The organism is Undibacterium sp. RuTC16W (assembly GCF_049339445.1).
Classification (GTDB): domain Bacteria; phylum Pseudomonadota; class Gammaproteobacteria; order Burkholderiales; family Burkholderiaceae_D; genus Undibacterium.
On record NZ_JBMPPE010000007.1, the window covers coordinates 1 to 115343 of the forward strand.

Annotated in this window: 114 protein-coding genes and 2 tRNA genes (1 of these 116 running past the window's edge); 47 read left to right on the plus strand and 69 right to left on the minus strand. The window is 47.8% G+C overall.

Annotated features, from left to right (window positions below; genetic code table 11):
• Positions 1-172: 172 nt before the first annotated feature.
• Both ACO0K4_RS13930 and ACO0K4_RS13935 read right to left on the minus strand, forming a co-directional pair.
• Complete coding sequence (locus ACO0K4_RS13930) at positions 173-949, minus strand: enoyl-CoA hydratase (protein ID WP_422957241.1); 777 nt, start codon at positions 947-949, stop codon at positions 173-175.
• Positions 950-1062: 113 nt separating this feature from the next.
• On the minus strand, positions 1063-2265 hold the full coding sequence (locus ACO0K4_RS13935) for a murein transglycosylase A (protein ID WP_422957242.1): 1203 nt from the start codon (positions 2263-2265) through the stop codon (positions 1063-1065).
• 12 nt (positions 2266-2277) lie between these two features.
• Here ACO0K4_RS13935 and ACO0K4_RS13940 point away from each other — a divergent pair, with 12 nt between their 5' ends.
• Positions 2278-2409: a hypothetical protein gene (locus ACO0K4_RS13940; protein WP_422957243.1), complete on the plus strand. Its 132-nt coding sequence runs from the start codon at positions 2278-2280 to the stop codon at positions 2407-2409.
• 73 nt (positions 2410-2482) lie between these two features.
• On the opposite strand, the gene apaG is transcribed toward ACO0K4_RS13940, so the two are convergent.
• Complete coding sequence (apaG, locus tag ACO0K4_RS13945) at positions 2483-2857, minus strand: Co2+/Mg2+ efflux protein ApaG (RefSeq protein WP_422957484.1); 375 nt, start codon at positions 2855-2857, stop codon at positions 2483-2485.
• Between the two features lie 151 nt (positions 2858-3008).
• On the opposite strand from apaG, the gene rpe reads away from it, so the two are divergent.
• The 7 genes from rpe to trpC all read left to right on the plus strand — a co-directional run bounded on the left by rpe (position 3009) and on the right by trpC (position 9206).
• A complete protein-coding gene (rpe, locus tag ACO0K4_RS13950; RefSeq protein ID WP_422957244.1) occupies positions 3009-3677 on the plus strand; it encodes a ribulose-phosphate 3-epimerase in 669 nt (222 codons plus the stop codon).
• 249 nt (positions 3678-3926) lie between these two features.
• A complete protein-coding gene (locus tag ACO0K4_RS13955) occupies positions 3927-4598 on the plus strand; it encodes a phosphoglycolate phosphatase (RefSeq protein WP_422957245.1) in 672 nt (223 codons plus the stop codon).
• 236 nt (positions 4599-4834) lie between these two features.
• Positions 4835-6331, plus strand: coding sequence for an anthranilate synthase component I (gene trpE / locus ACO0K4_RS13960; protein WP_422957246.1), 1497 nt, complete (start codon positions 4835-4837; stop codon positions 6329-6331).
• A gap of 5 nt (positions 6332-6336) precedes the next feature.
• Positions 6337-6756, plus strand: a complete 420-nt coding sequence (locus ACO0K4_RS13965) for a GxxExxY protein (protein ID WP_422957247.1) — start codon at positions 6337-6339, stop codon at positions 6754-6756.
• A gap of 41 nt (positions 6757-6797) precedes the next feature.
• A complete protein-coding gene (locus ACO0K4_RS13970) occupies positions 6798-7364 on the plus strand; it encodes an aminodeoxychorismate/anthranilate synthase component II (protein ID WP_422957248.1) in 567 nt (188 codons plus the stop codon).
• Between the two features lies 1 nt (position 7365).
• Positions 7366-8403 (plus strand): anthranilate phosphoribosyltransferase, encoded by a 1038-nt coding sequence (trpD, locus tag ACO0K4_RS13975; protein ID WP_422957249.1) that lies wholly within the window; start codon positions 7366-7368, stop codon positions 8401-8403.
• A 2-nt stretch (positions 8404-8405) separates the two neighbouring features.
• Complete coding sequence (gene trpC, locus ACO0K4_RS13980; RefSeq protein ID WP_422957250.1) at positions 8406-9206, plus strand: indole-3-glycerol phosphate synthase TrpC; 801 nt, start codon at positions 8406-8408, stop codon at positions 9204-9206.
• Positions 9207-9350: 144 nt separating this feature from the next.
• On the opposite strand, the gene ACO0K4_RS13985 is transcribed toward trpC, so the two are convergent.
• The 3 genes from ACO0K4_RS13985 to ACO0K4_RS13995 all read right to left on the minus strand — a co-directional run bounded on the left by ACO0K4_RS13985 (position 9351) and on the right by ACO0K4_RS13995 (position 12568).
• Complete coding sequence (locus ACO0K4_RS13985) at positions 9351-9983, minus strand: hypothetical protein (protein WP_422957251.1); 633 nt, start codon at positions 9981-9983, stop codon at positions 9351-9353.
• Positions 9984-10177: 194 nt separating this feature from the next.
• Entirely contained in the window at positions 10178-12085 is a 1908-nt protein-coding gene (locus ACO0K4_RS13990) for a M61 family metallopeptidase (RefSeq protein WP_422957252.1), read from the minus strand.
• A 33-nt stretch (positions 12086-12118) separates the two neighbouring features.
• The gene (locus ACO0K4_RS13995) at positions 12119-12568 is read right to left on the minus strand and encodes a DUF3429 domain-containing protein (protein ID WP_422957253.1); all 450 of its coding nucleotides are present in this window, start codon (positions 12566-12568) and stop codon (positions 12119-12121) included.
• 341 nt (positions 12569-12909) lie between these two features.
• On the opposite strand from ACO0K4_RS13995, the gene ACO0K4_RS14000 reads away from it, so the two are divergent.
• Entirely contained in the window at positions 12910-15612 is a 2703-nt protein-coding gene (locus tag ACO0K4_RS14000; protein WP_422957254.1) for a PAS domain-containing sensor histidine kinase, read from the plus strand.
• A 23-nt stretch (positions 15613-15635) separates the two neighbouring features.
• Here the strand turns inward: ACO0K4_RS14000 and ACO0K4_RS14005 are convergent, their stop codons facing one another.
• The 3 genes from ACO0K4_RS14005 to ACO0K4_RS14015 all read right to left on the minus strand — a co-directional run bounded on the left by ACO0K4_RS14005 (position 15636) and on the right by ACO0K4_RS14015 (position 18331).
• A complete protein-coding gene (locus ACO0K4_RS14005) occupies positions 15636-16280 on the minus strand; it encodes a nucleotidyltransferase family protein (protein WP_422957255.1) in 645 nt (214 codons plus the stop codon).
• A 64-nt stretch (positions 16281-16344) separates the two neighbouring features.
• On the minus strand, positions 16345-17061 hold the full coding sequence (locus tag ACO0K4_RS14010; RefSeq protein WP_422957256.1) for a DsbC family protein: 717 nt from the start codon (positions 17059-17061) through the stop codon (positions 16345-16347).
• A 46-nt stretch (positions 17062-17107) separates the two neighbouring features.
• Complete coding sequence (locus ACO0K4_RS14015) at positions 17108-18331, minus strand: FAD-dependent monooxygenase (RefSeq protein ID WP_422957257.1); 1224 nt, start codon at positions 18329-18331, stop codon at positions 17108-17110.
• Between the two features lie 149 nt (positions 18332-18480).
• Here ACO0K4_RS14015 and ACO0K4_RS14020 point away from each other — a divergent pair.
• The 3 genes from ACO0K4_RS14020 to ACO0K4_RS14030 all read left to right on the plus strand — a co-directional run bounded on the left by ACO0K4_RS14020 (position 18481) and on the right by ACO0K4_RS14030 (position 21532).
• Positions 18481-18556 (plus strand) — tRNA-Phe (locus tag ACO0K4_RS14020).
• A 92-nt stretch (positions 18557-18648) separates the two neighbouring features.
• Positions 18649-20262, plus strand: a complete 1614-nt coding sequence (locus ACO0K4_RS14025; RefSeq protein ID WP_422957258.1) for a DUF6538 domain-containing protein — start codon at positions 18649-18651, stop codon at positions 20260-20262.
• Between the two features lie 91 nt (positions 20263-20353).
• Positions 20354-21532 carry a hypothetical protein gene (locus ACO0K4_RS14030; RefSeq protein WP_422957259.1) on the plus strand — a complete coding sequence of 393 codons (1179 nt, stop codon included), beginning with the start codon at positions 20354-20356 and terminating at the stop codon, positions 21530-21532.
• Between the two features lie 105 nt (positions 21533-21637).
• Here the strand turns inward: ACO0K4_RS14030 and ACO0K4_RS14035 are convergent, their stop codons facing one another.
• The 7 genes from ACO0K4_RS14035 to ACO0K4_RS14065 form a co-directional block, all read right to left on the minus strand.
• On the minus strand, positions 21638-21985 hold the full coding sequence (locus ACO0K4_RS14035; protein WP_422957260.1) for an antirestriction protein ArdA: 348 nt from the start codon (positions 21983-21985) through the stop codon (positions 21638-21640).
• Positions 21936-22145: a hypothetical protein gene (locus ACO0K4_RS14040; protein ID WP_422957496.1), complete on the minus strand. Its 210-nt coding sequence runs from the start codon at positions 22143-22145 to the stop codon at positions 21936-21938. The genes ACO0K4_RS14035 and ACO0K4_RS14040 overlap by 50 nt, the downstream gene beginning before the upstream one ends.
• Before the next feature lie 429 nt (positions 22146-22574).
• Entirely contained in the window at positions 22575-23489 is a 915-nt protein-coding gene (locus ACO0K4_RS14045) for a hypothetical protein (RefSeq protein WP_422957261.1), read from the minus strand.
• A gap of 153 nt (positions 23490-23642) precedes the next feature.
• Positions 23643-25340 carry a hypothetical protein gene (locus tag ACO0K4_RS14050; protein WP_422957262.1) on the minus strand — a complete coding sequence of 566 codons (1698 nt, stop codon included), beginning with the start codon at positions 25338-25340 and terminating at the stop codon, positions 23643-23645.
• Between the two features lie 2 nt (positions 25341-25342).
• The gene (locus ACO0K4_RS14055) at positions 25343-25744 is read right to left on the minus strand and encodes a tail fiber protein (protein WP_422957263.1); all 402 of its coding nucleotides are present in this window, start codon (positions 25742-25744) and stop codon (positions 25343-25345) included.
• Positions 25745-25827: 83 nt separating this feature from the next.
• The gene (locus tag ACO0K4_RS14060) at positions 25828-26214 is read right to left on the minus strand and encodes a phage tail protein (protein WP_422957264.1); all 387 of its coding nucleotides are present in this window, start codon (positions 26212-26214) and stop codon (positions 25828-25830) included.
• 914 nt (positions 26215-27128) lie between these two features.
• Positions 27129-27533 (minus strand): helix-turn-helix domain-containing protein, encoded by a 405-nt coding sequence (locus ACO0K4_RS14065; protein WP_422957265.1) that lies wholly within the window; start codon positions 27531-27533, stop codon positions 27129-27131.
• 244 nt (positions 27534-27777) lie between these two features.
• On the opposite strand from ACO0K4_RS14065, the gene ACO0K4_RS14070 reads away from it, so the two are divergent.
• Positions 27778-28836, plus strand: coding sequence for a hypothetical protein (locus ACO0K4_RS14070; protein ID WP_422957266.1), 1059 nt, complete (start codon positions 27778-27780; stop codon positions 28834-28836).
• Positions 28837-28919: 83 nt separating this feature from the next.
• Positions 28920-29318, plus strand: coding sequence for a hypothetical protein (locus ACO0K4_RS14075; RefSeq protein ID WP_422957267.1), 399 nt, complete (start codon positions 28920-28922; stop codon positions 29316-29318).
• 527 nt (positions 29319-29845) lie between these two features.
• On the opposite strand, the gene ACO0K4_RS14080 is transcribed toward ACO0K4_RS14075, so the two are convergent.
• The 4 genes from ACO0K4_RS14080 to mobQ form a co-directional block, all read right to left on the minus strand.
• Positions 29846-31393 carry a hypothetical protein gene (locus ACO0K4_RS14080; protein ID WP_422957268.1) on the minus strand — a complete coding sequence of 516 codons (1548 nt, stop codon included), beginning with the start codon at positions 31391-31393 and terminating at the stop codon, positions 29846-29848.
• A 13-nt stretch (positions 31394-31406) separates the two neighbouring features.
• A complete protein-coding gene (locus ACO0K4_RS14085; protein WP_422957269.1) occupies positions 31407-32570 on the minus strand; it encodes a DNA cytosine methyltransferase in 1164 nt (387 codons plus the stop codon).
• 2 nt (positions 32571-32572) lie between these two features.
• Positions 32573-32782: a ribbon-helix-helix protein, CopG family gene (locus tag ACO0K4_RS14090; protein WP_422957270.1), complete on the minus strand. Its 210-nt coding sequence runs from the start codon at positions 32780-32782 to the stop codon at positions 32573-32575.
• 148 nt (positions 32783-32930) lie between these two features.
• Complete coding sequence (gene mobQ / locus ACO0K4_RS14095) at positions 32931-34250, minus strand: MobQ family relaxase (protein WP_422957271.1); 1320 nt, start codon at positions 34248-34250, stop codon at positions 32931-32933.
• A gap of 184 nt (positions 34251-34434) precedes the next feature.
• Between mobQ and ACO0K4_RS14100 the strand changes: the two genes are divergently transcribed.
• From ACO0K4_RS14100 to kwaB, 3 genes are all read left to right on the plus strand, one after another.
• Positions 34435-34713, plus strand: a complete 279-nt coding sequence (locus ACO0K4_RS14100; protein ID WP_422957272.1) for a hypothetical protein — start codon at positions 34435-34437, stop codon at positions 34711-34713.
• Positions 34714-35001: 288 nt separating this feature from the next.
• On the plus strand, positions 35002-35622 hold the full coding sequence (gene kwaA / locus ACO0K4_RS14105; protein WP_422957273.1) for an anti-phage protein KwaA: 621 nt from the start codon (positions 35002-35004) through the stop codon (positions 35620-35622).
• Positions 35619-36563 (plus strand): anti-phage protein KwaB, encoded by a 945-nt coding sequence (gene kwaB / locus ACO0K4_RS14110; protein ID WP_422957274.1) that lies wholly within the window; start codon positions 35619-35621, stop codon positions 36561-36563. The genes kwaA and kwaB overlap by 4 nt, the downstream gene beginning before the upstream one ends.
• A 334-nt stretch (positions 36564-36897) precedes the next feature.
• On the opposite strand, the gene ACO0K4_RS14115 is transcribed toward kwaB, so the two are convergent.
• The 4 genes from ACO0K4_RS14115 to ACO0K4_RS14130 form a co-directional block, all read right to left on the minus strand.
• Positions 36898-38355, minus strand: coding sequence for a DNA primase family protein (locus ACO0K4_RS14115; protein WP_422957275.1), 1458 nt, complete (start codon positions 38353-38355; stop codon positions 36898-36900).
• A 146-nt stretch (positions 38356-38501) separates the two neighbouring features.
• Positions 38502-38828, minus strand: a complete 327-nt coding sequence (locus ACO0K4_RS14120) for a hypothetical protein (RefSeq protein WP_422957276.1) — start codon at positions 38826-38828, stop codon at positions 38502-38504.
• A 146-nt stretch (positions 38829-38974) separates the two neighbouring features.
• Positions 38975-39262, minus strand: coding sequence for a hypothetical protein (locus ACO0K4_RS14125; protein WP_422957277.1), 288 nt, complete (start codon positions 39260-39262; stop codon positions 38975-38977).
• A 98-nt stretch (positions 39263-39360) separates the two neighbouring features.
• On the minus strand, positions 39361-39756 hold the full coding sequence (locus ACO0K4_RS14130; RefSeq protein WP_422957278.1) for a hypothetical protein: 396 nt from the start codon (positions 39754-39756) through the stop codon (positions 39361-39363).
• A gap of 266 nt (positions 39757-40022) precedes the next feature.
• Between ACO0K4_RS14130 and ACO0K4_RS14135 the strand changes: the two genes are divergently transcribed.
• The 4 genes from ACO0K4_RS14135 (at position 40023) to ACO0K4_RS14150 (ending at position 42863) form a co-directional block, all read left to right on the plus strand.
• Entirely contained in the window at positions 40023-40718 is a 696-nt protein-coding gene (locus tag ACO0K4_RS14135) for a hypothetical protein (protein WP_422957279.1), read from the plus strand.
• A 439-nt stretch (positions 40719-41157) separates the two neighbouring features.
• Positions 41158-41634, plus strand: coding sequence for a zeta toxin family protein (locus ACO0K4_RS14140; protein WP_422957280.1), 477 nt, complete (start codon positions 41158-41160; stop codon positions 41632-41634).
• A complete protein-coding gene (locus ACO0K4_RS14145; RefSeq protein WP_422957281.1) occupies positions 41631-41816 on the plus strand; it encodes a hypothetical protein in 186 nt (61 codons plus the stop codon). Before ACO0K4_RS14140 ends, ACO0K4_RS14145 begins: the two co-directional genes overlap by 4 nt.
• Before the next feature lie 648 nt (positions 41817-42464).
• Positions 42465-42863 (plus strand): DUF2971 domain-containing protein, encoded by a 399-nt coding sequence (locus ACO0K4_RS14150; RefSeq protein ID WP_422957282.1) that lies wholly within the window; start codon positions 42465-42467, stop codon positions 42861-42863.
• 152 nt (positions 42864-43015) lie between these two features.
• Here ACO0K4_RS14150 and ACO0K4_RS14155 read toward each other — a convergent pair whose 3' ends face one another.
• Positions 43016-43558, minus strand: a complete 543-nt coding sequence (locus ACO0K4_RS14155) for a tyrosine-type recombinase/integrase (protein ID WP_422957283.1) — start codon at positions 43556-43558, stop codon at positions 43016-43018.
• Between the two features lie 332 nt (positions 43559-43890).
• Here ACO0K4_RS14155 and ACO0K4_RS14160 point away from each other — a divergent pair, with 332 nt between their 5' ends.
• Together ACO0K4_RS14160 and ACO0K4_RS14165 are read left to right on the plus strand one after the other, a co-directional pair.
• Positions 43891-44637: a hypothetical protein gene (locus ACO0K4_RS14160; RefSeq protein ID WP_422957284.1), complete on the plus strand. Its 747-nt coding sequence runs from the start codon at positions 43891-43893 to the stop codon at positions 44635-44637.
• A 61-nt stretch (positions 44638-44698) separates the two neighbouring features.
• Positions 44699-46012 (plus strand): amidohydrolase family protein, encoded by a 1314-nt coding sequence (locus ACO0K4_RS14165; RefSeq protein WP_422957285.1) that lies wholly within the window; start codon positions 44699-44701, stop codon positions 46010-46012.
• 104 nt (positions 46013-46116) lie between these two features.
• Here the strand turns inward: ACO0K4_RS14165 and ACO0K4_RS14170 are convergent, their stop codons facing one another.
• Positions 46117-47208 carry a YeiH family protein gene (locus ACO0K4_RS14170; RefSeq protein ID WP_422957485.1) on the minus strand — a complete coding sequence of 364 codons (1092 nt, stop codon included), beginning with the start codon at positions 47206-47208 and terminating at the stop codon, positions 46117-46119.
• Positions 47209-47405: 197 nt separating this feature from the next.
• On the opposite strand from ACO0K4_RS14170, the gene ACO0K4_RS14175 reads away from it, so the two are divergent.
• From ACO0K4_RS14175 to prmC, 12 genes are all read left to right on the plus strand, one after another.
• Complete coding sequence (locus ACO0K4_RS14175) at positions 47406-48323, plus strand: LysR family transcriptional regulator (protein ID WP_422957286.1); 918 nt, start codon at positions 47406-47408, stop codon at positions 48321-48323.
• A gap of 377 nt (positions 48324-48700) precedes the next feature.
• The gene (locus tag ACO0K4_RS14180; protein WP_422957287.1) at positions 48701-49549 is read left to right on the plus strand and encodes a hypothetical protein; all 849 of its coding nucleotides are present in this window, start codon (positions 48701-48703) and stop codon (positions 49547-49549) included.
• Positions 49550-49792: 243 nt separating this feature from the next.
• The gene (minC, locus tag ACO0K4_RS14185; RefSeq protein ID WP_422957288.1) at positions 49793-50560 is read left to right on the plus strand and encodes a septum site-determining protein MinC; all 768 of its coding nucleotides are present in this window, start codon (positions 49793-49795) and stop codon (positions 50558-50560) included.
• A 65-nt stretch (positions 50561-50625) separates the two neighbouring features.
• Entirely contained in the window at positions 50626-51441 is an 816-nt protein-coding gene (gene minD, locus ACO0K4_RS14190) for a septum site-determining protein MinD (RefSeq protein WP_422957289.1), read from the plus strand.
• A gap of 1 nt (position 51442) precedes the next feature.
• Entirely contained in the window at positions 51443-51706 is a 264-nt protein-coding gene (minE, locus tag ACO0K4_RS14195) for a cell division topological specificity factor MinE (protein WP_422957290.1), read from the plus strand.
• A gap of 379 nt (positions 51707-52085) precedes the next feature.
• On the plus strand, positions 52086-52778 hold the full coding sequence (locus ACO0K4_RS14200) for a response regulator transcription factor (RefSeq protein ID WP_422957291.1): 693 nt from the start codon (positions 52086-52088) through the stop codon (positions 52776-52778).
• Between the two features lie 66 nt (positions 52779-52844).
• Entirely contained in the window at positions 52845-54542 is a 1698-nt protein-coding gene (locus ACO0K4_RS14205; RefSeq protein ID WP_422957292.1) for a FecR domain-containing protein, read from the plus strand.
• 22 nt (positions 54543-54564) lie between these two features.
• Positions 54565-56973, plus strand: a complete 2409-nt coding sequence (locus tag ACO0K4_RS14210; RefSeq protein ID WP_422957293.1) for a CHASE2 domain-containing protein — start codon at positions 54565-54567, stop codon at positions 56971-56973.
• A gap of 91 nt (positions 56974-57064) precedes the next feature.
• The gene (gene hemA / locus ACO0K4_RS14215; RefSeq protein WP_422957294.1) at positions 57065-58354 is read left to right on the plus strand and encodes a glutamyl-tRNA reductase; all 1290 of its coding nucleotides are present in this window, start codon (positions 57065-57067) and stop codon (positions 58352-58354) included.
• 108 nt (positions 58355-58462) lie between these two features.
• On the plus strand, positions 58463-59542 hold the full coding sequence (gene prfA, locus ACO0K4_RS14220) for a peptide chain release factor 1 (protein WP_422957295.1): 1080 nt from the start codon (positions 58463-58465) through the stop codon (positions 59540-59542).
• A gap of 300 nt (positions 59543-59842) precedes the next feature.
• A complete protein-coding gene (locus ACO0K4_RS14225; protein WP_422957296.1) occupies positions 59843-60349 on the plus strand; it encodes a disulfide bond formation protein B in 507 nt (168 codons plus the stop codon).
• On the plus strand, positions 60349-61194 hold the full coding sequence (gene prmC, locus ACO0K4_RS14230) for a peptide chain release factor N(5)-glutamine methyltransferase (RefSeq protein ID WP_422957297.1): 846 nt from the start codon (positions 60349-60351) through the stop codon (positions 61192-61194). Before ACO0K4_RS14225 ends, prmC begins: the two co-directional genes overlap by 1 nt.
• A gap of 43 nt (positions 61195-61237) precedes the next feature.
• On the opposite strand, the gene ACO0K4_RS14235 is transcribed toward prmC, so the two are convergent.
• Positions 61238-62635, minus strand: coding sequence for an ATP-binding protein (locus tag ACO0K4_RS14235; RefSeq protein WP_422957298.1), 1398 nt, complete (start codon positions 62633-62635; stop codon positions 61238-61240).
• 3 nt (positions 62636-62638) lie between these two features.
• On the minus strand, positions 62639-63328 hold the full coding sequence (locus ACO0K4_RS14240; protein ID WP_422957299.1) for a response regulator: 690 nt from the start codon (positions 63326-63328) through the stop codon (positions 62639-62641).
• 234 nt (positions 63329-63562) lie between these two features.
• Here ACO0K4_RS14240 and ACO0K4_RS14245 point away from each other — a divergent pair, with 234 nt between their 5' ends.
• The gene (locus ACO0K4_RS14245) at positions 63563-64450 is read left to right on the plus strand and encodes an intradiol ring-cleavage dioxygenase (RefSeq protein WP_422957300.1); all 888 of its coding nucleotides are present in this window, start codon (positions 63563-63565) and stop codon (positions 64448-64450) included.
• Positions 64451-64639: 189 nt separating this feature from the next.
• On the plus strand, positions 64640-65062 hold the full coding sequence (locus ACO0K4_RS14250) for a GNAT family N-acetyltransferase (protein ID WP_422957301.1): 423 nt from the start codon (positions 64640-64642) through the stop codon (positions 65060-65062).
• Here ACO0K4_RS14250 and ACO0K4_RS14255 read toward each other — a convergent pair.
• The 6 genes from ACO0K4_RS14255 to ACO0K4_RS14280 form a co-directional block, all read right to left on the minus strand.
• On the minus strand, positions 65055-65540 hold the full coding sequence (locus ACO0K4_RS14255) for an acyl-CoA thioesterase (protein ID WP_422957302.1): 486 nt from the start codon (positions 65538-65540) through the stop codon (positions 65055-65057). The genes ACO0K4_RS14250 and ACO0K4_RS14255 overlap by 8 nt on opposite strands.
• A gap of 146 nt (positions 65541-65686) precedes the next feature.
• On the minus strand, positions 65687-66511 hold the full coding sequence (locus tag ACO0K4_RS14260) for a hypothetical protein (RefSeq protein ID WP_422957303.1): 825 nt from the start codon (positions 66509-66511) through the stop codon (positions 65687-65689).
• A gap of 77 nt (positions 66512-66588) precedes the next feature.
• Positions 66589-67215 (minus strand): penicillin-binding protein activator LpoB, encoded by a 627-nt coding sequence (lpoB, locus tag ACO0K4_RS14265; RefSeq protein WP_422957304.1) that lies wholly within the window; start codon positions 67213-67215, stop codon positions 66589-66591.
• A 62-nt stretch (positions 67216-67277) separates the two neighbouring features.
• The gene (locus ACO0K4_RS14270; protein WP_422957305.1) at positions 67278-67676 is read right to left on the minus strand and encodes a YcfL family protein; all 399 of its coding nucleotides are present in this window, start codon (positions 67674-67676) and stop codon (positions 67278-67280) included.
• A gap of 48 nt (positions 67677-67724) precedes the next feature.
• Positions 67725-69218 carry a COG3014 family protein gene (locus ACO0K4_RS14275; RefSeq protein WP_422957306.1) on the minus strand — a complete coding sequence of 498 codons (1494 nt, stop codon included), beginning with the start codon at positions 69216-69218 and terminating at the stop codon, positions 67725-67727.
• A 257-nt stretch (positions 69219-69475) separates the two neighbouring features.
• Positions 69476-70498 (minus strand): alpha/beta fold hydrolase, encoded by a 1023-nt coding sequence (locus ACO0K4_RS14280; RefSeq protein ID WP_422957307.1) that lies wholly within the window; start codon positions 70496-70498, stop codon positions 69476-69478.
• 316 nt (positions 70499-70814) lie between these two features.
• On the opposite strand from ACO0K4_RS14280, the gene ACO0K4_RS14285 reads away from it, so the two are divergent.
• From ACO0K4_RS14285 to ACO0K4_RS14295, 3 genes are all read left to right on the plus strand, one after another.
• A complete protein-coding gene (locus ACO0K4_RS14285) occupies positions 70815-73163 on the plus strand; it encodes a Tex family protein (protein ID WP_422957308.1) in 2349 nt (782 codons plus the stop codon).
• 367 nt (positions 73164-73530) lie between these two features.
• Positions 73531-73842 (plus strand): Grx4 family monothiol glutaredoxin, encoded by a 312-nt coding sequence (gene grxD, locus ACO0K4_RS14290; protein ID WP_422957310.1) that lies wholly within the window; start codon positions 73531-73533, stop codon positions 73840-73842.
• A gap of 33 nt (positions 73843-73875) precedes the next feature.
• The gene (locus ACO0K4_RS14295; protein ID WP_422957311.1) at positions 73876-74463 is read left to right on the plus strand and encodes a UbiX family flavin prenyltransferase; all 588 of its coding nucleotides are present in this window, start codon (positions 73876-73878) and stop codon (positions 74461-74463) included.
• Positions 74464-74631: 168 nt separating this feature from the next.
• On the opposite strand, the gene ACO0K4_RS14300 is transcribed toward ACO0K4_RS14295, so the two are convergent.
• From ACO0K4_RS14300 to petA, 6 genes are all read right to left on the minus strand, one after another.
• Positions 74632-74707 (minus strand) — tRNA-Thr (locus tag ACO0K4_RS14300).
• 55 nt (positions 74708-74762) lie between these two features.
• Positions 74763-75263, minus strand: coding sequence for a ClpXP protease specificity-enhancing factor (locus ACO0K4_RS14305; RefSeq protein WP_422957312.1), 501 nt, complete (start codon positions 75261-75263; stop codon positions 74763-74765).
• 111 nt (positions 75264-75374) lie between these two features.
• Positions 75375-75986 (minus strand): glutathione S-transferase N-terminal domain-containing protein, encoded by a 612-nt coding sequence (locus ACO0K4_RS14310; protein WP_262838127.1) that lies wholly within the window; start codon positions 75984-75986, stop codon positions 75375-75377.
• 106 nt (positions 75987-76092) lie between these two features.
• Positions 76093-76857 carry a cytochrome c1 gene (locus ACO0K4_RS14315; RefSeq protein WP_422957313.1) on the minus strand — a complete coding sequence of 255 codons (765 nt, stop codon included), beginning with the start codon at positions 76855-76857 and terminating at the stop codon, positions 76093-76095.
• Positions 76858-76877: 20 nt separating this feature from the next.
• Positions 76878-78290: a cytochrome b gene (locus tag ACO0K4_RS14320; RefSeq protein ID WP_422957486.1), complete on the minus strand. Its 1413-nt coding sequence runs from the start codon at positions 78288-78290 to the stop codon at positions 76878-76880.
• Positions 78290-78904 (minus strand): ubiquinol-cytochrome c reductase iron-sulfur subunit, encoded by a 615-nt coding sequence (petA, locus tag ACO0K4_RS14325; protein WP_422957314.1) that lies wholly within the window; start codon positions 78902-78904, stop codon positions 78290-78292. The genes ACO0K4_RS14320 and petA overlap by 1 nt, the downstream gene beginning before the upstream one ends.
• 295 nt (positions 78905-79199) lie before the next feature.
• Here petA and mscL point away from each other — a divergent pair, with 295 nt between their 5' ends.
• Entirely contained in the window at positions 79200-79619 is a 420-nt protein-coding gene (gene mscL / locus ACO0K4_RS14330) for a large conductance mechanosensitive channel protein MscL (RefSeq protein ID WP_422957315.1), read from the plus strand.
• A 72-nt stretch (positions 79620-79691) separates the two neighbouring features.
• On the opposite strand, the gene ACO0K4_RS14335 is transcribed toward mscL, so the two are convergent.
• Complete coding sequence (locus ACO0K4_RS14335; protein WP_422957316.1) at positions 79692-80474, minus strand: Nif3-like dinuclear metal center hexameric protein; 783 nt, start codon at positions 80472-80474, stop codon at positions 79692-79694.
• 18 nt (positions 80475-80492) lie between these two features.
• On the opposite strand from ACO0K4_RS14335, the gene ACO0K4_RS14340 reads away from it, so the two are divergent.
• Positions 80493-81659 carry a Do family serine endopeptidase gene (locus ACO0K4_RS14340; RefSeq protein WP_422957317.1) on the plus strand — a complete coding sequence of 389 codons (1167 nt, stop codon included), beginning with the start codon at positions 80493-80495 and terminating at the stop codon, positions 81657-81659.
• A gap of 18 nt (positions 81660-81677) precedes the next feature.
• A complete protein-coding gene (locus ACO0K4_RS14345) occupies positions 81678-82349 on the plus strand; it encodes a DUF2461 domain-containing protein (RefSeq protein WP_422957318.1) in 672 nt (223 codons plus the stop codon).
• On the opposite strand, the gene tatC is transcribed toward ACO0K4_RS14345, so the two are convergent.
• The 27 genes from tatC to ACO0K4_RS14480 form a co-directional block, all read right to left on the minus strand.
• Positions 82346-83110, minus strand: a complete 765-nt coding sequence (tatC, locus tag ACO0K4_RS14350; RefSeq protein WP_422957319.1) for a twin-arginine translocase subunit TatC — start codon at positions 83108-83110, stop codon at positions 82346-82348. The genes ACO0K4_RS14345 and tatC overlap by 4 nt on opposite strands.
• Before the next feature lie 39 nt (positions 83111-83149).
• A complete protein-coding gene (gene tatB, locus ACO0K4_RS14355) occupies positions 83150-83635 on the minus strand; it encodes a Sec-independent protein translocase protein TatB (protein WP_422957320.1) in 486 nt (161 codons plus the stop codon).
• Between the two features lie 47 nt (positions 83636-83682).
• Entirely contained in the window at positions 83683-83910 is a 228-nt protein-coding gene (gene tatA, locus ACO0K4_RS14360) for a Sec-independent protein translocase subunit TatA (protein ID WP_422957321.1), read from the minus strand.
• A 97-nt stretch (positions 83911-84007) separates the two neighbouring features.
• Positions 84008-84379 carry a histidine triad nucleotide-binding protein gene (locus ACO0K4_RS14365; protein WP_422957322.1) on the minus strand — a complete coding sequence of 124 codons (372 nt, stop codon included), beginning with the start codon at positions 84377-84379 and terminating at the stop codon, positions 84008-84010.
• 46 nt (positions 84380-84425) lie between these two features.
• On the minus strand, positions 84426-84764 hold the full coding sequence (locus tag ACO0K4_RS14370) for a phosphoribosyl-ATP diphosphatase (protein WP_422957323.1): 339 nt from the start codon (positions 84762-84764) through the stop codon (positions 84426-84428).
• Between the two features lie 27 nt (positions 84765-84791).
• Positions 84792-85193, minus strand: coding sequence for a phosphoribosyl-AMP cyclohydrolase (hisI, locus tag ACO0K4_RS14375; RefSeq protein WP_422957324.1), 402 nt, complete (start codon positions 85191-85193; stop codon positions 84792-84794).
• Complete coding sequence (hisF, locus tag ACO0K4_RS14380; protein WP_422957325.1) at positions 85190-85954, minus strand: imidazole glycerol phosphate synthase subunit HisF; 765 nt, start codon at positions 85952-85954, stop codon at positions 85190-85192. The genes hisI and hisF overlap by 4 nt, the downstream gene beginning before the upstream one ends.
• 2 nt (positions 85955-85956) lie before the next feature.
• Entirely contained in the window at positions 85957-86754 is a 798-nt protein-coding gene (gene hisA, locus ACO0K4_RS14385) for a 1-(5-phosphoribosyl)-5-[(5-phosphoribosylamino)methylideneamino]imidazole-4-carboxamide isomerase (protein ID WP_422957326.1), read from the minus strand.
• 89 nt (positions 86755-86843) lie between these two features.
• The gene (gene hisH, locus ACO0K4_RS14390; RefSeq protein WP_422957327.1) at positions 86844-87494 is read right to left on the minus strand and encodes an imidazole glycerol phosphate synthase subunit HisH; all 651 of its coding nucleotides are present in this window, start codon (positions 87492-87494) and stop codon (positions 86844-86846) included.
• A gap of 130 nt (positions 87495-87624) precedes the next feature.
• Entirely contained in the window at positions 87625-88221 is a 597-nt protein-coding gene (gene hisB / locus ACO0K4_RS14395) for an imidazoleglycerol-phosphate dehydratase HisB (protein WP_422957328.1), read from the minus strand.
• A 23-nt stretch (positions 88222-88244) separates the two neighbouring features.
• Entirely contained in the window at positions 88245-89327 is a 1083-nt protein-coding gene (gene hisC, locus ACO0K4_RS14400; RefSeq protein WP_422957329.1) for a histidinol-phosphate transaminase, read from the minus strand.
• A gap of 170 nt (positions 89328-89497) precedes the next feature.
• On the minus strand, positions 89498-90262 hold the full coding sequence (locus ACO0K4_RS14405) for a DNA-methyltransferase (protein WP_422957330.1): 765 nt from the start codon (positions 90260-90262) through the stop codon (positions 89498-89500).
• Between the two features lie 4 nt (positions 90263-90266).
• Positions 90267-91610 (minus strand): histidinol dehydrogenase, encoded by a 1344-nt coding sequence (gene hisD, locus ACO0K4_RS14410; protein ID WP_422957331.1) that lies wholly within the window; start codon positions 91608-91610, stop codon positions 90267-90269.
• 11 nt (positions 91611-91621) lie between these two features.
• Positions 91622-92269 carry an ATP phosphoribosyltransferase gene (gene hisG / locus ACO0K4_RS14415; protein ID WP_422957332.1) on the minus strand — a complete coding sequence of 216 codons (648 nt, stop codon included), beginning with the start codon at positions 92267-92269 and terminating at the stop codon, positions 91622-91624.
• Positions 92269-93519, minus strand: coding sequence for a UDP-N-acetylglucosamine 1-carboxyvinyltransferase (murA, locus tag ACO0K4_RS14420; protein WP_422957333.1), 1251 nt, complete (start codon positions 93517-93519; stop codon positions 92269-92271). The genes hisG and murA overlap by 1 nt, the downstream gene beginning before the upstream one ends.
• A complete protein-coding gene (locus ACO0K4_RS14425) occupies positions 93519-93755 on the minus strand; it encodes a BolA family protein (RefSeq protein WP_422957334.1) in 237 nt (78 codons plus the stop codon). The genes murA and ACO0K4_RS14425 overlap by 1 nt, the downstream gene beginning before the upstream one ends.
• Before the next feature lie 130 nt (positions 93756-93885).
• Positions 93886-94641: an ABC transporter permease gene (locus ACO0K4_RS14430; protein WP_422957335.1), complete on the minus strand. Its 756-nt coding sequence runs from the start codon at positions 94639-94641 to the stop codon at positions 93886-93888.
• Complete coding sequence (locus ACO0K4_RS14435; RefSeq protein ID WP_422957336.1) at positions 94638-95546, minus strand: ABC transporter ATP-binding protein; 909 nt, start codon at positions 95544-95546, stop codon at positions 94638-94640. The genes ACO0K4_RS14430 and ACO0K4_RS14435 overlap by 4 nt, the downstream gene beginning before the upstream one ends.
• A gap of 159 nt (positions 95547-95705) precedes the next feature.
• Positions 95706-95987, minus strand: a complete 282-nt coding sequence (locus tag ACO0K4_RS14440) for an STAS domain-containing protein (protein ID WP_422957337.1) — start codon at positions 95985-95987, stop codon at positions 95706-95708.
• Between the two features lie 34 nt (positions 95988-96021).
• Positions 96022-96654, minus strand: coding sequence for an MlaC/ttg2D family ABC transporter substrate-binding protein (locus tag ACO0K4_RS14445; protein ID WP_422957338.1), 633 nt, complete (start codon positions 96652-96654; stop codon positions 96022-96024).
• Positions 96655-96838: 184 nt separating this feature from the next.
• Entirely contained in the window at positions 96839-97591 is a 753-nt protein-coding gene (locus ACO0K4_RS14450) for an MlaA family lipoprotein (RefSeq protein ID WP_422957339.1), read from the minus strand.
• Entirely contained in the window at positions 97588-98061 is a 474-nt protein-coding gene (gene mlaD, locus ACO0K4_RS14455; protein WP_422957340.1) for an outer membrane lipid asymmetry maintenance protein MlaD, read from the minus strand. Before mlaD ends, ACO0K4_RS14450 begins: the two co-directional genes overlap by 4 nt.
• 73 nt (positions 98062-98134) lie before the next feature.
• The gene (gene mlaE, locus ACO0K4_RS14460; RefSeq protein ID WP_422957341.1) at positions 98135-98902 is read right to left on the minus strand and encodes a lipid asymmetry maintenance ABC transporter permease subunit MlaE; all 768 of its coding nucleotides are present in this window, start codon (positions 98900-98902) and stop codon (positions 98135-98137) included.
• Positions 98899-99735, minus strand: coding sequence for an ABC transporter ATP-binding protein (locus ACO0K4_RS14465; protein WP_422957342.1), 837 nt, complete (start codon positions 99733-99735; stop codon positions 98899-98901). Before ACO0K4_RS14465 ends, mlaE begins: the two co-directional genes overlap by 4 nt.
• A gap of 383 nt (positions 99736-100118) precedes the next feature.
• Entirely contained in the window at positions 100119-101582 is a 1464-nt protein-coding gene (locus ACO0K4_RS14470) for a glutamate synthase subunit beta (protein ID WP_422957343.1), read from the minus strand.
• A gap of 105 nt (positions 101583-101687) precedes the next feature.
• Positions 101688-106376 (minus strand): glutamate synthase-related protein, encoded by a 4689-nt coding sequence (locus ACO0K4_RS14475; protein WP_422957487.1) that lies wholly within the window; start codon positions 106374-106376, stop codon positions 101688-101690.
• A 167-nt stretch (positions 106377-106543) separates the two neighbouring features.
• The gene (locus tag ACO0K4_RS14480; protein WP_422957344.1) at positions 106544-107245 is read right to left on the minus strand and encodes a transposase; all 702 of its coding nucleotides are present in this window, start codon (positions 107243-107245) and stop codon (positions 106544-106546) included.
• 265 nt (positions 107246-107510) lie between these two features.
• Between ACO0K4_RS14480 and ACO0K4_RS14485 the strand changes: the two genes are divergently transcribed.
• From ACO0K4_RS14485 to ACO0K4_RS14495, 3 genes are all read left to right on the plus strand, one after another.
• On the plus strand, positions 107511-109490 hold the full coding sequence (locus ACO0K4_RS14485) for a methyl-accepting chemotaxis protein (protein ID WP_422957345.1): 1980 nt from the start codon (positions 107511-107513) through the stop codon (positions 109488-109490).
• A gap of 159 nt (positions 109491-109649) precedes the next feature.
• Positions 109650-111806: a carboxy terminal-processing peptidase gene (locus ACO0K4_RS14490; RefSeq protein ID WP_422957346.1), complete on the plus strand. Its 2157-nt coding sequence runs from the start codon at positions 109650-109652 to the stop codon at positions 111804-111806.
• Positions 111807-112338: 532 nt separating this feature from the next.
• Positions 112339-113142, plus strand: a complete 804-nt coding sequence (locus ACO0K4_RS14495; RefSeq protein ID WP_422957347.1) for a hypothetical protein — start codon at positions 112339-112341, stop codon at positions 113140-113142.
• A 132-nt stretch (positions 113143-113274) separates the two neighbouring features.
• Here ACO0K4_RS14495 and ACO0K4_RS14500 read toward each other — a convergent pair whose 3' ends face one another.
• Positions 113275-114720: an ATP-binding protein gene (locus ACO0K4_RS14500; RefSeq protein WP_422957348.1), complete on the minus strand. Its 1446-nt coding sequence runs from the start codon at positions 114718-114720 to the stop codon at positions 113275-113277.
• A gap of 545 nt (positions 114721-115265) precedes the next feature.
• Here ACO0K4_RS14500 and ACO0K4_RS14505 point away from each other — a divergent pair.
• A protein-coding gene (locus ACO0K4_RS14505) for a methyl-accepting chemotaxis protein (protein WP_422957349.1) crosses the window boundary here: on the plus strand, positions 115266-115343 show its start. It continues 1500 nt past the right edge of the window; 78 of the gene's 1578 nt are visible here — the first part of the coding sequence; it begins with the start codon at positions 115266-115268; its stop codon lies off the right edge, out of view.

Consider the following 115343-nt stretch of genomic DNA (forward strand, 5'->3'; position numbering starts at 1 on the left):
AAACACGCTTACGCGCCCCTAACTCCCACTTCTAACATCCGTATCAACCGCTTCTCTTTCTCTTCCTTACCTTCCCGCCTCTCGACGGGAGCCGAACTATAGCAAATTCCTTCCGCCATTGGCAAGCTTATTCGACCAATATTTTATAAAAAATATGCAATCGACTAATTCTCTACTGGTTTTTGAAATTCGCCGGACGTTTTTCCATGAAGGCTTTCATACCCTCTTTCTGATCTTCCGTACCAAAGCTGCTATGGAACAGACGGCGTTCATACTGTACGCCTTCGGATAATGTCGTCTCATAAGCACGGTTCACTGAATCTTTAACCATCATGACGATGGGCAGGGACATGGACGCAATCACCGTTGCAGCGCCAATGGCTTCTTCCAGTAATTTATCCAACGGAACAATACGGGACACCAATCCCGCACGCTCAGCTTCGGCAGCATCCATCATGCGTGCCGTCAGACACATGTCCATCGCCTTAGATTTTGAAATCGCTCTTGGCAATCTTTGTGTACCACCTGCGCCAGGCAAGGTTCCCAATTTAATTTCTGGCTGACCGAATTTTGCATTTTCTGCCGCAATAATAAAGTCACACATCATCGCAAGCTCACATCCGCCACCCAGAGCATAGCCGGCAACTGCCGCAATCACTGGTTTGCGGATCTGACGAATTTGCTCCCAGTTACGGGTAATATAATCATTCTTATAGGCATCCATATAAGAGTAATTTGCCATCGCACCGATATCCGCACCTGCAGCAAATGCCTTCTCACTGCCAGTAATCACGATACAACCAATCGCCTCATTCAAATCGAACGACTTCAGTGCGGCACCTAATTCATCCATGAGCTGATCGTTTAAAGCATTTAAGGCCTTAGGCCGGTTCAATGTAATAACACCGACCTTATCCTTCGTCTCAACAATAATGTTTTGGTATTCCATGCAAGTCTCCTTATTTATACGAGCTAAATATTAGCTACATATAGGTTATTTAAATTTAACGATTACATCTGAGTCCATACTGGATGCGTCAGTCCGCAACCAGACAGCCAGGTTCAATTCATAGATTTCGGCAGCAGCACCCACAACATGCCGCGCTGCTTCATACGACCAGCCTGCTCACCGGCCTCGTTACCAAACCCCCAAAAATAATCCGCACGCACAGCGCCTCGGATCGCACCACCGGTATCCTGTGCCAATACGAGCTTTTGCAAAACACGCGTACTGTTCGGCTGTGTGGTCGACAAAAAGACCGGAACACCCAGAGGCAAAAATTGTGGATCAATTGCGATTGAACGCTGCCCCGTCAAGGGAACACCCAAAGCCCCTTTTGGCCCTATCGCCGGATCAAGAATTTTTTCCTCTTTAAAAAACACCACGCTAGGATTGACGTTCAATAATTCATCCTGGCGGCTTGGATTCTTAAGCAACCATTCCTTAATGCCTTGAGCAGATGCCTGCTCCAGTTTGAGCTCGCCTTTATCAACCAGATAACGTCCGATCGACTTATAGGGATGCCCATTCTGGTCCGCATACGCGAGCCGGATAACTTCATTTGTGTCGCTCAATGCAACGCGCCCGGAACCCTGTATCTGCAAAAAGAAAGCATCAATCGCATCATCGACCCAAACCAATTCCTTCCCCGCAACCGCAGGCAAAATCTCAGCGCGCGATGCATACGGCACGACTTTATTCCCGACAACCCGCCCACGCAGCCGTAAATTTTTCAACTCCGGATACAAACCAGACAAATCAATCGTCAACAAATCAGGAGGTGTACGATATAAGGGCGTCTGAAATGCGCCGCCACGTTTTCGCGAGCCATTTAACAAAGGCTCATAATATCCAGTGATCATACCCTCGCCAGTCCCATCGGGATTACTCACTTGATATGGCACAAAGAAAGATTCAAAAAATAGCCGCACAGCCGCATTGTCTTTTGGCTCGACCTCTTTGGCGATAGCGCATAGTTCTTTCCAGTCAGGCTTAGCACGCAATGCGGAACAAGATGCCAAAAATGCAGGCCAAGCCTCGGTCAAATTATCCTGCTGCCATCCAGGCAAAGCGCTAAAACTTACTGGCTTCAATATATCTGCATTTTTTGTCGCGCCAGGTGTTGGCACGATCGAGACCGGAGTCGGTATGACTGGCGTTACAGGCGGAACCGTCACAGACGTTTTATCAATCGGGGCTGACGTACATGCAGCCAACAATACGGCAACAGCAGTCAGGGGTAGAATTGCGGAAAATTTCAACATAAGGAAATCAACATGTGGTTATTAGCAATAGAAGCTGGTGTAGCAATGTTCTTGCTCGTGTTTATTGTCTGGTGGACGATGTTCCAAGGACGCGGCTCTGAGAAACCGCCAGCAAAAAAAGAGCAAAAATCCGATCCAGAATAAATCTGACTGCCGTCTGACAGTCAGCGTACTGAAATTGACCTGGTTAATCGCATCAAGCCAGCGATGATGGCGACTAGTGCAAAGTACGCGGCAAGGACAGAACGAACTCTGGAATTGGTGCGTCAAAACGATGGCCATCCTCTGCAACACAAAAGTAGCTCCCTTTCATACTGCCTTGCGGTGTCTTCAGCTCACTGCCGCTACTATATTCAAAACTCTGCCCAGGTTGCAAAAACGGTTGGTGTCCGACGACACCAAGCCCTTTCACCTCCTCCACATGATCTTTCGCATCAGTAATGATCCAGTGACGCGCAATCACCTGCGCCGGTACTGTGCCGGTATTTTTGATCGTCACCGTATAGGCAAATACAAAACTCGAATGATCAGGATTCGACTGCGCTTCTAAATATTTCGTTATTACGGAAATCTGCATCTCATAAGCTGCCATAGGTTCTTTCAACGGTTCTGTTCCTTATCATCATTACGCATATTGTAGTCTGGCGACGCATCAGCCACATCGCCCCCCGATCATCATTCATCGTCATCTTACCGCGGGCAGAAGAGTAAAATAGCGCATCTCGACTCCACTTGCATTGACTATGACTACTTATCGTATCGCCCCTAGCATCCTCTCAGCCGATTTTGCCCGACTGGGGGAAGAAGTTCGCAACGTTGTCGCCGCTGGCGCTGACATGATTCACTTCGATGTCATGGACAATCATTATGTTCCCAACCTGACCATCGGCCCGCTCGTCTGCGAAGCCATACGTCCGCATGTTCAGGTACCGATTGATGTGCATCTGATGGTCAAACCAGTGGATCGCATTATTCCCGATTTTGCCAAAGCCGGTGCAAACCTGATTAGCTTCCACCCGGAAGGCTCCGAGCATATTGATCGCAGTTTACAACTGATCCGCGATCATGGCTGCAAAGCGGGTCTGGTGTTTAACCCGGCAACACCACTACATGTGCTGGAACACGTCATGGATAAACTCGATCTGATTTTGCTGATGTCAGTCAACCCCGGCTTCGGCGGTCAATCGTTTATTCCTCACACCTTGAAAAAAATCGCCGCCGTCAGAAAATTGATCGATGAATCAGGCCGTGACATCCTGCTGCAAGTCGATGGCGGCGTCAAAGTTGACAACATCGCCGATATTGCCCGCGCCGGCGCAGACACGTTTGTTGCAGGTTCGGCCATCTTCGGCAAACCCGACTACACGGCAGTGATCAACGCAATGCGCGCTGAATTAGCAAATATAGGATAAATACAGGACAAGTACGCAGTGTTTATGCGCCTTACCGAGCACTATTGCCCGTAAAGGCTCATGGATACTGCGAATTCAATCTTAAAAATTTTTAAAACTGGCTAACTCTCCTTCTGACACAAGATCTCATTAGACGCCCTCATATTGAATACCGCCAGTTGATTTATCCCTTTTATTTACCCCTTTTATTACTTCTGCAGCCATATCGTTTGACTAGATAACCCATTCCCCTTAAGCACATACAACGCTATGTTCAATAATATCCATGCCGTCATCATTGATCTCGATGGCACTATGCTCGATACTGCACCCGATTTTCTGATCGCGATTAATCGTATGCGCGCCGAGCTGAGATTGCCGCCGCTGGACATCACAACAATCACGAACTTTGTTGGTAAGGGTTCTGAAAATCTGATTCATCGCGTGCTGGCAGTGGATTTTGATGAGGTGGCTATTGACCTGCATTTTGAGGCAGCACTGGCGGCTTATCAGCGCCATTATCTTGCGATTAACGGTGATTACAGTACGCTTTATCCCAAAGTGCTCGATGGCTTGGATGCGATGCGTGATCGCGGTTTGCGACTTGCCTGCGTGACGAACAAGCCGATGAATTTCACACTACCTTTGCTGGCGAAAAAAGGCTTGGATGACTATTTTGAGATTGTTTATGGCGGCGACTCCTTCCCGCGCAAAAAACCGGATCCGATGGCGCTATTACAAGTCTGTAGCGATTTTGCATTGAATCCCGCGCAGGTGTTAGCCATCGGCGACTCATCGAACGACGCACAAGCGGCTCGTGCAGCAGGCTGCCCCGTGTTGCACGTACCCTACGGCTACAATCACGGCGAGGCTATACAAAATGTTGATACTGATGGTATAGTCGGCAACCTGTGGGAAGCAGCACAACTACTTTCTGCATGAAATTCACACTGAATTCAACTAACGTTCTCACTCTAACGAATGTTTCCCGATATAAAACGTCTCGCAATCACACCAGGCACCTTTGAGGCCTGGCTATGGCGACGCTGGCAATCTACCTGATGCCGCGCAGGCGTTTGCTCGCCCTTATCCCTTGAGCAAATGTCTGAACACGTTTTTTTCATCTAGTCTTATCCGCCTTCATCCTCAAATTGCATAGAGGCGGCTGAAAGCACATCATGACCGAACTCGAATTTAAATCGCTGGCCGCGCAAGGCTACAACCGTATCCCTATGATCGCGGAAGCTTTCGCCGATCTGGAAACGCCTTTAACTCTTTATCTGAAACTGGCGCAAACCCAGAACACAGGCAAAAATACCTTCCTGCTGGAATCGGTCATGGGCGGCGAGCGCTTTGGTCGTTACTCCTTTATCGGCCTGCCAGCCAACACCCTGATGCGCAGCTACGGCAACCGCAGCGAAGTCGTCAAAGACGGCAAAGTGATTGAAACCGTCGAAGGAAATCCACTCGAATTCATCGCCGAATTCCAGTCACGCTTCAAGGTTGCACTGCGCCCCGGATTACCGCGTTTCTGTGGCGGACTGGCTGGCTATTTTGGCTACGATGCGGTGCGCTATGTCGAAAAACGACTGGAACACAGTGCCCCCAAAGATGATCTCGGCTTACCCGATATTCAATTGCTGGTCACTGAAGAACTCGCCGTCATCGACAATCTGTCTGGCAAGTTGTACTTAATTGTCTATGCCGATCCGACCCAGCCTGAAGCCTGGTCGAAAGCCCGACAGCGGCTGAAAGATTTGCGCGCCATGCTACGTCGCAGCGTGGATGCACCGGTCACATCCGCATCCGTCCGTACCGAATCCATTCGTGATTTTGCCAAATCTGATTACCTGAAAGCGGTCGAAAAAGCCAAAGAATATGTAATGGCAGGCGACCTGATGCAAGTACAAATCGGTCAACGCATACGCAAGCCTTATGTCGATTCGCCGCTGTCACTGTACCGCGCATTACGCTCGCTGAATCCATCGCCATATATGTACTTCTATAATTTTGGCGATATGCAGATCATCGGCGCATCACCAGAAATCTTAGTCCGTAACGAACAACTCAGCGACGGCGATAAAAAAGTCACGATACGCCCGTTAGCAGGTACACGACCACGCGGCAGCACACCAGAACTTGATGCACAACTCGCCAAAGAATTGCTGGCAGATCCGAAAGAAATCGCCGAACACGTCATGCTGATTGATCTGGCGCGCAACGACGTGGGCCGGATCGCCAAAACCGGCAGCGTCAAAGTGACCGACCAGATGGTGATCGAAAAATATTCCCACGTACAGCACATCGTCTCCAACGTTGAAGGCATTCTGCAAGATGGCTTATCGAATCTTGATGTCCTGAAAGCGACCTTCCCTGCCGGCACTTTATCCGGTGCGCCCAAGGTCAGAGCCATGGAACTAATCGACCAGCTGGAGCCGACCAAGCGCGGCATCTACGGTGGTGCTTGTGGTTATTTATCCTTCGGTGGCGAAATGGATTTAGCTATTGCTATACGTACTGGTGTTTTAAAGGATGGCATGCTGCATGTGCAGGCGGCGGCCGGGATCGTCGCCGACTCCGTGCCAGAAATGGAATGGCAAGAAACCGAAAACAAAGCACGTGCTGTTTTACGCGCGGCAGAACAAGTGCAAGATGGTTTAGACGGAGAGATTTAAAAAAAATGCCAGACCAAACATCTCACCACAGAGACACCGAGACACAGAGAAAAGCGAAGTATGACCTGTTGAGTGAGCAAGTCATAGGTGCAGCAATAGAAGTGCACAAGCATCTGGGTCCTGGTCTGTTGGAGAGTGCGTATGAAAACTGCCTGTGCCACGAATTGTATTTGCGCAAGCTCAGTTTCAAACGTCAGGTTTGTCTGGACATAGAATACAAAGGTGTCACAGTTGAGTCGGCTTATCGGCTCGACCTGATAGTAGAAGATAGTCTGATTCTGGAACTGAAAGCGATAGAGTCACTACTCCCTGTTCATACAGCACAGCTACTTACCTACTTGCGCCTGACTGGCTATAAAACTGGATTACTTATTAATTTCATGGTGCCCGTATTGAAAAGCGGGATCAAAAGGGTTTCTCTGTGAAACTCTGTGTCTCCGTGACTCTGTGTTGAGAGGTCTTACTTATGTTACTAATGATAGACAACTACGATTCTTTCACTTACAACCTGGTGCAATATTTTGCTGAGTTGGGTGAAGAGGTCCGTACCTATCGGAATGATGAAATTACGCTGGATGAGATCGCTGCGATGAAGCCTGATCGCATCTGTATTTCTCCCGGTCCTTGCACACCGCATGAGGCAGGTATCTCGGTGCCTTTGATCGAACGCTTTTCCGGGCAACTACCGATTCTCGGTGTGTGCCTTGGGCATCAAAGTATCGGCGCTGCCTTCGGTGGCAAGATCATCCGCGCCAAAGAGGTGATGCATGGTAAAACCTCGCCGATTGCGCACACAGGTGTCGGCGTCTTCAGCGACTTACCTAGTCCCTACATCATCACCCGCTACCACTCACTGGCGATTGAACGCTCAAGCTTGCCCGCTTGTCTGGAAGTCACCGCATGGACCGAAGACGGCGAAATCATGGGTGTGCGCCATAAAGAATTTGATTTGCAGGGAGTGCAATTCCATCCAGAATCAATTCTGTCTGAACATGGTCACGCGTTGTTGAAAAACTTTTTGATCGGAAAATAAGATGACCATCTCCCAACAAGAAGCATTGACGCGATTGATCGAACATCGTGAAATTTTTCACGACGAAATGCTGTATCTGTTCCGCAAAATCATGGGCGGCGAAATGTCTCCCGTGATGATCACCGCATTGACTATGGGTCTGCGTGTGAAGAAAGAAAGCATAGGAGAAATCACCGCAGCGGCGCAAGTCATGCGCGAATTTTCTACCAAAGTCCCGCTGGCAAATACGACGAATATGATCGACATCGTCGGTACCGGTGGTGACGGTGCGCATACGTTTAACATTTCTACTGCATCGATGTTTGTGACTGCGGCGGCAGGTGCGCGAGTCGCCAAACACGGTGGTCGCAGTGTGTCATCATCCTCCGGCAGCGCGGACGTGTTGGAATCGCTGGGCGTAAACATTAATTTGCAGCCAGAACAAATTGCGCAATCCATCGCACAAACAGGTATTGGCTTTATGTTCGCACCGAATCATCACGCTGCGATGAAACATGCTGCACCAGTACGTAAAGAACTTGGCGTGCGGACGATTTTTAATATCCTCGGACCGCTGACCAATCCAGCTGGCGCACCCAATATTTTGATGGGGGTATTCCATCCGGATCTGGTCGGCATTCAAGTCCGCGTATTACAACGCTTGGGTGCACAACATGCGCTGGTGGTATGGGGGCGTGACAATATGGATGAAGTCTCACTCGGCGCACCTACTATGGTTGGTGAACTGGTGAATGGCGAAATCCGCGAATACGATATTCATCCAGAAGATTTTGGCCTGAACATGGTCTCCAACCGTCAGCTCAGAGTATCAGGTGCAGAAGAATCCAAAGCCAAGATTATGGAAGTCATGCACAACGTGCCAGGTGCTGCGACTGATATCGTGAGCCTAAATGCCGGTGCCGCACTATATGGCGCGGGTATCGCAGACTCCATCGCCGATGGCGTCAAAAAAGCCCAGGCAGCCATCGCCTCCGGCGCCGCCCTCGCCAAGTTACAGCAATTAGTGCAGGTCACACAGCAACTAGGTAAAGGGGCGTAACCGTGTCAGATATTCTGAATAAAATTCTGGCAGTCAAAGTCGATGAAGTCGCTGCTGCTAAAAAAGTTCAGTCGTATGCCAGCCTGCGTAGCGAAGTCGAAAGCGACACTGAAGCACGTGCAGCGATACGCGGATTTGAAGCCAGTTTGCGGAATAAGATCGGCGCAGGACAAGCCGGCGTGATTGCTGAAATCAAAAAAGCCTCGCCGTCCAAAGGCATACTACGCGCCGACTTTAAGCCTGCTGATATTGCGATAAGTTATGCAGCCCACGGTGCAGCTTGCTTGTCTGTGTTGACCGACGAACAGTTTTTCCAGGGTGCACCCGATTATTTAAAACAAGCTCGCGCGGCTTGCAGTATTCCCGCTCTGCGTAAAGACTTTCTGATCGATCCTTATCAGGTGTACCAAGCACGTAGCTGGGGTGCTGATTGCATCTTGCTGATTGTCTCGGCCCTCGATCACGGTCTGATGGCAGAACTCGAAGCCTGCGCGCATGAGCTGGGTATGGATGTGCTGGTCGAAGTCCATGATGGCGACGAGCTCGACGCTGCCTTAAAACTAAAAACCAATTTGCTAGGCATCAACAACCGCAATTTGCGTACCTTTGATGTGACGCTGGATACGACGATTGGTTTATTGCCACGCATCTCGCCAGACAAATTAGTCATCACTGAATCAGGCATCATGGGCAGCGCCGACGTCAAACGCATGCGTGATGCAAACGTGCATGGCTTTCTGGTAGGCGAAGCATTTATGCGGGCAGAAAATCCGGGACTGGAATTGCAGAAATTGTTTTTTTAATGCTGGATTAATGTTGATTACGCAGTATTCATGCGGCTGATGGCGTGTTTTTGGCCTGCGAGGCGCATGAATACTGCGTGAGTATATTTAAATTTGACCTCATAGATACAGAGGCACTACCCGAACTTGGGCAGCGCTATAGCGCTACCACTTGCATCCTTTGCCCTTGATCGTATCGACCAGAACCGGTGCAATGATCAGCAAACCCTTCACCGTGACACTGCCGAATTTCATTCCCTCCGAACGCGCCATCATGCAGTCCTCACGGTGAGCTTTGTCCAGTTCGGTTTGTAGTTTCATTTCTGGCGTCACGGTTATTTGCGTCAGTTGCTGCTCCATTAAATGACGCTGACGCGTCTTTTCGCTTTGCTGAAAGTGTTGACGGATGCGTTCCAGATCTAAGGCTGAACTAGGGGCCAAACCAAGCGCTTGAGCAGGAACTTCTTGATCATGATATTCCTGATGCCGGGGTTGCTGCTGCGGTTGATGCCCTTGCTGCGGCGGTTGATCAACTCTGGGGCGATCAGAGACAAAATTCGGCGCGATTGCCCCACGTGTTTTGCGCTGACCATTAGGAGAAGTCACCGTCGCCGTTACTGACGCGGACAATGGCGATGCAGCATCTGGCACGAGCTGCAATAACTGAATGTAACGTACACTTTTCGCCTCTGAATACACTGCTGACTCACGCATCAGAAGCAGCAAACCCATGTGCAAGAGCAAAATCGGGAGCAGGGTCAACAAACGCGGGCGATTGAAAGCAATTGGTTTATGCATCAGGACTTTCGGGACGATAAATCTCTGATACAGATTGCTTTAAAAAGTTTCCAATTAATCACATGAACATGCTGTTCACATAGTGAAGATCCCTCTATAGAAACAATAAAAGAGGGAGTATCCATAAAAAAATGGCTAATCCGCTTGTCTGATATGCGGATTAGCCATTTATATTGCCATACTACTGCCCAGTATTATTTCTTCACAGGCTTTTGATAGCTAGGCCGGTGAGTCAACAAACGAGCCTTGCTGTTCTCTTGTAAAGCCAGCGATAACGCAGGGATATCGTCTGCTTGCAGCTTCGCCTGAACCACCATCAACTCATCACGGCGGAAGGCATGCAATTGCACAGTTTCACCTACCGCATAACGGCTCAGAGCGTTTGACAATCCATCGGCGGCATCAGCAGCGGTCACGCGCAAATCATTGACAGCAATCAGGACATCGCCAGCGGATAAACCGGCGCGATGCGCGGCACGCGTTTCGTGGACATTCGCGAGTTTGCAATCATTGCCGTCTTTCACTACGCGCACGCCAAGTGAGGCTTTGGCAAGCTTGGTTCCTTTGCTCGCATCATTGAGTAGGACGCCAAAGTCTTCATACAAGCCCGCCAATGGCAGGTCATCAGTACCACGCACATAGCGGTCAAGAAAACGTTTCGCCTTGACGCCTGTCGCTTGTTCAATGATCGTTTCGATTTCTGTTTCACTAAGACCTTGCTGTTTGCCGGACAAGGTCTTTTCATAAAAATCACGGCCGTATTTTTGCCATAAAGCGCGCATTACATCGTCTAAGGACTTCTTGCCTGCGGTCTCTGCGCGTATTGTCAGATCCAGGCCCAGGCCGACTAAAGAACCTTTGGTGTAATAGCTGACAATCGCATTCGGCGAGTTCTCGTCCTGACGATAGTATTTGGTCCAGGCATCAAAACTGGATTCGGCAACGCTTTGCTTTTTTCGTCCTGATCCGCGTGTCACCATGTTAACGGTTTTTGATAGCAGTTTGAAATAACTGGCTTCATCAATCATGCCGGAACGTACCAGCATCAGATCGTCGTAATAACTGGTGAAGCCCTCAAACAACCAGAGCAGGCTAGTGTAATTCTCTTGCCGCAAATCGTAATGTGCAAATGCCGCCGGCTTGATACGTTTGACGTTCCAGGTATGGAAATACTCATGACTGCATAAACCAAGGAAGCTGCGATAACCATCACTCATCTCAACTTGATTCTTCGACGGCAGATCAGCGCGATTGCAAATCAAGGCGGTTGAGGCACGATGTTCCAGTCCGCCATAGCCATCACCGACAGCCATTGTCATGAAGACGTAGCGATCCATCGGTGCGCGTCTGGTCTTTGGTTCAAAGAAGCTGATTTGCGCTTCACAGATTTTTTTCAGATCAGCGACGATGCGCGGCAAATCCAGATTCGGCACGATGCCCGTCACGACAAAGTCATGCGGCACGCCGTGAGCGTCAAAACTCGCTATGGCGAAATTGCCCATCTCGACCGGATGATCAATCAGCTCATCATAGTTGGCGGCGATATATGTTCCAAAGCCATAGCGCTTGGCTTTTAACTCTGGTAATGCTGTCGCGACACGCCAGTTCTTACATGCGACGTCATCTGCACGCTGAATGTCCACGATATGTGGCGCCATCTCCTGCCCGGCAACTTGCAAAAATACGCTGGTGCCATTAAAAAAGCCGTGTTGCTGATCGAGATGCGCAGCACGTACCGACAAGTCCCAGGCATAAACCTCGTACTCAATCGTCAATGCGCCTTCACAGGGCGCGGCTTGCCACGTGTGCTTATCACGCTTTTTCAGCGGAACTTTTTTACCTGCACTGTGCGCATGAATCTGTACGATATTGCGAGCAAACTCGCGGATCATATAGCTGCCGGGAATCCAGGCAGGTAGCGTAAGGATTTGTCCCGCAGGATCGGGGCGGGCGATGTTCAGACGCACCTGATACAAGTGTCCGGCCAGATCTTTAGGGGCAATATGATAGTGAATCGCGGAGTCAGTGGCGGCTTTGTTGGCCTTGGCTTGGCTCTTCGTAGTTAATTTGACAGAGGTCTTCTTGTCAGCGGCATTGGTCATGCTCTTTATTCTTTCTTGAAACGGTAATGATAATTAACGCACATTCGCGGCAACAAAAGTCAAGGCCAGCGCCGTCACCACCACGACGGTCAGGCGCAGCCGCAAGATAATAAACCAGTCTGGCAACTCGTAGCTGAGATACAGACGTTTATCGACTTGATAAGCGACGACAAAACCAATAATCTGCACCAAAAAACCGACACCCATGTTCACCATTGAACACCAGGCAATCATGGTCGGGATTACCCCCCATATCAGTGCCTTACGGGTGTCGGCTGTATTGCGATTCCGGGACATCAAGGCGACGCCCCAATGCAGTCCACCCAAAAACGACAAGATGATAATGCCGTAAGAAAGTTGCGCCTTGATAAAGTAACCCAACCAATCAGGATGTACGATCCAGCACGCCAAACTGAGCAGGATGAAAGGAATCAAACCGGAAAAGCCCAGTTTATTCACTAGTTGTTTATTTGGAATATCCATTAATGATGTCGTTGCCTGCTTCAATTGTTGGTTTTATGAGCGCATTCTATGTGCACCGGGCGAATCATCAAATTAATAAAACGCCATCTTGATATTTTTTATGCTGTGGCATAAAAGCCGATATTTTATGTGGATTTACTGACATTAGATATATTTAGACTAGGAAGAAAGCTTGCAAATGTCGTCGAGAGACGCCCGAAACAACGCTTTGTTCGTTAAAAATCGTGTACCGGTCACTTTTTATGCGAGTTGGCAGTTAAGATAAGAAAAAATCAGGCATCACTGATGCCGGTTTTGTTTTTATTATTTACTCTCCGGCGACGCCCTCCCACACTGCGCAAATGACAGCTTTCAGCACGCCACTCCGTACGCATCGCCCAGTCAGATTGTCTGTTGTGGTGCGACGCTTTCTGAGAATTGTCGCCTTGTTTGTCACCTTGTTTGCCAGCTTATTTATCGCTGCACCGGTCCTATCGGCGCAAGACTCATCCCGCCCTGTCAACATTGCTATTACAACGGATAGTGTTGCCTTGTTCGGCCTTGATGATCCGCTAATCGCGGTAACACTGATCAGTCTGATCACCTTATTTGGCATGTTGTTATTTCTGATACATAGCCGTAAAAATGACCAGAAAGCATTGGAGCGCAGCGAAAATAATTATCGGGAGTTATTCAATTTCAGCAGTGAAGCAATTGTGATCCGCGATCTGGAAAACGGCGATCTGATTGATATCAATATGCGCTTTACTGAGCTGTATGGGTTCACTAAGACAGAAGCAAGCACGCTGAATATAGAGAATTTCAGCGCGAATTATCCGCCCTACACTGAAACCGAAGGACAGGTCTGGCTCAACAAGGCCATCAACGAAGGTCCGCAGCTTTTTGAATGGCATGCACGGCATGCCGACGGTTGCCTGTTTTGGGTAGAAGTTTCGTTACACATCGAAGAGCTCAACGGCAAACGCCGCTCTATCGCGTCGGCCAGAGATATTACCGACCGCAAACTGGCAGTGGCCCGTGTCAGCGCGATAGAACATCAGATGCAACAGACTTATCAAAGCCTGCCAGTGGCATTGTTCACGATCAATGCGGGCCATGTCGTCACGCAGTGGAATGCCCTGCTGGAACAAATGACCCATACCAAAGCCAGCGACATCATAGGAACGACCCAGGCATGGCGCGGCTTTTATCACGATGCACGCCCATGCCTCGCCAATCTGATCCTGAGTGGCAGGAATATTGAGGCAATACAGACTCATTATCAAAGCAATGTTTTCTTAAGCAAAAACGTGGTCGGTGCGATCGAGACTGAGGGCTATTTCAGCCGTATCGGTGAACATGGCAAGTGGCTGCATTTCACGGCCGTGCCGCTAGTCGATGAGGTCGGCAATACAGTCGGCGCGTTAGAAACACTGATCGACATTACTGAACGAAAATTTGCAGAAATCGCCTTGCAAAATAGTGAGGCAACTTATCGTACGCTGATCGATCACGCGCCTGAGGCGATCCTGGTACTCGATGTCGTTCAGAATAAATTTGTTGAAGCGAACCGGCATGCCGCAAAGTTGTTTGGTTACTCGCAACTGGAATTACTCAATCTCAATGCGCGGCAACTTAGTTCGGTGTTGCAAGAAGATGGGCAAGACGCCGCAGACGTCATCAAAGGACACGTAGCATCCGCCTTATCGGGGCAGGACGTCCGTTTTGAATGGATGTGCAAAAATGCAGACGGCGCATCGATTCCGTGCGAAATCCAGCTCATCAAACTTCCAGGCAAACAAGAGGCTCAGCTAGTACGTTGCAGCATCCACGACATCACTGAACGTAACGCGGCGAAGCTTGCCATTTTGCGGGAAAGAAATTTTCTTGAGACTTTGCTAGAGGCGATGCCTATTCCGATTTTTTACAAAGATCGTGAGGGACGTTATCTCGGGTTTAATGACGCCTTTCTCAGCATGATGCATCTGCGCAGAGACGATATTATTCATAAAAAACTGGAAGACTGGGTAGACCAGGAGAGGCTTGCGTTTTATAAAGAAAAAGATCTGCAGCTATACGAAACGCAGGAAAAACAAATTTTTCAGCGTCGCATCAATGAGGACTCCAACGATCCACGCTACGTGATTTTTCATCGCGCTATCTTCAAAAATCAGCTGGGTCAAGTCGATGGCATGATCTGCGCAATTCTAGACATTACCGAATTAGAAAATACGAAAATCGCGCTGGAAAATTTGAACCAAGTGCTGGAGCATCGTGTATTAGAACGTACAGAAGAATTGCAACAGGCGATGGAACATCTGGTGCAGTCCGAGAAACTCGCTGCACTGGGCAATCTCGTCGCCGGTATCGCGCATGAACTGAATACGCCAATCGGCAATATCGTGACTGTTGCATCCACTTTAAAAGATGAGAGTACCGCGTTCCTGGCTCAGCTCAATAGCGGCCAACTAAGGCGCAGTGAGGCGATTCATTCTGCCGAACTCATGAAACAAGCGGGTACGATGATTGAGCACAATGCAATACGCAGTGCGAAACTGATTTCTGATTTTAAGCAAGTCGCGGTTGATCAGTCGAGCGCACGGCGTCGCCTGTTTGATCTGGAGGCGACCATCAATGAGGTCATGACCACGTTGATGCCCATGCTCAAGCACACCAGTCATCATGTCGACATCCAGATTTTAGAAAAAATTCAGCTCGATAGCTATCCGGGGCCGATAGAGCAGATCATCACGAATTTGATTTCGAATTCTTTACTGCATGGATTTGATCGACTGGAAGAGGGCAAGATCACGATCTCAGCTCACACATCCGACAATGAGATTCTGCTGGATTATCGGGACAACGGTCAGGGTATGGGTGCCGATACCCTCGCCCATTTATTCGACCCGTTCTTTACAACCAAACTCGGTCAAGGCGGCAGCGGCTTAGGTTTATATATCGTGTACAACCTGGTCACAGGTGTACTGGGTGGCCGCATCACGGTGAACAGCAGTCCAGGTGCGGGCGCGCATTTCGCAATCGTCTTGCCGCAAAGCGCACCTTAAATTTAATTTAATTTGATTTAAAGCTAAAGCAGCAAATCTTCTGGCCGGTCAATGTCTTGCAAAATTCCCGGATCATCGACATCGATCTCAACAACAGGATAGCGCCGTAATAAATCTCTGGCGCCCTGATCACCGGATAACAAAAGTAGCTCAGCCAAATGGGTGCGCGAAAAAGCCACGGGATTACCGCGCTTCCCCTGATAACGCAACACGGCAATATCAGCACCGGACTCTAAAGCAGACAGCAACTGACGAATCGTTGACGGCTGCACATAAGGCATATCCGCTAAAGCAATAACCCACCCTTGATAGTCGAGACTCTGCTGCAAGCCATACACCAGCGATGCCGCCATCCCCTGCTCTGCATGCGGACAAGTAGCAATGTCGCACCCTGTATCTCGCAGTGACTTTGCAAGAACAGTCGTAGCCGATTCTCGGGGGATTGCAGAAATTGGAGAGAGGGAACAAGCGGAGGATGCTGGAATGACTGCCAGACTATCCGGCAGCGCCGCCAATAAATGCCGGGCGCTGCTGACTGCCACGGTCTGCTGATCACTAACGGGCTGCAACAGCTTATTGCGCTGCCCACTCTGATCAAACCGCCGGCCTTGTCCCGCAGCGAGTAAGATACCCCGCCACTTTTTAAGGGACTGAGGACTCTCACTCATGCGGTAATCTGAAAGAAACTAAGGTGGTGGAAATAATGAAAGTGATACGGACGGCTAGTCACTCTTATTTCAGGCTAGAGAATTTTTCTTCCAGACCTTTGACATCGATAGCCCCGGGAATACGTGAGCCATCGGCAAAGAAAATCGTCGGGGTACCGTTAATACGTAACTTCTTACCGAGTTCAAAAATCTTCTCGTTCGGCGTATTGCAGTTCGCCGCTGCAGTCAGTGCGACCTTGCCGTTCAACATCCATTCATCCCATGCCTTATTACGGTCGGCAGTGCACCAGATATTTTTGGATTTGACGCTGGAGTCTTCCGACAAGATGTTGTACATGAAAGTGTAAACCGTGACGTTCTCAACGTCCTGCAAATTCTTACGGAAACGCTTGCAGTAGCCACAATTCGGATCTTCAAAAATCGCGATCACGCGTTTGCCATTGCCTTTAACTGTTTTAAGCGCCGATTCAAAAGGCAGATCGGCAAACTTAACCCGGCTGAGCTCATCGACACGCACCTTGGTGTAGTTCGTCGCATTGCGGGCATCAATCACATTACCGATAAACAAGTACTGAGCTTTTTCATCAGTATAAATAACATCGCTACCGACTCGCACTTCGAACAAGCCTGAGTAAGGGGTCTTGGTCACTGAATCGACTTTGGTGCCGTCATTCAGGCGAGGCTCCACCAGCTTTTTTACAGCGGCTTCCTGAGCAGTTTCTGCCATGACACAAGTTGCCGATAACATCAGCAAAGCAGCGATAAGTGATTTGATTTTCATTCGTGTTCGTGTCCGTCAATTAAATACAAAAAAACAAAATAAGAGTCTATTTACCCATTGCATGAGAAATCAGCTTTCTCTTTATGACAGGCAAACTATCCAGCAAGTTCAATCCCAGATTACGCACCAGACGCAGCGGCGCCAGATCAGTACCAAATAATCGTGCCAGGCCGTCTGTCGTCAACTGCATCAATGCCACCTCTTCCGTGCGTGCGCGCTGATAACGGCGCAAGACACGTGCATCACCACAATCGCGATACTCTTCACGTGCAGAGAGTACCGACAATAAAGCCTGTACATCGCCAAACCCCAGATTCATCCCATGTCCGGCCATCGGGTGTACGACATGCCCGGCATCACCAATCAAGGCCACCCGCGATGCAATCATCGAATGTGGTCGCGTCAAACGCAGAGGAAACGCTTTAACCACTTCCGGAACCAAAGGTGTTAAACGCCCCAGCACCTCACCGCAATACACAAATAAACGATCCGCCAGCGCCGTTAAAGGCTCACGCAGCAATTGCTCAGCCAAAGGGTCGGGCGCAGACCAAACCAGAGACACGCGCTGCCCCGGCAAAGGCAAGAGCGCAATAATACCCAAGTCCTCAACAAACCATTGATGTGCAATCCCGCGATGCGGTTTTTCACAAGCGAAATTCGTCACAACCCCCTGCTGTCCGTAAGAACGATAATCCAGTCCGATATCTGCCTGCCCGCGCACCCAGGACTGCGCACCGTCAGCACCAACTAATAAAGCGGCAGTCAACTGATCACCATTGTCGAGTTGGATACTAACCTCAGCATCATTCACAGACATACGTGATGCGTGTCCGGCGACCTGCGTGATGTTCTGCGCAAACTTCAATGCATTATCCAAAGCCTGATTCAGATTTTTATCCTCAACAATCCAGGCAAGCTCTTGCACATGCGCGCCATACGCATCAAAGCCCAACTTACCATCCGACGCTGCGTTACCGCCAAACACCTGCATCGCCTCGACACTGGCAATCCGCTCATGATCCAGCGCACCCCAGACTTTTAAATCACTCAGCAAATCATGCGCCACGTGATTGAGCGCAAACACCCGCACATCCCAGTCGTCACGAACAGATGCAGCAGACGCCGCAAATGCCGGCAAATGAGAAGGCACAAGCGAAGGTGCGAGCAAAGTCACACGCAAACCTTGCTGAGACAAACCCAAGGCAGCCGCCTTACCAACTGCACCATCACCAATAATACAAATATCGCTATGCACAGATTGAGTCGCCATCGCGCTATAAACCTTACAAACAGAGAAATAATCATCCCATTATACGGCAGTCAAAAAAGCAGCGAATTGACTCACAACAGGATGACGGCACAAGTTAATTCATAAAAAGCTTGCATATTAGCGACCACATCTCTATAATTCTTGGTCTTGGCCTGGTAGCTCAGTCGGTAGAGCAGAGGATTGAAAATCCTTGTGTCGGTGGTTCGATTCCGCCCCGGGCCACCAAGATTATAAGTTGTTGATCTGATTGAGGTTTCTGGCCTTTAAAATATCAGGTGTTCCAAACAGGTGTTCCACCTCACATTGAGGTGATACCGATGAAATTAGCTTCACACCTACGCCGTTCTCGACACGGCGTTTTTTATTTCCGAATCGTTTTTCCACAAATTCTCGCTACCATTCTCGGTCAGCCAGAACTCAATCGTTCCCTACTTACCCGTTGTCCTAAAACCGCAAGGCTTACGGGCTACCAACTTTCTGGCACAATGCTCCCATTGATTACCAGATTGGCGCGACTTATGACGATTGATCCACATAGCCTTGATCCAGCAAGCATTAAAAAATTGATTGTGGAAGGGCTCACTATTGGGAAAGATGGCAGCATTTCTGCCGCACGTATTCAGACGAGCGATAATCCCCAAATCGCTCAAGAAGAACTGAAAAATTTCGCTCTCTTCTTGCATGCCAGTCGTGGTGAACAACCAGCTCCGCCACCAACTGAAGCACTAAAAATAGAAGCTCAGAAATTAAAAGCCGAAATTACTCAATTTGCTCCAGCACTCCCAACTAAGCCCAGCACGTTGAAAGATGCCTTTGATTCCTACTTACTCTCCAAAAAAGGCATTGCTGCTGCCACGAAAAAATCCTATACCGAAAGTCTGGAATTATTTGGCATTCTGATGGGTGGCAATCATCGCATGGTGCATGAACTCACTCGGCGAGAATGTATGGACTTCAATGAGGCACTTTCGCATATTCCACTGCATGCAAAAAAACGAAATATTAAAATCGGCACGGCATCTGAAATTTTACTCAATCCACCAACCGTGCTTGATGCGAATGGCGACGATACTGCTCCTGACACTATTTCAGCCAGAACATGCAATGACCATTTAACCAATGTATCTGGATTTTTTTCATGGGCGATTAAAGCGGGACGTTGTTTTGAACCAAATCCATTTGAAGATTCAGTCCGCCACTCTGATGGCGAAATTGATGGTGGTGCAGAAGCGTTCCAGCAAGAAGAATTGATTAAGATTTTTGATAGTACGAACTTCATGAAGGCAAAACGACCACATCAGTTTTGGGGTCCTTTATTGCTTTTATTTACGGGTGCTCGTGCCAACGAAATCGCTTGTCTTGATCTGGATGACATCATTATTGAAAATGGCATTCGAAGTATTTCAATTAAGCATCGCCCCAGAAAGAAGCCTAACTCAATTGAGCACAAGATAGAAACCAAGCGACTAAAAAATGCGCAGTCAAAAAGAACCATACCGTTACATCCAATATTATGGGAAATTGGTCTCGATGATTATCTCGCAGACTTGCGATCATTGGGTGCTACGCGGCTTTTCCCGAATCTGCCAATGGATTCCAGAAAAAAACGGGAACGCAATTTATCTAGGGACGTGAATAATTATCTCCAAAAAATCGGCGTACATATTCCACGAACTAAGGTTCTGCATAGTTTCCGTGACACGGTAGCTGACGCATTAGGTACAAGTGATCTTGATGCTGTTCGTGCTGACCAGTGGACAGGTCATGCACCAGTCGGCATTAAAGCGAAACACTATCGTAGCAAAGCGACTGCCGATGTTCAGGCTAGGGATGCGTTCACCGCCTTGGATTTCCCATTCATTCCCTTTGATCAATTGAAATATAAAAAGGGTTGGTGGAATGTATGGCTGTCAAAAAATATGGTTCCTTGAAACCATATAACCCACATCCTAAAAAACATCAGCTCCAATTAAATGGAAAGCTACCGGCAAAGCTGTACGGGTAGCTTAAATTAACATTATCATGACTCCACTTGAATTTTTACTTAAACTCAAGAAATTACCCCCCGATACTCAGTTAGCGATCGCGCATCTTGGGGCAACTTTTGAAATGCTGTCATCGGTATTAGTTAAAAATTCGTCTTCAATAGCCGCCGTCGAATTAACAACACGATTAACATCTGAATCAGGACTGGCAGATTGGCTGGGCGAACCACTTTCAACTATTGAAAAATGGCGAATTCACGGCTCATCAACTCCACCTAGAAAATACCATTTGGGTTCTGTTTACGAATGGATTATCACCCACATTGTGCCGATGTTTTCCACACAAATTAGAGCAGATGAGAATTCCGACATACAATTTAGTGAAATTGCTGAAGTGTGGAAAATGCGAATTCCAGTAATGGTAGTGAATGACAAATTAGTTGGTTTTTTCAGATCAATTGCTGACGAAGCTACTCCGTCAGATTATAAATTTGTCGGCATGCCAGATTTTTCATTCCTGGCAAATAACAGAACAAATAAAAGTGATGAAAAACTCAATGACTCACTTATCGCTTTTAGTAAATTTCGGATTGCTATTATTGATTCAAAAGCTAAAGCGAGAGAAATTTACGACCAATGGAACGGTCAAAAATTTCCAGAAATTTCGTTGAGTTTTTTTCAGTCTGCACTGTTTCACGACGTTGATTTAGCAAATTACATTGTTGAAAATGCTGTTGATAAAATCAATCTCAAGGAATTTAATATCACTTTTTGGCTATGGCAAACCCTAATAGAAAATGACTTTTGTTCGCTCAATGAAAATGCATTGATTGATACCTTAGAACTGTCCCACGATTATGGCGTGGACTTGAACAGTTCATCATTTATTCAAGATGATCATGGACATGAGTTATTTCACGGCAACATATCTCATCTATTAGCAGATACTACTGGCGATTTTTTCAAATTTCGAGCAATTGAAAACTGTACTGTCAGCTATGAAAAAATACTAAATTCCACTTTAAATCTTGGTCTGGATTTAGACTCAAAAAATAGCCACCATTTAACTGCCCGACAAATTGCAAATCTAATTGATGAAATGCACGGTTCGAGTTGTAGCCTATTAAAAAATTTCATTTGGAAATACGAACTGCAAAAGAAACTGAAATTCAATCTAAACCCAAGGAAAATCAAAGGCTCAACAAAAGCAATTTAATTTGCTCAGATCGATTAATTTATGCTTGGACAAGGCAGTCTGGTTGGACAGAGGAAGGTGCGGGAATATTCCCCGGTCCCTCCCGGTCTTTCCCGGTCTTTTCACCTATACACCCGAAGCATTCGTGCATGTCCAAGTTGTGTCGTTAAATTCAAATTCGAATAAATCGCCATTTAGTTCACAATCTAGTGCGAACTTCTCATAATCAATATATGCATGTACTGATTCTGGAACATCGTTTAGATAGAATTCATCAAACAGATTTTCTGCTACGTCTTTCAAACTGCCTTCGGACAAATTCACGTCTTCCAGCTTATCCAAAGCATTTTCCAAGTTATAGCTTGAAACACTGCACAAGTAATACAAAGCTATTTTTTCATGCTCGGCTAAATCGGCAATAGTTTCAAACCATAGGTTTAAATTGGCTTGATTGATACCACACCCTGAAAACAACTCCCAGTCGCCCCATATCTATGAATTGAATTTCAAACTCTTCCACGGGGTTGCCAAAGGCGTCTAACAGGCTTTCTGATTTCTCAGTGTATGCCTCCAAAGTATCAAAGTAAAAACCGACTGCACTTATATTGTACGGTTGTGCGAAAAATATGCTCATGGTGTTATCCGCTTTCGTATCATTTTTAGGCTAGTTGAGTCTGAAGTTGATTGAAGACATTCATATTCTTTAATCTTTTGCGTCCATTGCTGCAACTTCGTCTTGTCATCCTCTGCCATCGAGACTCCTGTTGAAATTCAGGTAGTCTCTCGCTTTTGTTTGATCATTTCAATGCCGGATAGTTGGACGCCTACGTTACATTGGCAAAACGCTACGATGCTCGAAACCCACCGGTCTTGCGATAGGATATGCTGGAATATAAATTGGTCAAACAATGCCATCCGTAACTCAAGTCTGGTACGACACGGAACTGGGACATCAAGTGGGAATTTTGACTGATCAGGCTTGGCTAATTACTTCTACTAATTAGTATGACTTGACGCCATATCTTTGCCGATTGACTACCGCTGCCAGCGATCTGTCTATATGTTATTTTAGTTTATACCGAAAGATACTTTTAAGGGATGCAGCAATTGAAGTACTAACTTTTTTTTCTATTATGTCATGATCCGAATCGATTGAAACATTAGATAAATTATCTTCCTCTAACAGCAATTTTGGAAATTGTGCCGCTTTTAAAAAAAATCTCCTAACTGTATTGAATCTATTATTAAATTTCTCTGCCTCCGTATTAAAACCTTGGGGGTATTCAAATTCGTCGTTGTAGTCGGTTCCTATACTAGCATCAACATTTTTCAATTTGAGGTCTTGATCAGTTAAGCTGTTGGTTTGAGTTCTTCTAAAATAATCTTCATTAAAATGTTGTCCGATATTTATATTTTGTTCTTTCAAAGATTTAAGTGTAATAAAATCGTCGACTGCTGAGGTCCTAGTTTCGCCTTTTCCACCAATTTGTGCCCGTGTGTAGTCCCCTTTCGCCCAACCATACGTTTGATTAGGGGCTAATTCAGTTAGCTGCTGAATTAGCCTTAACTGTTTGCTTTGTTCGAGCGGTTCTGTTTCTTCAAGCATATTGTACAAGCAGATATATTTTTGCATGTATTCTCTTCTTTGTTTTTCTTGATTAGTACCGTCACTTCTCCCCCAGTGTTCAAAGCCTTCAATCAATAGAGCATTTGCCCTTCCTGGTGATGGCACTATTCTAGTTTCCATTATTTTTCTATAATCAAAATTCGCCTCTTTTATTTCTTTGTAGTCTCTTATAATTTGGAGTGACGTTTCAGTATAAGCGTGAGAAGCTCCGTGAGGACCTTGCAAGGGTTTTTTACTCACTTTTTCCTGGAAGTATCCAAAAGCGGTTTCGTCACGTTCGCTATGATGTAAATCATCTTCATTTTCATGCTTTCTTTTTCTATTATTGTTATCGTCTTCAAAAAAGGACATAGGTTGCCTGTAACGAGCATATATTTCTGGCAGAGGATCGTCCTTATTATTTACGTAGTTCGAGAACATTATTATTACTTTGCAATAGTTAGAATAATTTACATTTTTTAAATATCGTTCGTTGATTTGTGTGGATCAATGTCAATCAACCCTCTACGTATTTCTTTTGATCGATATTGCCCTGATTTGATAAACACATGTCCCTTCAGGTGAGTCTCCTGAAGAAGTTGCGGGTAAAATAGAAATTTCAATTGAATTTAACCCTAACTGCAAAAAGTCATGATAGTTGATTGATGCAAAATCTAGATCGCGTAATGACAATTTAAGAAGATTATCACCACCACCTTGTCCTTCGAGAGCATCAACGTAACGTTCAATACTGTTAGTGGTATCTTGATTAATGACAATTTTCAACATTACGCCTGTTTGCTGACCGACCCAATGTTTTATGTATAGGGTGTATTCCTGTACCAGATCAGTTACTTTAAAATATAAACTGACTTTATATTGGCTATAGGTGTTTTTCCAACTAGCTGATAGGCATGACTGAGATACTGAGAATCCAGACTCGACTGAAGAATCTACATATTCCGAAGAGTTCTCTATAATTAGATCATTCGTAGGGGCGATAGTTTTGAACTTTTGTGGAAGCGTGGCCGCGGAGCCTTGAGTGGTAATCTGGGCTGAAGGAATAAACTTTGAAGGGGTAAAACCAACAACAGCGATATTCGTGTTGACACCGATTGGATCTAATCCCATGATATTGAGATCAAAGGTAAAATCGGGAATGGATTTTCCATCCTTGTCACAGGTTAATTCCCATTCAGTTTCATCCATGTAAACAGCCGGCACATAAGAAGAAACTTCACCATCATCTGTACTCGGAATAAATAAATGTGAAGCAGTAAAATAATAAATGTGATTTCCAATTGTTATTTTCGATGAAGTTGAATTATCTATATACACACGCCAAGAGGACTTCGTAATAAAAGTTAAACCATACATCGATAATTCACTTGGTGGATAAAGGACGTTTCCTTGGTACAGATTTTCCTGCATTGTCGGAGAAATTAATAATTGAATTTGATTTTGATCATTAGTTATGAACGATGGTGCTGGATTTTTTACCCCATTTGAGTACTTGCACTCAATTGCGTTCCACGGATATTCTTGTCCAAATACCCAAGTTGGACTAGCCGTTACTGGGTTTACGGAGGCGTAACTACCCCAATCCTTAATACTCATTGATTCCGACATCCCAGAACTGTTTCCAACACTTGAGCTCTGTCCATCGGAGTTTGAGCTCGATTTTTCTTTAGATGCAGCAAAAGTATTTTCCGCCGATACTGTCAGACCGTACATATTGCCGACTGATACGGAAACCCCATAAGTACTGGATTGTGAATAAGATGACCCTGTTGTAGATGTTGTTGTGGATGAGTTATTACTGTCTTTTGTTGCGCCATTTGATTGTGACGTTTGGACTGCGGTGTTAACAGTTTTAGGCGAAAAATCGAGCAACTCTATTTTTAACCCGTCTCGTGGTTCGACAAGAACCACTGATTCGATTAAAGCTGGATAGTTATTAAAGGATTCCTTTAGCTCTGGGGACTCAGTGCCTATGTCGTTAGGTCCGATTGCGCCCGCGAATGTATTAGTAATTGAGATTCGCTGTGTACAGTGAACATAAAATTGTTGATTAGGCTCTTGTTGAACGGAGTGATCGTCGAAAGCTTGCACATCATTGTATAGAGCTACCCTATAGTCTAACGTTAGCCGACCAATTAGGTGATTTGCAATATACAAGGTGTAATACTTGGTATAGCTATAAGGATCATTTTGATTAAACATAATCAGATTACTCCAGTTGTTTCACCACCAAAAATTAGGTAAAAGACAGCATAAGATGGCTGTATTAGCGGTAGGGTTCCGCTCATGCCTGAACCAACTGGAAGAAAACTTGCTCCGTATGTAATCAAAGGTTGCAAACATGAAGGTGAAACTTCACCACCTACTTGGGGAAGATTTGGATAAGTACCGTCGAAAGGCGCTTCCGAGGAAATGGTTCCCGCGCCTATTAGCGTGAACCCTGCTAAATTTGGAGTATTTGAGCTTTTAAGTATCTTAAAAAGATCGGGATATACTTGTGTGTCATATGGTTCCCCATTACATAGGAGCCACCCTGCCGAAATCCCGTCCTCTAAACTTACCATTGGAATAATGGTTCCTACTGGCATTAAAAATGTCGAGCTCACGGAAGTTCCTTTCTAAGTTTTAGTAAGTCTGCATATTCAACTTCTTTGAAAAATAAGAATTTTTGAAATCTGCTATTTTCAGGCTACTCAGGTTCGCCCGCATAAATTAAATAATATATTACGTATGAAGGCTGGACTAGACTTGAATTCGTCATCGGAGTTGAAATGACTCCTGCAGTAAAAATCTGTCCATAAGTTGTTTGAGGTGGGTGACTAGATGAATCAAGTACGCAACCTGCTGGTGGCAATGTTGGTTGTGTTGGGGAATCAGTTTGCATCACTCCCGCGCCGATTAAAGTGAAACCAGATAGGTTTGGAGTAAAAATAGTTCCTATCAAATTAGCCAGTTTCTTATATTTCTCCCCGTCGAATTCGCTGCCATTACAAACTAGCCAGCCATAGGGCGCTATATTTAAAATGTTCGCCACCGAAATGATCATGCCTACAGGTGGTTCGAGGCTGGAGCTCATAGCAATCCCTTTAGTAAATAAAGCAAACGATATAACGCAACACGCTGTCAGATTAATCAAACAAGTGTTTAACTATAAATTGCCCTAATATAAACTATGGTTTTATTTTTAAGTGCTTATATTTTCTTTTCTACAACAATACTTCAATATAAATTCTAAATTTCAGAATTATTTTATATGTGTTATTGACGCTTTTTAGTTAGGACATTGCAGAAGAAAGCGGGAAATCTTTCGTGTATGGATGTTGTACAGGTATTTTTTTACTGAATACTTATCTTCGATGGCTTTGGCCGCAAGATAAGTATTTCCAATATTACAGATATATTTTCTAATTGACCCATGTCTTTGTTACGCGGCATTAAATGACCACTCTCCTCTGGCCTTTAATCCCCTTTTTCGAAATTGATCAAGTAACCAATTACAGTTGGCTTTTCGAAGACACTGCACATCCGACAATGTCGTCTCAAAGGTTACACCCGAAGTTGATTGAAAATTTGTTCTGTTTTTGTAAACTTCAGAACTCGTTTAACCCTTTAAGCGTGCTTAAGCCTTCGTGTTAATTTTGACATTTGTGATGTCTCAGATCGGGTCGCGACTACTACAATTAACATTTACAAGCGAATAGATATGTCACGCCGACACTTATTACAGAATATCTCGGTTTGATCACCATTCGCCTCTGAGCACTCTTGCTGTGCACGTCTGGGAGCAGGATATTGTCGGCATTTGTAGGTATTTTCTGGCTTTGGTGTTACCACTTCTAATATTAGCTTTTCGAATAGACTCCAGCTTTTACCAATGCCAGTTTTTTTAAACCACTCAAATCTGTTCAGTAAGACCGCTAAGCTGATCACCAATACTAAAAATAGTAACCCTTTTACCAGAAGAGACATTTAAGACGCTCCTTAAAATAGCTACAAGATTTCACCAAGAAATTTCTCCACCACTTTCCTATCTTTAGCATTCAGCTTGCCCATAGCAAGTGCGACCTTGCCGAATAAATCCAGCAATATAGTTTGCTGACCCTCACTCAAATACTCCATGCGATTCATTAGGGCTAATGCTTGGTAACTCACATCGGGTGTGCTGATTTTGAGTAAGTCGCTGATATCACAATCCAGCAACTTGGCTATCTGAGCCAGGCGTGCCAATGTCGGCGCGATATGGCCTGTTTCTATCCTACTGACGGATTCTTTTTCAATGTCCATGTACTCGGCTAGTTGTGCCTGAGTCAATCCCTTGGCTTTTCTGCGAATAGCAATAATCCCACCGACTTCACGAGCCAGTCGCTTTTCTGGACTAATTTCTTCTTGTTGCATGACACACTCCGTCACCGTAGAGCATGAAGTGTGATCTTTTTACGTCAACCTTGGAATGACTCAATGCGTTAATATATAATGATATATTAAATCATTATTAGTTGATTTTATAGGTCTATTCCGATTAACGGAAATTCTGGAGTGATTACAGGAAGAAGTACCTAATCAAAAGCAGCACTAAGCAATAACTATGCACTTCCCTTCTTGGAAGTTTCGTTTTTCATCTCTATAAAAGGCGAGCAACATGAAATTACATATCATGGTCGCAAGTTCATTTGTATTAGCCCTTTCAGCCTGTGGCGGAAATGGGAGCAATACTGCAAGCACAAATTCTGGCAGTAGTTCGGGTAGCAGTACTAGTGGAACTGCGGCAACTACCTGTAGCATTTCCAATTCCCATCCACTGGTTGCAGTAGCTTTGACTGGGGGAGCAGGTGCAGCGCAATTTTCCGGTGGAGGCACGACATTAACGTATTCGGGTAACTTATCTGGCACATTGAATCTGGTTCAGGATGCGAACGCTCCAGCACCTTTGAATAAAGCTTGTATGGATAGCTCAGGGAATTCCAGCACTAGCATGCGCACAATTATGCAAAGCAATGGGGCTTTAGGTGTTTCGCATACACTCGTCAATGGAAATGATCAACCTGTCTTCCTGATGGATACCACTGCATTAGCTTCCAATACCAATCTTGGGGCATTGCAAGGAACTTATACTGTGCTTCGCTATCAGGATGACACTGGAAGCAATCCTGCACAGACACGCATGTCATTTGCCACCATCACGATTGATAACCTTGGCAATTGGAGTATGTGCAAAAATACTTCTACCTGTTCCACTGCAACAGCAAACGGTACTTTCGCCGCACATTCTGGTAGTAGTTATGCCTTTGATCTTTCATCTGGGGGGTTAGTACGGGCGACTGCATTTGTGGTTGGTACTGGTGCCAATAGCACACTGGTTGTCACAGAGAACGATACCGGTGGTGGTGGGATTGTGACGGGTATCTGGTTAGGTGTGCCGCAAACCGCGTGGAATCCTGTGGCAGGAAGTTACATCCTAAATACGAGCGATGACATTCAGAATCCAATCACAGCATCCATACAAAATCTGATTGTCAAAACCCAAAACATCGCATTAACACCCAATACGCCGATAACAGGTATTGCTACAGCTACCGTGTCGGACGGTACGATCAACTACCTTATTTCTTCTCCAGCAGGTCTGCTAGTGACTGGCAATAATACTGGCAACAATTTTGCTAACGGTCCTGCTTATTTCTCGTTCGGTGTCATGCCTTAATTTAATCAGTCTTAGGATAGTCCCGCGTAGATTCATCAATTCTGTGCGGCTGCAAATTCGCAAACAATGAAAGGGATAAAACAATGCGTGAAGTAACCGGTGTTCTAAGCATGTTGGGCAGTGGCACATCAAGTGTTAATCAAATCGGCAAATCATTTACACACTACGACACTATAGAAATTGGTGATCAGATTTTGCAAAAACTGAGAACCGCACGAAGTCTGAACGATTTCATTGAGCGGGGTCTTGGTCGTGAAGTTACTTTGTATTTGATTGGTAATAGGATTGTTGGCGTCAAGCTACCCGATAGTAAATTGTATTACTGGAGACGGAGTAAAACTGTCGTATTCATTTGCGTAGTGTTGATTCCTTTGTGGGGAATAGGACTGATTTACGCATTTCTGCTCAGAGATGATCTTCGCCATATTTTAGGTGCTCAGCCAAAACTAGCAGCGATGGGTGGTATTGCTTTGAGGAGCTGATTCATATAAAGCGTAAGCATTGAAGTAACAGCTAACGTTTTTACACGCAAAAGCTGAAACAGGTCGGACAACCCAGCCACACAGACATGCATGGTGCATGAGAATAAATTCCTTTCAAATCTGTCTGGGTGTCTAACCTGTCCGTGTCATGTAGGTAGGTTGGCTTAATTTGTCGGAAGGTTCCAATATGGGAAACGTGATTCAGGCCCGATAGCCAAAATGGGATTAAGTCAAACCCCGTCTACCTAAATCTTGGGAATGGTCACTGCGACGCAAGCGATTGTGGTTCATGAATTTAGACACGCACTGGGGCTTGCTAATCAATTCATTGGGTTTCGGTTTGGGTTTGGAGATTCTACTTCTACGGCATTTTGGAAGATGCTGGCGGCTTTGTATAGGAATCAGCAATCAATAACGACTGGGAACCTTACTGTTCTCCGGGCTGGGAATTAACTGATTGAAGAAGTTCCTTAATTAGAGCTTCTTCGTGATTCCATAGCGTGCCAATAATTAGGCACGATGATCATTCAATTCAAAGTATGCATCTGTGACGGCAATGGAACTATTTTTGACATATTGCTCTCACATATTGGAGGCCAAGCTAGTTGACCGTCCTCGGAAAACCAACATATGTTTATTTCCCTGTCGTTGCAGAGGTAATCTGTAATCCAAGGAATCTCCGCCGGATCCTCATTTAATACAAGGCAAAGCGAAATGCTTGAGTCATTAATTACATTTTTATATCGGTACCGGTATTCGTATAGTTGGCTCAATCCTTTTCTAATTTGATCCAACAAACTAATACCACCACTCTTCATTTCAAAAATAAAAGAGCCGTCATTGGGAATTTTTGCATACAAATCAATATGATCGTTTTCCTTTGGGATTGCACCAATATTTCTTAACCACGAGTCCATTTTATCTATGAGTTCTTTGTGCACTAAGTTTCTTCTTTGCATCTTGATACGGGTTGATTCTGGATCGGCGATTTCTTTTCTTCTGTTGTAAGGCTTTACAGGTGATAAAGCGCCGGTTCGTTCTCGAAAACCATAAATCTCAGGTTCAATCGTAGGTATTCTTACAGAAGGAACGTTCGGATATATCTGAACAGCAGCCATATCACTTGAAAGTATTTGCACCTCATTTGCGGACAAACTTTTAAGTCCATCAAAATATCTCCCCCAATCACCACTAGCAATAACTGACTCTAAATCATTCGCAGAAGTGCAACCATCAAAGCCATTAAATTGATTTTTAATATTACATATCGCATCCAACTGATCACTCAACTGTGTGGCATCTGCATCATTCACTGCATCTCTGAGCCGAATTGCACCGTTTTTCAAAGAAAATATTTCTAAGTGTCGCAGAATATGAAATCTACTCTCGTATCTGGTGGGAATTTCTCGAATACCAGATCGGCATTCAGACAACGCATTACTTAGCAAGTCAAGATCAACTACAGTGCAAGAATTTATCTCGCTAGAATTGACCAGTCCAAAGATTTCGTCATATGTCACAACCGCATTGAAAATGGTATCTTGACGCAAAATTGAATCTGCTTTCAACGCCATAGCAATTAGCCTGACGGGAGACAAGTGTACGCCGTGCTCAACAAAGCTAAGAGTTCTATCCCGTGTGTTTGCTTGGATTCTAAGATTATTAGTAAAACTAATATAGGCGGCCCCCATCGCATTCGGATACTGAAACAGTGGTAATTGAAGACGTAAAAAGGATGCCACATCTGGCTCTTCACACAACAAAAAACGCTTTGCAGTTTCACTAACTCGAACTACCCACCCCTTGTCCGATTGCTCAAGAAAATATAACCCTAAGTAAGCTGGGTATGCACTTATCTCATCTCGAAATTTTGAGGCGTCAAGTCGCCCAGAAGTAGATGCTGATTGCATAAAATAAGAAGCTCGAGGACTGATTTTTTTTAATCTATCTTCAAAAGCTTGCCGATCATAAACCTCTCCATCAAATTCCCCAAAAATTGAAGCAAGCTCAGCTAGTTTGTCTGGCCACTCCGCACCGCTTGAGTGAATTTTATGACTAAATAAATCAAGGATCATATTTATATTAATTTTATAGCAAGTAACCTAAACCAAGAACTTTTACTAGCTCTTCGTAATTTTTCTTCTTCTTAAAAGCAAAAACATGTTGTTTAATGTGTTCAGCTAAAACGGCGGCAAAAAGTGGAGGAACAGCATTACCAACCTGACGAATAACATGGCGCCCTTTTCCCGAGAACTTCCACCAATCAGGAAAAGTCTGCATACGAGCAGATTCTCGCGGTGTGACCTCTCTTGGGAAAAAAGGATGAACATGTCCCTTGCCTCCCCCCTTGTCAGAACCAACAATGATTGTAAAACTAGGACGCTCTGGGTGTAATTTGTTAATCCGCGTTTTCGGATCTCGTTCGCCAAAAATCAAATTTTCATATCGCTCAACAATTCTTTGACTATGAACTCTACCAACATGATTTGGAACCACCGAGTCAATACCTGGACTTGGAAGATTGCGAAGCGCTTCTCCTACTGTTCTAAACGGACGCCTACGAGGACTATCTCCATGTGTTGGGATCATTGGAGGCACGGTGATTCCAGACTTTGTGCCAATAAAAAAAATTCTATCTCTGAATTGTGGCACACCAAAATCGGCGACTTGATAGCGATGAGTTGAAACTGTATATAGGCCATTTAACGATAGCTCTTTCTCAATTTCATCAAATAGTTTTCCGTCGTGTATGGACATTAAACCGGCAACATTTTCAAAAACAAATGCTTTGGGTTCTACCTCTTTGATAATACGTAGATATTCCCAGACCAAGTTGCCTCTTGGGTCCTCTAAACCTTTACGTTTTCCAAATATTGAGAATGCTTGACAAGGTGGGCCACCTAGAACAATATCAATTTCACTTTTATCAACATTAGATTTACTCAACAGACTATCTGCAGAAATATCTCTTATATCTGTCGGGATTGAATACGCATGCTTATAAAATTTTTTTCCTGCATTTAATTCCAAAGTATCACAGGAAAATGTGTCAATATCACTTGAACAACAAATACTATAGCCGGCAGCTGAAAAACCTAAATCAAGCCCACCGCCCCCCGAAAACAATGACAGTGCAACTAAGCCTTTTTTCTTGTTTCTTTCTATTTTAGCTGACACAGTTCTTTCATTTGCAGTCACCTTCATATCGTCACTGGGCATTTTCAATTCTTGAGTATTATTCGTATAGATCATATTTAATCTATTACTATCGATTTTTCGGATACTGATTTGTTGCTTTCTAAATATTTCTCAACAGCATCCCTCACGACCCACGCGATAGATACTTTTTTTAAAAGAGCCAATTGCTCAAGCTCTTCATACAAACCAATAGGAAAACTAACTGAAGCGCGGGAAGTTTTTTGATTTTCTTTAATCAATTTTTCCATATTTTCCATATTTTCCATATTTTCCATATTTTCTATGATTAAACATACAGCACAAACGACTGCACCACTTTACACCATTTTGGTGTTCGCTGAATTAATCCGTAGAAAAAATCTCGATTTTTCTCAGTAATTTTTTTATTTCGCCATAGAACTAATACCCAATCAACTAAATTTTCAATCGTGGAATTTGAACCTTTTCTTCCGCGCCAACAGAGCCGCTACCCTCTGTTTTTTCAACGACATAACTTTTAATAATATTGGTGTCGTTGGCAATCTTTAATGCCGGTTTGTAGTCACGAATAATTTCTAAATCTCGCTTAGATGGTTTGTAGCCTGTGATTTGCTCAGGACGAAATGCACCTGATAAAACGGCTTGGAGAAAAATTTGGGACTTAGCTTCGTCCGTCCCAGTGAGATGCAATCCACCCCACCCTTTTTCTACGGCTAATCTAATCGCAACCTTGATTTCTTCGTCCGTGCCACTAGCTATTTTTATTTGACTACCATAGTCATAGACTTTGCCACCACCATTGAGATTGATTTGAAAGCACATACCAATATCGCTTTCAATTTCATTTATTCCGTTGCAATAGTCTGCAAATATCTCCAGTAAAATCGGAATGTAGGTTCTCGCAAAAATCGCTTCGCGGTATCTTTTACTGTTGTTGAAATCGGTCGGATTTAAAAACAAGTGCCTAGATTTTTTTGCCTGAACAATTTCGTATTGAGTTTGGTTGGTTTCATCTTCCAACTTCAAAGATGCGATTAACTGCTTACTTTTTTCGTTACTCATATTTTTCTCCTTGATTAGTGTGTTGAGTTCCTTTCGTTTTGATGTAATACCTCGTTTGTCCATCGCATGACAGTTCGCACCAACATGCACGGTTGGGATTCGGCCTGCTCCCTGGTCTTGCAAACTGCGGTGGTCTATGCGACTTTTACTGGATGCGATGGACAGCCTTCTGTTACAGTGACTTGCCCACTGTTCGCGCCAGATTTTCAAATTTATTTTGTCGTTCCAGTCACGATTTTTCTTTCCGAAGCCGTCACAAGTGATATTGATTTCGCGAGTGGTTAAAAGAATGTGGGCGTGGGGGTTATTTTTCTTGTTATGAATGACCACGTCGGCAATCATGCCCTTGCTTATGAGCTGGGTATGCACAAATCGCTCAAGCAAAATAATGTGCTGTGAAGTGCTTAATTCAATCGGTAAGGCAACTTCTATCTCGCGGGCTACCTGTGCATCCTTTCTGGTTTCGGACTGTTCTACAGCATTCCAAAGCTGTTCACGGTCTTTCATCCAACGCGGTGCATTGGGTGGTGTAAAGATACGGCGGTAAGACACTTCCTTTTTTCGGGTGTAATCAAATGTCTGCCCGGTGCGGTTATCGTGAATTTTCTGGCCAGCACGATAAGAGGCTGCGGCTACAGCATTTTTTGCAGTGGTTCGGGTAATGAGTTTTACACTCAAGTGGTAAATCGCCATAGATATTCTCCTGAACGTTTTGGCTTTCAGCTTTAAGCAACACATTGAGAGATTCATCCTCAATGTATAAGTGCGCTATTGATCTGTTTTGCTATTGACGTTTCTTTTTTGTTTGTTATTGGTAGTACTACAGCGTGAATTTGAAATGTCAACACTCAAACAATAAAAACAGGAGAGATAAAAAATGAGCAAGCCGAATTTGAATAATTTACTTCAGCAGAAAGCGGAGCTGGAAGCCCGTATTCAGCAAACCAAAAACCGTGAGATAGCAGAGGAGAGAAAACGCGATACCAGACGCAAAATTCTGGCAGGTGCTTATGTGATTAAGCTGGCAGACAATGACTTAAAAAAGCTAGGCAAAGAATTGATTGCAGCAGGAATGCTTGAGCCACGAGACTATACTTTATTCGGAGTAGCCAATGATTTTAATGACTTTGATTCTAATCGTTTGGCTCTGATCTGATCGATTTTCATATCAAGATTAGAAAAGCACTTGGACGCAGCTTGTCCGATCTCATGGATTGAGCACGCCGATGTCTTCCGCCGCCAATGCCGGTCAGTCAGCGACGATTCATCGGTTACTTCAGATTATTTCTGATGCATGCACAGTTTCTATTCCAGACTTTCAGTCGGTAGTACCAAGTTCATTGAGCATCTTAATAGTTGGGATCGAATTCGGTCGTGGGATTCGCAATACATAAGTTGTCAAGATGTTTATCTTATCTTACTATGCGCAAAGGGGGATTGCAATATGGGCACAAATCAAATTCGGATGGGCCGACTGATCAAAGTCGGAATGTATCTTCTTTCGCTATGGCTTTTGCTTGTTCTGATATTCGTCAATAAGATTGATGTGGACTTGTGCTTTGACTGCAAATTCGCCAACTTGAGGCAGCTTGGCGCCATTGCTTCGAAGAACCATATGCCGTTGATATGTGTGATTGTTCTATTGGTGTCGGTCGGCTTTTACATCGCTTTCATAAGAATCATTGAGGGAGCAAAAAATGGCCCTTTCAAGGTGATCGAGATTGAGGATAAAACTGCAGATCACTTGGTGTTTCTTGCGACGTATGTCATTCCGTTATTGAGTTTTAACCTAGACACCCTGCGTCAGATCGTGAGTCTTGTCATCACCCTCTTATTGATAGGTGCGATCTATGTTCGGACCAACCTCTTTTATGCAAATCCGACCTTGTCGCTACTCGGATTCAAAATTTGTACAGTTAAATTCGAACAGAGCGGCGAAGGTGTGCCAACGGGTACAGCGGTATTGATCGCTCGGGAGGATATTGATTTAGATTCCAGAGTGAACATGCTCAGACTAGATAAGAATATTTTCTTCGCACGGAAAGCAATCGACATCAAAACATGAAAACAATAGAAGAACTACGGGTGGAATTGGCTGCGATTATGCATGCCAACGGAATTAATCTAAAATTATATCTGGGTACGGGAAACAGCCAAGCGCGGGAATACTGGTTGGCTGATTTCGATGATGGAGCGACAGAAGCGGTCTGTCGGCAATTTGTAGCCAGCATTGACCAGTTTTTGCTGAATAAGGATTTAGCAACGAAGCCTCTTACCGATTTGGACTACCGAACCGATACGTTATTCATGTACGACCTAGACGAACGGCCAACCGAGTTCGCAGAACTCAGCGATCTATTAGCAGGGAAAGATCGGGATGTGTTTAACTTCAGAGAAAGTGATCTGACGAATGTGACGAGTCTTGCGATAAAAATTTCTTCAGTGCAAAGCTCCGTTTTGTTCTTCAAAAAATTCTATCCCGTCTCGCTTGTTAAGAGAGATCAGATCTTGCTGGTTGTTCGGGATAACACACGGTTTTCGCTTATCGATCAAGACATTTTGAAAGTTACCGGTGGCTTCGAAGTCCTAATGCTTGGTAACGAGTTTTACATCAATGATTTTGGAAAATTTGAGAAGTCCTTTGCATTCGACCAGATCGCAAAGAATGCGATGCAGCAGGTTGTAGCCAAAATCACGGCTAGTAACTTGGTGACTGACGCGAAGAGCTACTTGGCAGAAGGATTTGGTTCAAGAAAAGATATTCTTCGTGCTGGAAAGAGCCGAGTGCTGGATTTGGACGTAGCCACGGTCATCGCTTTCGTACAAGCTAAACAACAACAAATCGGTATCAAGGTGGCAGACGGAAAGCTGTTGCTTTCTTCAAAGGACAGCGTCAAAAAGCTTTATAAGCTTTTGAACGACGATTACCTGACATCCGAATTGACGCACGTTGACTACGAAACGTTGGCTAAAAACGAACTGGCAGCAATTATTGCAGCCCGATAAAACGGGTGAACTTATAGTCTAGTCATGGTTTTTATTTAAAGCCGAGCAATTATGCAGAATTATTTGGTGCGACATGAAGTGATATCAGTGATTGTTTCACCTGTTTTTAGAAAGGAAGAGAAACTGGTTGTTCCGTCAACCGTTGCCGGTCCAGTCGTCCAATAACCATTGGCCCGAGTTTTCAGCGAGAGCTGAATAGGGCTTCCAAGTATCACCAATATCCTGATTTTTCAGAGTAATTAAAAAAGCACCTGAACCGGTTGGACGCATGGACAGACTGGGCAGAAAATATATGCTTCCTTCTTCTCTCTGCCCAGTCTGTAGGGGCTAACTCTTAACCATAAAATGCTTGTTCAATTTCGTTTTTCTCAATAGCGACTTGCTCAACTAAGTCTTCCTTGCAAAAAACGCCAGTCGTTAAATTGACACAGCGAACACGTTTTCTATCTGCACCCTTACCCATCATCATGCGTGTTTCTTTAATGTTAGGAAACTCGCTATGCAAACGGGTAAAGAACTGAGGAACAGCGCAAGCTTGAAAACCATTGTCGCGACAAAACTCTCTATAGTTCTCAAATAAAATAGCTTTGTCATTAAATGGCTGATCCGCATCTGAATAGCTCACTCCATTTGATTCAACCCAGTTGGCAACATTATTAGACTCAATTTTGGCAGAACGAACAGCATGCTTGGAGGCTTCAGGAATGGTGAATTTCTTGTCTCGCTCCAATTTTTGCAAACCTGCCAAAGCCCAATCCAATACGATGTGCAATTCAGACTGAATGATTTCTTTATCAAGATCAAGAACGAGTTTATCCCCTGTAAAAGTCTCGTTCCATTCAACGACATGCAAACGACGCCAAAAGGCATCAGACTGGTCTGTCAATGCTGGTAAGTGGTTAGCGCAAATAATAAATTTAGCAAAATTCTGATAGCTCAATACATCCTTGAATTTTCGGTTAATGGAAGTCGTACCGCCTGAGATTAAGGACTTCAAAACCTGTTGGTCAATTTTTCCTTTTGGTGTTTCGTCGCAAACTACCAAGGTCGCACCGACTAAATTGGATAAATTAAATCCTTCCAACTTATCCAACTGCATGGCAATAGCATTCTCATGCAAGGCCATCACAATATTAAGCATGGTGCTCTTACCATTGCTGCCCTTTGGACCAATCCACAAATGTCCAGTTTGGTGTTTAACATGGGAACATAAGGTATAGCCAACATAAGTCTGCACTAACTCGCGGACAGCTGGATCAGGCAAAGAGGATTCAATGAACTTACCGAACAATGAATCGGCTGGAACTGGTGCTGGCACACAATGGGTAATGCCTAAATGCCGGTCTGGCTTATTCAATGAAATAGAAAAGTCATTGTTGAATGTAAACCAGCCTCCATGCACTGGAACGATTGTGTTGTGTGATTTTGGTGGCAAGGGCTGCGCCAACAATAACGCCGTTCTTACACAGCTTTCAGCAGTCCCTGCATTCGCTCGTTGTGGAACATTATTCCCTAACCACCTTAAGGCGTGTTTCGAATTCTCGTTATCTATTTGCAACTTCCAGAAACTGGTATTCCAACAGTAGATAAGTTCGTCTTTTTTTGCAACACAGTGATCGTACTCCATCATTTGTGCATATTGGAATTCTGGGGCGACTTTTGTTTTACCTGCTGCTGGTATGGCTTGCACCATCGCTGGAGCATTGCTGGTGTAGGTAGTCATTCCAACGGTGACAGGCGCATCACCAAAAGGGTCTAAAAGTGCTTCGTTTAAGTTATCTGTTGTGTTCATGATTTTTCCATAATTTTGAGTTTTTGTTTTCCATGGATACGGTGGAACTTCAAAGTCTGCACCCGCAGACCTGAACCGTTGTGCCACCAATAACCCCATTTAATGGGGTTAATTTGCACTACGGTAGTCGCTGAAAATTGGTTGTATTAATGAATGGTCGTTGCATCTTCAGGTTTTATTTTTAAATCTACCCTCATTGCAAATTGCTCGCCTAAATCTATCAAGCAAATTTTTTCAATATCGCTGATGGTGCTACCCTTGTTGGCGAGATTAATAATCAATGCAAACATAACTCCCATTTCTTCACCACTCATGCATTCGCTAAATGCCGCGATAACATCAGCCCACAATTTAAGGCTTTCTGCGTTTAGTGTTTTGTTCAATGGAATTCCGGCTAAGTTTGAAACTTCCATAATGGTTTTGATGCCTGAAACTGCAGAACTAACTAATTTTTTATGTTTATTGTTATCCATGATATTTCTCCTATAAAGTTTCGGATATTTTTGTTTTTATTGCCTTTTCCACGGCTTGAATCGCGGAATGCCGTCGCTGTATGGTTTGTGTTGATTAGCCCACTACTTTTTCTTATTGTCTTGGGCTATTAATTGCTTATGCTGTTTTACACCTGTGCATAAACGGTGGTAATGACTGGGTCATTTCTGACATAACCTTGCCTTGGTTTGGCGAAGTGGTGTTCAGGTATTTCAATCGCCGCTTGGATTTTTTTCATATCCAATATTCTCCATCCAATATCATCGGTACAACTTGTGCCACCGATTTGATAGCCGCGAACAAACTCTTGACCTATTGAGTTCTTACCGCAAATATAGGCTTCAATCATTCGTGGTAAGCCCTTATATAAAATTAGTAGAACCTGCTTATTTTGAATTGCCTTAATTACTCGCATACGATTTCCTTTCGTTTAAATGTTTTTTACTGCTCCTTTTTTGCTACAAACTTCAGTATTAAGCGACACAAATTACCATCGCCAAATTCGTTCACACATCAATGACACATTGCTTCGTAATACATATTCCCTGCATCTTCAAATCGCCATGTCTGTCCATCGCTAGGTAAGCTTTTTTCGCCTAATGCAATGCGTTCTGCTACTTCGGCAAGTGTTTCGCAACGAGCAATGTAGGGTTGGCATTTTCGCTTTGGTTGATATTCGCAAAGAAAACCGTCTTCGGCTAACTCTTCACAAGTTGCCCTGACAATTTGTTCACCGAATTCACCCATATCCCAATAGCCGATTTGATAATCTCGCACGGTATATTCTTCATGTGTGTCGGCATCAAGATATTCATCCCAATCTTCTTCGGACATCTCGTTAACTGACAGACTATCGAAGTCTTGAAAGTACATTTCTTGTTTGGTATTACTCATATTTTTCAGTTTCATTTTTATCTCCTTGATCAAGTGTTGATGTTTAACATTCTCCCAAATTTGGCAGCAAATAAAAATTGATCATTATGGGGATAACGATACATGTTACTATTGCAATTAAATTGATTTTTCTTTCATCGCATTCCAAATTCTATGGTTGCAACTATAAAGCGAAATGATTGAAATTCACGCAGTTCGTTTTGGCATAACGAGCATTGTTCTTATGGCAATTAATAGCACCTAAAAATTGAAAGCTTTAACCCTACTTTTTGAGATTTGGAATGAAGAAGAGTAATAAAATTGATGGGAAATTGGTTGGGATACCAAAATTAAGAAATGACATTTGGCTGGCTGCTTTGATCAACGAGTCTAAGCAAAAAAACCTGAGTCAATTAATAATTTGGTTGAGTCGTCAAGGCTTGGACGGTGATCAAGGTAAATGGAATAAATTTAATTCTCATCGTAACGAACCATCGCCATCATTGGTTGATAATGTAGATAAAATCTTAAAGGGAACTGCCCGTGTTTATAAAAATGGGTCTAAAGAGTTTTCGCTTTTTTCTGTATTGAATGCAAATTTAGATTTGTGCAAACGGCTTCTCTCTGGCGTGCTTAGCAGCGCGGGTTTATACGGATACAAGAAAAGCTTAGTTGATAAAGGTCAGTCACTATTGGAATACGTTCTTTTTGACGAACTAGATTATCAAGGTGATCGGTTAGACACTGATTTCAAAAAAATGGTGCGTGGTTCCAATAGGAACATTGTCAAACGAAGTCAAAACGACCAAAAAAAATTACAGCCACGAACAGTGCTGGCAATTATCGCTTTTTGGAATATCGTGTTAAAGCAGGATGATGCCGATGCAATGCGATATGCAGAATATCTAATGTATGGCATTTTAGGAAAACCGATAGAACAGGCTTTTGGAAAGTCTGTGGCTGACTATGTTCAGGAATTATTTGAAGATGCTGGCTGAGCAAATTAATCAAGCCCCCTGTCCGTGCTGTCCAGGTTGGCGGGGCTGTTTGGCTTCTTTCTTTGTAATTTGATTTGGAACACCAAACCCAAGATTTTTTATATGTGAATTTAGCATTAAGCATTGACTGACTTCATCAATATTTTTTCGGAATTGAAGCTGAGCCTAACGTTCCAGCCTGTGCTGGTTTTATAGCACTGGCTTGAAAGAAAGAATGGTGTCAAAATGTGGCATTAAGTGTTCCAAACAAGTGGAACACCTTTTGGTAGCGATTTTGCGAATAACACCTATACAAATCAATGACTTAGGCGTTTTGGTAGCCAGTCCGCCCCGGGCCACCAAGAACATTGTTCACGCAACGCCAACCATCACCGGTTGGCGTTGTCGTTTGTGGAAGCAGAAAGTCCCCTTGTCCGGTCTATTTCCGGTATCGTTCTAAATGCAAGCAGCGTCCAAAGACGGAGTCTTGAATATGGAAGAAGCGCCACGCATCATTATCATCGCTGGCCCGAACGGTGCCGGAAAAACCACATTTGCACCAGAAACTGCCTCACTACAAGCCGGACGCCTGATGTTACAGGAGTTAACACGCCACTTTGCCGCACGCACCAGTTTCGCTTTTGAAACAACTCTCTCTGGTCGCAGCTATCTGCGTCAGGTTGGCGAATGGCAAAAAGCGGGCTATCGCGTCAAACTCATTTTTCTGCAATTAGCGAGCGCAGAAGAAGCCATTGCCCGTGTCGCACAACGGGTAAAACAAGGCGGCCATCACATCCCCGAAGACGTGATACGACGCCGCTTTGTCGCTGGCAAGAATAATTTTGAACGACTCTATGCGCCCCTCGTGGACGCCTGGGCTTTATATGACAATGCCGGTTCCGTACCGGCTCTCATCGACTGGAGCGAACGAGTATGAACAAGCAACCCATAGCACAAGCCAAGGACAGCGATTTACGCCTCTCTCAGATCGCCATGCAAAGAGCAGCGCAGCGTGCGCAGGATCTGGCAAAAGCAACCGGCACTGCAATTGTCATCAGTCGTAATGGCGTCATTGAACACCTGGCACCTAAGCAGCAAGAAAATCTGACACCGAAATAGACACGAATGTTGAAAATCCTTGTATCGGTGGTTCGATTCCGCCCCGGCCCACCAAGAAATAGGCAGAAAAAACAAAGGCTTACAGAGATGTAAACCTTTGTTTTTTTGCGCGATCAATTCTACAATTCTCAATCGAGTTCTACAATTCTTAACGACTTCTCACTCCTATCGTGAAATAATTATTTCTCGATATAGCAATTCAACGGGCAAATGTAGGAAGTCGAATGAATCAAATCAATACAGCAAATCAGATTTACTCTGAAAAAAATCTACCTCCTAAATTCTACAAATATAAATCAATGGGCGGTGAGGAAGAAGCCAAGAAATATGTCAAAGACATAATATGTAATCACGAAATTTATTTCGCCCCCCCCAGAAAAATTTAATGACCCTTTTGATTGTCGCCCAGTCATATCTCTTGAAGCATCTGCGGCCGTTCAACTTGAAGACTACAAGCGACTACAAAGAAAATTAGAACCACATTTCAATCGAGAAGCTCGAAGGAAGGACGTTAAACAGTTTCGTAGAGACTTTAACCGCAACCCGAAAAATCCACTTGTTAAGGAAGCGATACAACAGCAGATCATCGATAACCACACCAAGAAAATAGGTGTTCTGTCTGTTACTACAAAAAGAGACAGCATACTTATGTGGTCACACTATGCCGACTCACATCAAGGAATTTGTCTTGAATTTGATGGAGATTTCGCGCTCATGACACATGCGATGAAGGTCAAATATGCAGAGACGCGTCCAGTCATCAATATGTACCAGGACAATCATCAAACGCAATTAGAGAAAGCACTGCTAACGAAGTCGCTTGAGTGGGAATATGAGGACGAGTGGCGATTGATAAGTTACGATGAAGGTCCACGTGTAATTAGATTCCGCCCACAAAACCTAACAGGTTTAATTTTTGGCGCTCAAGTGAAAACGGACACGATAGAGACAGTCAAAAATTGGCTTTCTAAGCGTACAGAACCAATTAAGCTTTACAAAACAGAAGTCTGTAAATCGACATATAAACTAACTATTATTGAAATTTAGCGTTGTCTTTTTCTAGATAGTGGAGAAACAAAATCACCTTTACGGTCTCTAGTATAAGTTTCAGTTGTTGCTCTATTTTTATGTCCAAGCAATTTTTATGTATGTGCTAAATCTTCTGTATCCGTAGCCGCCTTAGCTCGCAAGTCTCTGAACTAAAAATTCAAGCCTGCCGTTTTCCGCGCTTTATCAAACCGAGATCGTAAAGCAAAATAACTCAGCCGCTGCCCATCTGGGTCTTGCGATAACGCCTTGTTTACCTTGTCTCGTGGCTTTGCCAGAATCCGATCGATTACTTCCTCAAGTTCGCTGTCAATTGCGATGCGCAAATTTTTACCCGTTTTATTTTGGGTTAGGCTCAAACATCCATCAGCAATATCTGTCACATTGAATTTCAGTACATCAGCCGGGCGCTGACCTGTGCAGAGTGCTAAATCCATTGCATCTTGTACCGTAGGATGCGTACACGCCCAAACAGCCGCATATTCGTCGTCAGACATGTACCTGTCACGTGATTTTTCTTTATATCCTTTGATACCGATACACGGGTTCGTAATATCGGCATAACCCCATGCCCTAGCATGGTTGAAAATCGTGCTAAAAAGCGCCTTCTCGCGGTTTGCACGAACTTTTGATGCTGCACCTCTTACCCTTAAATATTCGGCAATATCAAAAGGACGAATAGCGTCAATTGACATCTCCCCAAAACACCTTTTTCAGAAGCTCAAAATATTGAGTGTAGTCTCCCTGCGTGTGCAACCCCAAAGTGGGCGGCATATCGCTGCATATATCGTCGACCAAGATCGACTTTGCTTGGTTTGTAGTCTGCGATTTGTTCTGGCAGGGATACTCCATACAAAATGGCATCCAGAAGCATTTGTAATTTCATTTATTAAACGGCTTTTTATTTACACCCCCGTCCTGACAAACAAATCTGTCGCATCACAGCTCTTTCTATTTTCACAAGCCAGATGCATACTAGACATCTGACCAGTACATCTCCCTGCATCAAAATCACCTGGAAAATTCCATGACAAAGCGTTTCGTTTTGCTCTTTTTTCTTTTGGCTGTCAGCCTGAGCGCGTGGGCTGATCCTGGGTATTATGTGGTGACGGTGTATGACAACAAGGACGAGAAGTCACTGGATTACCGGTATTGGACAATCAATCGTGCTAACGGGTCAAAGACCATCTGGCCGGAGCTGGGGTTTGGGTATGGTGTTACTGCGCGCTGGTATACCGAGCTATATGCAAGCGCTATCGGGACGTCGAGGTCAGACCTCAAACTTAGTACTTGGAACTGGCAAAACGATTATCAGTTGACGCAGGGGCAGTATCCGTTCGACCTCGCCTTGCACACTAATTTTATTCGTCCGCATGATACTGCCGATGGGTATACGTTTGAATTTGGCCCTGCGTTGCAAACGGATATCGGCAAGGTGCGTTTGAATGGGAATGTCTTTTTTGAACGTAGCTTTGCGTCAGAAGAATCTTATGGCAACGGGCAAGGTAATGCGACGCAAATGAAATACCAGTGGCAGGCCAAATATCGCTGGATACCGGCCCTGCATATTGGTTTGCAGGGATTTGGCGAACTCGGTGACTGGGATCATTGGGCGTCGCGTGATCAGCAGTCGCATCGTATCGGACCTGCTGTGTTTGGGTCGTTTGAACTGATGCCCTCGACTAGATTTGCTTATCAGGCAGCATATCTGAGGGGCTCTGTTTATGGCAAACACGCTGACATGTTCACGATGCGTTTGCAGCTTCTGTTTTAACTGTGATTATCATTTCACTGCCTCGCTAGTTCAGCGCCGCATATCCTTTTGGAGAAATTGTATGAATGTACGTTTGTCGTCTTTCGCTGGTGTATTCCATGTCGCTCAAAAATTGATGTTAGGCGTCTCGCTGATGACAGTATCGGTCATCAGTATGTCCGGCGAGACTCCCCAAACACTGATCGCGGTGAAAGCGGCGCACATGTTAAATGTCAACGATGGCACTTTCATTGATCAGGCCACCGTGCTAATACGTGGCGATAAAATTATCGCCGCTGGCAACAAGGTGCAGATTCCTGATACAGCACAAATTATTGATCTGGGAGATAAAACACTGCTGCCCGGCCTGATCGATATGCATACGCATCTGACTGCCGATCCCGAGAACAGCGGCTACTCCAGTATTGCACTGTCCGCGCCCAGACAGACCTTGATCGGCGCACGCAATGCCCGGCTGACGCTGAACGCAGGATTTACTACGGTTCGCGATGTTTATGCCGAAGCTTACTCAGATGTTGGCTTGCGTGACGCGATCAATGCGGGGGACATCCCTGGTCCAAGGATGTTGGCATCTGGTCCTGGGATGGGGATCACAGGAGGCCATTGCGATGATACGATGCATGCGCCGGAATATCATCTGACATCTGGTGGTACTGCGGATGGCGTCGCGGCAGTCATGCAAAAAACCCGTGAAATCATCAAGTACGGCGCCAGTGTGATCAAGATTTGCGCAACCGGCGGCGTGCTTTCGTTCGGGGATGATCCCAAAGCATCGCAATATACGCTGGAAGAGATGAAGACCATCGTCAGTGAGGCCCATCGACTAGGTAAAAAAGTGGCGGCACATGCCCACGGTGGTGACGGCATCAGGCTTGCCGTATTGGCTGGCGTGGATTCAATTGAACATGGATCCTACATCGATGACGAAGGTAGCAAGTTGATGAAGGAACATAAGACCTGGCTGGTGCCGACCTTGTATCTGGGCGACTGGCTCATTCAGCATGCAGAAGAAATCAAATTACCTAAAGCTTTGCTAGAAAAAGCCAAAGTCGTCTTACCAGATGCGCGCAAGCACGTTGCTCGTGCAGTCAGTCTGGGTGTACCAATTGCGTTTGGCACTGATGCTGGCGTGTATCCGCACGGACTCAATGCGAGAGAGTTTGCTGTTTATGTGCAAATCGGCATGACGCCCATTCAGGCGATCAGATCAGCGACCGTCAACGCATCAAAGCTACTTGGCTGGGAAGATCAGGTCGGCTCGATTGATGTCGGAAAATTTGCCGACATGATTGCAGTGGATGGCAATCCGTTAAAAGATGTGACTGAGTTAGAAAGAGTTAAATGGGTGATGAAAGCTGGCGCGGTGATCAGGTAATCTCATCAGATTCGCTCAATCAACCTACCTACAACTGCGTCCGCTTAGTTAGCTGGTTAATTAGTGAGGTAGTTGTTGCGCCAGTCGCTTTATGTTCATGATGATCAGAACAGATAACTCACTATCTGATTGATCATCATGCCCCCTGCCATCAACCACATAAATAGTGCGCCGCCCAGTAATAATGGCTTGCTGCCAGCCTTGCGTATCGCACTGAGATTCGTACTCAAACCTAAGGCGACCATTGCCATCGCTAATAAACACAGATCCACTTGCTGCATCATAACAAGCCAATGCTTGGGTATTGGCAGAATCGAATTGATTGCAACCATCAGCACAAAAACAAATGCAAACCAGGGAACACTGATGGCTTGCGCTTGCTTCTGATGCGTCATTGTCGATTGATCAGGCGACACTCTCTTTTTTGATAAAGCCAGCGATAGTAAAAACAAAAACGGCGCCAGCATCATGACCCGTCCCATCTTCGCGACGATAGCTGCACGTTCAGCTTGTTCGCCGACCGCGTGGGCAACAGCGACAACTTGTGCAACATCATGAACCGTCGAGCCGGCGAAAACACCAAAAAATTCTGCATCAGCAGAGACCAGATGCAAAGACAGATTCCAATGGTATAGGAAGGGATAGAGCAAGGTTGCAAGCATGCCAAACACCACCACCGTAGAGATTGCTACGCTGACCTCTTCCGGTTGAGCACTGACGACTTTCTCTGTTGCCATGATCGCTGCCGCGCCGCAAATAGAACTCCCGGCACCGATTAAGATCGCCGTGTTTTTATCTAATCCCAGCAACTTCATTCCAAGAAAAATACTCAGACCAAAAGTAGTGCTCAGAACCAGCGCATCAATCAAAAAACCACTGAGACCAACATCTGCCAGATCCTGAAAATTTAAGCGAAATCCATACAACACGATCCCCAGGCGTAGCAAATGATGTTTTGAAAAACGAATACCTGGTGCGGATTGAGTCACGTCAACAACGGCAGTCGTATTGCCAGCGGCGACGCCTAAAAAAATTGCCAGGCTCAAGACGCCAAGACCATGCTCAGTCAGCCATGAGAGTCGGCCTAGCGATATTGCAATAGCGCTAATCATTGCGATTAGTAATAGTCCGGGAAAATATGGCCGAACAAGTGCTACGGACAATTGGCATCGATCTAAGTAATTAGCGATATGCATCGATCTTGTAGTGCTAGCAGAGCGAAAGATGGCAGACATAGTGAGTTTCTGATTGGTGCAGCATAATTTTTGAGTGATCAAACAGATCAAGATAGCGCGCAGTGTATGCCACTCCAATTAATACACAAAACAATTCATTTATCTATAACCAAGCTGTAAAATAGGTAGATTATTATCTGCCGCCAACCTGCGTCCAAATGCGACTGACATTAAGACAATTACAGATATTTCAGGCTGTCGCCCAGACCGGCAGCACATCGGCTGCCGCTGAAGAGGTTAATCTGTCGCAATCCGCTACCAGTGCAGCGTTAAATGAACTGGAGCATGGCCTGGATATCAGTCTGTTTGACCGCATTGGCAAGCGTCTCCAACTCAATGACAATGGTCGTGTGCTCCTGCCTCAGGCGAATCAACTGCTTGATGCTGCACGTGTCATCGAGCAGCAATTTAACTCTGGCTTCGCTCGTTCCGGCGCGGGATTGCGACTAGGTGCAAGCACTACCATTGGCATCTATGTGTTACCTGCCATTCTCGCTAAAACACACGCGGACTCGATGAGCTATCCCAATGTGACGATTGCCAATACGGCTGATATTGCGCACGCCGTCGCGAGTTTCGACCTGGATCTCGGTTTGATAGAAGGACCTTGTCATCAGGAAGAACTTTATGCAGAGCGCTGGATCAGCGATGAACTCATTATTGTCTGTGCACCAGAACATCCCATACTCAATGGTCGTGTTGAAGCAAAAGTGCCTCTCAAAAATTTACGCAATGCTCAATGGCTGCTGAGAGAACCGGGGTCGGGGACGCGCGAAACAGTGGAGCAAGCGCTGCTACCGCACTTACATCATCTGAATTGCATAGGCGAATTCGGCAACTCGGAGGCAATTAAATATGCCGCAGCCGAGGGTCTGGGCATCGCATGTTTATCACGCCGCGTTGTTGCGGATTTATTGAGCATGCGTAAAGTGGTCGAGGTAAAAACCACACTGCCTAAACTAGAAAGAAGTTTTTATCTGATTCATCACAGACATAAAATACTATCTGCGCGGCTGCAAGATTTTTTAACATCCTGTCGCAGGATGTCGGCACCAGATAAACCTATGCGGACCTAACACAAATAGGAATAATGTAAAATTTTCATATCTATTGGACTGACGCACAAACTAAAACTCTCACCACAGAGAAACGGATACACGGATACACGGATACGCCGAGAAAAGCAGGAGTAAGCAGTTCCGTGAAATATCCATATCAAAATGAATCCGCAAGCAGAATGCGCCTGCTGGCACGAAATGCCTCTGGAAGCCGCATATAACATGCGGCTTCCATTTGTATGGTGATAGACAATTGTCGTTTTGCGTAAGTCCTCATCTATTGATGAGTATTCGTTAGTATGGCATTCATCAACGATCGTTACGAATTACCGCGACGAGTTGCCGTCATCAATCATATGCACAACCCTTCAGAAAATAGCTAACCAGCATCACCCATGACCATACAAATTAACAAAGAAATTAAAGCTTATATTGATCCGCTGACAAGCCATGAATATGAGGCACTGGAACGTAGCATTTTGCGCGAGGGCTGTCGCGATGCCCTGATTTTATGGGGTGATACGCTGATCGACGGTCATAACCGTTATGCAATTTGTCAGCAACATCATCTGCCTTATAAAACAATACAAAATACGTCACTCGACAGCATGGAGGATGTCATTCTCTGGCTGATCGACAACCATATCGGACGTCGCAGCGTCACGGATTTTCAGCGTGGCATGCTGGCATTACGCAAAAAAGAAATTGTCGCTGCACGCAGCAAACCAGCGAACGACAATACGGCACCAGCGCCCGATGAAACTCCTGAACCCAAGGCAAAAAATACGCGCGAAGACATCGCCAAATCCGCAGGAATCAGCAGCAATGCCGTCACGCAAATTGAAAAAATTCAGAAGGCAGCAAGCCCCGCATTAGTCAATGCAGTTCGCGCTGGAACCATCTCCATCAGTGCCGCTGCGGCCATTGCCTCCTTACCGGAGGCGCAACAAGCCGACGCCGTTGCAGGCGGCCGTAAAGAGTTGCAACAGGCCGCCAGACTTGCGCGCGAGATCAAAGCAGCAAGCCGGCCTGTGAAAATAGCGAAAAATGAAGCTCCGGAACATAACACTTCACAAGACGATGCTCAGGTGCAAAGTACAGGCAGTAATCTTCACGCCTCAGCGACTTTTAGGGATCCCGCCGACATCGCAGTCTTGCAACAAAAAATAGCCGAACTGCATGCTGAAAACCTGGTTCTTAAAGCGCGTGTGGCAGAACTGACCTTAGCTTTAAACGCTGGCTAAGGTACTAGCCGCGACGACAAAAACGACAGGTCGGCTCGATAATCTGCACAGGCTTTTGAGAAAACTTCTTTGGCAAAGGCAATTGCCAGCCTATTTTTTAATCGGATTGCAAGCGGATTTCGCTTATTTTTTTTGCAGTTTTAGCGAGACTTAGACCACAACGACCGGGATAAGTCTTTTACAATAGCCGTTATTCTTTCGCCTGTTCAGACCGTCGCATTGCCACCTTACTGATTATTTACTATGCAAAATAGCCTGACGCACAAGCCTGTTGAAATAAAAATTTCTACCGTTGTCGCCGTTGCGATTATTTTGCATGCAGCGCCCATCGCTACGCTGGAAGCCGCTTTGAAGCAAATGACAGCGGGCACACCAGATTTTTTTGACGACGAGTTTGCTGTCATCGATGTAGAAAATATCGCCTCAGAAAAACTAGACTGGCCAGCGCTGATCCGTTTATTTAAATCGTTTGGACTCAATCCGGTCGCGGTACGCAATGCGCAGGAAAGCGATTACAGCGCGATACGCAGCCACGGCCTGAGTATCGACGTGGTCAGCAAGCCACGACCAGAGTTCACTAGCCCAACGCCGGTTACGACAACGACTGCAGTGGAAATCGTGGCAGAGAAACCTGTTCCTGCGCCAGCACCGCAAATTATTCATAGCAATACACCGGCAATGGTGATCGACACGCCGGTGCGTGCGGGGCAGCGTATTTACGCACGCGGGGCGGATCTGATCATTACCGCATCGGTCAATAATGGCGCCGAGGTCATTGCTGATGGCAGTATTCATATTTACGCCCCCTTACGCGGGCGTGCTCTGGCTGGCGCTACAGGCAATACCGATGCGCGTATTTTTGCACTGTCAATGGAGGCAGAATTGGTCTCTATTGCAGGGATCTATCGCACGTTTGATGATGGCTTTCCGGCACTGCTGCCTAACCATCCCGTACAAATCAAGCTGATTGGTGACAGTATTGAAGTATCATCCGTAAAATCAGCTGGTTAATTATTTAACATTATTCCATCACCGCTATCAGTAGTTTGATTGCTCGAAAATTAAAGGAGTTCTTTGTGGCAAGAATCATCGTTGTGACATCCGGTAAGGGCGGCGTAGGAAAAACGACTTCCAGTGCCAGCTTTGCGTCTGGTCTGGCCATGCGGGGACATAAAACCGCCGTACTCGATTTTGACGTAGGTCTGCGTAATCTGGATTTGATCATGGGCTGCGAACGACGTGTCGTCTATGATTTAGTCAATGTCATCAGCGGCGAAGCAAGTCTGAATCAGGCGCTGATCAAGGACAAGCATTGCGATAATTTGTTTATCCTGCCCGCCTCGCAAACCCGCGACAAAGATGCGCTGACAGAAGAAGGCGTTGAGCGTGTCTTAACGGATCTCGCCAAAATGGACTTTGAATACATCATTTGCGACTCACCTGCGGGCATTGAACGCGGTGCAGTCATGGCGCTGACATTTGCCGATGAAGCGATCGTTGTGACCAATCCTGAGGTGTCTTCCGTACGTGACTCCGACCGTATTCTGGGCATCATTCAAGCGAAGTCAAAACGCGCGCAGGAAGGTGGCGAGCCTGTGAAAGAACATCTGTTGATCACCCGCTACTCACCGAAGCGTGTTGAGGCTGGTGAGATGCTGTCCTACACCGACGTGCAGGAAATTTTGCGCATTCCCCTGATCGGCGTGATTCCAGAGTCAGAAGCGGTGCTACATGCATCAAATCAAGGTAATCCGGCCATCCACATGAAGGGAAGCGATGTGTCGGATGCGTACGAAGATGTAATCTCACGTTTTCTCGGTCAAGAAGTGCCCCTGCGTTTTATCAATTACGAAAAACCAGGTCTGCTGCAACGGATTTTTGGAGGTAAGTAATATGGCCTTGCTATCTTTTTTATTCAACAACAAACCTAAGAGCGCCAATACCGCCAAAGAACGTCTGCAAATCATCATTGCCCGCGAGCGCACAAGTCGTGAGGGGTATGATTTTTTACCTGCTTTACGCGAAGAACTGATCGCAGTGATTTCCAAATACACCAAAGTCAATGCAGACGATATCAAGGTGTCACTAGATCGCCAGGGCAATTTGGAAGTACTGGATGTGAACGTTGTCTTACCTGATGTAGAGCTACGTAGTTAATACCCCAACGCCAGAGCGGCAGATAGTGGTAACCGCTCTGGTGCAATTTGGTGCAACTAAGTGATGCATCGATAAATCATCTCTTTACAAAGTCCTGGTCCAGTCCTTATCTAACCCGTGTCGATTTGCGTCGTCGATTTATCATCCGCCTAGATATGCGAATCGCAGCAAACGTTTGCGATGGTGCGTAGATATTCAAGATAATAATTTCCAATAGGAAATATTTAGTCGTTTTTATGTGCTAAAAAGGCATTAAAATGAAGGAAATGCCTGTTTTTTTTGCTCATTCTTTCCAGCTTGCCTAAAATCATTCTTGTGTTAGGTACAATGCTGTATCTTTACTACTCTACGATTGTTCAACCCCAATCTGCGTGCACTTATGAGAATTGCTGTACTGGACGATGACAATAATCTGCTTGAGCTGGTATGTACCATCTTGAATGCGGCTGGTCATACTTGCCACCCATTCCTCAGCGGCAAGGAGATGTTGCATAATTTGCGTCGCGATAGTTACGATATGCTAATCCTTGACTGGCAAGTACCGGATTTAAGCGGCACAGAGATTCTGCACTGGGTCAGAGAAAAACTGTCCCCTAACCTGCCTGTACTGTTCATGACCAGCCGTTCTGGCGAAGACGACATCGTCGCAGGTCTGGCCGCTGGTGCGGATGACTACATGATCAAACCGGTACGACGCAGCGAACTGGTAGCGCGCGTGCAGGCGCTCTTGCGCCGTGCCTACCCATCGCAAACGGTCTCCGAGCATCTGCAATTCGGCATCTACAAGTTCGAAACCCGTGCGGGCCGCGTCAGCATCAATGATGTCCCCGTCGAAATGACACAAAAAGAATTCGATCTCGCGTTGCTGCTGTTCCGTAATCTCGGACGCCCTTTATCACGAGCTTATATTCTCGAAGCAGTCTGGTCACGCGACATTGACATCCCTTCGCGCACAATGGATACGCATATTTCCCGCGTCCGCAGCAAGCTGGAATTACGCCCTGAAAATGGCTACCGGCTCGCGCCAGTCTATAGTTATGGCTATCGCCTCGAACAGGTAACAGCCGAGTAATATCCTGCCAGACTCACCTAGCGGCGTAGTCGTGCGAGTCTGGCAGCTGTCCCTTCCGGAGTTTTCATGCTGACCAATTCACGCCTGTCGCTAACGCGCACCTTGCTGTTATCCCTGATGATCAGTTTTGTGGTCGCCCCCGCTAATGCTGCCAGATCTGGCGCGAGCAAAGGCGAACCAGGCTCCGTTCTCAGTACCCCGCCCAACATGACTTATTTCGCGTCCGAGGGTGACACACTATCTTCCATCGCCAAACGTTTTACAGAAAAAACACAAAACTGGTCGATACTCGGCAAAGTTAATCATATCTCGAATGACCGCACTATTCCGGTAGGGTCATTGATTTTGATTCCATTTGAGTTGCTGCCGGAAGACCCCAGCGAAGCCAAAGTCTTGGCACTCGCAGGCAGCTCCGTAGCAAAGACATCAAACGGCACGGAAAGCCAGGTTTCAATTGGTAATGTGTACAAAGAAGGCACACAAATCACTACCGGTAAAAATGGCTTCCTGACGCTCGTGCTGCCGGACGATTCACGTATCTCTATCCCATCGAATAGCCAGGTCACACTGAGCAAATTGCGTATGACCAAATATACGCAAAGCCCGCGTACTGAGATCGCGTTATTGCAAGGACGGGTCGAATCCACCGTCACGCCGCTGGAGTCGAATAAAGGTCGTTTCGAGGTCAGATCACCTCTCGCAGTGGCGGGTGTACGCGGTACGCATTTCCGGGTTGGCGTCAATGACAATGGCATTGCCAACGAAGTCTTATCAGGTGGCGTCGCCGTCGGCAATGCAAAAAAACCAAATACGCTGGTACTGCCAGCTGGTAAAGGCAATGTAGTCAGTCAGGAAGGCGTCGGCAAACCCGTTGATTTATTACCACCACCAAGTCTAGTCAGCGGCTATCAGTTACAGGATCGCCCGACGATCGTCTTTACTCTGGATAAGACAAAAGAAGCGGCGAGTTATCACCTGCAAATAGCCAACGATGCACAAGCACAAAACATTGTGATGGAAGCACGCTCAACAGAGAATCGTTTTAAATTTGACGGTCTGCCTGATGGCAACTACTTCGTGCGCGCTAGTGCGATCGATACGCTCGGCCTGGAAGGCTTACCGCTGACACAGGCATTCACATTAAAAGCACGTCCGGAACCTCCATTCAATGTGCAACCGAAAGCCAAGTTACGCGCAGAAAAAGTTGATTTTGTCTGGACCGAATCTGCCGATGCCAAGGCCTACCATTTGCAAGTCAGCAGCGACGCCTCATTCAAACAAATCATTCTTGATCAAACCGATATCAAAGAAGTACAGTTCAGCGCAGACAAGATCGCTAATGGCAAATATTACTGGCGTGTCGCGACGATTGCTCAAGTCAATGGCAAAGCCGATCAGGGCCCTTACAGCGATGTACAGGCATTTACCCTGATGCCGCCACAGACTATGAATGCGCCAGCCGATGATGGCAGCAATCAATTGTCATTCAATTGGCCATCCGAACCAGGCCAGAAGTTCCTGATTCAGATTGCCCTTGATGCCGCATTCAACAATGTCTATCTGTCCAAAGAACTGGATCAGGCAGAGTTACGTATTCCCCGTCCTGATTCGGGACTGTATTTCATTCGCGTGCGTGCTACCGATGCCGATGGCTATGTCGGCGGCTTCACGGCCACGCAAAAGTTGAACATTTTTACCCGCTGGACCACCAGTAGCGGAGAACCGATTCAATCTGGCAGCGGCATCGTCAAGCCAGGATTTTAAGGATTAGCACGTCAACCATCCGATGAATACTGAACACATCAAGGTAGAACGTATCGCCTTACGTGAATGGCTGATGATCAGTTGCCTGATGTTGTTACTGACGGCAGGTCTGGCGTGGATGGCGACGCTGAACCGGATTGACCTGAGCCTGTACGACCGCTTCATGCAGGCAAATTCAGTTCCGGCAAGAGACGACATCATCATTATCGGCATTGATGATTACAGCCTGACAGAACTCGGCAAGTGGCCATGGCCAAGAGCACGACATGCTGAGCTGCTACAACAACTCTCTGCGGCCAAACCTCTGGCGATAGGGCTAGACGTTTTTTTCTCCGAAGCCGAACAATCGGGTCTTGATGCGTCATCAGGCGGAGACCAGCAACTCGCTGCGGCACTCAGCGCCAACAATCTCACCGTACTACCGGTGTTTTCTGAAAACGCTGGCAAAGGTCTGAGTGTCGGCAAACCCATTCCGGCGCTCGCCAGCGCTGCGCGGCAACTCTCCCACATTCACCTGGAACTGGATAAAGACGGCGTCGCCCGCAGTGTATTTCTAAGAGAAGGCATGAACGGCGACATGTGGCCGCACATGGCTCTGGCAATGAAGGACGTCGCCCAAAAAATTGCTCCCGGCACTGAAATCAATCTCCCCGGCGCACGTCTGTCCGCAGCCCTTCGCGCCGACTCGACTAAGGCAGACAACGGTCTCTGGCAGCGTGATTACCAGATGCATATTCCTTTTTATGGTAGCAGCGGTCACTTCAAGTCGGTGCCTTATGTCGCGGTTTTACGTGGCGAAGTACCGGCAGATTTTTTTAAGAATAAATATGTCCTGATCGGGCCGACGGCGGTCGGGATGGCGGACTCCTTCCCCACGCCGGTATCGGCCAACGAAGGCATGATTGCCGGGATCGAGATCCATGCCAATATTCTGGCAAGCTTGCTCGACAGCCGTTCTGTGCGAATGGCATCGAATCTGGAAGCTAGTTTATATTGCCTGTGCCCGGTACTACTTGCGATGCTGGCCTATTTGTTTTTATCGCCGCGACTCGCCTTATTGACGACCTTCTTTTTATTTATCGGCATTCTCGCAACTAGCTATCTAGTCATGCGAGGCGGTCTCTGGTTACCTCCGGCTGCGGCCTTAGTCGCTTTGATCATTGCTTACCCGCTATGGAGCTGGCGCCGCCTTGAGGCAGCAATACGCTACCTGGGTGAAGAATTCATTTTGCTCGATAACGAACCTCATCTGCTACCGGAATTAAAAACCACAGACGAGGAAGAAAAGCGTCCCGTACAAGACCGGCTGGAACAACGCATCGACGCCATGCAAGTTGCAGCGCGACGGGTAAGGGATTTGCGCCAGTTTGTCAGCGACAGTCTCAGCAGCCTGCCGGATGCAACTCTGGTCACGACTACCGACGGCAATGTGCTGCTATCGAACCAGATCGCCAAGACCTATTTCGCCAGCATCGGCGTGCCGCAAGTCAACGATGCGCTGGTTCCTTATCTGTTCGCCAAGATGAATCCGCCGCAACTGCAAGAGCAACTCCCTGGAGAAACTTTTAGCTGGTGGAATTTACTCGATTTGCAAAAAACTACCATGATGGTCAGCGGAATAGAAGTAGTCGATCCGCGCGGACGAGATTTGCTGATCAAGAGCGCGCCTTGCTACTCGGGCAAAAAAGAACTCGTTGGCTGGATTGTCAGTCTGATTAACATCACGGCGATTCGCGCTGCCGAACGCAGCCGCGATGAGACCTTACATTTTATTTCGCATGATATGCGGGCACCGCAAGCATCTATCCTCGCCTTACTAGAACTGCAACAGGATCCGGCAACGGCGCTGCCACATGACGAATTTCTCAACCGCATAGAAAAAGCCTCACGCATCACGCTCGGGCTGGCGGATAATTTTGTCCAGCTCGCACGAGCCGAATCACAGAATTATCATCTCGAAGATATGGATTTTCAGGATGTCTTACTCGATGCCAGCGAAGAGATGTGGACACTCGCCAAAAGCAAGCACATCAAGATCGTCACACAGATCCCCGAAGGGGATTATCCGGTTCGTGTCGACCGTGCTCTGATGACACGGGCATTGACCAATCTTTTATCGAACGGGATTAAATATAGCCCCGCCGATACCACCATTACCTGTAGTCTGGAATATGAAGCGGGATTAGTCGAAGCAAGCGTCATCTGCACCATCAAAGATCAGGGTTATGGTATCGCCAGAGTAGATCAGCCAAAACTGTTTCAGCGCTTTCAGCGTTTCAAACATGGTGAGCAACCCAAAAACGATGGCGTTGGCTTGGGGATGGTGTTTGTAAAAGCCGTTATCGATCATCATCATGGTCAGATCAGTTTTGTCAGTGCACCCAACGAAGGCACAACTTTTCATATCAAATTGCCAGCATTTAGCGTTTGATCTTGCACAATGCACTCGTCTGGGTCAGAAAATCTTTGCTCTGACGCGCTATAATGCAGACTTCCACCTCGATCTTACGCTGCGTCACGCCATGCAACTTCTAGCCGTCGGCCTCAACCATACGACTGCGCCACTTTCACTCCGTGAAAAAGTCGCGTTCTCTCCTGACCAGATAGGTCAGGCAGTGGTTGCTGCGCGCTCCTGGTTTGGTCGTGAGGCAAGCCAGCATGATACTTTTCATGCAAATGTAGAAGCGGCTATTTTATCGACCTGCAACCGCACTGAAATGTATGCGGCCAGCCACGTCGATAATCCTGTTGATGCCACCGCCCATTTTCTCGCGGACTTCCACAAGCTGCCTTATTCAGAATTACGCCATCATCTGTACACACTGCCGCAGGACAATGCTGTGCGTCACGCGTTTCGCGTTGCGTCCGGTCTGGATTCAATGGTTCTCGGTGAGCCACAAATTTTAGGTCAGATGAAAGATGCCGTGCGTCAGGCTGATGCTGCAGGCGGACTGGGTACTTATCTGCATCAATTATTTCAACGCACCTTTGCTGTCGCTAAAGAAGTGCGCAGCACCACCGAAATCGGTGCGCATAGCGTCTCGATGGCCGCCGCCGCGGTGCGCTTATCGCAACGTATTTTCGATACGATTTCTGAGCAGCATGTGCTGTTTATCGGCGCAGGTGAAATGATCGAATTATGTGCGACGCATTTCGCTGCACAAAATCCTAAAAGCATCACGATAGCCAACCGCACACTCGAACGTGGCGAAGCACTTGCCCATCGCTTCAACGGCAAAGCGATTCGCCTGGCTGAATTGCCTCAGTGTTTATCGCAATTCGATATCATCATTTCCTGCACTGCATCCACTTTGCCGATCATCGGACTGGGTATGGTCGAGCGCGCTGTCAAAGCACGCCGCCACCGCCCTATCTTCATGGTCGATCTGGCAGTACCACGCGATATCGAAACAGAAGTCGGCGCACTTGATGACGTATTTCTCTACACCGTCGATGATCTTGGCAATGTCGTGCAGACCGGCATAGAAAACCGTCAGGCTGCTGTCGCTCAGGCTGAAGCGATTATCGAAACCCGCGTACAGTCATTCATGCACTGGGTCGATGGCCGCATCGTCGTGCCAGTGATTCAGGACCTGCATGAGAACAGTGAGGCAATGCGCCTGCTGGAACTCGAACGTGCGCGCAAAATGCTGGCGCGTGGCGATGATGTGGAAGCGGTACTCGAAGCGCTCTCCAAAGGTCTGACTGCTAAATTTTTGCATGGCCCGCAACAGGCACTGCATCAGGCCAGTGGCGACGAGCGTGCTCGTCTGGCGACCTTGCTGCCACAGTTGTTCCGCACGAAGCGTTAGCGACGCCTGACAGCCGCCAGACCATCGCGCCCGGCACTCTTTCCGATGTGACGATCTGCTCGTGCATCCTCCGATATTTCCCGTATTGATTAAAAATTAGGTAAGACAATGAAACCATCGATGCTTTCAAAACTCGATCAATTGGCAGAACGCCTGGTCGAAGTCGGCCAACTCCTGAATCAGGAGGGCGTCACCAATGACATGGACAATTATCGTAAGCTGACGCGCGAACATGCCGAACTCGAACCGCTGGTTGAGTTGTATCAAAATTATCAGCAGGCGCAAGCCGATATCGACTCTGCGCAGGAGATGATGGCCGATCCTGATATGAAAGATTTCGCGCAGGAAGAAATTAATGCTGCCAGACAGCGCATGGAAGAACTACAGGTCGATCTGCAAAAAATGCTGCTGCCGAAAGATCCGAACGATGAACGCAATATCTTGCTCGAAGTCCGCGCCGGTACCGGCGGTGACGAAGCGGCGCTGTTCGCAGGCGATCTGCTACGCATGTACACCCGCTTCGCAGAGCGGAATCGCTGGCAAATCGAAATGATGTCCGAATCGCCGTCAGAGCTTGGCGGGTATAAAGAAGTCATCGTACGCATCGCCGGTTTCGGCGCTTATTCCAAATTAAAATTCGAATCTGGTGGTCATCGCGTCCAGCGCGTTCCCGCTACCGAAACGCAAGGCCGTATCCATACCTCGGCCTGCACGGTGGCCGTGATGCCAGAGGCGGATGAACTCGCGGACGTGGTCATCAACAACGCCGATCTGCGCATCGATACCTTCCGTGCATCGGGTGCCGGTGGTCAGCATATTAATAAAACGGATTCTGCCGTACGTCTCACGCATTTACCGACCGGTATCGTGGTCGAATGTCAGGATGGCCGCAGTCAGCATCAGAATAAAGCACAGGCAATGCGCGTCTTGGCGACCCGCATCATGGATGGTCAGATGCGCGAAAAGCAGGCAAAAGAAGCGGCGACCCGCAAGAGCCTGATAGGCTCCGGTGACCGCAGCGAACGTATCCGTACCTACAACTACCCGCAAGGTCGCATGACGGATCACCGCATTAATCTGACTCTATACAAACTCGACTTCATCATGGATGGCGAGCTGACAGAATTGACGAACGCCCTGGTTGCGGAGCATCAGGCCGAGTTACTGGCAGCATTAGGTGACGATTAAAATTAAATAAATAGGGGGAGTATGTGTATTTATCTCTATATTCCGCACGTTAAATAAGCTGGTTAAAAGACCGATATCACGTACTCTACCCAGTATATCCATCAAATCAGCAATCAGTCTGATCGTGATCCCTCGCAGCGCTTTGCCAGCCAGCGCTTCATGCGACAGGATCGACGGCATCCGCGGGCGAGTCAGTGAAGCTGCTATTTTGCTATATGCGGACAAATACTACGTTTAGTCACAGAACCAATTGCTGCTTAGGGTATCCTACGGCAAGTTCAATTATTTCCTCAGTTCGCCATGACCCGTACAAAAACCATTCTGATCTCTGTCGCTACGATTTGCATCGCCCTGCTCGGCTTTGCCCTGTATTTGCAACTTGTTAAAAACATGCCGCCCTGCCCGCTGTGTGTCATGCAGCGTTATGCGTTTATTTTCATTGCGATATTCTGCCTGATCGCGCTTGCTTTACAGGGTCAAGCCCGTCGCATCAGCAGCGGACTTGCCTTACTGTCCTCGCTCAGTGGTCTGGGGATCGCAGGCAAGCATCTGTGGGTACTCGCCAATCCTGAACTGACCTGTGGCATCGATCCTTATGAAACTGTCTTGAACAAGATCTTTACAGCGCAATGGCTGCCTGTCATGTTTAAAGCCGACGGCTTGTGTGAGACACCCTACCCGCCGATTATCGGCCTGTCGATTCCTGGCTGGGCAGCGGTATGGTTTGGCGTCTTCACTATCGCGCTGTTGTTTGCCCTGTTGCAAAAGGACAATGCACAACGCGGTTTATTTGGTCGTCACCGTTAATGGCACACTGGATCCATGAAGGTATCAGCATCGGTGCCTGCCAGACAGTCAGTCCTCTCGATGTGGTTGATACACGTATCCTGATGATGCATGCGCTGGGACTGACCCGCATCCAGCTGATCACGCAATCGGAAGAGCGCCTCGACGCGGCACAGGCAACCAGGCTCGATCAACTCCTGGCACGTCGCTACGACGGAGAACCTATCGCGTATCTGATTGGTGAACGTGAATTTTTTGGCTTGCCTTTCCATGTCACCAGCGATGTGCTGATACCACGTCATGAAACCGAATTATTAGTCGAACTGGCCGTTGAGCGCGCACCGCAACAGAGTCGCCTGCTGGATATGGGGACAGGCTCCGGTGCGATTGCCATTGCGATTGCGCACCAGCGACCTGATTTGACGGTCACTGCGACGGACATCAGTACCGCAGCGGTCGCCGTAGCACAGCACAATGCCGACCGTAATGTCCCGGGCAGCAAAATGCGCCTGCTCCCAAGCGACTGGTTCTCGGCATTAGGCGACGAGCAATTCGATACCATCGTCAGCAACCCGCCCTACATCGTCAAAGATGATCATCATCTGCAACAGGGAGATTTGCGCTTCGAACCCATCATCGCACTCACCGATCAGGCCGATGGCTTAACCGGCTATCGCATCATCATTCAAGGTGCGGCGCAACGGCTAAGCGCGCAAGGCTGGCTATTAATGGAACACGGCTACGATCAGGCAGCGGCAGTACGCGAGTTACTAACGCAACACAGATTTATTGAGGTGCAAAGCTGGATTGATCTGGGTGGAATTGAGCGCGTTAGCGGCGGAAGATTGCCAGAACACCCAATGTAAATATACCGGTAGAAATGCGTCCTCTTACCGATGCATTTCACCTTCATAAGGCAGTCGATTTTGCCAGAACCGGCAAGATAATTTCGACACACAAACCACCAGGCGCGCCACTGGCCTGCGCCAGATTACTCGCGATGATGCTGCCGCCATGTGCAAAGATCACGCGCTGCGCAATCGCCAGCCCCAGGCCGTAACCATCCGCATTCCGCCCCGCTCCGGCAGCGCTGTTTACACTGGCATTCGCGCCACGAAAAAATGGCTCAAAGATGGTTTGCAGCTCAGACTCTGGTACGCCTTTGCCTTCATCAATTATCCGTACTCTGAGTTGCTTAGAACCCGCTGCACTTGATTGCATCACAGAGGGGGATGCTGCTTCCAGTTGTGCTTCCAGATGGACGATGCCGCTATCTCTGGTGTATTTGATGGCATTACGCACGACATTTTCTAAAGCCCGGTACAACAATTCGTAACGACCACGCAGCAATACATCCTGCCCCATCACACCGCCGGAAAACACCAGTTCCTTGCTCTGCGATTCCGCCTCGAAGCCTGCATTATCGACAATCTCGGCAAGCAATTCATCCACCTGAATATTGTCCATACTCGCCATGACACCGGCTTCAATACGCGACAAGGTCAGCAGTTCACCGACCAGCTTGTCCATGCGCACACCTTCGCGTTCTATCCTGTCCATCGACGCATCAACCCGCTCGGGCTGTTGCCGCGCCAGACCGATCGCCGCCTGCAATCTTGCCAGCGGTGAACGCAACTCATGCGAGACATCATGCAAGAGGCGGCGCTGACTTTCCATCAGATGGGCGAGTTGTTCTGCCATGCAGTCAAATTCGCGCCCCAGATCTGCCAGCTCATCCTGCCGCCTGCCCATACTGGCACCAACTCTGGTCTGCAAATTACCTTCCGCCAAAGAAATAAATGCCGTACGCAGATGACGTATCGGTTTCGACATATACCAGGCGAGTAAAGCAGCAAACAAGAGACTTGCCAGCAAGGCTGCCGCCATCGGAATAAAGACATCAAACTCGCGCGGCCAGCGCGGTGAAGGCGGCGGCATGCCATGATCGCCTCCCGCTCTGTCATCTCGCCGAAATCCCGGATAATCAGGCCGTTCAGGTGACCCGGGATGAGCCATGTCAGGGCGGTTATTACCGTCTGGAGGATCAATATGACGGGGCAATAAATCCGGCCGGTCTGACCGGGTTTGTGGTTTGCCCGCAGGTGCAGTTTCTGGCGGTGCGATATCGGACAAAACATCAGGCGGTAACGCTATCGCCGGATGCTCTTTTGCATACAGTAAATCGGCTGCCACATGCGCCTCCTGCTCGCGCTGATGCTTAAGTGATAGCGTACTGCCGATGCCGGCGATTGCTGTTAATTGCGCCAGCCAGATGAAGAAGAAAAATTTCCAGAACAGGCGACCCACCGCTTACTCCCTGGTCAGCATATAGCCTTGCCGATACACGGTCTGAATGACGGCACGGCCATCGGTTAAAGGACCCAATTTTTGGCGAATGCTACTCAGATGCACGTCGATATTGCGGTCAAAGCGCGTCAGGGGACGCCCCAGGCCTTGTTCGGATAAATCATTTTTGCTGACGGTGCGGCCCGCATTTCGGGCGAGTATTTCCAGCAGTGTAAATTCGGTACTCGTGAGTTCCAGAGGCTGTCCGCTCCATTCGGCGCGACGCTGACTTTGCCAGATGCTCAAGGCACCAATCACCAGCGGCAGGACTTGTACGTCACTGCCGGGCGTACTCTGGGTCCGGCGCAAAATCGCCCGGATACGGGCCAGTAACTCACGGGGCGTGCATGGCTTGGGAACATAATCATCGGCCCCCAGTTCCAGCCCAATGATACGGTCAACATCATCACCTTTGGCGGTCAGCATCAGGACCGGCATACGGCTCTGAGCGCGGATGCGGCGCAACGCCTCAATCCCGTTCATATACGGCATCATGATGTCCAGCACCGCAATCGCATGATGACCGGTTAAGGCCTCACTCACCGCCTGCGCGCCATCATGGACCACAGTCACGACGTAGTCTTCACGCTCAAGGTATTCCCTGAGCATATCAACCAGTTCGACATCATCATCGGCGAGCAGTACCTTGGTCATTGCATTGGCTAAAGTAGATTTGTAACAGGCCCATCATACCGAATTTCTCTCCTAACAACGTGTACAAACACCCGGAAAAAGCCTGATTTACCCAGATTTACAGTCGTACCGGATTCACCGGAGCGGGCGCATGTTGCAGATTTTTACCGGGCTTTACGCCGTCTTAACCTCGTTTTACAACTCTCCGGCAGACAATGCAAGCGTTCCCACAATACCTTACCCAGAGGAGATTACATGGACTCACACGACCACGGCTTGGCGCATGACCTAACGACCTTGCTCAACACCTCCCCCAATCGCCGCCAGCTATTACGCTGGCTCTCGGCAGGAGGCGCAACAGCCTTATCAGTGATGGCATGCGGTGGCGGCAGTACCACCGCTAGCAGTACAACGACATCCACATCGACCACTAGCGGCACTACAAGCGGCACCAGCACGGGCACATCTACCGGCACCGGGACAGGGACTAGCACAAGCTGCGCAGTCATTCCGGAAGAAACTGCCGGACCTTATCCGGGTGATGGCTCCAATAGCAGTACCAATGGTATTGCCAACGCGCTGCTGCTGTCTGGCATCGTACGCAGCGATATTCGCGCCAGCATCGCAGGCGCCAGCGGTGTGGCAGCGGGTGTGCCACTGACCATCAAGCTTCAGGTCGTCAACACCAAGTCAAGCTGTGCGGTACTTTCCGGATATGCCGTGTATCTGTGGCACTGCAACCGCGATGGCTTGTACTCGATGTACTCAGCCGGCGTCACTGGCGAGAACTACCTGCGCGGCGTACAAGAAACCGACAGCAGCGGCAACGTCACCTTCACCACGATTTTCCCGGGTTGCTACGATGGTCGTATTCCGCATGTGCATTTTGAAATCTACCCAAGCCTGGCCAAAGCAAACAGTGCATCGAACAAGATTAATACCTCACAATTTACTTTCCCGATGGCGACACTGAATGAAGCCTACCAATCGACAGGTTACAGCGCCAGCGTGACCAATCTCGCCAAGATATCTTACGCAACCGACAATGTATTCAGCGATGGAACCAGCCTGCAAATGGTCAGCGTCACCGGTAGCGCAGCACTCGGTTATGTCGTTACACTGACGGTCGGAGTGTCGGTATAAGGCAGTATCAGTAGCTAGTAAGATAAAAATGCGGACGAGTCCTAACAGGTAGTGCAATATAGAGCAAAAAAATAAACCGACGTGCTTGAAACCACGTCGGTTTATTTTTTCGATCAGCTGCGCAAAGAATTGCTGCATGCGATCAAAAGATGGTGCAGATAAGGCAGAACATTCCGTTAAAATAAATGGATGCATATCTCTACCGATCAATCTCTCCTAGACATCCCGCTGATCCACGACTTTTTGTCGCAACATACGGCATGGGCCAAAGACATCCCTCGGGCAATCGTAGAACGTTCGCTGACTCACTCGCTCTGTTTCGGCGGCTATCTCGGCAGTCAGCAAATCGCCTTCGCCCGGGTGATCAGCGACTATGCAACTTACGCCTATTTGATGGATGTATTTGTCTTGCCAGGTTACCGTGGGCAGGGTCATAGCAAGCAACTGGTCCGCGTGATCATGGCGCATCCGGACCTGCAAGGGCTGCGCCGCTTTATGCTCGCCAGCAGTGATGCGCGGGGCTTATATGAAAAATTCGGATTTAAAGCGCCCGCAAAACCAGAAACACTGATGGAAATTAACCGGCCAGGTATGTATCAAAAAACTAGTTGACCGGCTCAGGCGCGGCAGATGATGTGGAATCTATCACCGCCGATAAATATGCATCACAAAATTCTGCAGGCATCCGTCTTGCCTTACCGCTACTGACTTCAATACAGACAAGATCCCAGCGACCGCGCAAAATCACCGCCTGATCACTATCCCGTATCAACTGAAACCGCCGCTCCATCGTCAACTTGCCGTCGCTTGCGGTCAGCCAGGTTGCCAGCGTTAAGGCCTCATCCAGCAGCGTGGGCAAAATATAATCATACTCAGCCCGCCGTATCGCCATCGCTCTATTTAGGCGCTGATAATCTGAGAGTCTCAGACCAAGCTGTTCAGAATGCGCCCAGCCAATTGCTTCACACCATTGCACATACACTGCGTTGTTCGTGTGATTGAGACCGTCGATGTCGTTCACGGCTGGTGTGCGCTTCATCGTAAAAGCTTGCGGATAATCCCACGGCATATCGGTGCTTTCTGAATGCATGTTTGCGTTAATGTGAGTTGACGGGAATGAAGAAGTTTAGCTCAAATTAGTTGGAATAAAAAAAGCCAGTGCAAGCACTGGCTTTTTGCATTGGCGGATTTAATTTCAATCAACGCAAAGTCATTTATATTTATATTTATTTATATTTATTTATATATCGTCACTGGCTCAGGTGCTTGCGCAGGGACGGCTGGTTGTCCGATCCCATTACTGTTCGCGGGACGATTGGCACCACGTGGTATACCGAATTGCACCATCAGTTCGCCGTAGGCTGCGTCGGCCAGACTGCGTGAGGTTTCTTGCATGACTTTGCCACGATTGAAGGCAACGCGGTCGCCGGCGCGGCTCAGGATTTTGGTATCGACACCGGAACCGCTGGCACTGAAAGCTGCTTTGACTTCGTAAGTTTTGGTATTAATCAGACTGAAATCAGCGACCAGATCGAGCGACAAGCTGGCAGTGATCGAATTGCCGTACTGAAGCTGGTTGCTTTCTTGGCGGAACTGGATGTTGCTGACTGTGCCGAACAGGACATAGTCGGCGCCTGGATACATGCCTTGTTTAATCCGGCCAATGATGTCGAAGATTTTTTCCATTGGCTTACCCACATACGGACGAGCCTGGATCAAATGAACCGCACCGCCTTTGATCAGTGCGCCTTTAAGATCGGCGGTATAGGTCTTCAGTTCGCCGCGGTCGATATAGGTATAAAACCCTTCGGCTTCGTAGTAATTACTTTCGCTCTTGGCGTTATAGCTGCCACGTGCAGAATAGCTGTGATCCGTCTCGCGCTCGCTGGAGCGGGCGTTCACGCTGCTCTTACTACTGGCAGAAACAACGCGAAAATATTCACTGACTTTTTCTTCATAAGTCAGATCAGTGACCGCGATTTTTGGCATGTCGGCAGCATAGGCAGACAAGCCGGAGGCAGCGCAGAACAAGGTTGCCAGAATTTTTTTTGCATTCAACATAGTGATCCTTTTTCAACTTAGCTATGCCGGTCTAACTAAATAACACGACATAGCGATGTGTGACGTGACGGTCGAGATTATTGACGCTTGGACGTTTTACGAATTTCTTTTTCGTCTTGCCATTCGATGGAACCGTCTTCGATGTCATACAGTTTCAAGGTCATTTTGTAGAATACATCTTTGGTGTTGGCGTTTTGCTTAACGATGGAAACGATCTCGCCTTCCAGTGAATATTTGGCTGCTTGCATGTTGCCGACTTTGGCTTTGCCCTGGGCTTTATACAGGCCGCTTTGGTTCTGGCGTTGCAACTCGTCAACGCCTTGCTGCATCTCATCGGCGCTACGGGTGAATTTTACTTTCTTACTTTTCACTAAAGCCGTCTGAATCGTGTTCATGATCGATTTGGTATCGATGTATTCACTTGTCTTGTTACGCACACCGGCCAGCGTCATGGTTGGACGATTTGCTAGTGCAGGATCTTCCAGCAAAGAGCCAACCATTTTTTCAGCGATCATTTGCAAATCTGTGGAGCCGAATTCGTTGGTCACGGTTTCTACTGCTTTGTTATCACCGTAGTTGACCTGGCGAGAAAAACTGACTGTGGGTTGTGATAATTTTGTCTGGCACGCAGTCATTGGCAATACAACGATTGCCATGGCGCAGCAAGCGCGTGCAAGGGAGGACATAGAGGAAATAGATGTCATGATAATTCCTGAAAAATAAAACGATTACGATACAAATAAACGACTGGCTGACGAGGATGAAATCAGCGCGGTTCAGAACTCATTTCAATTTTAAAATCCGTTGCCTGAGGACCGTAGGCAGTGCTTTTAATAAATTGTGTTTGCTTGCCCAAAAAAGTCATTGGCTTCCACACTTCACCATCGCCTACTTGCATGCCAGCTGCATCAGTCCAGCGGAAGCGGTAGTACAAACGCAGGTCTTTGACATCCGTATTAGTCACTTCTGCCTGCACCACCATCACGTCGTTTTTGCGCTGTGAACGCAGATCAACAACCTGCAAGCCTTGCAGTTCGCCACGCACCATCAGCTTGGCTGCAATGCCGGGAGAAATTGCCGCCGGTACCGGGTCTCCAGCAAATGCGCTCTGCACAGCCAGAGCGAGTCCCGTAATGATAAAAATTTTTTTGATTGAGGATGTCATATACATGTCCTAAGTAATTTTATGTTTACTGCTTATTTTGTTGCTGGTTTACTGCTTTGCAGGTGTCGCAGGCGTTGTCGCTGCGGCATCGGCTTTTTTCTTTGGCGGGACGACTTTCTTTGTGGCTGGCTTGGCAGCAGTTGCTGCTGGTGCTGGCTCGACCTGAGCAACAGCGACTGTGCCAAATTTTGCTGTGCTACCTAAGTAGGTTTTATTGGAATACATGCGAACCGGTACCACCATATAGCGGCCGTCGACTGTGATGCGTTTGATTTCACTCGAATAACTACCGAAATTCACATCATAATCACCAGGCGGAATAAAAGCACGGGCGACGAAGACGCGCTCTGGCAAGCTACGCCACATGCGATCATCTGCCGGGCTTTCGGTTGCCGCAACGGCGACGTTGGCAGCAAGACCGGCAAGCATGCCAAAGTTTTTGTTCACCTGATCTTGTACCAGCGCCTTGGCAATCGCCCGGGTTGCTGCGCGTAACTGGATACCTGGCAACTCGTCTTTCAGTGCTTTACGAGCCATCACGTTAAAGTCTGTCACCAACGCTGTCTGCAATACCTGATCGCCAACTTTGATGGTGTTGATCACCGGTGCATCTTTATCCGGATAAATCGCCGGAAAAGCAAATGAGACCGTGACCAGTCCGCGCGTCGTCGGCACAGGGAATGCTACTTTTTGCGAGAGACGCGCCGGTGAGTGACCTGCCTCGATGACGAACAGCACGTCGGTCACGCCTTTTTTGCGGCGGAAACTGGTACGCTGATCGAGCCCTTTTAAACCATCTTCGAGCACCGGCAGGTCAGGGCGTAATTCATTGGCTTTGCGATAGCCCGGCGCCGCCAGACCTGGCTCGTTCAGTGCTTCGTAGACGAAGCCTGCGAGATAGTGGCTTAAGGCATTTTGATAGCCGTTTTTCAGCTTCAACACTTCCGGATCATTGAGTGTTTCTACCGGGTAGCCGTTGAGCTCCTTGCTACTGCTGGTGACGCCTTTTTCCTTGGCTTCTTTTTCAGCATCGGCAGTTTCTTTGGCACGGAATTCGGCGATTACGGCTTCGCGTTCATGGGTGCGCTTGATGTCGACACGGGCGGTATCGAGGTCACCCAGATTCAGGCGGTTCATTGCCATGCGAGTGGTCAGCATGACTTTTTCGTAATCCTGACCTTCATAATCACGGCTGTTATCGCCCATGATCAAGGCTCCGACCTGACTCATCAGTTTTGCCGGATTACTCTTGGCAGTTTCTTCCCACTCTTTGACTTTAACATCAGCAACAGCGAATGCCGCCAGACTGTCTTCGTAGCGATTGCCGATGCGCATCAGCTCGCCTTTCTCCAGATTCAGTAACAGGTCGTTCTTGCTGCTGCCGGTGGTCTGGGCTTCGACTTGTTTAATCGCATCCTCGATGCGCCCTTCTTTGGCAGTCGCTAATGAGGAAGCGACCTTGCTGTCATGCGTCGGGGAGGTAACGCAACCTGCCAGAACAAGCGCGGCAATGATAGGGGTAAATGCAATAGATAGGCGCATAGTCATCAGTAAGTGGTGCTGCCGCCGAGATATACAGATCCCATCGCAGGATCACATCGGAAGTCGCAAAATCGTTATTGTTATCGGAAATGAAACGAATAAGAGTATATAAAAAATTACGCAGATTAGCTTGTCTTTTTTGCTATTTAATTTTGAGTATTATTAATTACTACTGAAAGTAGTGATTTGAATCAATATTGATCTGATTGATTTCACTCAGCCGGGTGTCTGCAAACCCTGTAAATCCGCCAAAAATCTCAGGACTTTTCCAGCCAGAGATCCATTTGATGCAGGCAATCAGGCAAATGTGCACCCAACGGACTGCGCAAACCGTGGTCGGCATCGGGGAAAATATGCCGTTGTAAATTGGTTTTTTTCAATGCCCGGAACTGCTGCTCCAGCCAATCGGCAGACTCCACCGGCACAGCCTGATCGGCACTCCCCATGCAAAGCAAAATAGGTTTATTCAGGCTCAGGAGATTCTCGCTGTGACGCAATTGATTTAACTCTTGCCAGTACTGGCGACTGCGCCCGTTGATCAGTATTTGCCGTTCAATAAGTGGAGTGAATGCGGCGGTGTGTGCGGCATTACCTGAGGTCTTGTCCAAAATCTGAGGCAAAGCGCTGAGCAGCGCCTCATCGATACGCTGCACCTCCGCCAGCAACCCAGCATCGCCAGCCTGATTGCGCTGACTCGCCAGCAAACGAAACGCATCCAGCGGCTGCATGCCACCATTTGAAATCATCACCAGATGCGTGATAACAGGATGCGTCGCCGCCAGCAGGGCCGCCAGCTCCGCCCCCTCCGAAATACCCATCATGACGATGCGGCGCGGATGTTGCCCCTGGCTCTGCAGCAAGCGTAACTGCGCTTCAATAAATTCGCTCTGGTCTGCTTGCCATCGACTCAGATGGTCATCGCGGATAAAGGCATCGCTGCATCCGGGATCGTCTTGCTGGCTATGTCGTTTTTGTAAAATCAAAATACGCAGAGTACCGGACTCACCCTCCAGCCCGCGAAAATAGTCGGGAAGATATTTACCCATGCTGACACAACCGGAACCGGGCACTACGAATACCAGGGTCGCCAACGATGCTGCGGCATGACCGAACTGAGCCTGATCAGATTGAAAGGCACTAGAAAATACATGGTTGTCGATGCTAAAAAACGTCGTCCGCCCGCCATCTGCAAAGTCAAAGTGCTGAGGTGGTATACGCGCAGAAGACGTCGCCACACTTGCACAAGCGGCCAGCAAGGCCAGACCTGAGACCAAGGTCAAGCACTTGAGCACGCATGACAATCGGCTTGTTATACCCATTTTTTACCTGTGTCTGGCCTTAAATTCATTATATAAAAAACATTTTTTAACCACATACTCATAGTGAGTATGTGATATATATCGCTTAAAGACTAATAAATCATTGCGGATAAGGACACAAAAAACAGATACTCCCCTATTTTTAATTAAATTACGCTTCACTACTGCGAGTCCCGCCGACTGTCAAGACTGGTGCAATCACGCAGAGCGCGTATCATCTGCGACTTGATTTTAATTATCCAAGTTTATTTTTACCTAATTATTCACACCATTATTTATGCTGCCTTCGATTGAACAACGTCTCGCCCTGGAACTTGCCGCCAAACCTGTGCAAGTCGCCGCTGCCATTACTTTACTGGATGAAGGCGCGACCGTGCCGTTTATCGCACGCTACCGTAAAGAAGCGACGGGTGGACTGGACGATACCCAATTGCGCTTGCTGGAAGAACGTCTGCGCTATTTGCGCGAACTCGAAGACCGTCGCGCCGCGATCATTTCGTCGATTGAAGAGCAAGGCAAAATGACGCCCGTGCTGCTCGACGCAATCACGCATGCCGAAGACAAAACCCGGCTGGAAGATTTATACCTGCCTTACAAACTCAAGCGTCGCACCAAGGCGCAGATTGCGATTGAAGCAGGCTTACAAGAGTTGGCCGATAGTCTGCTGAACGACCCGAGCAAAAATCCCGAAGACGTAGCTGCCGCGTATTTAAAAGCGCCCTTCAGTACCAGCAACGGCGACAACCCCGGCGTGGCCGATACCAAGGCCGCACTCGACGGTGCCCGCCAGATTCTGATGGAACGTTTTGCCGAAGATGCCTCGCTGCTGCAAGCGATCCGTGAATACCTGCTGGATCATGGCATCGTCGAATCCAAAGTCGTCGCAGGCAAAGAAGACGCCGGCGCCAAGTTCGCCGATTATTTTGATTACGCCGAAACGCTGGGCACGATCCCATCACACCGCGCATTAGCCCTGTTCCGCGGACGCCGCGAAGAAATGCTGACAATCACGCTGCGTCTCGATACCGAGGAAGAAAAACCAAAATGGGATGCCCCGCTGAATCCTTGCGAAAGTCGCATCGCCGCTAAATTTGGCGTCAGCAATATTGGCCGCCCTGCCGACAAATGGCTGGCAGACACCGTGCGCTGGAGTTGGCGCGTCAAAGTATTCATGCATCTCGAAACCGAACTGATGGGCAGCCTGCGCGAGAAGGCCGAAGTCGAGGCAATCAACGTCTTTGCACGCAATCTCAAAGCCCTGTTGCTGGCTGCACCCGCCGGCCCGCGCGCTACCATGGGACTCGATCCCGGCTTGCGCACCGGCGTCAAAGTCGCGATCGTCGATGCGACCGGCAAGGTCATGGAACACGCGACCATTTATCCGCATCAACCACGCAACGACTGGGACGGATCGTTACATGTGTTGGCGCAGCTCGCCGCCAAGCATCATGTCTCGCTCATCTCGATTGGCAACGGTACCGCATCGCGTGAAACGGACAAACTCGCACAGGATTTAATCAAACTCAAACCCGAACTCAAACTGACCAAGATCGTGGTATCGGAAGCCGGTGCATCCGTGTATTCCGCCTCGGAATTTGCGTCGAAAGAATTGCCGGATCTCGATGTTTCCATCCGGGGTGCCGTATCGATTGCACGTCGCCTGCAAGACCCGCTGGCCGAGCTGGTGAAGATCGATCCGAAGTCGATTGGCGTCGGTCAGTATCAGCATGATGTCGGCCAGTCGCAGCTCGCCCGCTCACTCGATGCCGTAGTTGAAGATTGTGTGAATGCGGTCGGTGTCGATGTGAATACGGCCTCCGCACCGTTGCTGGCGCGCGTCTCCGGCTTATCATCTTCAGTGGCGCAAAGTATCGTCAATTATCGTGATGCCAAAGGCATGTTTAGTTCACGCGCCGACCTGCGCTCAGTGCCGCGTCTGGGCGATAAAACGTTTGAACAGGCCGCTGGATTCTTGCGCGTGATGGGCGGCAATAATCCCCTCGATGCATCCGCAGTTCATCCTGAATCCTATCCGCTGGTAGAAAAAATCCTGGCGGACATCAAGAAGGATGTGGCGGGTGTGGTCGGTGATGAACGCTTGTTGAAATCACTTAGTCCGGCAAAATATGCGGATGACAAGTTCGGCATCCCGACCATCACCGATATTCTGAAAGAACTGGAAAAACCAGGTCGTGACCCGCGCCCAGAATTCACTACAGCGACCTTCAAAGACGGCGTCGAAGAAATCCGAGACCTGCGTCCCGACATGATCCTGGAAGGCGTAGTCACCAACGTCGCGGCATTCGGTGCCTTTGTCGATATCGGCGTGCATCAGGATGGCCTGGTACACATCTCGGCACTGTCGAACACCTTCGTCAAAGATCCGCATACCGTCGTCAAAGCAGGGCAAGTCGTTAAAGTCAAAGTGCTGGAAGTCGATGAAAAGCGTAAACGTATTGCGCTGACCATGCGCCTGACCGACGCGGCACCGCAAGCGGGCAGTACGCCGGAACAAAAAGCCGATCGTAATGACGCCAAACGCCTGCAACAGCATCGTGGCCAAACTGCGTCTGCGCCGCCAGCGAATAATGCAATGGCAGCAGCGTTTGCCAAATTGCGGCCATAAAAATACAGATGTGATTGCTGACGCTTGTAATCGGGCGTTAGCAATAGGTTTTTACTTCATCAAAACGTATCCAAATAAGAAGAGCCGTCTTTTCACCTCAGCGTGTTGGGCTCGACTCGACCTCTCTTCTCTCAAAGTTCAGTGCGCCCCAATCAGGCTGAATTCTGCACCGTCGCACATACTCCCCCCAATACTCTTATAAATACAGCCGAATCCGCACATTCTGATTACGGTTTCAAATAATACTAAGGGAGAGTATTTAATTTCCTCTGGCAAAAACCACGTCAACCATGTGTACCGATAGCACTGCGGAGCCGCATCGCAGTTTCCTTTATAATGACGCCATATTATTAACCAAGGAATAGCTATGAGCGACGTTCAAGCCTGGATCAAAGACACCGTAACCCAAAACCCTGTTGTACTGTTCATGAAAGGCACCGCGCAATTTCCACAATGCGGCTTTTCCGGTCGTGCAATTCAATTGCTGAAGGCTTCCGGCGCAGAGAACCTAGTTACCATCAATGTATTAGAAGATGCCGCTGTACGTCAGGGCATCAAGGATTTTTCTAACTGGCCAACGATTCCTCAGTTATATATCAAAGGCGAATTCGTCGGCGGCTCGGACATCATGAATGAGATGTTTGAAAGCGGTGAATTACAAGCACTGATCAAAGCCTAAGCCCGTCTGAGCCACCCCATTCAAGACCAGCATATGACGACACCACAACGCCTGATTATCGCCATCACTGGCGCAACGGGCGCGGTGTATGGCGTCCGGTTGCTGCAAGCGATCCGCGATTTACCCGGGGTCGAGAGTCATTTACTGATTTCCGAAGCAGGCACACTGACCTTGCATCAGGAACTGGAATTACGCCGCAAAGATGTTGAGGCACTGGCCGATGTCGTTCACAACGTTCGCGATGTCGGCGCCTGCATTGCCAGCGGCTCATTCCAGGCCAGCGGCATGATCGTCGCACCGTGCTCGATGAAAACCCTGGCATCCGTCGCTCACGGCCTGTCAGACAATCTGATTACCCGCGCTGCAGACGTCATCCTTAAGGAGCGTCGTCGCCTGGTCCTGATGGTGCGCGAAACACCATTCAATCTCGCCCACCTGCGCAATATGACTGCCGTAACCGAAATGGGCGGCATCATTTTCCCGCCACTACCAGCTTTTTATCATAAGCCCACTTCCATCGATGAGATGGTGCAACACACAACTGCCCGCGTACTGGATCTGTTCAACATCTCAACCGAACTCGCCCCACGCTGGAATGGCTTGGGTAAAGCGCAGGACTAAACAGCCCACAACAAATACAAGGCAAGTGAATGTAAGGCATCGTCAGGTACATCCATACAATGTACCGATCTTTTTGCAGGCTTTCGATAACAAACCTACACACCGATTTCACAATTTAAAAAATATAAAAGAAAAAACCCACCGTTATTGCTAACGATGGGTTCTTAATGGTGCCGGCTGCCGGAATCGAACTGGCTACCTGATGATTACAAGTCAACTGCTCTACCAAGTGAGCTAAGCCGGCGAAACTTTTTAAGAAAGTGATTTCTCAATCAATCTCGAAGAACAAAAATTATAGACTACTTTATTATTTTTAGCGAGGGTTTTTCTGATTTTTTTTGTGGCTCCGCTGTTTTTTCTGTAAGGTGTCCTGCATTGCGATGTGCTTCTTCGATTCTTGAGTTAACTGCCGCCAAACCTAATGCAGGCTTGCCTGTGACGGGATTTACAGGCACATCTGATGGCGAGAGCTCTTGCAAAGGCTCCGGGAGATCGACCTCAAATGCCATGCCCTGACCGTTTTCACTGGCATAAATTGCCTGAACATTTTCAACCGGTACGTAAATATCACGTGAAATTCCGCCAAAACGGGCTTTAAACGCAACGGCTTCATTGTCCATTTTCAGTGCGCTGGTCGCGCCAAAGCTAATGTTCAACACAATCTCGCCGTTCCGTACGAACTCCATCGGTACGCGCGAAGCTGCATTGACCTTAACCGCCATATACGGCGTAAATCCATTGTCGGTGCACCATTCGTAAATGGCCCGCATGAAATAAGGCTTGGTGGATGTTTCTGACATACCTGAATGATTTCCTGAAGAAATAGTAGCTAAAGAATAGTCCCTGATTCTACAAACGACAAGGCTGACTTGAAGTGATCGCGTCAGCCTTTTCTTTGATGCTTCGTTAAATTAACGACGCATGACTTTCTCGGATGGTGTCAGCGCCTCAATGTAGGCCGGGCGAGAGAAAATGCGCTCTGCATATTTCATCAGGGGCGCAGCAGTCTTGGACAGCTCGATACCATAATGATCCAGGCGCCACAGCAGTGGAGCAACAGCCACATCCAGCATCGAGAATTCATCACCTAACATGTATTTGTTCTTGATGAATAAAGGTGCAAGTTGAGTCAGGCGATCACGAATTTCAGCGCGCGCCTTGTCTTGTACTTTAGCTGATGAAGTTGATTTATCGTTTTCCAGAGTATGTACGTGGATAAACAATTCTTTCTCAAAATTAAACAACATCAGGCGTGCACGGGCACGTTGCAGCGGATCTGCCGGCATCAATTGCGGATGCGGAAAGCGCTCATCGATATATTCGTTAATGATATTGGATTCATACAGAATCAGTTCACGCTCGACCAGAATCGGTACCTGGCCGTAAGGATTCATTGTCGAAATATCTTCTGGTTTATTGAACAGATCAACATCACGAATTTCAAAATCCATGCCTTTTTCAAACAGAACCAGGCGGCAGCGTTGCGAGAATGGGCAGGTTGTGCCCGAGTAGAGAACCATCATTTTTATAGTTCCTTAAAAACGATTAGGGCGAGGCGCCAATTTGCGCACCTCACCCTGGGATGACACATCCGCTCAACCAGGTTCAGCGGACGACTGAATTACTAAATTACTTCACTTCTTTCCAGAACGATGCGTTCAGGCGCCAGGCCAAGAGGCTCAGTGTCGCGATGAACATCAACACCCAGACGCCCAGGCGTTTGCGCGTATTTTGTGCTGGCTCACCCATCCACTGGAGGTAAGCAACCAGATCACCGACAGCATTATCGTATTCGATTGGCGTCAAAGTACCGGCAGTGACTTTTTCAAAGCCAGCAAACTTATGCTCAAGCTTGGATTCATCATGCGCATCTTTTTCTTCGACAAACTTGGCTGTGCGGGTACCTTGCAATTCCCACAGAACGTGAGGCATACCAACGTTAGGGAACACCATATTGTTCCAACCAGTTGGACGACTTTGGTCTTTGTAGTAAGTACGCAGGTAGGTGTAAATCCAGTCAGCACCCGTGCCTTGGCCGGAAGCTTTAGCGCGAGCAATCACGGACAAATCCGGAGGCACCGCACCGAACCAAGCCTTCGCATCTTTTGCAGACAATGTTGTCTTCATCAGATCGCCCACTTTTTCGCCGGTGAACAGCAAGTTTTGTTTGATCTGATCATCGGTCAAACCGATGTCTTTCAAACGGTTGTAGCGCATTGCTGATGCAGAGTGGCAATTCAGGCAATAGTTGACGAATAACTTTGCACCATTTTGCAATGCCGCCATATCGGTCGAACGATCAGGCGCCTGATCCAGAGGAAAACCACCTGAGTTCGCCAGGGCGAGCGCTGGAACTAAGGCCAGCGTCGCGATCATTTTTTTAAATAATTTCATGCTTATTATTCCTTTGGCGCTTAGTGAGCAGAGAAAGTCACGCGTTTTGGCACAGGTTTAAATGTACCCATCGCGCTCCACCATGGCATCAACAAGAAGAAGCCGAAGTAAATCACAGCACACACTTGCGAAATACGCTCACGTACTGGTGATGGCGGCTCTACACCAAGGTAACCCAGCGTCACAAACGCGATACCAAATACGATGTAGACATACTTGTGCCAGTCAGGACGGTAGCGGATCGACTTGACAGGAGACACGTCCAGCCAAGGCAGGCCTGCCAGAATCATCACCGAAGAACCGAACAAGACCACGCCCCAGAATTTTGCATCCAGACCGAAAGGCATCATACCGACAATCGCAACCAGACCTACGACAGCAATAGCTATCTTGATCAGTTGCGGCAATTTTGTCGTCAAGAAAATCAGACCAACATAGCCAACGATACCTGCCTGAACCACGTACAAGAACTCTGAAGTCGTCGCACGCAATACAGAGTAGAACGGCGTGAAATACCAGGTCGGGGCAATGTGCGGAGGCGTTTTCAATGAGTCCGCAGGAATGAAGTTGTTGTACTCGAGGAAGTAACCCCCCATTTCAGGTGCAAAGAAAACCACAGCACTGAAAATCGTCAGGAACACTGTCACACCAAAAACATCATGGAAAGTGTAATAAGGATGAGAAGGGATGCCATCTACAGGATGACCGTCTGCATCAAGATTTTCCTTGATTTCAATACCATCTGGATTATTTGAACCGACTTCATGCAAGGCGATCAGATGTGCAACAACCAAGCCCAGCAAGACCAGAGGAATCGCGATGACGTGGAAGGAGAAGAAGCGGTTTAAAGTCGCGTCAGACACAACATAATCACCACGAATCCACAAAGACAAATCAGGGCCGATGAAAGGGATAGCACCGAACAAATTAACAATTACTTGTGCGCCCCAGTAGGACATTTGGCCCCATGGCAACAGGTAGCCGAAGAACGCTTCAGCCATCAAACACAGGAAGATGGCAAAACCGAACAACCAGATTAATTCACGTGGCTTACGATAAGAACCGTACATCAAAGCACGGGTCATATGTAAATATACGACGATGAAGAAAGCTGATGCGCCAGTGGAGTGCATGTAACGCACTAACCACCCCCAGGGCACATCGCGCATGATGTATTCAACAGAAGCAAACGCCAGGTTCGCATCTGGTTTGTAGTGCATCACAAGGAAAATACCAGTCACAATCTGGATTACCAGTACCAGCATTGCCAGTGAGCCGAAAATGTACCAAAAGTTAAAATTCTTCGGCGCATAGTATTGGCCCCACTGATCATTCCACAATTTGGTCAGAGGAAAACGGGAGTCAACCCAGTTCAATGCTTTGTCAACGACAGGAGCGTCTGCCGGCAGCTTTTTCTCAACAAATGCCATGATTAAGCCTCGCCTTTCTCATCTTTACCGATGACAATTTTGGTGTCCGACAAATACATATGGCGCGGAACATCCAGGTTTTGCGGAGCTGGCTTGTTTTTATAGACGCGACCAGCAAGGTCGAATGTAGAGCCGTGGCATGGGCACAAGAAACCACCTGCCCAGTCGTCCGGCAAGGAGGGTTGAGCACCGGCCTGAAATTTAGAGCTCGGCGAGCAACCCAAGTGGGAGCAAATACCTACTGCGATCAAAATGTCCGCATGTTCTTTACGAGAGCGGCTTTGCTTATCGCAATACTCTGGCATTTCCATGGTGTAAGGCTTTTGCGATTGTGGATCAGCAACTTTTTCTTCAGTGCCGGCAAGGCTTGCCAGCATCTCAGGCGTACGCTTGAGTATCCATACTGGCTTACCGCGCCACTCTACGGTAGTCATTTCACCTGGCTTCAAAGCCGAAATGTCCACCTCTACTGGCGCGCCCGCCGCTTTAGCGCGTTCAGATGGCTGGAAAGTGCTGACCAGCGCACCTGCCGTTGCCAAACCTGCCACACCACCCGCCGCACACGTGGCGACGAGCAAGCCGCGACGGCCGGAATCGACCTGCTTTTCGATACTCATACCAACCCCAATCTATCAAAAATCAAAACTTAACGAAGCGTAAATATAACTTCTAGCAACCTTAAATTATAAAGGAGGCGACAGTGGTTTTAAAGCAAAACATCACGATAGAGCCAAACTGCACTGTTTTTTTTAGATTTTGTCGGTTATTTTGCGATTTAAACGCATACAGTTCCTCACGATGTAAGACTTGCCAAGTTATCAACCGAAACAAAGTTTGACAAAAAAATCAGCATTGCAATTTAGTTTGCAGCGTAAAATATTGTTGCTTTGTCATAATTAACCGGGAGTCATTATGAGTATGTTGAAAGAATTTAAAGATTTCGCCAGCAAGGGAAATGTCGTCGATCTGGCGGTTGGCGTCATTATCGGTGCCGCCTTCGGGAAAATTGTCGACTCACTTGTCGCCGATATCATTATGCCTATCATCGGACGAATTTTAGGTGGCCTCGACTTTTCGAACTATTATTTGCCTTTAAACGGCCAAGCCAGCAACCTCGCCTTGGCCGAAGCAAAAAAAACCGGCGCGGTTTTAGCTTACGGTAATTTCATTACAATTCTATTGAATTTCCTCATTCTGGCTTTTATCATTTTCCAGATGGTGCGCTTGTTCAACAAGATGAAAAAAGATGAGCCAGTCGCAGAAGCTGCTGCACCAGCAACACCAGAAGACGTTGTATTGCTACGCGAAATCAGGGACGCACTGAAAAAATAAACAAGTATCTTCTTTTACTGTTTTGTATAAAAGCCACCTGCTGATCAGCGGTGGCTTTTTTATGGCGGATTTTTATACCGGATTAGGTATATCAACAAAATGGTGTTCGATGCCAAATCGCTGCGCCAGAAATTCTCCCAGCGCTTTCACTCCGTAGCGCTCAGTAGCATGATGGCCACACGCCAGATATGAGACGCCGGATTCACGGGCCAGATGTACGGTAGGTTCGGAGATTTCTCCACTCAGATAGACATTGGCGCCAGCACTAATTGCCTGATCCAGCATATTTTGCGCTGCACCTGTACACCAGGCAATTTTACCCAGTACCTGTTCAGGATCGCCAATCATTAAGGGCAAGCGCCCCAAGCGTTGTTCAACATGCACCGCAAATTGTCCGGCCGTTTTGATCGACGCATCGTTGATACGCCCTGTCCAACCCAAATCATCCTCGCCAAAACGCCCTTCGGGTCGTAAATCCAGGCGATGTGCCAATTGCGCGTTATTTCCCAATTGCGCATGCATATCAAGCGGCAAGTGGTAAGCGAACAGCGAAATATCCTGCGCCAGCAACAGCTTCAGGCGCCTTTGTTTTTGGCCAATCACCCGCATATCTTCTCCCCGCCAGAAATACCCGTGATGTACCAGTATGGCATCCGCGTTCAGTCGAACAGCTTCCTCTAATAAAGCCAGGCTAGCCGTCACACCGCTGACAATACGTTTTATCTCAGACCGCCCTTCCACCTGCACGCCATTTGGGCAATAATCACGAAAGCGGTTAATTTGTAGCTCTTCTGCCAAAAACTGCGCAAGCTGCTCTCTGCTGACTGTTTGTGGATGCATTTCAATCTGATTCATTCTTTTCCTGATCCTCCTATGCGACGTCTCTGGCTCTTATTTGCTCAAACCATCACGGTAGTATTAGCTCTCTGGTTTATTGTAACCACCTTAAAGCCCGAATGGGCGAGCAAGGTACTGCGCGGCAATCAAAGTTTACAAATGACGTCGACAGTCACCATGCAAGAAGCCCCCGCAAACGCAGTGCCATCACAAAATTCGTATCGTACCGCAGCCAAACGGGCGATGCCTTCCGTCGTCAACATCTACACCTCAAAAGAAGCGCGGCAGGCGAATAGCCCCCTGCTTAACGATCCGTTCATGAAACGCTTTTTTGGCGACCAGCAGAATCAACCGAATGAACGACAATCAAGCCTGGGGTCAGGGGTCATTCTCAGTCCGGAAGGTTACATCCTGACGAATAATCATGTTGTCGAATCCGCTGAAGAAATTGATGTCGCTTTACCCGATGGTCGTAAAACAATTGCCAAAGTTGTCGGCACTGATCCCGAAACCGATCTGGCCGTTATCAAGATTGACTTGCCGTCCCTGCCAGCAATTACCCTGGGGCACTCAGAGCAAGCGAGTGTCGGTGACGTAGTACTGGCAATCGGCAATCCCTTTGGCGTAGGACAGACAGTCACCATGGGCATCATTTCGGCGCTGGGCCGCAATCACCTTGGCATCAATACATTCGAGAATTTTATTCAAACCGATGCAGCGATCAATCCGGGCAACTCAGGCGGTGCACTGATCGACATTAACGGCAATCTGCTAGGCATCAATACGGCGATTTATTCACGTAGCGGCGGATCGCTTGGGATTGGTTTTGCTATTCCGGTAACGACGATTAAAACCGTAATGGAATCCATTATCAAAAACGGCCAGGTCGTACGCGGCTGGATAGGCGTAGAGCCACAAGACATCACACCAGAGCTGGCAGAAAGCTTTGGCATCAAGCAAAAATCCGGTGCCATCATCGCAGGTGTGATTCGCGGTGGCCCGGCGGATAAGGCCGGCATTAAGCCAGGCGATATTTTATTGGCGATTGAAGGCAAGCCCGTTGGTGACACGACAGAGATGCTGAACCTGATTGCGCAATTACCACCGAATCAGAAAGCAAAAATTGCCGTCCTGCGGAATTCATCCGAATCCACGTTTGACGTCTTCATCGGTAAACGTCCCGCCATCAAACGCGAAGAATAATTTTCAGGAAAGAAGTCCATGCATATCCGCGATCTACAACGATTTTTATTTGAATTATCGGAGAACAACAACCGCGCCTGGTTTGTCATGAACAAGCCGCGCTACGACATTTTGCGTGCAGAATTTTTGGAACTGGTAACGAAACTGATTGTGCAAATCAGTAAAACCGATCCGGCAATTATCGGTTGCGAGCCGAAGAAAGCCTTATTTCGGATCAACCGCGACATGCGTTTTTCTGCGGACAAATCTCCTTACAAAACGACCTTCTCAGCTTCAATCTTGCCTAGCGGTCGCAAAAAAACCAGCGAAGGCGGTGGGCCAGCCTACTATTTTCAGATTGATGCGACTGGCAGATTATTTTTTGCAGTCGGTGAATACATGCCGCCATCAGACCGGCTGCGGGCGATCCGCAATCAGATCGTCGCTGACCCCGACGGTTTTGGAAAAGTCTTGAAAAACAAGCCGCTTAAACAGATTTTTGGCGGCTTGCAAGACGAGGGTAAATTGACGCGACCACCGAAAGGGTTCGATGCCGACTTGCCGCATATTGAAGAGATCAAAAATAAGAATTTTATGGTCTGGACCGAATGCACGTTGGACACGGCGAATCCAGAGGAAATAGAAGCCACGTTAGTGCAGGGCTTCAAAGCCGCTTACCCGCTGGTAAGCTGGCTACGCACCGCAATTTAGTCAGCGACCTGATCGGGTGCCTGAGTTGCTTTGACAAAAACCGGAGCAACCAGCAAACCCAATTCAAATAAAAACCACATCGGTAAAGCCAGTGAAAACTGGCTAACGATATCGGGCGGTGTGACAATCGCGGCAACAACAAATGCACCGACGATGACATAAGGGCGAATTTCTTTCAGCTTGTCGACAGTCACCAGCCCCATACGCACCAATACCACAACAACGATAGGGACCTCAAACGTCATGCCAAAGGCCAGGCACATTGACATGATGAAGTCGAGATAATTTTCTATGTCTGGCGCTACCGTAATTGAAGTTGGTGCAAATTCATTGATAAATTTAAATACCCGGCCAAAAACAAAAAAATAGCAAAAAGCGACGCCGCATAAAAACAAGAGTGACGATGAAATCACTAGAGGAGCGACCAGCTTTTTTTCATGCGAATACAAACCTGGCGCAATAAACGCCCACACCTGATAAAGCACCCAGGGTAAGGCCAACATGAACGCTACCAGCAAGGTGACCTTCATCGGCACCAGAAAAGGGGAAATAACACCCGTCGCAATCATCTTTGCCCCCACAGGTAAAGAAGCGATCATCGGTTTAGCGAGAAAGTCATAGATTGCAGAGGGGCCAGGCCAGGCGAATAGTGCCGCACAGGCGATCGCAATACCGATAGATGCTTTAACGAGGCGATCCCGCAACTCAACCAAGTGCGAAATAAATGTGTCTGCAGCACCAGACTCTAATGGGTCACTCATGTGAAATCTGTACCAGGGTAAAAGGAGATAGCGCTAACATCAGAAGAAACTGGAGGAATTGCTGCGCTTAGGTCTATGCTTGGCGACTCGTGCAGAACCGGACATCACGTGGCTACGGCCACCATGGCGATGTTTATACCAACTGGGAATAGCTGACGTTCTCGCGAGTTTTTTACGGCGAAAGTCTTTTGCCTTGACTGCCAGGTGGTTCGCGTCCGGAGGGTTCAGCAAAGGCGACTCAGTATCTTGCCAGGCGGATTCAATCTCATTTTTTGTTTGAGCCAAACCTTGCGCAATCGACTGCTCCACATCTTGAGCCGCCTCCTGTACGTCCTTTTGCATTTTACGCAGCTCTTCCAGCTCAATTTCGCGACTGACTTCGGATTTCACTTCATTGATATAACGCTGGGCACGCCCAAACAGCGAGCCCGCCATACGGGCTACTTTGGGCAACTTTTCGGGACCAATCACGATGAGGGCAACGACGCCGATCAACGCTAATTTGCTGATGCCAAGATCAATCATGCGTCAGCACTTCCGCACATCAAAGGTAGACCGGAATCGCGCATAGATTATTGCTTGGACTTTTCTTTAGCGTCGACATCAATTGTCGCACCAGCCGTTTTATCGGCAACTTGTTGTGTAGTCGCTGGTTTTTCTTCTTCACCTTTGACGCCATCTTTAAAGCCCTTCACAGCTTTACCCAGATCTGAGCCGATGTTACCCAATTTTTTGGTGCCAAAAACCAGCATCACAACAACCAGCACGATCAACCAGTGCCAAATACTCATAGAACCCATGATTTCTCCTAATGTGAGCGTTCACGCTCTGACAAAATACTGAAGAGTAAGAATCGTCGTCGAAGCTACTTTTTAAACGTTCGACATTCAATACAAATTAACGCTGCCCGCGCCACGGTTGTGGACCCCCGATGACGTGCATGTGCAGATGATACACCTCTTGCCCGCCGTCTGGACCGGTGTTAATTAAGGTTTTGTAACCACCTGAAACCTGTCCCTCAGCATCCCTGCTCAGACCACAACCCTGCTCCTTTGCCAGACGCGGCGCTAAGGCCAGCATCTTACCAAGCATCGACGCATGTTCTTCCGAGGTATCCGACAGGGTCTCGACATGCTGCTTAGGGATAATCAAAAAATGCACAGGCGCTGCCGGATGAATGTCCTTGAAGGCCAGAAATTCGTCATCCTCATACACCACACTCGATGGAATTTGTTTCGCTACGATTTTGCAGAAAATGCAGTTGCTCACGGTGTCCTCTTATTTTTCAAACACTAGGGTCTGTTCAAGTAAAAATTTATTCCTGACGCGCTGCTTTTTCATCAAGTCCGGACAAGCCTTCGCGTCTTGCCAATTCATTTAAGACATCTTGTGGTGTCAGCTCAAATTGAGCAAGCAGCACCATAGAGTGGAACCAGAGGTCGGCACATTCATACAAGACTTTGGATTTGTCACCCGAACTGCGCGCGTCTTTCGCCGCCATCACGGTTTCAGTCGCTTCTTCGCCAATTTTTTTTAAAATCGCATCGTCGCCTTTTGAAAACAAGCGTGCCACATACGAGGTCGCAGGATCGCCACCATTGGCGGGTTTGCGGCTCTCTATCACCTCAGCCAGGCGCTTCAGGGTTTCACTCATACGATATTGACTTATCAATTATGGACATTACTTGTAGATCGTTTCCGGATCTTTTAAGACCGGATCGACAGCTTGCCAGTCGCCATCATTGACGCTGCCTTCAAATTTCTGGAAAAAACACGAATGACGTCCTGTGTGGCAAGCGATGCTATCGACTTGCTCAATTTTTAGCAAGACGACATCTTCATCACAATCGAGACGGATTTCTAATACCTTCTGAATATGACCGGATTCTTCACCTTTATGCCATAGCTTCTTGCGAGAACGGCTCCAGTACACAGCTTCGCCTAATTCGACTGTTTTAGTCAGCGCATCGCGATTCATCCAGGCAAACATCAGAACGTCATTACTCGATGCTTCCTGCGCGATAACAGGCACCAGTCCCTGCTCGTCCCAGCGCACTTTATTCAACCATTTTGACGCACTCATGACAGTCTCATTGATATCTGCTGTGCTGCCATAAATTCCTTGGCTTCTTGCACGGTGTGTTGACCGTAATGGAAAATACTTGCCGCTAGTACAGCATCCGCACCACCGATTTTGATACCGTCTGCTAAGTCTTGCAAACCGCCGACGCCACCGGAAGCGATCACCGGAATAGATACTGCATCCGACACGGCACGTGTCAGGCCGAGATCAAATCCTACTTTGGTACCGTCTCTGTCCATGCTGGTCAGCAAGATTTCACCTGCGCCGAGCCGGGCCATATTTTGTGCCCATTCAACCGCATCCAGACCGGTTGCATTGCGACCACCATGCGTGAAGACTTCCCATTTGCCCGGCGCTGTCTGTTTTGCATCAATCGCCACCACGATACATTGAGAACCGTACTTCTGCGAAGCGTCAAAAACTAATTGAGGATTAGTCACAGCCGAGGTATTGATGCCGACTTTATCTGCGCCGGCATTCAGCAGGCGACGTACATCGGCGACGGTCCGTACACCACCACCTACAGTTAAAGGAATGAATACCTGAGAAGCAACCGCCTCGATAATCGGCAAAATCAGATCACGTCCGTCACTGGATGCTGTGATGTCGAGGAAGGTAATTTCATCTGCCCCCTGAACATCGTAGCGGCGCGCAATCTCAACCGGATCCCCGGCGTCGCGCAACTCCTGAAAATTAATCCCCTTGACGACACGACCAGCGGTCACATCAAGACAAGGGATAATACGTTTTGCTAGAGCCATGCCTAATCTTCTTCGCTGTCTTGAGCACTTCCAGCCAGCTCATCGAGTTCGTCGGCACGCTCTTGCGCCGTAGCGAGATCCAATGTGCCTTCATAAATTGAACGGCCGCAAATTACGCCTTCAATACCTTCCCCCTGCACGGCACACAAAGCCTCAACGTCTTGCAAGTTGTGTACACCGCCGGAGGCAATCACAGGAATGCTGACGGCCTGCGCCAGCTTGACAGTCGCCTCGATATTCACGCCGCCCATCATGCCGTCGCGGCCGATATCCGTATAAATAATGGACTCAACGCCATAGCCTTCAAATTTTTGTGCCAGATCAATCACTTCATGGCCGGAAAGCTTACTCCAGCCATCCGTCGCCACCTTACCGTCTTTGGCGTCGATGCCGACAATGATCTGCCCCGGGAACGCGCTGCAGGCATCCGCCAGAAAACCGGGATTTTTTACCGCAGCAGTGCCGATAATGATGTAGCTGATACCGTCATCGAGGTAACGCTCTATCGTATCCAGATCACGGATACCGCCGCCGAGCTGGACTGGAATTTCTTCGATCTCGTTTTCTTCTGCGAAATCACGCACTGCCTGAATAATCGCTTTTACTGCGGCCTCATTCTTTGGCTTGCCCGCAAAAGCGCCGTTCAGATCCACCAGATGCAGGCGACGCGCACCTTGTTCCAGCCAATGGCGCGCCATATCAGCGGGGTTATCCGAGAATACGGTGGCTTGGTCCATATCACCTTGTTTAAGGCGTACGCAGTGACCGTCTTTCAGGTCGATAGCAGGAATGAGCAGCATGGCTTTATGAGTGTAGGTAAGTTAAAGCGAACTAAGTAGATAGAAGATAACAATACAAATTAACTAAAAGGTTTTGACGGAATCAATCGTCAAGGGTTCCAGTGTACAAAGTTTTTATACAGTTGCAAGCCAGCATTTGCACTCTTTTCAGGGTGAAATTGCGTGGCAAAAATATTGTCTCTGGCAACGGCACAGGCAAACGCGGTGCCGTAGTCGGTAATGCCAGCGATATGTGCCTCATTGGCAGGTTGTGCGTAGTAGCTATGAACGAAGTAAAAGTAGGCATCGTCGGCGATATCCTGCCAGAGTACATGCTGGCGTCCCTGTATCTGCGCTTGCCTGACGCGGTTCCAGCCCATTTGCGGTACTTTGAAACGCGAGCCGTCGTCTTGCAACTGCCCATCCAGAGCGAAGCGCACTACTTTGCCAGGTAATAATCCCAGGCCTGGGGTGTTACCCTCTTCACTGAGATCAAACAGCATTTGCTCGCCGACACAAACACCGAATAAAGGTTTATGACGCGCAGCCATTATCACGGCCTCTTGTACACCGGAGTCGCGCAGGCTGCTCATGCAATCTGGCATGGCGCCTTGACCAGGTAACACAATACGATCAGCAGACTGGATGTCGGCGACTTCGCCAGAAATACGGACATCCGCCTCGGGTGCAACGGCGCGCAGGGCTTGCGCTACCGAGCGCAAATTGCCCATGCCGTAATCGACTACAACAATTTTATTCATGCTTGTTTGACTAAATTGAGTGAGCTGTATCAGTGTGCCACAATAGTTAGCTACCGTAGTTAGCTACAACAGAGAACTACCGCAGTGAACCATAACAACGAATTAGAGAACGCTGAAAACACGGACGCGCTTACAGGCTACCCTTGGTCGATGGAATTGTCCCTGCAGCACGTGGATCCAGCTCTGCGGCCATGCGCAGGGCACGACCAAACGCTTTAAACACTGTTTCGCATTGATGGTGGGCATTATCGCCGCGCAGATTATCGATGTGCAACGACACCAGTGCGTGATTCACGAAGCCTTGAAAAAATTCGTGGGTCAGGTCGACATCAAAGGCACCGATCATCGCACGTTTGAAAGGCACGTGAAACTCCAGCCCCGGACGTCCTGAAAAATCGATGACGACACGTGACAGAGCCTCATCCAGAGGCACATAGGAATGGCCATAACGGCGTATGCCTTTTTTGTCACCGATAGCTTTCGCAAACGCCTGTCCCAGAGTGATGCCAACATCTTCTACCGTATGATGGGCATCGATATGCAAATCACCAACAGCGTCAATGTCCAGATCGATCAGACCATGACGGGCGATCTGATCCAGCATGTGATCCAGAAAAGGCACGCCGGTATTGAGCTTTTGCTTGCCTGTACCGTCAATATTGATGGCGACACGGATCTGGGTTTCGTTGGTGTTACGGCTTACTTCGGCGGTGCGTTGGGCTTGCATGATTTTGAGAGAGTTAAACTTAACTACTGAGACGCCTGGAGGGCGGCGATAAAGGCTGCTAAAAACAGCGCGTTTTCCTGCGGAGTGCTGACGGTAATACGCAAACAATTTTCCAGCAGAGTATGCATTTTACCCACATTTTTGACTAAAATTTTTTGTTCAAGCAATTTGGCAAAGACTTGTTCCGCTTTAGCGACGCGTATCAAGACAAAATTTGCTGCCGACGGGAAGACTTGCACTCCGGGCAAGCTCGCCAGCGCACCGTTTAATTCGCTGCGCTGGGTACGCAATTCCGCGGCCTGGCTATCAAGAATATCGACATGCTCCAGCACAAACTCTGCCGCGGCCTGGGTCAGTACATTGATGTTGTAGGGCGGACGCACTTTTTCGAATTCTTGCATCAAGCCATCACTGCCCGACATATAGCCAAGGCGTATGCCAGCCAGGCCGAGCTTGGATACGGTCCGCATCACCACCAGGTTAGCGAACTCGGCGAGTCGCGGCATAAAGCTGGTTTGAGCAAAAGGCTGATATGCCTCATCGACGATCACCACACCGGCGTCACCAACCGCATGCAAAATCGCTTCGATCTCTGCGACGTCAAACAAGGTGCTGGTAGGATTATTCGGATAAGCAAGATAGATAATCGCCGGCCGGTGCTCGGCGATGGCGCTCAGCATCGCCGCCATATCCAAAGTGAAATCAGAGTGCAAAGGTACGCCGACGAATTCGAGTCCGGCAAAACGTGCTGACATCGCATACATTACAAAACTCGGAACAGGCGCCAGTACTTTGGCACCCGCCTTGGCACACGCGACCGAAACCATGCTGATCAGCTCATCCGAACCATTACCCAAGACGACGTCGAACCCGGCAGGGACACCTAGCTGGCGACTAATCGCTGTTTTTAAGTTGGAATAAGACGGAACCGGATAGCGGTTTAGCGCAACAGCGGCGAGGCGCTGTGCAAGTTCCTGCTTGAGTGCGTCTGGCAAGGTGTAAGGATTTTCCATCGCATCGAGTTTCACGAAACCCGCGGAGTCCGGCACATGATAAGCAGACAAAGCGCGCACGTCAGAACGGATGATGTTTTCAATCAACGACAAAATATACTCCAGCCAGTATAAAAACGAAGCCCACTATTAATCTGCGGGAAGTATAGTGTTTTTGGCTATACTCCCCTAATACTCTTTTGCTATTAGCTAAATCAGGGCTATATCAAGCTCAAATCATGGTCAAATCAAAGCACCCAAAAGAGCAAATACACCTGTCTTACCTAAACCTGCACTGCCAGACTATCGAGCCGCGCTGCAATGCGTTCACAATACTCTTCGTTCAGCTCAAATCCCACATAGTCACGCCCGCAGTTACGCGCTGCCACCGCCGTTGTGCCGCTTCCCATAAAAGGATCGAGTACGATTCCGCCAACCGGACATGAAGCTTTAACCATACGCTCGACGATTTCCAGCGGCTTTTGGGTAGGATGATCCTCTCGCTCCGCATGCTCCCGATGCAAACGCGAAACACTCCAGACATCTTTAGGATTAAATCCAAGCTCCAGCCATTTAGCCCCTTCAAAGATTTTCCGGCTGCGTGCTTTTTTGGTCTCGGCATCGTAAGGGATACGGATCGCATCTAGGTCGAAAAAATAATCCTTCGCCTTGACAAAAAAACCGATCGTGTCATGCACCGACGAATACTTACGCACACTGCCACCCATCGACGGCACCCGTCTATCCCAGACGATTTCGTTCATCATCGTCATGCGCTGTTTCAGCATCACAAAAATTTCGGGTGAATAGCGCCACGTCAAAAAAATATACAGGCTGCCATTAGCTTTCAGCTTGGGAAGCGCAGCATCTATCCACTGCTCGGTCCACGCCAGATAATCTGCCGACGCCATTTTGTCGGAATCATTCCCATAATCCTTACCGAGGCCATATGGCGGATCAGCCAGTAACAGGTCTACACTACCATCGGGGATTCGCGCTAAACCGGTTAGCGCATCTTCACAAAATATCTGATTACGCCAACTACTCATGCTGTCATTTCAAGCGCAATTCGGCGCTGCGTGCATGGGCTTGCAAACCCTCACCATATGCCAGCTCAGCGGCCACACGACCCAGCGTCTGAGCGCCCTGCTCGCTGACATAGATCATGGATGACCGTTTTTGAAAATCGTAGACACCCAGCGGCGAAGAGAATCGCGCGGTACGTGAGGTGGGCAATACATGATTGGGACCAGCACAGTAATCCCCCAGCGACTCTGAGGAAAAACGGCCAAGGAACATAGCACCGGCATGACGGATTTGATCCGCCCATTGCTGTGGATTTTCGGTAGAAATTTCCAGATGCTCTGCTGCGATGTCATTCGCAATATCGCATGCTTGTTGCATGTCCCGGACTTTGATCAAGGCGCCGCGATTGCTCAGTGAGGTACGGATCACGGCATGACGCGGCATGTCAGGCAACAGTTTGTCGATACTCGCTCTCACCGCGTCGATATAGGCGGTATCCGGGCAAAGCAAAATCGATTGCGCGAGCTCATCATGTTCTGCCTGAGAAAACAAATCCATGGCGATCCAGTCAGGATCGGTCGTGCCGTCACAGATCACTAAGATCTCGGATGGCCCCGCGATCATGTCGATACCGACGGTACCAAACACGCGACGCTTGGCAGCAGCGACATAGGCATTTCCCGGACCGACAATTTTATCGACTTGCGGAATAGTCTCAGTACCATACGCCAAAGCACCAACCGCCTGCGCGCCACCGATTGTGAATACACGATCAACACCAGCAATTGCCGCAGCAGCCAGTACCAGAGGATTTTTGATGCCATCCGGCGTGGGGACCACCATGATGATTTCTTTGACACCCGCCACTTTAGCGGGAATTGCATTCATCAAGACGGATGAAGGGTAGGCCGCTTTACCGCCCGGAACATAAATGCCGACGCGATCCAAGGGAGTGACTTTTTGACCGAGCACGGTACCATCAGCCTCTGTGTAACTGAAGCCCGCAGAACCGCATTCGATTTTTTGCTGTTCATGATAGGAGCGTACCCGTGCAGCAGCCGCTTCCAATGCTGCGCGGCGCTCTGGTGCCAGTGATGCCAGTGCTGCCTGCATTTCTTGCTGACTCAACTCCAGAGCCGCAACACTTGTCGCACTCAAGCGGTCAAAACGATTGCTAGCTTCCAATACCGCAATGTCGCCACGTTTTTTAACGTCGGCCAAAATCTGTGCTGCAGCCTGATCAATCGCGGCATCTTCGCTTGCCTCAAATGCCAGCAAGCTATTGAGCTTATGTGCAAACCCTGCTTCGCTCGCATCTAGTTGCCGGATAGAGAGGGAGGACGTGGAGCTTGCAGATACTGATTCTGACATGATGTTCTCGTTTATTTTTTGGAAGCGCGCTCAAAGGCTTCGACGATGGGTTGCAAACGTTCGCGCTTCATTTTCAGGGCAGCCTGATTAACGACCAGACGCGATGAAATATCCATGATGTGCTCGACTTCGACCAGATTGTTGGCGCGTAAAGTACTGCCGGTGCTGACCAGATCGACGATGGCGTCGGACAACCCCACCAGCGGCGCCAGCTCCATAGAACCGTACAATTTGATCAGATCAACGTGTACGCCCTTACTGGCAAAATGCTGACGTGCAGTTTCGGTATATTTGGTGGCAACGCGCAAGCGTGCGCCCTGACGGACCGCGTTCGCATAGTCAAAACCCGCAGACACCGCCACCGACATGCGGCATTTTGCAATATTCAGATCGACTGGCTGATACAAACCCTCGCCACCGTGTTCGTGCAACACATCTTTACCGGCCACACCCAAATCGGCAGCACCGTATTGGACATAGGTTGGCACATCGGAAGCACGGACGATAATCACACGAATTGCAGGATCATTGGTAGCAAGAATCAGCTTACGTGATTTTTCGGGGTCTTCTGTGACGCGTATACCTGCGGCTTCCAGCAACGGCAATGTTTCTTCAAAAATCCGGCCTTTGGATAAGGCGAGTGTGAGTTGAGTCAACATTATTTCACGCGCTTAATCTGTGCGCCAACGGCGGACAATTTGACTTCCATTCGGTCATATCCGCGGTCCAGGTGATAGATACGGTCAATCAGCGTTTCACCCTCTGCCGCCAGACCGGCAATCACGAGGGAGGCCGAGGCACGCAAATCGGTTGCCATCACGGGGGCGCCTACCAGTTTTTCTACACCGCTAATCGTGGCAGTGTGGCCATCAATGTCGATCAGGGCACCGAGGCGATTCATTTCCTGCACATGCATAAAGCGATTTTCAAAAATCGTTTCAGTGACCCGACTATTCCCCTGTGCAATACAGTTCAAGGCCATGAACTGCGCCTGCATATCGGTCGGAAATCCAGGGTATTCTGTGGTGCGGAAACTGACTGCTTTTGGACGCCCGCCCATTTGCGCACGAATCCAGTCGGTACCGCTGGTCAGGATCACGCCAGCTTCGCGCAATTTATCGAGCGCGACGTCGAGAATATCGCTGCGGACATTTTTCAAGGTAATGTCGCCACCTGCTGCGGCAACCGCACACAGGAAAGTTGCGGTCTCAATCCGGTCTGCAATGACGGTATGCGTTGCGCCGTGCAAACGATCAACACCTTGAATAACGAGACGATCCGTACCGATGCCCTCGATCTTGGCGCCCATCGATACCAATAAATGGGCAAGATCGGTAACCTCTGGCTCACGTGCCGCGTTTTCCAAAACGGTTTCACCTTCTGCCAGCGTCGCCGCCATCAACAAGTTCTCCGTACCGGTCACGGTAATCATGTCGGTCACGACACGGGTGCCTTTTAGACGTTTGGCTTTTGCATGAATGTAGCCAGCTTCGATCGTGATCTCCGCCCCCATGGCTTGCAGACCTTTGATATGCTGATCCACAGGGCGAGAACCAATCGCACAGCCGCCTGGCAGGGATACTCTTGCCTCGCCAAAACGTGCCAGTAATGGCCCCAGTACCAAAATCGATGCGCGCATGGTCTTCACCATATCGTAAGGCGCTTCGAGCTTGTCAATCGCCGCACCATTCAAGGTGACTACGCCATTTTCCTGAGTAACGCGCAAACCCATTTGCCCTAAAAGCTTGAGCATGGTCGACACGTCTTGCAGTGACGGGACGTTATGCAAAATGACGTCATCAGCGGTCAGCAAACCGGCACACAGAATCGGCAGAGCTGCATTTTTTGCGCCAGAAATATTGACATCACCATTCAGGCGCTGTCCGCCTGTGATCAATAATTTATCCATTATTTTTGAAATTCTTCTGGAGTTAAGGTTTTCATCGACAATGCATGAATCTCTTCCCGCATGCGATCGCCGAGCGCGGCATAGACTAATTGATGACGCTGTATCAGGCGCTTGCCGGCAAAGGCGTCAGAAACAATCACCGCGGTGAAATGCTGGCCGTCGCCTTCGACTTCAAGGTGGCTGCATGCCAGTCCATCGGCAATATATTTTTTAATTTGTTCGGGAGTAGGAAACACGGTCATTCTTTCAACTTAATTTAATTCAATACATTTAATACGTTTGCTATACAGTCCGCGTTTAATTCACATTTAATGCGCTATTTAATCCGCTATTAGCAAGCAACCACTTTGATACGTGACTAGCTTATTAATGCCGGAGTTTGTACCCACGCTTCAGCATCAAAATCGCAATGCTAGTCAGTGCAAACGAAAAGATCAGCACGACGGCAAGACTCGTCATCGGGTCGACATCAGAGTGTCCGAAAAAGCCATAACGGAAGCCATCAATCATGTAGAAAAATGGATTGAAGCGGGACACTGTTTGCCAGAATGGTGGCAACGAATGAATCGAGTAAAACACGCCGGACAAAAAGGTAGCAGGCATGATCAGGAAATTCTGGAACGCGGCCAGTTGATCAAATTTTTCCGCCCAGATACCGGCGATCAAGCCCATCGTACCAAGCATCGCAGCGCCCAGTAAGGCAAAGATGACTATCCACCACGGTGCAACAAAACTTAGATCAGCAATCCACACCGTCACCAGGAAGACGCCCGTACCGACAGCAAGACCTCGCACTATCGATGCAATAACATAAGCGCCGAACATTTCCCAGTGGGACAAAGGTGGCAACAAGATGAATACCAGATTGCCGGTGATTTTGGATTGGATCAGCGATGAGCTCGAGTTGGCAAAAGCGTTTTGCAAAACACTCATCATCACCAGACCCGGAATCAGAAAGGCGGTGTATTTCACACCCGGGTAGACTTGCACATGCGCCTCAAGCGCATGACCGAATATCAGCAAATACAGCAAAGCGGTCATGATAGGCGCGGTAATAGTCTGCGTTGCAACCTTCCAAAAGCGCAAAACCTCTTTGTAGAGCAGCGTTTGAAAACCGATCATTTTCCATCTCCCATAATTTGCAGGAAGACATCTTCCAAATCAGCCTGCTGCAATTGCAGGTCTTCAATCACAGCACCCGCTGTGCGCAGCGCGGACAGTATCGGCTCCACCTGCAGATAATCGGTAACACGCAATACGTAATCATTGCCGCTCTGATGCGTAATCAAGCTACGCAGGCTGTCCGGGAAGTTACCGGCGGTGCGCGCGTTCACAGTGACTTTTAACTGCGATCCTGAAATACGCTTGATCAATGCTGCGGTGCTATCGAGCGCGACAACTTTGCCTGACTTCAGCATCGCAATGCGATTGCAAAGAGCCTGCGCTTCTTCCAGGTAATGCGTGGTCAGCACGACAGTGTGGCCTTCTTTATTTAGCCGTGATATGAACTGCCATAAAGTCTGACGCAATTCAACATCGACACCTGCGGTCGGCTCATCGAGTACGATCACTGGCGGTTTATGCACCAACGCCTGTGCCACCAGTACACGCCGCTTCATTCCGCCAGACAACGCACGCATATTGGTATCGGCTTTGTTGGTCAGATCGAGATTGTGCATGACCTCGTCAATCCACGGATCGTTGTTACGCAAACCGAAATAACCGGATTGCATACGTAAGGTTTCACGTACGGTAAAGAATGGATCGAACACTAGTTCTTGCGGAACCACCCCAAGATTTTTACGTGCTGCACGGTAGTCGGTAACGACATCATGCCCTTGAATTTTGACCTGACCTGCGTCAGCACGATTCAGTCCCGAGACGATAGAAATGAGGGTGGTTTTTCCGGCGCCATTCGGGCCGAGCAAACCAAAAAATTCGCCTTCTTCTATCGATAGCGAGACACCGCCCAGCGCCTGTAGCGACTGGTAGCGTTTTTCAACATTGGTAATTTGTATGGCGGCCATGAGGACGTTGTAGTGCTAGCGGACTAGCTTGCTTATCAAAAATGCGCCAGAGAGATGGCGAAAACCTTTGATTATAGGGGATTTTTGCTTCAGGGACCGGATTGTCTCAAGCCGGCAAGAGTCAACACAGCCGGATGAGAGGCTGAGCCGAAGTTAGCCTCAATGTCGCTCGGCTAAGGATGGCGTCATACCTAATAATTCGGCAACACCATACAATGAAATTAAGCTAAGCAGATTGGCAGGTACAGAATGGAATTCCATGGCCTTGCCGGCTAAAGAAGCTGTACGTTGCCAATCAAGCATGATGGCAACCGCAGACGAATCCACGACAGCTAAAGCGGACATATCAAATACTGTCTCGCCTTTGGCAATTTCAGACAAGCCAGCCTGCGCGACGCTGACTGCGTTTTGCAAGTTAATTTCATGGCTTGTTTGATACATGGTGGAATCCCAGAGATAAATTAAATAAGACGGCTTATTTCTTTGCAGCAGTTGCGCCAGCGAGTTTTTTGTTTTTTTCTGCCAATGTTTTGATCAGACCATCGATACCAGACTTACTGATTTCAGCAGTGAACGTCCCTTTGTAAGTCTCGACCAGCCATGCACCCAGCACATTGATGTCATAAATTTTCCAACCTGTTGCGAGTTTTTCCAAACGATAGTTGAGCTGCAAAGCCTCACCATTCTTTTGAATTACCTGACTACGCACTTCAACCTCAGTATCTTCAGCTGCGGCACGGAAAGGCTTGAATTCCAGACGTTGATCTTTAATCTGTGAAATAGCACCAGAATAAGTAAATATCAGCAAGCTACGGAATTCGCTGATCAATTGTTTTTGCTGATCAGGCGTCGCATCACGCCAGCTCTTGCCTGCGGCTAGAGATGTCATACGCTGAAAATCCACGAAAGGTAAAATTTTTCCCTCCACCAGATCGAACACGCGCTTCTGATTTCCTGACTGAATATCCTTATCGCTCTTGGCAATATCCATGATCTCCTGGCTGAGACGCTTGACCAGCTGATCAGGCGCCTCATCCGCTGCCATGCTGACGCCGGCGAATGCCATGCTGGCAAACATACAGAAAAGGAATTGACGAATATATTTCATAGTTATACTTTCTTCGCGCTCATGCGCTTGATCAATGTGCTTATTTAACCACTCGCGCCATCCAATGGTTGACCAGTTTTATAATTACTTACAAATCATGGCCTGCATAAAATGCTTGGAAGTGTCAGGTAAATTTGAAGCGGGACGCGTAGATTGAGCCGATTTCTACAATTTCAACCCTGACTTATTCTTCATCAGGCTTAATCTGACTTGCGCGTCTCTGCAAATAAGCATCACGGATAAATACATATTTATCCAAGGCTGCCTCTTCAATCAAATTACCGGCATCCAGTACCGATGCACGCTTATCAACCAGACGCAACACTGTTCCGGTATTTCTGACATATACCGGCGTCGTATAAGACCATAAATCCCCCTTCAGATCGATAGGCGTCACAATTGCGTCACGCAAAGTCGAGGGACCAAAGACCGGCAATACCAGATAGGGGCCGGATTTCACACCCCAGGTTCCCAGAGTCTGCCCAAAGTCTTCTCTGTGTTTAGGCATCCCTGCTGCTGATCCAATATCGATTAAACCGCCCAGACCGAATGTGCTATTGACGGCAACACGCATTACGTCCGTCACGCCATCAGCCACCCGACCCTGCAGCAAATTATTCACCGCAGTCCAGACATCACCGATATTGCCAAAAAAATTACCGATGCCGGTTTGAACAAAAGATGGCGTCACCGTCTGATAAGCCTTTGCAACCGGTTTCAAAATCGCCTGATCAATTGCATCATTGAAACTGAACATAGTGCGATTAAACCCCTCCAGCGGATCACGGGGATTATTTCCGATATTCGTTTTCTCACTGATCGTGCTTAAAGTCTGTGTGGTGGTGTTTTTAATTTCTTTGACCGTATTCGTGCCGCAGGCACTCAGCAACACTGTGAGCGCCAGTAATGCGCCAATATTTTTTAATTGTAATGTCATTTGCTTTCATCCTTGCCTTCAGCGGCTTTACTGAACAGGAACTGACTGATCAGATTTTCCAGAACAACTGCCGACTGAGTCATTTTAATTCTGTCACCGGCAGCCAGATTATTGGTGTCACCACCCGGCTCCAGTCCTATATATTGCTCACCTAACAGACCTGCTGTAAGAATTTTGGCAGAGGTATCTTTAGGGAATTTATAACGATTTTCTAATTGCAAGGTCACACTTGCCTGGTAAGTTTTATCATCAAATTTAATTTCACCGACGCGACCCACCACGACACCGGCACTCTTCACAGCGGCACGTGGTTTCAGCCCGCCGATATTATCGAAGCGAGTAACCACTTCATAAGTCTTATCAAACGACAGCGTACTCATATTGCCTGCCTTGAGCGCCAGAAATAACAAAGCAGCAGCACCCAGCAACACAAATAAGCCAACCCAGAAATCCAATGATTTTTTTTGCATAGACACCATCCAATTCATTCAATAAGCTCACCCACCCGGGGAGCGCACAATCTGTTTACGCTTACTGCGATATCTACTGAAACATCCAGGCCGTCAGCAAAAAATCCAGCCATAAAACCAACAGAGAAGAAATCACGACAGTCCGTGTCGTCGCACGCGCCACGCCCTCAGGAGTCGGCTGTGCTTCATAACCCTGAAACAGAGCAACGAAGGTGACTGCAAAACCAAATACGACGCTTTTTATCACGCCGTTACCAATATCCTGAAATACGTCAACGCCAGCCTGCATTTGCGACCAGAACGCACCGTTATCAACACCAATCAGTTTCACACCAACCAGATAACCGCCAATGACACCCATTGCATTGAAGATCGCCGTAAGAATAGGCATCGCAATTAAACCCGCCAGGAACCGTGGCGCAATAACTCGCTGAATCGGATTCACTGCCATCATCTCCATTGCGGCCAATTGCTCACCCGCCTTCATCAAACCGATTTCCGCAGTCAGTGAAGTTCCCGCACGACCAGCAAACAATAAGGCCGTCACTACAGGACCAAGTTCACGCGTCAGAGATAACGCGACCAGCAGGCCCAGCGCCTCCTCCGAACCATAGCGATTCAGTGTGTAATACCCTTGATAGCCCAACACAAAGCCAACAAACAAACCAGAAATAGCAATAATCACCAGAGAATAATTTCCGATGAAGTGAATCTGGTCAGTCACCAGACGCGGCCTGCGCCAGAGACCGAATGTACTGAATAGAATTTGAAAAAAACTACGTGTTGCATACCCCAGGTCACTTGCAGTTTCTCTGACCAGTTTTCCAAGACGAGCAATCATCGCGCGTCCTCTTGATTTTTTATAGACAACCGTACCGGAGCACGGATACTCAAATCATCTGCCATGGACTTGCCCGGATAATGGAATGGAACAGGACCATCACTTTCAGCATTCACAAACTGTTTAACGTAAGGATCGCTAGAAGTACGCATGTCGTCAGGAGTACCCTGTGCAACAATTTTTCCCTGAGACAAAAAATACACATAATCTGCAATCGCAAACGATTCATGTACGTCATGCGACACAAGAATGGAGGTAGACCCCAAAGCATCGTTCAAGTTCCTGATCAGATTTGCAGTAACGCCCATAGAAATAGGATCAAGGCCAGCGAACGGCTCGTCGTACATTATTAACTGAGGATCCAGTGCAACAGCTCTGGCCAGCGCAACGCGGCGCGCCATACCACCAGAAATTTCAGCAGGCTTTAATTGCGCGGCATTACGCAAACCGACGGCCTGTAATTTCATCAATACCAGGTCTCGCAACATCTCCGGCGTCAGATTCGTGTGCTCACGAAAAGGAAAAGCAACGTTGTCAAAAACACTCAGATCAGTGAAGAGAGCACCATGCTGAAATAACATCCCCATCTTACGACGCAAAGCGTACAGCGCATTTGTGTCAAGAGTGTGTACTACCTGACCATCAACGGCAACCGAGCCCTGCTTAGGCTGCAACTGCCCGCCAATCAGGCGCAAGATCGTGGTTTTACCCGACCCGGAGCCGCCCATTACAGCAATCACTTTGCGGCGGGGAAAATCCATATGGAGCCCCGATAAGATCGAGCGGTCGCCATAGCCAAAGTGCAGGTCACGAATTTCGACGAGATTAGTCACAGATAGGTGATAGGTTTGCAAAGCTGAGATTGTAATCCAGAACGAGAAATCAGGCTTGCAAGCAATTCACGTTGTAAAAATACGCAATTTACAAAATATTTCTTATAATTATTATTTATGGAATTAAATTTCAAAAAATAGATTAAATATAGAATCTATTTTCCATATAGATAGCATTTCAAATATTAAATAAATGAACCTTAAGTCAGCAATTAATATTTAATTACCATTTTGGCTACAAATTTACATCAACTGAGTAAATTTTTCATTCACTACGACATTATTTAAAACCACAGATGGATTTGATACATCTGGATCACAATGCAAAAAGGCCTGTAAACAAAGTTTACAGGCCTTTTCAAAAAACTACATAAATGAAGCAATCACCGCGGTAATACAGACTCCCCCATTAAAGCCATATCTACCTCACGGGCGCACTGACGCCCCTCTCTGATCGCCCATACCACTAGGGACTGACCACGGCGCATATCACCTGCTGCGTAGACTTTCTCTACATTGGTTTTGTAACAATCGACGCCGTCCGTCGTTGCTCTGGCGTTGCCGCGGGTATCTTTTTCTACGCCGAATGCATCAAGTACTTGCTGGACTGGCGAGACGAAACCCATGGCCAGCAAAACGAGATCTGCCTTCATTTCGAACTCTGAATCAGGCACTTCCTGCATTTTGCCGTCTTTCCACTCTACGCGAACGGCGATCAGCTTCTCGACTTTGCCATTTTTACCTTCCAGGCGCTTTGTCGCCACAGCCCAGTCACGCTCACAGCCCTCTTCGTGCGAGGACGATGTGCGCATTTTGATGGGCCAATACGGCCATACCATCGGCTTGTTTTCTTGCTCGGGTGGTTGCGGCATCAGTTCAAATTGCGTTACGGATTTAGCGCCATGACGGTTAGATGTCCCAACGCAATCCGATCCAGTATCGCCACCACCGATTACCACAACATGCTTCGCGCTGGCCATGATCTGGTCCTTGACCTTATCCCCGGCATTAACTTTGTTTTGTAATGGCAGGAAATCCATTGCAAAATGCACGCCTTTTAGTTCACGGCCTGGCACTGGCAAATCACGCGGTGTTTCTGCACCACCGGCGATAATGACGGCATCAAAATCTTTTTGCAGTTGCTCTGGTGTGATGGTTTCTTTCGACCAGTTCGTGACCGTCGAAGGAAAATCCTTGCCGACCAGCGTACTCGTACGGAAAACAACTCCCTCCGCTTGCATCTGCTCTACGCGGCGGTCAATATGGGACTTTTCCATTTTAAAATCAGGAATGCCATAGCGGAGCAAACCACCGGCGCGATCATTTTTTTCAAACACGGTCACACTGTGTCCGACGCGTGCTAACTGCTGCGCAGCAGCCAAACCTGCGGGACCAGAGCCAACAATCGCAACCTTTTTACCAGTTTTCATTGCAGCCGGTTGTGGTAGAACCCATCCGTTTTCCCAACCTTTATCGATGATGAAGTGTTCAATCGACTTGATACCAACTGCGTCGCTGTTAATACCCAAAGTGCATGCAGATTCGCAAGGTGCGGGACAGATACGGCCGGTAAATTCCGGAAAATTGTTGGTGGAATGCAGTGTATCTAATGCAAGCTTGTAATTACCGTGATAAACAAGATCGTTCCAGTCGGGAATAATATTATTGACAGGACAACCGTTATTGCAGAACGGGATGCCGCAGTCCATGCAACGTGCGCCCTGAATTTTTGCCTGGTCATCAGTGAGATGCAGCGAGAATTCTTTGTAATGCTTTTTGCGTAATTGTGGTTCTTCGCTTGCCTCTTGCAAACGCTGGTATTCCATAAAACCGGTTACTTTACCCATGTCTATTCCTTCGATTCTGGTGCGGGACTTGCCCGACTATTCAACAGATTTGCTGGCGCGGGCTTGCGCCCGCGGCACTCAACAAATCAACAAACATCTACACGATTAGGCGGCAACTTTCTGCTTAGCGCTCTGTGCTTGTTTAGCAGCGAACATCTCAGCAAGCGCTCGTTTGTATTCTGTCGGGAATACTTTGACGAATTTAGAACGCCCGCGTGCCCAGTCATCCAGTAAATTACGGGCACGTGTGCTGCCTGTATGTTTGAAATGACGCTCAATCAGACCACGCAGAATAGCTTCATCTGTCTCACCTTCACCACCACGTAGGCGGCTGTGCCAGATCGACGGATCAACCGTGGCGACCTGTACATCGCCCGCCATTACCGGCTCCAGCGTGACCATGGACATATTGCATTTCGCTTCGAATTCACCGTCGGGATCGTAGACATAAGCAATACCGCCAGACATACCTGCAGCAAAGTTACGACCAGTATCACCCAGTACGATTACGGTACCGCCTGTCATGTATTCACAACCATGATCGCCGGTACCTTCAACGACTGCCAGGGCGCCGGAGTTACGTACCGCGAAGCGTTCGCCAGCGACGCCATTAATATAGGCTTCACCTGAGATTGCGCCATACAGTACGGTGTTACCGCAAATAATATTGTCTACTGCCCAGCCACGGAATTCCGTGTTAGGGCGAATGATGATGCGGCCACCGGATAAACCTTTGCCGACATAATCGTTACCCTCACCGACCAGATCCAAGGTGACGCCATGCGCAAGGAAAGCACCGGCGGATTGGCCTGCAGTACCTTGTAACTGAATATGAATCGTATCGTCTGGCAAACCCGCATGTCCATAACGCTTGGCAACCTCACCGGACAGCATGGTGCCGACAGTACGGTTCAAGTTCTTGATCGGTGAAATGAACGAAACTTTTTCACCCGTTTCTAAGGCTGTTTTTGCCTGCGCAATCAGCTTATTATCCAAGGCATTTTCTAAACCGTGATCCTGACCATCAACATGTTTAATTGGTGTGCCTGTAGCAACTTCTGGCTGATAAAAAATCCGGCTAAAATCTAAGCCTTTCGCTTTCCAATGAGAAATTGCTTTTGATTTATCGAGCAAATCCACACGTCCAATCAATTCTTCATAAGTGCGGATACCCAGCTGTGCCATGATCTGACGCACTTCTTCTGCGACAAAGAAGAAATAATTCACAACGTATTCGGGTTTGCCGGAGAATTTTGCACGCAGTACCGGATCTTGCGTCGCCACACCAACCGGGCAAGTATTCAAATGACACTTGCGCATCATGATGCAACCTTCGACAACCAGCGGTGCCGTCGCAAAACCGATTTCATCTGCACCTAGCATTGCTGCAATAGCGACGTCACGGCCTGTTTTCATCTGACCATCAGCTTGCACCCGGACACGACCGCGCAAGCCGTTCAGCACCAAAGTCTGCTGTGTCTCAGACAGACCTAATTCCCAAGGTGTACCTGCATGCTTGACCGATGACAAAGGCGATGCCCCTGTACCGCCGTCATGCCCGGCAATTACCAGATGATCGGCTTTTGCTTTAGACACACCGGCAGCAACAGTCCCCACACCGACCTCAGATACCAGCTTGACCGAGATGGAGGCTTTCGGATTGGCATTTTTCAAATCGTGAATCAACTGTGCCAAATCTTCAATCGAATAAATATCGTGATGCGGTGGCGGAGAAATCAGACCCACGCCAGGTACAGAGAAACGCAATTTTGCGATGTATTCCGATACTTTATGACCAGGTAACTGACCGCCCTCACCCGGCTTGGCACCTTGTGCCATTTTGATTTGAATTTGATCGGCAGAGATCAGATACTCTGTCGTCACACCAAAACGACCAGAGGCAACCTGCTTGATGCGGGAGCGCAGGGAGTCACCATCTTGCAAAGGAATATCAACTTCAATCTGATCTTTACCGATTACCGAGGCCAGAGTTTGGCCCTGTTTAATCGGAATGCCTTTTAGCTCTTGCTGATAACGTGCCGGATCTTCGCCACCTTCACCGGTGTTCGACTTGCCGCCAATACGGTTCATCGCAATCGCCAGTGTTGCATGAGCTTCGGTACTGATAGAACCCAGAGACATTGCGCCAGTGGCAAAGCGCTTGACGATTTCTTTTGCAGGTTCGACCTGATCAAGAGGAATAGCTTTCACCGGATCAATCTTGAATTCAAACAAACCACGCAAAGTCATATGGCGCTTTGACTGATCATTGATGATCTGTGCGTATTCTTTATAAGAATTGAAGTTGTTAGCACGTGTCGAATGCTGCAATTTAGCAATCGCATCTGGTGTCCACATATGGTCTTCACCGCGAATACGGAACGCATATTCTCCGCCTGCATCCAGCGCATTTTCCAGCACAGGATCACTACCAAATGCCAGCGCATGCAAACGCAACGCTTCTTCTGCGACTTCAAAGACACCAATGCCTTCTACATTCGATGCAGTACCTTTAAAGTATTTATCCACCAGTGATTTATTCAAACCAATGGCTTCAAAAATCTGCGCGCCGCAATAGGACATATAGGTCGAGATACCCATTTTCGACATGACCTTCATGAGGCCTTTGCCAATGGCTTTGGTGTAATTGTAGATCGCCTTCTCTGCGGACAAATCACCTGATAAATCTTTCGCCATATCTGCTAGCGTTTGCATTGCCAGGTAGGGATGAACAGCTTCCGCACCATAGCCTGCCAGCAAGGCAAAATGATGGGTTTCACGCGCAGAACCTGTTTCGACTACCAGACCTGTCGTGGTACGCAAGCCTTTAGAAACTAAATGTTGGTGAACGGTAGAAGTCGCCAGCAAAGCAGGAATCGCCACATTACTTTCATCTATCTTGCGGTCTGTAATGATCATGATGTTGTGGCCAGATTTGACCGCATCCACGACTTCTGCACAGATCGACGCCAGGCGAGCTTCAATACCATCTTTACCCCAGGCGACCGGATAGCAAATATCGAGTTCGTAGGATTTGAACTTGCCACCGGTATTCGCACTGATGTTGCGCAGTTTGGCGATATCAGAAAAATCCAATACCGGCTGCGATACTTCCAGACGCATTGGCGGATTAATATTATTCGTGTCCAGTAAATTTGGCTTTGGTCCGATGAACGACACCAGCGACATGACCATCGCTTCACGAATCGGATCGATAGGCGGATTCGTTACCTGTGCAAACAACTGCTTAAAGTAGTTGTACAGTGGCTTGAGTTTATTCGACATGACCGCCAGGGACGAGTCATTACCCATGGAGCCAATCGCCTCTTCAGCACTGGTCGCCATAGGTGCCATCAGGAATTTTAAATCTTCTTGCGTATAGCCAAATGCCTGCTGCTGATCCAGTAAAGTCGCGCTGGATGGCGCAACCGCCTGTTCGGCTTTTAGTGCGTTGAGCTTGATACGTACTGATTGTATCCACTGCTTGTATGGCTTGGCATTGGAGTAGGTATCTTTGATTTCTTTATCGTCGATGATGCGGCCGGCGTCCAGATCAATCAGGAACATCTTGCCAGGTTGCAGACGCCATTTCTTGATAATTTTTGATTCGGGAATTGGCAAGACACCGGATTCCGACGCCATCACCACCAGATCATCGTCTGTCACGATATAGCGCGCTGGGCGCAAACCATTACGATCCAAGGTGCCGCCAATCTGGCGACCATCAGTAAACGCCATCGCAGCAGGACCATCCCATGGCTCCATCATCGCCGCATGATATTCATAGAATGCTCGACGGTTGTCATCCATCATGGTGTGATTTTCCCAGGCTTCCGGGATCATCATCATCATTGCTTGAGCAATCGGATAACCCGCCATCACCAAGAGTTCAAGCGCATTGTCAAAACTCGCCGTGTCGGACTGACCTTCAAAAATCAGCGGATACAGTTTTTGCAGATCGTCGCCGAGCACTGCTGACTTCATCACGCCTTCACGCGCACGCATCCAGTTGAAGTTACCTTTGACGGTATTGATCTCACCGTTATGCGCAATCATGCGATATGGATGAGCCAGCGGCCATTCAGGAAAAGTATTCGTGGAGAAACGCTGATGCACCAGTGCCAGAGCGGAAACGCAACGCGGGTCTTGCAAGTCTTTGTAGTAGACGCCGACCTGATCGGCCAGCAATAAGCCTTTGTAGACGATGGTACGGGCCGACATTGACGGCACGAAGTATTCTTTGCCGTGGATCAGCTTCAATGCCTCAATCGCGTGCACAGCCGATTTACGGATGACGTACAACTTGCGCTCCAGCGCATCCGTCACCATGATGTCGGCACCACGACCAATAAATATTTGACGAATGACCGGTTCTTTTTCACGGACCAGAGGCGACATCGGCATATCGGTATCGACAGGCACATCGCGCCAGCCCAGTACAACCTGACCTTCGGCACGTACCGCACGTTCAATCTCTTGTTCGCAGGCCAGGCGGGAAGCGTGTTCTTTCGGCAGGAAAATCATGCCGACGCCGTACTCACCGGGTGGTGGCAACTCGATACCTTGCTTGCTCATTTCCTCACGATAATACTGGTCCGGAATCTGAATCAGCACACCAGCGCCATCGCCCATGAGTTTGTCAGCACCAACCGCGCCGCGATGATCGAGATTTTTTAAGATCAACAGACCTTGCTCAACAATCGCGTGAGATTTTTTACCTTTGATATGTGCCACAAAGCCCACACCGCAGGCGTCGTGTTCGTTAGCTGGGTCGTACAGGCCTTGCGCATGCATCATGATTCTCCACATTGAAAATAGGGTTGAATCGTAGAATAGTGCAGCGCAATAGAAACCACAACAATAAAATTTAGGGTCGGAGTAAAATTAAATGCACGTAAATTTATAAATTATTAAATTAGGGACATAGTAAATACGGGCAAATTATAAAGCAATTAATGGCTTTACACTGCCTCCTCCAGCACCTTTCTTGGCCTGCCGCGTTTCATTGGTGCCACCCGACGCTCGGTCAGTCTGACCATTTCTGCCTTGAATGCATCGGAACCAATCAACCACCCTTTTAACGCCGCGTCCATCATGGCAGCGATGTCTGCGACAGCTAATGGTTTTTGCATCATGTCCTTATACGCCGCCTCGCGCTGAAATGGCGTATTGCCTAATTGCCAATATAAAGCGTGATCTGTCACCAGCGGATCTATTTTCAAACCAATATGGTGCTGGTAGCTTGACCAGGGATATTCCTGCGCATCGGCGACAACTTTTGTTCGAACCGGGTTGCTTTCTATTGACAGGCTGCATTTCAAAAAATAGCTTTCAGCCTCCAGCACTGTCGCTCGATAACGCCCCTGCCATAAACTGCCGGACCGCTGATATTTACGATTAAAATAAGGGACATAGTGGCGCCCCACCCACTGCATCATCTTTGCAATCCCCGTTTCATCCGACGGCGTGACAAGCAGATGCAGATGATCCGGCATCAAAATGTATGTGTGTATCGCCACCTGGAATGCTTTTGCAGCATCACGTAACCATTGTAAAAAGATGACGTAATCCTCCGTATCCTGAAAGATTCCCTGGGGATGATTGCCTCGCTGGATAATGTGATGCAGTTGTTGTGGAATCACGAGACGACTTAGTCTGGCCATGATAATAAAGATCCGTAAGATCGTTCTGTTGACAATAAGTCAGCCATTGTAAAACAGCGCCCGTGAATTGCATGGGCAAAAATATGTACTTTAACGAAAAAGCGGATTCTTACAAAAAAGCAATGTCGGCAATCAGTAGCGTCACCTCACAAATTCTGACCGTTAATACCAATCTTTTGTTGACCAGTGCGTACTCCTTGCGTAAGGTAAATAATCGTATCCGATCAACGAGAATCGAACTTTGCATATAAAAAATGGAGACATCATGTTACCGAACTTACTGCAATTCAAATCCTGGGGTCTAGGTAAAAAGCTGTCTGGTACCGTCTTCGCACTTATCTTCATTACCTTCCTGAGTTTCGTTGCCGGTATAGGCCAGGCAACCTATAAATTAATGGAAAACCGCTCGGTAGAAGACATTCATCATCTGGTCGCTACCGTCAGCAATATGCTCGACATCTATGACAAAACGGTTCGCCAGGATGCAATAAGGGCAAACAGACTATTCCAAACCGGATTTTCCCCGGAATTCACTGTAGACACTAGTCAACAAATCGATGTATCAGGAAAATCGGTCAATACGCTGAAAAATGGCGATGTCGTCATCAACATGAATACGACTATTGTCGACAAGTTCAGTATGAGTAGCAACGCCGTCGCAACCGTTTTTTTAAAACAAGGTGAAGACTTTATACGGATTACGACTTCGGTAAAAAAAGAGAATGGCGAGCGTGCGCTTGGCACAGTTCTGGACAAAGCAGGCGCTGCCTACAGTCAAGTCAATCAAGGCCTGGAATACGTTGGAATTGCTACACTCTTCGGAAAAAATTATATGTCGGTGTATGCCCCGGTAAAAGATGCAGAAGGTAAAGTCATCGCCGTTTTATTTACCGGCATCGATATGAGCGACACACTAAAAGAACTGAAATCAAAAATTCAATCGATCAAAATCGGTGATACCGGCTACTTCTATGCTCTCAATGCCAAGGCGGGCAAAGACTACGGCACACTGACCATGCATCCAACAAAAGAAGGTACTAATCTCTTAGCATCAAAAGATGCATCAGGCCGCGAATTCATCAAAGAAATGATGGAAAAGAAAAGTGGCGTCATCGAATATCCGTGGCTCAATAAAGAGCTCGGCGAAACCTCTGCCCGCGACAAAATTGTTGTGTACACCCATGCCAAAGGATTCGACTGGGTCATTGCAGGAGGCACTTACATAGATGAAATCACTAAAAAAAGTGTCGAACTGCTGACCAAGTTTGCGATTATCGCCTTGCTGATGATGATCGGCATCACCTGGATCATTTCCATCATCATCAGACGCAGTGTCAGTGCGCCATTAGAACAGGTAGTCGCGACTGCAGAAAAAATGGCTATGGGCGATCTCAGTCACAATATGGATTCAGTCAGACACGATGAGATCGGCAAGCTCATCAACGCGATGAATGGCATCAACCTTGGGCTGAGCAGTGTACTCTCCGAAGTACGTGAAGGCACAGAAACTATCAACGTCGCTGCCCAGGAAATCGCCTCTGGCAACGCCGATTTGTCCAGCCGTACAGAATCTCAGGCAAGTTCGTTAGAGCAAACGGCAAGTTCGATGGAAGAGCTCATGTCTACCGTCAAACAGAACGTAGACAATGCAGTACAAGCGAACCAGCTGGTCGTATCTGCCAGCGGGGTTGCTGTGAAGGGCGGCACCGTGGTCGGACAGGTAGTCAGCACCATGAGCGAAATTAAAGATAGCTCACGCAAAATTGTCGACATCATCGGCGTCATCGACAGCATTGCATTCCAGACGAACATCCTCGCCCTAAATGCCGCCGTCGAAGCAGCGCGTGCGGGTGAACAGGGTCGCGGTTTCGCAGTTGTCGCCTCGGAAGTCCGCAATCTGGCACAACGCAGTGCCAGCGCTGCCAAAGAAATTAAAACGCTGATCGATGACTCTGTGACCAAGGTCGATCACGGCAGCAAATTAGTCGACGATGCAGGACAAACAATGACCGACATCGTCACCAGCGTTCAACATGTCGCCGATATCATGAAAGAAATTACTGCGGCAAGCCATGAGCAAAGTAGCGGTATTGAACAAATCAATCTGGCTGTTACACAAATGGATGAGATGACCCAACAGAACGCCGCGCTGGTAGAGCAAGCAGCCGCCGCAGCTGAAAGTATGCATGAGCAATCAGGCAAGTTATCAGCACTGGTCAGCCAATTCAACATTACACGACGTTAGCGCCTGCAAGACATTAATATAGCGAACTATTTACCCGATTATCAGTCGAAGAAGAATAACTGCCCGTATCGATGTAGCCTACATTTTGTTACATCAATCGCTCTGACAATGCAGAGACATGCGTTATATTTTCCGCATTCAAGATTTGGAGAAACTTACATGAAGAAAAAACTATTGTGCTTAATGCTTGCCTTCGCTGCATCAACGCAAGCCGACAATATAGAATCTTCTTCACCGCAATTGCTTTTACCTCAGCAATCACAATCGCAGGCCGCCGCACTGAGCGCACGGTTTCTGACGCGCTTCCACTACAAAGCGACCCCGCTTGATGGCGCGATGTCAGAAAAGATTTTTGATCGTTATCTGAAGTCGCTGGATCCGGAAAGACTGTTCTTTACGCAAGCCGATATCAATCAATTTTCCAGTGCGCGCACCAAACTTGACGATGCGATTTATCAGGAAGATCTGAATATCCCTTTCGCCATTTTCAATCTCTATGAAAAACGTCTGGTCGATCGCCTCAGCTATGCGCGGGATATTTTGAAAAAAGGGTTCGACTTTACTAAGCAAGAAAGTTATTCCTACGCACGGGAAAAAGAACCGTGGCCGCAGTCAGAAGACGAGGTCAAGGATCTCTGGCGCAAGCGGGTCAAGAATGACTGGTTGCGCCTGAAGCTGGCTGGCAAAGACGAAGCCGCAATCAAAGACACGCTGGATAAGCGCTACACCACATCGATTAACCGGGTGCGCAAGTACAAGAGCGACGATGCCTTCCAGGTCTTCATGAATGCCTACGCAACGTCGATTGAACCGCATACCAATTACCTGGGACCCCGTGCATCCGAAGATTTTGATATCGCGATGAAACTGTCACTGATCGGCATCGGCGCGGTACTGCAAGAGCGCGATGATTACACCACTATCCGCGAGCTGGTCGCGGGCGGCCCGGCCTCTTTATCCGGTCAGCTCAAAGTGGGGGATCGTATCGTTGGCGTCGCTCAGGGTAAAAATAGCCCGTTCACTGAAGTCATCGGCTGGCGTATTGATGATGTCGTGAACTTGATACGCGGCACCAAGGACACTGTCGTGACATTAGACATTTTGCCTGCGGATGCCAGCCTTGACGGCAAGCATCAGACGGTGAGTCTGGTCAGAGATAAAATCAAGCTCGAACAACAAGCCGCAAAAAAATCGATTATCCCAGTCAAGAGCGGCACGATCACACGTCAGATCGGCGTCATTTCGTTGCCGACTTTTTACCAGGATTTTGACGCCAAGCGTAAAGGTGAAAAGGACTTCCGCAGCGCCACACGCGATATTTCCCGTTTGCTTGACGAGCTTAAAAAAGAAAAAGTCGATAGCGTCCTGATCGACCTGCGTAATAACGGCGGCGGCTCGCTGGCTGAGGCAATCGAGTTAACCGGTTTATTTATCGACAAAGGTCCTGTCGTCCAGCAACGCAATTCCCAAGGAAAAATCAGCGTCGAAAGCGATAACGATGCCGGCGTCGCTTGGAATGGTCCTCTCGGCGTCCTGATCAACCGCGGCTCCGCATCCGCCTCCGAGATTTTCGCCGCAGCGATTCAGGATTACGGTCGCGGTGTCATCATCGGCGAACCTAGTTTCGGCAAAGGTACGGTACAAACTCTGGTCAATCTGGATCAGATGGCGCAAAACAGCAAGCCGAAATATGGCGAACTGAAGATGACCATCGCCCAGTTCTTCCGTATCAACGGCGGCACTACGCAATTGCGCGGCGTCACGCCGGATATCAGCTTCCCTAGCCTGACTGATCCTGAGAGTTTTGGCGAATCGAGCTATGACAATGCCCTGCCCTGGACTCAGATCAAGGCTGCCGATTACAAACCAACTGGCGACCTGACCGATCTGCTGCCACTGCTGCAAGTACGCTATGAATCACGTACCGCAAAGGATAAAGATTTTCAATATCTGCAAGAGGATATTGCCGAAGTTCAGGCACTGCGTAAGAAGAAACTCATTTCTTTAAACGAAGCAGAACGACGCAAGGAAAAAGAAACGCAAGAGGCTAAAATCAAACAGCGTGAAGCAAGCGAAAATGGCGGCAAAGCACCGACAAAAACCAAGTCTAAATCAGACGATGGTCTGCAAGCGAATGAACGCAATTTAGCCGCAGATATCGCCGCAGAGAAAGAGCAAAAAGACGCAAAAGATGTCCTGCTGAATGAGGCTGTTCATATTTTGAGCGATGAAGTAGATTTACTGAAGACAAATGCCAAATTGGCGGCACGAGTCCTGCCCGGCAACGCACTCAACACGATGCAGAAGCACGACTGATCTGAGCTAACCATCAGAGCGTTTTAACAGCCTCACTACAAGCCTGCGGATAAAAATCTGCAGGCTTTTTTATTGGCAATACAAACCAGAACTCAAGTGTGTACATGTCAAGACCGAAGAGTATGTCTGGTACGATATTTCTAGTATTTTTTGAGCATCCAAAAGGCAACTTCTAAAATTTCCAAATTAAAAATCATATTGATAGCACTGATGTAAAAGCCAAAACTGCTCACCACAGCGACACTGAGACACGAAGAAAAGACAGGAGTAAATCTTCTATGAAATATCGATTAAAGATTCTTTTTGAGGTTCTAAAAGCGAATCCGCAATACTGGTGAGGCTTATGGCATGAAATGCCTCTGGAAGCCGCACCAGTATTACGGATTCAATATTTAAATTCCCCGTTAAATGGTCGTTACGGTACCGCTAAGCTAGCGCTGAATTACAACGAAATTACAACTAAACTACAACTTAATTACCGCAAAATGCAGCTTCAGACTTTAATCAATACGACCTTTAATTAACATCCACTATGACGACATTTTCCACATCCGCAACATCAGTAGCGTCCACAGCTCAGGCAGCCAGATTATTATCTGAACGCCGCCGCACTGGTACTCAGGGCGAACGTCTTCCAGAATCATGCAGGCCCGGCGACCTGGCGGCTGCGCTGGCGATTCAGACCCTGGTGACAGCCGAACTTGGTGCTACTGTCCGCGCCTGGAAATGCGGCACACCCTCTGAGGGTAAACTGGTAGTCGCACCGATTTACACAATCACCCGGGCAGAACAAGGTCACTGCCAAGTATGGAACAGGGCGGGTCAGGTACGCGTAGAACCGGAGCTTGCATTTGTTCTGGCGCAAGACCTGCCAGCCAGGACAGAGCCGTATAGCGATGAGGAAATTGACGCTGCTATCGGTTCGGTCCATCTGGCTCTGGAATTAATCGATAGCCGCTACACCTCGCCGGGATCAGTCAGCTTCGCAGAAAATCTGGCTGACGGATTATTGAATCAAGGTCTGTTCATTGGTCCGCAACTGAGCGCGATGGAATTGAGCGAAATACACGCCGGCACGCGAGAACATGTGTGCATTGATGTTCATACAGAAGCTCAGGCAACAAAGCAATTCAAGGGCCGTCATCCCGATGCTGATCCACGGATTCCCTTGTACTGGCTGGTCAATTATTTGCGTAGTCAAGGTCAGGCTTTGCTGGCAGGGCAAGCGGTCATTACCGGGTCGTATGCAGGCAGCTTTGAAGTACCAATAGATGCCACTACCAAAATAGTTTTTGGTGAACTTGGATTGCTTCAGGTACGTTTTTCTGCACGCTGAATTTATAGGTCAACGACGACTCCAATGACATTGATATGCCGATGGAATATAGGTGAAATTTCGATGAAATTCGAGTTAAAAACCAGATACGGCTAAAAGCAATTCAAATCAAAGAAAATCAAAGAAAATCAATTATGCCAGGATTGGCAAACTGATTGTAAAGCAGGTTCCGACCCTGGCTTTGCTCTCTGCATCAATTTTTCCATCCAGCAAAGAAGTGACAATATTGTGGGTGATGTGTAAGCCCAGACCTGAACTTCCGGCCCCCAGCTTGGTCGTGAAGAAAGGATCGTAAATATGTTTCAGATCTCCCTCAGGAATACCGACGCCATTATCTTTGACCGATAGCTTTATCCATTTTGGATGGACGCTGGCAGCGATCTCAATCACTCGATGATCGCGGCCCTCAAACGCATGAATCAGGCAGTTGTTGATCAGGTTGATCAATACTTGTGCCAGAGGGCCGGAATAACTCTCAATCGTCAATTCTGGCGGCAGATTTTGCACCAGCTTCACCGCATTTTTTTCCAGCAATGGCATCATCGTGCTGACAATGTCTGCGACAAAATCGGCTAATATAAAAGTCGATCGTTTGTAATTCGATTCGTCTACCGAGACCTGCTTAAAGCTGTTCACCAGATCAGCAGCCCTTTGCAAATTACGCTGCAAAATATCACTGGCCTGTATTGCTTCAGCGAGATAATGCTCAAGGGAGGATCGCTTCATCCCCTGCTCATAGGCATCCGCAAATTCACGGGTTAATTCTGACAATGTGCTGGCGACCATCAAGCCGTTACCGATAGGCGTATTGAGCTCGTGTGCGACACCTGCCACTAATGCTGCCAGTGCAGCAAGCTTGTCCCGTCTGACTAATTCTTCCTGCGTAATGCTCAGGTTATGCAAGGCACTGGCAAGCTCATGATTCGCCTTGCTCAACGCCATATTACTGACCTCTGCCCGCTCTTTTGCTGTCGATAATTCAGCAGTACGCTCGTTCACTAACTCGGTCAGATGATGACGATGGACCTCAAGCTCCTGCTCACGGCGGGTGCGCTCTATCGCAATCCCGGCAAGATACGTCGCAACGGCAATCTGTGTCATATCGGCAGGGCCGGGGCTTCGCACCTCGCGGTAATACATCGCAAAACTGCCCAGCACCTTATCCTTGTTCAGATAGATCGGCGATGACCAGCAGGCTCGTAGACCATGTTCAGCAACCAAATCTTTATAAGGCGCCCATAAAGGATCACTCATGATATCGCTGACAATGACCATCTCTTTTCGATACATCGCTGTACCGCAAGAGCCGACGGCAGGCCCGATCTCAAAGCCATCGAGTACGTTCATGTAGGATTCAGGCAAATTCGGACCAGCACCTTTGCGGATGTGAATGCCATCGTCATCCAGCAACAAGATAGAACACAGGACACCTTCAGACTGGGCTTCGATCAGCAACATCAACCGCGTCAATATCTCTCGTAAAGGAGCACCCTTCGCGATCATCTCCAGCAATTCGTTCTGACCGTTACGCAAATCCTCGGCCAGCTGTACCGCTTTATCCTGTTCGAGAGTCATCATCCGCACCCGTCTCCGTTTGCAATGATTTAGTGTAGGCGAAAGCTTATCACTTGTACATGTATTCAATGATTATAGTGACATCATCATGACACTAGGCGTGCGGGATTGTCCCTCTCTCCCGGTATTGTATCTACAACCAACGGAGAGCTAATGAAGCAACGAAAGACCGTCGATTCAAACATGAAAGCCAATGACTACTTGCCTATTTATATCGATTCAACTAACTTTAGATAGTAAGAGGCCTCATTTAAAAAAAAGTCATCTTATTCATCTGTTCACCCAATATAACAACAAGATAAATACCTTGAATCAATTCCCCCGCAAGGATATTTCACAATCAGTCTTTTTGAGTCGGCGAATATTCTGATCGACTTTTTTCTGGATTAGCTTATTAAAATTTTTCATTTCTGGCACAGCATACTTACATCAAAAAAATCGACAAATTTGACAAGAAAGATCCACAAAAAACTCGACGGCGATTCAAGAAAAAACGAACTCGCTATTTTTAACCCGTTCGCACTTTAATTACTTCCATGGAGTTGTAAATGAATATTCGCAATTTACCCATTGGCACTCGTCTTGGCGTTGGATTTGGACTGGTTTTGTTGCTGGCCACTTTGTCA

Bases quoted from the DNA above. Each gene is read 5' to 3' on its own strand.
- ACO0K4_RS14205 (WP_422957292.1), top strand. From the start codon at position 52,845: ATGCTGACCAATTCACGCCTGTCGCTAACGCGCACCTTGCTGTTATCC.
- ACO0K4_RS14100 (WP_422957272.1), top strand. From the start codon at position 34,435: ATGAGCAAGCCGAATTTGAATAATTTACTTCAGCAGAAAGCGGAGCTG.
- ACO0K4_RS14500 (WP_422957348.1), bottom strand. From the start codon at position 114,720: ATGATGACTCTCGAACAGGATAAAGCGGTACAGCTGGCCGAGGATTTG.
- hisB (WP_422957328.1), bottom strand. From the start codon at position 88,221: ATGCAAGCCCAACGCACCGCCGAAGTAAGCCGTAACACCAACGAAACC.
- ACO0K4_RS14030 (WP_422957259.1), top strand. From the start codon at position 20,354: ATGACTCCACTTGAATTTTTACTTAAACTCAAGAAATTACCCCCCGAT.
- ACO0K4_RS14495 (WP_422957347.1), top strand. From the start codon at position 112,339: ATGACGACATTTTCCACATCCGCAACATCAGTAGCGTCCACAGCTCAG.
- ACO0K4_RS13940 (WP_422957243.1), top strand. From the start codon at position 2,278: ATGTGGTTATTAGCAATAGAAGCTGGTGTAGCAATGTTCTTGCTCGTG.
- ACO0K4_RS14275 (WP_422957306.1), bottom strand. From the start codon at position 69,218: ATGCGCCTATCTATTGCATTTACCCCTATCATTGCCGCGCTTGTTCTG.
- petA (WP_422957314.1), bottom strand. From the start codon at position 78,904: ATGAGTATCGAAAAGCAGGTCGATTCCGGCCGTCGCGGCTTGCTCGTC.
- ACO0K4_RS14340 (WP_422957317.1), top strand. From the start codon at position 80,493: ATGCGACGTCTCTGGCTCTTATTTGCTCAAACCATCACGGTAGTATTA.
- ACO0K4_RS14175 (WP_422957286.1), top strand. From the start codon at position 47,406: ATGCGACTGACATTAAGACAATTACAGATATTTCAGGCTGTCGCCCAG.
- ACO0K4_RS14225 (WP_422957296.1), top strand. From the start codon at position 59,843: ATGACCCGTACAAAAACCATTCTGATCTCTGTCGCTACGATTTGCATC.
- ACO0K4_RS14120 (WP_422957276.1), bottom strand. From the start codon at position 38,828: ATGGATAACAATAAACATAAAAAATTAGTTAGTTCTGCAGTTTCAGGC.
- ACO0K4_RS14005 (WP_422957255.1), bottom strand. From the start codon at position 16,280: ATGAGTGAGAGTCCTCAGTCCCTTAAAAAGTGGCGGGGTATCTTACTC.
- ACO0K4_RS14140 (WP_422957280.1), top strand. From the start codon at position 41,158: ATGCAAGCAGCGTCCAAAGACGGAGTCTTGAATATGGAAGAAGCGCCA.
- hisI (WP_422957324.1), bottom strand. From the start codon at position 85,193: ATGAGTGCGTCAAAATGGTTGAATAAAGTGCGCTGGGACGAGCAGGGA.
- ACO0K4_RS14090 (WP_422957270.1), bottom strand. From the start codon at position 32,782: ATGGAAAATATGGAAAATATGGAAAAATTGATTAAAGAAAATCAAAAA.
- prmC (WP_422957297.1), top strand. From the start codon at position 60,349: ATGGCACACTGGATCCATGAAGGTATCAGCATCGGTGCCTGCCAGACA.
- kwaA (WP_422957273.1), top strand. From the start codon at position 35,002: ATGGGCACAAATCAAATTCGGATGGGCCGACTGATCAAAGTCGGAATG.
- ACO0K4_RS14260 (WP_422957303.1), bottom strand. From the start codon at position 66,511: ATGTTGAATGCAAAAAAAATTCTGGCAACCTTGTTCTGCGCTGCCTCC.
- ACO0K4_RS14150 (WP_422957282.1), top strand. From the start codon at position 42,465: ATGTGGTCACACTATGCCGACTCACATCAAGGAATTTGTCTTGAATTT.
- ACO0K4_RS13970 (WP_422957248.1), top strand. From the start codon at position 6,798: ATGTTACTAATGATAGACAACTACGATTCTTTCACTTACAACCTGGTG.
- ACO0K4_RS14250 (WP_422957301.1), top strand. From the start codon at position 64,640: ATGCATATCTCTACCGATCAATCTCTCCTAGACATCCCGCTGATCCAC.
- mscL (WP_422957315.1), top strand. From the start codon at position 79,200: ATGAGTATGTTGAAAGAATTTAAAGATTTCGCCAGCAAGGGAAATGTC.
- ACO0K4_RS13990 (WP_422957252.1), bottom strand. From the start codon at position 12,085: ATGACCAATGCCGCTGACAAGAAGACCTCTGTCAAATTAACTACGAAG.
- kwaB (WP_422957274.1), top strand. From the start codon at position 35,619: ATGAAAACAATAGAAGAACTACGGGTGGAATTGGCTGCGATTATGCAT.
- ACO0K4_RS14255 (WP_422957302.1), bottom strand. From the start codon at position 65,540: ATGCATTCAGAAAGCACCGATATGCCGTGGGATTATCCGCAAGCTTTT.
- ACO0K4_RS14070 (WP_422957266.1), top strand. From the start codon at position 27,778: ATGAAATTACATATCATGGTCGCAAGTTCATTTGTATTAGCCCTTTCA.
- ACO0K4_RS14485 (WP_422957345.1), top strand. From the start codon at position 107,511: ATGTTACCGAACTTACTGCAATTCAAATCCTGGGGTCTAGGTAAAAAG.
- ACO0K4_RS14165 (WP_422957285.1), top strand. From the start codon at position 44,699: ATGAATGTACGTTTGTCGTCTTTCGCTGGTGTATTCCATGTCGCTCAA.
- ACO0K4_RS14305 (WP_422957312.1), bottom strand. From the start codon at position 75,263: ATGTCAGAAACATCCACCAAGCCTTATTTCATGCGGGCCATTTACGAA.
- ACO0K4_RS14040 (WP_422957496.1), bottom strand. From the start codon at position 22,145: ATGAGCATATTTTTCGCACAACCGTACAATATAAGTGCAGTCGGTTTT.
- minC (WP_422957288.1), top strand. From the start codon at position 49,793: ATGCAAAATAGCCTGACGCACAAGCCTGTTGAAATAAAAATTTCTACC.
- ACO0K4_RS14435 (WP_422957336.1), bottom strand. From the start codon at position 95,546: ATGGCCGCCATACAAATTACCAATGTTGAAAAACGCTACCAGTCGCTA.
- ACO0K4_RS14440 (WP_422957337.1), bottom strand. From the start codon at position 95,987: ATGTATCAAACAAGCCATGAAATTAACTTGCAAAACGCAGTCAGCGTC.
- hisD (WP_422957331.1), bottom strand. From the start codon at position 91,610: ATGTCAGAATCAGTATCTGCAAGCTCCACGTCCTCCCTCTCTATCCGG.
- hisG (WP_422957332.1), bottom strand. From the start codon at position 92,269: ATGTTGACTCAACTCACACTCGCCTTATCCAAAGGCCGGATTTTTGAA.
- hisH (WP_422957327.1), bottom strand. From the start codon at position 87,494: ATGAATAAAATTGTTGTAGTCGATTACGGCATGGGCAATTTGCGCTCG.
- trpD (WP_422957249.1), top strand. From the start codon at position 7,366: ATGACCATCTCCCAACAAGAAGCATTGACGCGATTGATCGAACATCGT.
- ACO0K4_RS14115 (WP_422957275.1), bottom strand. From the start codon at position 38,355: ATGAACACAACAGATAACTTAAACGAAGCACTTTTAGACCCTTTTGGT.
- ACO0K4_RS14310 (WP_262838127.1), bottom strand. From the start codon at position 75,986: ATGATGGTTCTCTACTCGGGCACAACCTGCCCATTCTCGCAACGCTGC.
- ACO0K4_RS14135 (WP_422957279.1), top strand. From the start codon at position 40,023: ATGAAGAAGAGTAATAAAATTGATGGGAAATTGGTTGGGATACCAAAA.
- ACO0K4_RS13955 (WP_422957245.1), top strand. From the start codon at position 3,927: ATGTTCAATAATATCCATGCCGTCATCATTGATCTCGATGGCACTATG.
- ACO0K4_RS14450 (WP_422957339.1), bottom strand. From the start codon at position 97,591: ATGACATTACAATTAAAAAATATTGGCGCATTACTGGCGCTCACAGTG.
- ACO0K4_RS13935 (WP_422957242.1), bottom strand. From the start codon at position 2,265: ATGTTGAAATTTTCCGCAATTCTACCCCTGACTGCTGTTGCCGTATTG.
- ACO0K4_RS14000 (WP_422957254.1), top strand. From the start codon at position 12,910: ATGACAGCTTTCAGCACGCCACTCCGTACGCATCGCCCAGTCAGATTG.
- ACO0K4_RS14145 (WP_422957281.1), top strand. From the start codon at position 41,631: ATGAACAAGCAACCCATAGCACAAGCCAAGGACAGCGATTTACGCCTC.
- ACO0K4_RS14200 (WP_422957291.1), top strand. From the start codon at position 52,086: ATGAGAATTGCTGTACTGGACGATGACAATAATCTGCTTGAGCTGGTA.
- ACO0K4_RS13985 (WP_422957251.1), bottom strand. From the start codon at position 9,983: ATGCATAAACCAATTGCTTTCAATCGCCCGCGTTTGTTGACCCTGCTC.
- ACO0K4_RS14490 (WP_422957346.1), top strand. From the start codon at position 109,650: ATGAAGAAAAAACTATTGTGCTTAATGCTTGCCTTCGCTGCATCAACG.
- ACO0K4_RS14210 (WP_422957293.1), top strand. From the start codon at position 54,565: ATGAATACTGAACACATCAAGGTAGAACGTATCGCCTTACGTGAATGG.
- hemA (WP_422957294.1), top strand. From the start codon at position 57,065: ATGCAACTTCTAGCCGTCGGCCTCAACCATACGACTGCGCCACTTTCA.
- mobQ (WP_422957271.1), bottom strand. From the start codon at position 34,250: ATGGCGATTTACCACTTGAGTGTAAAACTCATTACCCGAACCACTGCA.
- trpE (WP_422957246.1), top strand. From the start codon at position 4,835: ATGACCGAACTCGAATTTAAATCGCTGGCCGCGCAAGGCTACAACCGT.
- prfA (WP_422957295.1), top strand. From the start codon at position 58,463: ATGAAACCATCGATGCTTTCAAAACTCGATCAATTGGCAGAACGCCTG.
- ACO0K4_RS14075 (WP_422957267.1), top strand. From the start codon at position 28,920: ATGCGTGAAGTAACCGGTGTTCTAAGCATGTTGGGCAGTGGCACATCA.
- ACO0K4_RS13930 (WP_422957241.1), bottom strand. From the start codon at position 949: ATGGAATACCAAAACATTATTGTTGAGACGAAGGATAAGGTCGGTGTT.
- ACO0K4_RS14015 (WP_422957257.1), bottom strand. From the start codon at position 18,331: ATGGCGACTCAATCTGTGCATAGCGATATTTGTATTATTGGTGATGGT.
- ACO0K4_RS14180 (WP_422957287.1), top strand. From the start codon at position 48,701: ATGACCATACAAATTAACAAAGAAATTAAAGCTTATATTGATCCGCTG.
- ACO0K4_RS14050 (WP_422957262.1), bottom strand. From the start codon at position 25,340: ATGTTTAATCAAAATGATCCTTATAGCTATACCAAGTATTACACCTTG.
- mlaE (WP_422957341.1), bottom strand. From the start codon at position 98,902: ATGATTGCTCGTCTTGGAAAACTGGTCAGAGAAACTGCAAGTGACCTG.
- apaG (WP_422957484.1), bottom strand. From the start codon at position 2,857: ATGGCAGCTTATGAGATGCAGATTTCCGTAATAACGAAATATTTAGAA.
- rpe (WP_422957244.1), top strand. From the start codon at position 3,009: ATGACTACTTATCGTATCGCCCCTAGCATCCTCTCAGCCGATTTTGCC.
- ACO0K4_RS14345 (WP_422957318.1), top strand. From the start codon at position 81,678: ATGCATATCCGCGATCTACAACGATTTTTATTTGAATTATCGGAGAAC.
- ACO0K4_RS14470 (WP_422957343.1), bottom strand. From the start codon at position 101,582: ATGGGTAAAGTAACCGGTTTTATGGAATACCAGCGTTTGCAAGAGGCA.
- murA (WP_422957333.1), bottom strand. From the start codon at position 93,519: ATGGATAAATTATTGATCACAGGCGGACAGCGCCTGAATGGTGATGTC.
- ACO0K4_RS14025 (WP_422957258.1), top strand. From the start codon at position 18,649: ATGAAATTAGCTTCACACCTACGCCGTTCTCGACACGGCGTTTTTTAT.
- ACO0K4_RS14315 (WP_422957313.1), bottom strand. From the start codon at position 76,857: ATGAAATTATTTAAAAAAATGATCGCGACGCTGGCCTTAGTTCCAGCG.
- ACO0K4_RS14335 (WP_422957316.1), bottom strand. From the start codon at position 80,474: ATGAATCAGATTGAAATGCATCCACAAACAGTCAGCAGAGAGCAGCTT.
- ACO0K4_RS14245 (WP_422957300.1), top strand. From the start codon at position 63,563: ATGGACTCACACGACCACGGCTTGGCGCATGACCTAACGACCTTGCTC.
- ACO0K4_RS14060 (WP_422957264.1), bottom strand. From the start codon at position 26,214: ATGAGCTCCAGCCTCGAACCACCTGTAGGCATGATCATTTCGGTGGCG.
- ACO0K4_RS14475 (WP_422957487.1), bottom strand. From the start codon at position 106,376: ATGCATGCGCAAGGCCTGTACGACCCAGCTAACGAACACGACGCCTGC.
- ACO0K4_RS13965 (WP_422957247.1), top strand. From the start codon at position 6,337: ATGCCAGACCAAACATCTCACCACAGAGACACCGAGACACAGAGAAAA.
- ACO0K4_RS14270 (WP_422957305.1), bottom strand. From the start codon at position 67,676: ATGACATCCTCAATCAAAAAAATTTTTATCATTACGGGACTCGCTCTG.
- ACO0K4_RS14125 (WP_422957277.1), bottom strand. From the start codon at position 39,262: ATGCGAGTAATTAAGGCAATTCAAAATAAGCAGGTTCTACTAATTTTA.
- hisA (WP_422957326.1), bottom strand. From the start codon at position 86,754: ATGCTGCTCATTCCTGCTATCGACCTGAAAGACGGTCACTGCGTACGC.
- tatC (WP_422957319.1), bottom strand. From the start codon at position 83,110: ATGAGTGACCCATTAGAGTCTGGTGCTGCAGACACATTTATTTCGCAC.
- ACO0K4_RS14240 (WP_422957299.1), bottom strand. From the start codon at position 63,328: ATGACCAAGGTACTGCTCGCCGATGATGATGTCGAACTGGTTGATATG.
- ACO0K4_RS14080 (WP_422957268.1), bottom strand. From the start codon at position 31,393: ATGATCCTTGATTTATTTAGTCATAAAATTCACTCAAGCGGTGCGGAG.
- ACO0K4_RS14370 (WP_422957323.1), bottom strand. From the start codon at position 84,764: ATGAGTGAAACCCTGAAGCGCCTGGCTGAGGTGATAGAGAGCCGCAAA.
- ACO0K4_RS14480 (WP_422957344.1), bottom strand. From the start codon at position 107,245: ATGGCCAGACTAAGTCGTCTCGTGATTCCACAACAACTGCATCACATT.
- ACO0K4_RS14170 (WP_422957485.1), bottom strand. From the start codon at position 47,208: ATGCATATCGCTAATTACTTAGATCGATGCCAATTGTCCGTAGCACTT.
- hisF (WP_422957325.1), bottom strand. From the start codon at position 85,954: ATGGCTCTAGCAAAACGTATTATCCCTTGTCTTGATGTGACCGCTGGT.
- ACO0K4_RS13995 (WP_422957253.1), bottom strand. From the start codon at position 12,568: ATGGATATTCCAAATAAACAACTAGTGAATAAACTGGGCTTTTCCGGT.
- ACO0K4_RS14010 (WP_422957256.1), bottom strand. From the start codon at position 17,061: ATGAAAATCAAATCACTTATCGCTGCTTTGCTGATGTTATCGGCAACT.
- tatB (WP_422957320.1), bottom strand. From the start codon at position 83,635: ATGATTGATCTTGGCATCAGCAAATTAGCGTTGATCGGCGTCGTTGCC.
- ACO0K4_RS14285 (WP_422957308.1), top strand. From the start codon at position 70,815: ATGCTGCCTTCGATTGAACAACGTCTCGCCCTGGAACTTGCCGCCAAA.
- ACO0K4_RS14155 (WP_422957283.1), bottom strand. From the start codon at position 43,558: ATGTCAATTGACGCTATTCGTCCTTTTGATATTGCCGAATATTTAAGG.
- ACO0K4_RS14045 (WP_422957261.1), bottom strand. From the start codon at position 23,489: ATGTCCTTTTTTGAAGACGATAACAATAATAGAAAAAGAAAGCATGAA.
- mlaD (WP_422957340.1), bottom strand. From the start codon at position 98,061: ATGCAAAAAAAATCATTGGATTTCTGGGTTGGCTTATTTGTGTTGCTG.
- ACO0K4_RS14160 (WP_422957284.1), top strand. From the start codon at position 43,891: ATGACAAAGCGTTTCGTTTTGCTCTTTTTTCTTTTGGCTGTCAGCCTG.
- ACO0K4_RS14065 (WP_422957265.1), bottom strand. From the start codon at position 27,533: ATGCAACAAGAAGAAATTAGTCCAGAAAAGCGACTGGCTCGTGAAGTC.
- ACO0K4_RS14295 (WP_422957311.1), top strand. From the start codon at position 73,876: ATGACGACACCACAACGCCTGATTATCGCCATCACTGGCGCAACGGGC.
- ACO0K4_RS14085 (WP_422957269.1), bottom strand. From the start codon at position 32,570: ATGATCTATACGAATAATACTCAAGAATTGAAAATGCCCAGTGACGAT.
- grxD (WP_422957310.1), top strand. From the start codon at position 73,531: ATGAGCGACGTTCAAGCCTGGATCAAAGACACCGTAACCCAAAACCCT.
- ACO0K4_RS14130 (WP_422957278.1), bottom strand. From the start codon at position 39,756: ATGAAACTGAAAAATATGAGTAATACCAAACAAGAAATGTACTTTCAA.
- lpoB (WP_422957304.1), bottom strand. From the start codon at position 67,215: ATGACATCTATTTCCTCTATGTCCTCCCTTGCACGCGCTTGCTGCGCC.
- ACO0K4_RS14445 (WP_422957338.1), bottom strand. From the start codon at position 96,654: ATGAAATATATTCGTCAATTCCTTTTCTGTATGTTTGCCAGCATGGCA.
- tatA (WP_422957321.1), bottom strand. From the start codon at position 83,910: ATGGGTTCTATGAGTATTTGGCACTGGTTGATCGTGCTGGTTGTTGTG.
- ACO0K4_RS14405 (WP_422957330.1), bottom strand. From the start codon at position 90,262: ATGAGTAGTTGGCGTAATCAGATATTTTGTGAAGATGCGCTAACCGGT.
- minE (WP_422957290.1), top strand. From the start codon at position 51,443: ATGGCCTTGCTATCTTTTTTATTCAACAACAAACCTAAGAGCGCCAAT.
- ACO0K4_RS14430 (WP_422957335.1), bottom strand. From the start codon at position 94,641: ATGATCGGTTTTCAAACGCTGCTCTACAAAGAGGTTTTGCGCTTTTGG.